The organism is Chimaeribacter arupi (assembly GCF_002858805.1).
Lineage (GTDB): Bacteria > Pseudomonadota > Gammaproteobacteria > Enterobacterales > Enterobacteriaceae > Chimaeribacter > Chimaeribacter arupi.
The window spans coordinates 1-115,343 of record NZ_PJZI01000004.1 but is presented as its reverse complement, the minus strand read 5'-3'; the positions used below and the strand labels follow the sequence as shown (position 1 = coordinate 115,343).

At 60.0% G+C, this 115,343-nt stretch carries 98 protein-coding genes and 1 riboswitch (1 of these 99 running past the window's edge); of the genes, 58 read left to right on the top strand and 40 right to left on the bottom strand.

Annotated elements, in window-relative coordinates; genetic code table 11:
• The 4 genes in view from CYR52_RS04040 to citS are tightly spaced (at most 52 nt apart) and all read right to left on the bottom strand, a layout consistent with a single transcriptional unit that may run on beyond the window.
• Window positions 1-1,238, bottom strand: partial view of a sodium ion-translocating decarboxylase subunit beta gene (locus CYR52_RS04040; RefSeq protein WP_072928688.1) — the 5' portion only. The gene continues 64 nt to the left of window position 1, outside the view; only the first 1,238 of its 1,302 coding nucleotides appear in the window; the start codon lies at window positions 1,236-1,238; its stop codon lies off the left edge, out of view.
• Between the two features lie 11 nt (window positions 1,239-1,249).
• Complete coding sequence (gene oadA / locus CYR52_RS04035; protein ID WP_101828001.1) at window positions 1,250-3,022, bottom strand: sodium-extruding oxaloacetate decarboxylase subunit alpha; 1,773 nt, start codon at window positions 3,020-3,022, stop codon at window positions 1,250-1,252.
• A 15-nt stretch (window positions 3,023-3,037) separates the two neighbouring features.
• A complete protein-coding gene (locus CYR52_RS04030; protein ID WP_101828000.1) occupies window positions 3,038-3,283 on the bottom strand; it encodes an oxaloacetate decarboxylase subunit gamma in 246 nt (81 codons plus the stop codon).
• A gap of 52 nt (window positions 3,284-3,335) precedes the next feature.
• Entirely contained in the window at window positions 3,336-4,679 is a 1,344-nt protein-coding gene (gene citS / locus CYR52_RS04025) for a citrate/sodium symporter CitS (RefSeq protein ID WP_072928694.1), read from the bottom strand.
• A 267-nt stretch (window positions 4,680-4,946) separates the two neighbouring features.
• Between citS and citC the strand changes: the two genes are divergently transcribed.
• From citC to citG, 6 genes are read left to right on the top strand one after another with little or no spacing between them, the layout of a single operon-like run.
• Window positions 4,947-5,972, top strand: coding sequence for a [citrate (pro-3S)-lyase] ligase (gene citC, locus CYR52_RS04020; protein ID WP_101827999.1), 1,026 nt, complete (start codon window positions 4,947-4,949; stop codon window positions 5,970-5,972).
• Between the two features lie 29 nt (window positions 5,973-6,001).
• Window positions 6,002-6,298 carry a citrate lyase acyl carrier protein gene (gene citD / locus CYR52_RS04015; RefSeq protein WP_101827998.1) on the top strand — a complete coding sequence of 99 codons (297 nt, stop codon included), beginning with the start codon at window positions 6,002-6,004 and terminating at the stop codon, window positions 6,296-6,298.
• A complete protein-coding gene (gene citE, locus CYR52_RS04010; RefSeq protein WP_072928701.1) occupies window positions 6,295-7,164 on the top strand; it encodes a citrate (pro-3S)-lyase subunit beta in 870 nt (289 codons plus the stop codon). Before citD ends, citE begins: the two co-directional genes overlap by 4 nt.
• Before the next feature lie 12 nt (window positions 7,165-7,176).
• Window positions 7,177-8,694 carry a citrate lyase subunit alpha gene (gene citF / locus CYR52_RS04005; RefSeq protein ID WP_101827997.1) on the top strand — a complete coding sequence of 506 codons (1,518 nt, stop codon included), beginning with the start codon at window positions 7,177-7,179 and terminating at the stop codon, window positions 8,692-8,694.
• On the top strand, window positions 8,691-9,335 hold the full coding sequence (gene citX, locus CYR52_RS04000) for a citrate lyase holo-[acyl-carrier protein] synthase (protein WP_101827996.1): 645 nt from the start codon (window positions 8,691-8,693) through the stop codon (window positions 9,333-9,335). Before citF ends, citX begins: the two co-directional genes overlap by 4 nt.
• Window positions 9,220-10,113, top strand: coding sequence for a triphosphoribosyl-dephospho-CoA synthase CitG (gene citG / locus CYR52_RS03995; RefSeq protein ID WP_101827995.1), 894 nt, complete (start codon window positions 9,220-9,222; stop codon window positions 10,111-10,113). The genes citX and citG overlap by 116 nt, the downstream gene beginning before the upstream one ends.
• A gap of 31 nt (window positions 10,114-10,144) precedes the next feature.
• On the opposite strand, the gene CYR52_RS03990 is transcribed toward citG, so the two are convergent.
• The gene (locus tag CYR52_RS03990) at window positions 10,145-11,020 is read right to left on the bottom strand and encodes an SMP-30/gluconolactonase/LRE family protein (RefSeq protein ID WP_072928708.1); all 876 of its coding nucleotides are present in this window, start codon (window positions 11,018-11,020) and stop codon (window positions 10,145-10,147) included.
• A gap of 378 nt (window positions 11,021-11,398) precedes the next feature.
• Between CYR52_RS03990 and dapB the strand changes: the two genes are divergently transcribed.
• From dapB to CYR52_RS03940, 10 genes are all read left to right on the top strand, one after another.
• Complete coding sequence (dapB, locus tag CYR52_RS03985) at window positions 11,399-12,220, top strand: 4-hydroxy-tetrahydrodipicolinate reductase (RefSeq protein WP_072928710.1); 822 nt, start codon at window positions 11,399-11,401, stop codon at window positions 12,218-12,220.
• Between the two features lie 466 nt (window positions 12,221-12,686).
• Window positions 12,687-13,835: a glutamine-hydrolyzing carbamoyl-phosphate synthase small subunit gene (gene carA, locus CYR52_RS03980; protein WP_072928712.1), complete on the top strand. Its 1,149-nt coding sequence runs from the start codon at window positions 12,687-12,689 to the stop codon at window positions 13,833-13,835.
• An 18-nt stretch (window positions 13,836-13,853) separates the two neighbouring features.
• Complete coding sequence (gene carB, locus CYR52_RS03975; protein WP_072928714.1) at window positions 13,854-17,084, top strand: carbamoyl-phosphate synthase large subunit; 3,231 nt, start codon at window positions 13,854-13,856, stop codon at window positions 17,082-17,084.
• Between the two features lie 593 nt (window positions 17,085-17,677).
• Window positions 17,678-18,898, top strand: coding sequence for an arginine deiminase (gene arcA, locus CYR52_RS03970; RefSeq protein WP_101827994.1), 1,221 nt, complete (start codon window positions 17,678-17,680; stop codon window positions 18,896-18,898).
• A gap of 22 nt (window positions 18,899-18,920) precedes the next feature.
• Window positions 18,921-19,880: a carbamate kinase gene (gene arcC, locus CYR52_RS03965; RefSeq protein ID WP_101827993.1), complete on the top strand. Its 960-nt coding sequence runs from the start codon at window positions 18,921-18,923 to the stop codon at window positions 19,878-19,880.
• Window positions 19,881-19,889: 9 nt separating this feature from the next.
• Entirely contained in the window at window positions 19,890-20,894 is a 1,005-nt protein-coding gene (gene argF, locus CYR52_RS03960) for an ornithine carbamoyltransferase (protein ID WP_101827992.1), read from the top strand.
• 58 nt (window positions 20,895-20,952) lie between these two features.
• Window positions 20,953-22,356: a YfcC family protein gene (locus tag CYR52_RS03955; protein WP_072928733.1), complete on the top strand. Its 1,404-nt coding sequence runs from the start codon at window positions 20,953-20,955 to the stop codon at window positions 22,354-22,356.
• Window positions 22,357-22,407: 51 nt separating this feature from the next.
• Window positions 22,408-22,890: an arginine repressor gene (locus tag CYR52_RS03950; RefSeq protein ID WP_072928735.1), complete on the top strand. Its 483-nt coding sequence runs from the start codon at window positions 22,408-22,410 to the stop codon at window positions 22,888-22,890.
• Between the two features lie 275 nt (window positions 22,891-23,165).
• The gene (locus tag CYR52_RS03945) at window positions 23,166-23,387 is read left to right on the top strand and encodes a hypothetical protein (protein ID WP_072928737.1); all 222 of its coding nucleotides are present in this window, start codon (window positions 23,166-23,168) and stop codon (window positions 23,385-23,387) included.
• Between the two features lie 376 nt (window positions 23,388-23,763).
• Window positions 23,764-23,994 (top strand): hypothetical protein, encoded by a 231-nt coding sequence (locus CYR52_RS03940; protein ID WP_072928739.1) that lies wholly within the window; start codon window positions 23,764-23,766, stop codon window positions 23,992-23,994.
• A gap of 177 nt (window positions 23,995-24,171) precedes the next feature.
• Here CYR52_RS03940 and CYR52_RS03935 read toward each other — a convergent pair whose 3' ends face one another.
• Window positions 24,172-24,639, bottom strand: a complete 468-nt coding sequence (locus tag CYR52_RS03935) for a winged helix-turn-helix transcriptional regulator (RefSeq protein ID WP_072928741.1) — start codon at window positions 24,637-24,639, stop codon at window positions 24,172-24,174.
• A gap of 175 nt (window positions 24,640-24,814) precedes the next feature.
• Between CYR52_RS03935 and CYR52_RS03930 the strand changes: the two genes are divergently transcribed.
• The 4 genes from CYR52_RS03930 (at window position 24,815) to kefC (ending at window position 29,493) form a co-directional block, all read left to right on the top strand.
• Window positions 24,815-25,984: an MFS transporter gene (locus CYR52_RS03930; RefSeq protein WP_072929078.1), complete on the top strand. Its 1,170-nt coding sequence runs from the start codon at window positions 24,815-24,817 to the stop codon at window positions 25,982-25,984.
• Window positions 25,981-26,868 (top strand): EamA family transporter, encoded by an 888-nt coding sequence (locus CYR52_RS03925; protein WP_072928743.1) that lies wholly within the window; start codon window positions 25,981-25,983, stop codon window positions 26,866-26,868. The genes CYR52_RS03930 and CYR52_RS03925 overlap by 4 nt, the downstream gene beginning before the upstream one ends.
• Before the next feature lie 209 nt (window positions 26,869-27,077).
• A complete protein-coding gene (gene kefF, locus CYR52_RS03920; RefSeq protein ID WP_072928745.1) occupies window positions 27,078-27,647 on the top strand; it encodes a glutathione-regulated potassium-efflux system oxidoreductase KefF in 570 nt (189 codons plus the stop codon).
• Window positions 27,640-29,493 carry a glutathione-regulated potassium-efflux system protein KefC gene (gene kefC, locus CYR52_RS03915; RefSeq protein WP_072928748.1) on the top strand — a complete coding sequence of 618 codons (1,854 nt, stop codon included), beginning with the start codon at window positions 27,640-27,642 and terminating at the stop codon, window positions 29,491-29,493. Before kefF ends, kefC begins: the two co-directional genes overlap by 8 nt.
• A 62-nt stretch (window positions 29,494-29,555) precedes the next feature.
• Here the strand turns inward: kefC and iadA are convergent, their stop codons facing one another.
• The 4 genes from iadA to CYR52_RS03895 form a co-directional block, all read right to left on the bottom strand.
• Window positions 29,556-30,719, bottom strand: coding sequence for a beta-aspartyl-peptidase (gene iadA / locus CYR52_RS03910; protein ID WP_101827991.1), 1,164 nt, complete (start codon window positions 30,717-30,719; stop codon window positions 29,556-29,558).
• A 9-nt stretch (window positions 30,720-30,728) separates the two neighbouring features.
• Window positions 30,729-31,190 carry a YjiG family protein gene (locus tag CYR52_RS03905; RefSeq protein WP_101827990.1) on the bottom strand — a complete coding sequence of 154 codons (462 nt, stop codon included), beginning with the start codon at window positions 31,188-31,190 and terminating at the stop codon, window positions 30,729-30,731.
• Between the two features lies 1 nt (window position 31,191).
• Window positions 31,192-31,845 carry a nucleoside recognition domain-containing protein gene (locus CYR52_RS03900; RefSeq protein WP_101827989.1) on the bottom strand — a complete coding sequence of 218 codons (654 nt, stop codon included), beginning with the start codon at window positions 31,843-31,845 and terminating at the stop codon, window positions 31,192-31,194.
• A gap of 283 nt (window positions 31,846-32,128) precedes the next feature.
• Window positions 32,129-32,743 (bottom strand): LysE family translocator, encoded by a 615-nt coding sequence (locus tag CYR52_RS03895; RefSeq protein WP_072928757.1) that lies wholly within the window; start codon window positions 32,741-32,743, stop codon window positions 32,129-32,131.
• Between the two features lie 129 nt (window positions 32,744-32,872).
• On the opposite strand from CYR52_RS03895, the gene CYR52_RS03890 reads away from it, so the two are divergent.
• From CYR52_RS03890 to CYR52_RS03875, 4 genes are all read left to right on the top strand, one after another.
• Window positions 32,873-33,676 carry a threonine/serine exporter family protein gene (locus CYR52_RS03890; protein ID WP_072928759.1) on the top strand — a complete coding sequence of 268 codons (804 nt, stop codon included), beginning with the start codon at window positions 32,873-32,875 and terminating at the stop codon, window positions 33,674-33,676.
• Window positions 33,673-34,137 (top strand): threonine/serine exporter, encoded by a 465-nt coding sequence (locus CYR52_RS03885; RefSeq protein WP_165698432.1) that lies wholly within the window; start codon window positions 33,673-33,675, stop codon window positions 34,135-34,137. The genes CYR52_RS03890 and CYR52_RS03885 overlap by 4 nt, the downstream gene beginning before the upstream one ends.
• Window positions 34,138-34,386: 249 nt before the next feature.
• Window positions 34,387-34,869 (top strand): type 3 dihydrofolate reductase, encoded by a 483-nt coding sequence (gene folA / locus CYR52_RS03880; RefSeq protein ID WP_101827987.1) that lies wholly within the window; start codon window positions 34,387-34,389, stop codon window positions 34,867-34,869.
• A 167-nt stretch (window positions 34,870-35,036) separates the two neighbouring features.
• On the top strand, window positions 35,037-36,932 hold the full coding sequence (locus tag CYR52_RS03875; RefSeq protein WP_072928766.1) for a PhoX family protein: 1,896 nt from the start codon (window positions 35,037-35,039) through the stop codon (window positions 36,930-36,932).
• A gap of 93 nt (window positions 36,933-37,025) precedes the next feature.
• On the opposite strand, the gene apaH is transcribed toward CYR52_RS03875, so the two are convergent.
• From apaH to lptD, 6 genes are all read right to left on the bottom strand, one after another.
• Window positions 37,026-37,877: a bis(5'-nucleosyl)-tetraphosphatase (symmetrical) ApaH gene (gene apaH, locus CYR52_RS03870; RefSeq protein WP_101827986.1), complete on the bottom strand. Its 852-nt coding sequence runs from the start codon at window positions 37,875-37,877 to the stop codon at window positions 37,026-37,028.
• A gap of 3 nt (window positions 37,878-37,880) precedes the next feature.
• The gene (gene apaG, locus CYR52_RS03865; protein WP_101827985.1) at window positions 37,881-38,258 is read right to left on the bottom strand and encodes a Co2+/Mg2+ efflux protein ApaG; all 378 of its coding nucleotides are present in this window, start codon (window positions 38,256-38,258) and stop codon (window positions 37,881-37,883) included.
• On the bottom strand, window positions 38,258-39,094 hold the full coding sequence (rsmA, locus tag CYR52_RS03860) for a 16S rRNA (adenine(1518)-N(6)/adenine(1519)-N(6))-dimethyltransferase RsmA (RefSeq protein ID WP_072928773.1): 837 nt from the start codon (window positions 39,092-39,094) through the stop codon (window positions 38,258-38,260). The genes apaG and rsmA overlap by 1 nt, the downstream gene beginning before the upstream one ends.
• Entirely contained in the window at window positions 39,087-40,085 is a 999-nt protein-coding gene (pdxA, locus tag CYR52_RS03855; protein ID WP_101827984.1) for a 4-hydroxythreonine-4-phosphate dehydrogenase PdxA, read from the bottom strand. The genes rsmA and pdxA overlap by 8 nt, the downstream gene beginning before the upstream one ends.
• A complete protein-coding gene (gene surA, locus CYR52_RS03850) occupies window positions 40,063-41,364 on the bottom strand; it encodes a peptidylprolyl isomerase SurA (RefSeq protein ID WP_072928777.1) in 1,302 nt (433 codons plus the stop codon). The genes pdxA and surA overlap by 23 nt, the downstream gene beginning before the upstream one ends.
• 64 nt (window positions 41,365-41,428) lie before the next feature.
• Window positions 41,429-43,771, bottom strand: a complete 2,343-nt coding sequence (lptD, locus tag CYR52_RS03845) for an LPS assembly protein LptD (protein WP_072928779.1) — start codon at window positions 43,769-43,771, stop codon at window positions 41,429-41,431.
• Between the two features lie 181 nt (window positions 43,772-43,952).
• On the opposite strand from lptD, the gene djlA reads away from it, so the two are divergent.
• Window positions 43,953-44,768 (top strand): co-chaperone DjlA, encoded by an 816-nt coding sequence (gene djlA, locus CYR52_RS03840; protein ID WP_072928780.1) that lies wholly within the window; start codon window positions 43,953-43,955, stop codon window positions 44,766-44,768.
• Window positions 44,769-44,825: 57 nt separating this feature from the next.
• Here djlA and CYR52_RS03835 read toward each other — a convergent pair whose 3' ends face one another.
• The 4 genes from CYR52_RS03835 to CYR52_RS03820 form a co-directional block, all read right to left on the bottom strand.
• A complete protein-coding gene (locus tag CYR52_RS03835; RefSeq protein WP_072928782.1) occupies window positions 44,826-46,121 on the bottom strand; it encodes a Gfo/Idh/MocA family protein in 1,296 nt (431 codons plus the stop codon).
• A 247-nt stretch (window positions 46,122-46,368) separates the two neighbouring features.
• On the bottom strand, window positions 46,369-47,055 hold the full coding sequence (rluA, locus tag CYR52_RS03830) for a bifunctional tRNA pseudouridine(32) synthase/23S rRNA pseudouridine(746) synthase RluA (RefSeq protein ID WP_101827983.1): 687 nt from the start codon (window positions 47,053-47,055) through the stop codon (window positions 46,369-46,371).
• 58 nt (window positions 47,056-47,113) lie between these two features.
• On the bottom strand, window positions 47,114-50,020 hold the full coding sequence (rapA, locus tag CYR52_RS03825) for an RNA polymerase-associated protein RapA (protein WP_072928784.1): 2,907 nt from the start codon (window positions 50,018-50,020) through the stop codon (window positions 47,114-47,116).
• A gap of 197 nt (window positions 50,021-50,217) precedes the next feature.
• Window positions 50,218-52,587, bottom strand: coding sequence for a DNA polymerase II (locus CYR52_RS03820; RefSeq protein ID WP_101827982.1), 2,370 nt, complete (start codon window positions 52,585-52,587; stop codon window positions 50,218-50,220).
• 190 nt (window positions 52,588-52,777) lie between these two features.
• Between CYR52_RS03820 and CYR52_RS03815 the strand changes: the two genes are divergently transcribed.
• Window positions 52,778-53,545, top strand: a complete 768-nt coding sequence (locus CYR52_RS03815) for a DedA family protein (RefSeq protein ID WP_101827981.1) — start codon at window positions 52,778-52,780, stop codon at window positions 53,543-53,545.
• A gap of 1 nt (window position 53,546) precedes the next feature.
• Here the strand turns inward: CYR52_RS03815 and thiQ are convergent, their stop codons facing one another.
• From thiQ to sgrR, 4 genes are all read right to left on the bottom strand, one after another.
• The gene (gene thiQ / locus CYR52_RS03810; RefSeq protein ID WP_072929082.1) at window positions 53,547-54,248 is read right to left on the bottom strand and encodes a thiamine ABC transporter ATP-binding protein ThiQ; all 702 of its coding nucleotides are present in this window, start codon (window positions 54,246-54,248) and stop codon (window positions 53,547-53,549) included.
• Entirely contained in the window at window positions 54,232-55,860 is a 1,629-nt protein-coding gene (gene thiP / locus CYR52_RS03805; protein WP_072928791.1) for a thiamine/thiamine pyrophosphate ABC transporter permease ThiP, read from the bottom strand. The genes thiQ and thiP overlap by 17 nt, the downstream gene beginning before the upstream one ends.
• On the bottom strand, window positions 55,836-56,837 hold the full coding sequence (thiB, locus tag CYR52_RS03800; RefSeq protein ID WP_072928794.1) for a thiamine ABC transporter substrate binding subunit: 1,002 nt from the start codon (window positions 56,835-56,837) through the stop codon (window positions 55,836-55,838). The genes thiP and thiB overlap by 25 nt, the downstream gene beginning before the upstream one ends.
• Before the next feature lie 42 nt (window positions 56,838-56,879).
• Window positions 56,880-56,987, bottom strand: a riboswitch (TPP riboswitch).
• A 40-nt stretch (window positions 56,988-57,027) separates the two neighbouring features.
• A complete protein-coding gene (gene sgrR, locus CYR52_RS03795) occupies window positions 57,028-58,689 on the bottom strand; it encodes an HTH-type transcriptional regulator SgrR (protein WP_101827980.1) in 1,662 nt (553 codons plus the stop codon).
• A gap of 100 nt (window positions 58,690-58,789) precedes the next feature.
• Between sgrR and sgrT the strand changes: the two genes are divergently transcribed.
• Both sgrT and CYR52_RS03785 read left to right on the top strand, forming a co-directional pair.
• Window positions 58,790-58,960, top strand: a complete 171-nt coding sequence (gene sgrT, locus CYR52_RS03790) for a glucose uptake inhibitor SgrT (RefSeq protein WP_072928798.1) — start codon at window positions 58,790-58,792, stop codon at window positions 58,958-58,960.
• Between the two features lie 213 nt (window positions 58,961-59,173).
• Entirely contained in the window at window positions 59,174-60,352 is a 1,179-nt protein-coding gene (locus tag CYR52_RS03785) for an MFS transporter (protein ID WP_072929083.1), read from the top strand.
• A gap of 59 nt (window positions 60,353-60,411) precedes the next feature.
• On the opposite strand, the gene leuD is transcribed toward CYR52_RS03785, so the two are convergent.
• From leuD to leuA, 4 genes are read right to left on the bottom strand one after another with little or no spacing between them, the layout of a single operon-like run.
• Window positions 60,412-61,014: a 3-isopropylmalate dehydratase small subunit gene (gene leuD, locus CYR52_RS03780; protein ID WP_101827979.1), complete on the bottom strand. Its 603-nt coding sequence runs from the start codon at window positions 61,012-61,014 to the stop codon at window positions 60,412-60,414.
• A gap of 11 nt (window positions 61,015-61,025) precedes the next feature.
• Window positions 61,026-62,426, bottom strand: coding sequence for a 3-isopropylmalate dehydratase large subunit (leuC, locus tag CYR52_RS03775; protein WP_072928802.1), 1,401 nt, complete (start codon window positions 62,424-62,426; stop codon window positions 61,026-61,028).
• 1 nt (window position 62,427) lies between these two features.
• Entirely contained in the window at window positions 62,428-63,519 is a 1,092-nt protein-coding gene (gene leuB / locus CYR52_RS03770) for a 3-isopropylmalate dehydrogenase (protein WP_101827978.1), read from the bottom strand.
• 2 nt (window positions 63,520-63,521) lie between these two features.
• Entirely contained in the window at window positions 63,522-65,096 is a 1,575-nt protein-coding gene (leuA, locus tag CYR52_RS03765) for a 2-isopropylmalate synthase (protein ID WP_101827977.1), read from the bottom strand.
• Window positions 65,097-65,934: 838 nt separating this feature from the next.
• Between leuA and leuO the strand changes: the two genes are divergently transcribed.
• The 20 genes from leuO (at window position 65,935) to lpxC (ending at window position 89,505) form a co-directional block, all read left to right on the top strand.
• A complete protein-coding gene (gene leuO, locus CYR52_RS03760; RefSeq protein ID WP_101827976.1) occupies window positions 65,935-66,900 on the top strand; it encodes a transcriptional regulator LeuO in 966 nt (321 codons plus the stop codon).
• Between the two features lie 569 nt (window positions 66,901-67,469).
• On the top strand, window positions 67,470-69,188 hold the full coding sequence (gene ilvI / locus CYR52_RS03750) for an acetolactate synthase 3 large subunit (RefSeq protein WP_072928814.1): 1,719 nt from the start codon (window positions 67,470-67,472) through the stop codon (window positions 69,186-69,188).
• 2 nt (window positions 69,189-69,190) lie between these two features.
• Window positions 69,191-69,682, top strand: a complete 492-nt coding sequence (gene ilvN, locus CYR52_RS03745) for an acetolactate synthase small subunit (RefSeq protein WP_165698431.1) — start codon at window positions 69,191-69,193, stop codon at window positions 69,680-69,682.
• Between the two features lie 261 nt (window positions 69,683-69,943).
• Complete coding sequence (cra, locus tag CYR52_RS03740; protein ID WP_072928816.1) at window positions 69,944-70,948, top strand: catabolite repressor/activator; 1,005 nt, start codon at window positions 69,944-69,946, stop codon at window positions 70,946-70,948.
• Between the two features lie 716 nt (window positions 70,949-71,664).
• On the top strand, window positions 71,665-72,123 hold the full coding sequence (gene mraZ, locus CYR52_RS03735) for a division/cell wall cluster transcriptional repressor MraZ (RefSeq protein ID WP_072928818.1): 459 nt from the start codon (window positions 71,665-71,667) through the stop codon (window positions 72,121-72,123).
• Between the two features lie 2 nt (window positions 72,124-72,125).
• The gene (gene rsmH / locus CYR52_RS03730) at window positions 72,126-73,067 is read left to right on the top strand and encodes a 16S rRNA (cytosine(1402)-N(4))-methyltransferase RsmH (RefSeq protein ID WP_101827975.1); all 942 of its coding nucleotides are present in this window, start codon (window positions 72,126-72,128) and stop codon (window positions 73,065-73,067) included.
• Entirely contained in the window at window positions 73,064-73,384 is a 321-nt protein-coding gene (ftsL, locus tag CYR52_RS03725) for a cell division protein FtsL (protein ID WP_072928822.1), read from the top strand. Before rsmH ends, ftsL begins: the two co-directional genes overlap by 4 nt.
• Before the next feature lie 23 nt (window positions 73,385-73,407).
• Window positions 73,408-75,186: a peptidoglycan glycosyltransferase FtsI gene (locus CYR52_RS03720; RefSeq protein WP_072928824.1), complete on the top strand. Its 1,779-nt coding sequence runs from the start codon at window positions 73,408-73,410 to the stop codon at window positions 75,184-75,186.
• Window positions 75,173-76,660 (top strand): UDP-N-acetylmuramoyl-L-alanyl-D-glutamate--2,6-diaminopimelate ligase, encoded by a 1,488-nt coding sequence (murE, locus tag CYR52_RS03715; RefSeq protein WP_101827974.1) that lies wholly within the window; start codon window positions 75,173-75,175, stop codon window positions 76,658-76,660. Before CYR52_RS03720 ends, murE begins: the two co-directional genes overlap by 14 nt.
• Window positions 76,657-78,018 carry a UDP-N-acetylmuramoyl-tripeptide--D-alanyl-D-alanine ligase gene (murF, locus tag CYR52_RS03710; RefSeq protein ID WP_101827973.1) on the top strand — a complete coding sequence of 454 codons (1,362 nt, stop codon included), beginning with the start codon at window positions 76,657-76,659 and terminating at the stop codon, window positions 78,016-78,018. The genes murE and murF overlap by 4 nt, the downstream gene beginning before the upstream one ends.
• On the top strand, window positions 78,012-79,094 hold the full coding sequence (mraY, locus tag CYR52_RS03705; RefSeq protein ID WP_072928831.1) for a phospho-N-acetylmuramoyl-pentapeptide-transferase: 1,083 nt from the start codon (window positions 78,012-78,014) through the stop codon (window positions 79,092-79,094). Before murF ends, mraY begins: the two co-directional genes overlap by 7 nt.
• A 2-nt stretch (window positions 79,095-79,096) precedes the next feature.
• Window positions 79,097-80,413 carry a UDP-N-acetylmuramoyl-L-alanine--D-glutamate ligase gene (gene murD, locus CYR52_RS03700; RefSeq protein ID WP_101827972.1) on the top strand — a complete coding sequence of 439 codons (1,317 nt, stop codon included), beginning with the start codon at window positions 79,097-79,099 and terminating at the stop codon, window positions 80,411-80,413.
• Window positions 80,413-81,633 carry a cell division protein FtsW gene (ftsW, locus tag CYR52_RS03695; RefSeq protein WP_072928835.1) on the top strand — a complete coding sequence of 407 codons (1,221 nt, stop codon included), beginning with the start codon at window positions 80,413-80,415 and terminating at the stop codon, window positions 81,631-81,633. The genes murD and ftsW overlap by 1 nt, the downstream gene beginning before the upstream one ends.
• A 2-nt stretch (window positions 81,634-81,635) precedes the next feature.
• Window positions 81,636-82,742 carry an undecaprenyldiphospho-muramoylpentapeptide beta-N-acetylglucosaminyltransferase gene (murG, locus tag CYR52_RS03690; protein ID WP_072928837.1) on the top strand — a complete coding sequence of 369 codons (1,107 nt, stop codon included), beginning with the start codon at window positions 81,636-81,638 and terminating at the stop codon, window positions 82,740-82,742.
• A 21-nt stretch (window positions 82,743-82,763) separates the two neighbouring features.
• Window positions 82,764-84,239 carry a UDP-N-acetylmuramate--L-alanine ligase gene (gene murC, locus CYR52_RS03685; protein WP_072929087.1) on the top strand — a complete coding sequence of 492 codons (1,476 nt, stop codon included), beginning with the start codon at window positions 82,764-82,766 and terminating at the stop codon, window positions 84,237-84,239.
• Window positions 84,232-85,152, top strand: a complete 921-nt coding sequence (locus tag CYR52_RS03680) for a D-alanine--D-alanine ligase (RefSeq protein WP_101827971.1) — start codon at window positions 84,232-84,234, stop codon at window positions 85,150-85,152. The genes murC and CYR52_RS03680 overlap by 8 nt, the downstream gene beginning before the upstream one ends.
• 1 nt (window position 85,153) lies before the next feature.
• Window positions 85,154-85,996, top strand: coding sequence for a cell division protein FtsQ (gene ftsQ / locus CYR52_RS03675; RefSeq protein ID WP_072928841.1), 843 nt, complete (start codon window positions 85,154-85,156; stop codon window positions 85,994-85,996).
• Window positions 85,993-87,249, top strand: a complete 1,257-nt coding sequence (gene ftsA, locus CYR52_RS03670; protein WP_072928843.1) for a cell division protein FtsA — start codon at window positions 85,993-85,995, stop codon at window positions 87,247-87,249. The genes ftsQ and ftsA overlap by 4 nt, the downstream gene beginning before the upstream one ends.
• A gap of 71 nt (window positions 87,250-87,320) precedes the next feature.
• Entirely contained in the window at window positions 87,321-88,487 is a 1,167-nt protein-coding gene (gene ftsZ / locus CYR52_RS03665; protein ID WP_072928846.1) for a cell division protein FtsZ, read from the top strand.
• A 100-nt stretch (window positions 88,488-88,587) separates the two neighbouring features.
• The gene (lpxC, locus tag CYR52_RS03660) at window positions 88,588-89,505 is read left to right on the top strand and encodes a UDP-3-O-acyl-N-acetylglucosamine deacetylase (protein WP_072928848.1); all 918 of its coding nucleotides are present in this window, start codon (window positions 88,588-88,590) and stop codon (window positions 89,503-89,505) included.
• A gap of 7 nt (window positions 89,506-89,512) precedes the next feature.
• On the opposite strand, the gene CYR52_RS03655 is transcribed toward lpxC, so the two are convergent.
• Window positions 89,513-90,031, bottom strand: a complete 519-nt coding sequence (locus tag CYR52_RS03655) for a DUF721 domain-containing protein (protein ID WP_072928851.1) — start codon at window positions 90,029-90,031, stop codon at window positions 89,513-89,515.
• A gap of 26 nt (window positions 90,032-90,057) precedes the next feature.
• Here CYR52_RS03655 and secM point away from each other — a divergent pair, with 26 nt between their 5' ends.
• From secM to mutT, 3 genes are all read left to right on the top strand, one after another.
• Window positions 90,058-90,582: a secA translation cis-regulator SecM gene (gene secM / locus CYR52_RS03650; protein WP_101828016.1), complete on the top strand. Its 525-nt coding sequence runs from the start codon at window positions 90,058-90,060 to the stop codon at window positions 90,580-90,582.
• Between the two features lie 80 nt (window positions 90,583-90,662).
• Window positions 90,663-93,374 carry a preprotein translocase subunit SecA gene (gene secA, locus CYR52_RS03645; RefSeq protein ID WP_072928854.1) on the top strand — a complete coding sequence of 904 codons (2,712 nt, stop codon included), beginning with the start codon at window positions 90,663-90,665 and terminating at the stop codon, window positions 93,372-93,374.
• Between the two features lie 151 nt (window positions 93,375-93,525).
• Window positions 93,526-93,918 carry an 8-oxo-dGTP diphosphatase MutT gene (gene mutT, locus CYR52_RS03640; protein ID WP_101827970.1) on the top strand — a complete coding sequence of 131 codons (393 nt, stop codon included), beginning with the start codon at window positions 93,526-93,528 and terminating at the stop codon, window positions 93,916-93,918.
• A 45-nt stretch (window positions 93,919-93,963) separates the two neighbouring features.
• On the opposite strand, the gene yacG is transcribed toward mutT, so the two are convergent.
• From yacG to coaE, 3 genes are read right to left on the bottom strand one after another with little or no spacing between them, the layout of a single operon-like run.
• Window positions 93,964-94,164: a DNA gyrase inhibitor YacG gene (gene yacG / locus CYR52_RS03635; RefSeq protein WP_072928858.1), complete on the bottom strand. Its 201-nt coding sequence runs from the start codon at window positions 94,162-94,164 to the stop codon at window positions 93,964-93,966.
• A 30-nt stretch (window positions 94,165-94,194) separates the two neighbouring features.
• The gene (gene zapD, locus CYR52_RS03630; protein WP_101827969.1) at window positions 94,195-94,947 is read right to left on the bottom strand and encodes a cell division protein ZapD; all 753 of its coding nucleotides are present in this window, start codon (window positions 94,945-94,947) and stop codon (window positions 94,195-94,197) included.
• 5 nt (window positions 94,948-94,952) lie between these two features.
• Window positions 94,953-95,564 carry a dephospho-CoA kinase gene (gene coaE / locus CYR52_RS03625; RefSeq protein ID WP_072929091.1) on the bottom strand — a complete coding sequence of 204 codons (612 nt, stop codon included), beginning with the start codon at window positions 95,562-95,564 and terminating at the stop codon, window positions 94,953-94,955.
• 305 nt (window positions 95,565-95,869) lie between these two features.
• Between coaE and CYR52_RS03620 the strand changes: the two genes are divergently transcribed.
• Window positions 95,870-96,910: a GMP reductase gene (locus tag CYR52_RS03620; protein ID WP_072928862.1), complete on the top strand. Its 1,041-nt coding sequence runs from the start codon at window positions 95,870-95,872 to the stop codon at window positions 96,908-96,910.
• 171 nt (window positions 96,911-97,081) lie between these two features.
• Here the strand turns inward: CYR52_RS03620 and hofC are convergent, their stop codons facing one another.
• The 4 genes from hofC to nadC all read right to left on the bottom strand — a co-directional run bounded on the left by hofC (window position 97,082) and on the right by nadC (window position 101,267).
• On the bottom strand, window positions 97,082-98,287 hold the full coding sequence (hofC, locus tag CYR52_RS03615) for a protein transport protein HofC (RefSeq protein ID WP_101827968.1): 1,206 nt from the start codon (window positions 98,285-98,287) through the stop codon (window positions 97,082-97,084).
• On the bottom strand, window positions 98,280-99,710 hold the full coding sequence (gene gspE / locus CYR52_RS03610) for a type II secretion system protein GspE (protein WP_101828015.1): 1,431 nt from the start codon (window positions 99,708-99,710) through the stop codon (window positions 98,280-98,282). Before gspE ends, hofC begins: the two co-directional genes overlap by 8 nt.
• Window positions 99,710-100,147, bottom strand: coding sequence for a prepilin peptidase-dependent pilin (gene ppdD, locus CYR52_RS03605; RefSeq protein ID WP_072929095.1), 438 nt, complete (start codon window positions 100,145-100,147; stop codon window positions 99,710-99,712). Before ppdD ends, gspE begins: the two co-directional genes overlap by 1 nt.
• Before the next feature lie 229 nt (window positions 100,148-100,376).
• Complete coding sequence (nadC, locus tag CYR52_RS03600; RefSeq protein WP_072928867.1) at window positions 100,377-101,267, bottom strand: carboxylating nicotinate-nucleotide diphosphorylase; 891 nt, start codon at window positions 101,265-101,267, stop codon at window positions 100,377-100,379.
• 126 nt (window positions 101,268-101,393) lie between these two features.
• On the opposite strand from nadC, the gene ampD reads away from it, so the two are divergent.
• Together ampD and ampE are read left to right on the top strand one after the other, a co-directional pair.
• Window positions 101,394-101,945, top strand: coding sequence for a 1,6-anhydro-N-acetylmuramyl-L-alanine amidase AmpD (ampD, locus tag CYR52_RS03595; RefSeq protein WP_072928869.1), 552 nt, complete (start codon window positions 101,394-101,396; stop codon window positions 101,943-101,945).
• 44 nt (window positions 101,946-101,989) lie between these two features.
• Window positions 101,990-102,844, top strand: coding sequence for a beta-lactamase regulator AmpE (gene ampE, locus CYR52_RS03590; RefSeq protein ID WP_072928871.1), 855 nt, complete (start codon window positions 101,990-101,992; stop codon window positions 102,842-102,844).
• A gap of 170 nt (window positions 102,845-103,014) precedes the next feature.
• Here the strand turns inward: ampE and CYR52_RS03585 are convergent, their stop codons facing one another.
• The 3 genes from CYR52_RS03585 to CYR52_RS03575 all read right to left on the bottom strand — a co-directional run bounded on the left by CYR52_RS03585 (window position 103,015) and on the right by CYR52_RS03575 (window position 106,991).
• Window positions 103,015-103,971 (bottom strand): glycoside hydrolase family 43 protein, encoded by a 957-nt coding sequence (locus CYR52_RS03585; RefSeq protein WP_101827967.1) that lies wholly within the window; start codon window positions 103,969-103,971, stop codon window positions 103,015-103,017.
• Complete coding sequence (locus CYR52_RS03580; RefSeq protein WP_101827966.1) at window positions 103,968-105,398, bottom strand: glycoside-pentoside-hexuronide (GPH):cation symporter; 1,431 nt, start codon at window positions 105,396-105,398, stop codon at window positions 103,968-103,970. Before CYR52_RS03580 ends, CYR52_RS03585 begins: the two co-directional genes overlap by 4 nt.
• 240 nt (window positions 105,399-105,638) lie before the next feature.
• On the bottom strand, window positions 105,639-106,991 hold the full coding sequence (locus tag CYR52_RS03575) for an amino acid permease (protein WP_072928877.1): 1,353 nt from the start codon (window positions 106,989-106,991) through the stop codon (window positions 105,639-105,641).
• 650 nt (window positions 106,992-107,641) lie between these two features.
• Between CYR52_RS03575 and pdhR the strand changes: the two genes are divergently transcribed.
• The 4 genes from pdhR to lpdA all read left to right on the top strand — a co-directional run bounded on the left by pdhR (window position 107,642) and on the right by lpdA (window position 114,813).
• Complete coding sequence (gene pdhR, locus CYR52_RS03570) at window positions 107,642-108,406, top strand: pyruvate dehydrogenase complex transcriptional repressor PdhR (RefSeq protein ID WP_072928879.1); 765 nt, start codon at window positions 107,642-107,644, stop codon at window positions 108,404-108,406.
• Between the two features lie 122 nt (window positions 108,407-108,528).
• Complete coding sequence (gene aceE / locus CYR52_RS03565) at window positions 108,529-111,192, top strand: pyruvate dehydrogenase (acetyl-transferring), homodimeric type (RefSeq protein ID WP_072928881.1); 2,664 nt, start codon at window positions 108,529-108,531, stop codon at window positions 111,190-111,192.
• Between the two features lie 15 nt (window positions 111,193-111,207).
• Window positions 111,208-113,139 (top strand): pyruvate dehydrogenase complex dihydrolipoyllysine-residue acetyltransferase, encoded by a 1,932-nt coding sequence (aceF, locus tag CYR52_RS03560; protein WP_072928883.1) that lies wholly within the window; start codon window positions 111,208-111,210, stop codon window positions 113,137-113,139.
• A 249-nt stretch (window positions 113,140-113,388) separates the two neighbouring features.
• Complete coding sequence (gene lpdA / locus CYR52_RS03555; protein WP_101814792.1) at window positions 113,389-114,813, top strand: dihydrolipoyl dehydrogenase; 1,425 nt, start codon at window positions 113,389-113,391, stop codon at window positions 114,811-114,813.
• A gap of 337 nt (window positions 114,814-115,150) precedes the next feature.
• On the opposite strand, the gene CYR52_RS22800 is transcribed toward lpdA, so the two are convergent.
• A partial coding sequence (locus CYR52_RS22800) for a hypothetical protein (protein ID WP_206605011.1) occupies window positions 115,151-115,343 on the bottom strand: 193 nt, incomplete at its 5' end.

Genomic DNA, 115,343 nt, shown 5'->3' with positions numbered 1-115,343 from the left:
ACGTTCGGCCCCATCGCGTGCATCAGCAAAAAGTTTTGCGGGTTGGCCTCCAGCCCCACTTTATTGGCGACCCTGGCGGCCATCGGCACTGCCGACACCCCGGCCGCGCCAATCAGCGGGTTAATCGGCGTGTGGCCAAACCGGTTAAGCAGCTTCGCCATCAGCACCCCACTGGCGGTGCCGATGCCGAACGCAATCACCCCCAGCAGCAGGATGCCGAGCGTCTGCGGTTGCAGGAACTTATCTGCCACCAGTTTCGCACCGACGGACAGGCCAAGGAAAATCGTGACGATATTGATCAGCGCGTTCTGTACCGTCTCGCTCAACCGCTCCACCACCCCGCATTCGCGCATCAGGTTGCCGAAGCAGAACATCCCCAACAGCGGGGCGGCGTCCGGCAGCAGCAGCGCCACCAGCAGCAGCAACATCACCGGGAAAATGATCTTCTCCCGTTTATGCACCACCCGCAGTTGCGTCATCACAATCTGCCGCTCCGCCGGGGTGGTCAGCGCCCGCATGATGGGCGGCTGGATCAGCGGCACCAGCGCCATATAGGAGTAGGCCGCCACCGCAATCGCCCCCAGCAGCTCCGGGGCCAGGATGCTGGAGAGGTAGATTGCCGTTGGCCCGTCCGCGCCGCCGATAATGCCAATCGCCGCTGCCTGCGGCAGCGTGAAGCTGATCACCCCCAGCACATTCAGCGCCAGCGCGCCGAGCACCGTGGCGAAGATGCCGAACTGCGCGGCCGCGCCCAGCAGCAGGGTGCGTGGGTTAGCCAGCAGCGGGCCGAAGTCGGTCATCGCCCCGACGCCCATAAAGATCACCAATGGCGCAATGCCGGAAGCGATCGCGACCTTATAGAACACGTAGAGCACGCCGTCGCTGTGGCCCATCTCTTCCGCCAGGGTCGCCAGCCCATGCAGCACTGCCGGGGCAGCGGTCACCAGTTGCGCCTTGATCGCGGCCGCGTCCGGCAGGCAGTGCAGGCGCGCGGCCAGCGCCGCCAGCTGATCCGGCTGCGCCTTGTAGAGCGCCATCTCCAGCGCCGACATCGCCAGACCGGCATCCGGGATATTGGCCAGCAGCCCGCCGAAGCCAATCGGCATCAGGAGCAACGGTTCGAACTTCCGGGCAATCGCCAGCCACAGCAGCAGCAGGCTCACCAGCAGCATCAGCGCCTGCCCGCCGCTCAGATGCAGGATGCCCAATCCCTGAAACAGGGCCGTTAACCTTTCCATGCGGTTTTGCCTCAGGCCAGAGTAAGCAGGCAATCGCCCACGTTGACGGCATCACCCGGTTTCACCCGGATGGCGCTGACGGTGCCGGGCTGTGCAGCACGGATCTCGGTTTCCATCTTCATCGCTTCCAGAATCACCAGCACGTCGCCTTGCTGCACCGCTTGCCCCTCACTGACCACCACTTTCCAGATCGCCCCGGCCAGCGGCGCATTCACCGCCACGCCCCCGGCTGACACCGGGGCAGGGGCGGCCACCGGCGTAATGGTGTCAACATCGCCCCCTTCAGTGACCTGCACCACGTAACGCCGCCCCTCCATCTCCACGGTATAGCGCGCCGGGCCGTTGGGCGATGCTGGCGGCTGCGGCTGCGGCTGCGGCACGGCAACGCCGCCAGGCAACGGCTCAAACGCGGCCGGGTTATGGCGGTTTTCCAGGAATTTCCAGGCAATCTGCGGGAACAGCGCCACCGTCAGCACATCATCAATCGGGCTGTCCGCCAGCGTGATGTTTTTCGCCGCCGCCTCGCGCTGCACCTCCGCCTCAAGCGTCGCCATCTCCGGCGGCAGGCGATCGGCCGGGCGGCAGGTCACCGGCTGGCCGCCCGCCAGCACCCGCTGTTGCAGCGCAGCGTTGACCGGCGCAGGCGTCGCGCCGTATTCCCCTTTCAGGATACCGGCCGTCTCTTTGGCGATGCTTTTGTAGCGTTCCCCCAGCAGCACATTCATCACCGCCTGGGTACCGACAATCTGGGAGGTCGGCGTCACCAGCGGCAGGAAACCGAGATCTTCCCGCACGCGCGGGATCTCCGCCAGCACCGCGTCCAGCTTGTCGGCGGCATTCTGCTGCCTGAGCTGGCTCTCCAGATTGGTGAGCATCCCGCCCGGCACCTGCGCCACCAGGATCCGGCTGTCCGCGCCACGCAACTGGCCTTCGAATGCGTGGTATTTTTTGCGCACCTCACGCAAACAGGCGGCGATCGCCTCCAGTTGCACCAGGTCCAGCCCGCTGTCCCAGGCGGTGCCGCGCAGCGCCGCGACCAGCGCCTCGGTGGCCGGGTGGCCGTAAGTGCCGCTCATCGACGAAATGGCGGTGTCCACGCCGTCCACCCCGGCCTCGATCGCTTTCAGCAGCGTCATCTCCGCCATGCCGGTAGTGGCGTGGCAATGCAGGTGCAGCGGCACATTGAAGCGCTGCTTAATCAACCCCACCAGCCGGAAGGCGGTGTCCGGCGTCAGGATGCCGGACATATCCTTGATCACCACTGAATCGACGCCGGTTTCCAGCAACTTTTCGGTGAGGGTCAGCCAGGTGTCGTCGTTATGCACCGGGCTGGTGGTGTAGCTCAGCGTGCCCTGGGCGTGCGCGCCCTGTTTGCGCACCGCCTGCAACGCGCAGCGCATGTTGCGCACATCGTTCATTGCGTCAAACACGCGGAACACCTCCATGCCGTTGGCGACCGCCCGCTCTACAAAGCGCTCCACCACATCGTCGGCGTAGTGGCGGTAGCCCAGCAGGTTCTGGCCGCGCAGCAGCATCTGCAATGGGGTGGTGGGCATCGCTTTTTTCAGCTCGCGCAGGCGCACCCACGGGTCTTCGCCCAAAAAGCGGATGCAGGCATCAAAGGTTGCGCCGCCCCAGCACTCCAGCGACCAGAAGCCGATCTTGTCCAGCAGCGCGGCAGCGGGCAGCATATCGTCCAGCCGCAGGCGGGTTGCAAACAGGGATTGGTGCGCATCGCGCAGCACCACATCAGTTATCGCCACAGGGCGCAATAAAGGGGACATCAGGTTCTCCAGAAATCAGTGAATGCCGTGCAGACGGCGGTGGTGGTGAAGGGCGGCGGCGATAACCGGCCGCAGGGGCGCCAGGGCATCGGCAGCTGGTGCCGTGGGCGCCGGTGCCGGGGCCTCCGCGGGCGAGAAACGGACGATAATCCCGGACATCAGGCGCAGCGCGAACACCAGCACCAGCAGGAAAATCATCACAAAGCCCATGCCGCAGACCATCAGGGCCAGGCCCTCGCGCATCAAACCAGGTTCAGACATCGTTGGGTTCTCCATCAAAGCGCGGCACGGCGGCTGGCCGTGCCGCAGGGGATCAGCCGGTGAACATGCCGAACACCACGCTGGCGATCACCAGCACAATGCCGCCGCCGAGGCGCGAGGAGATCTGCGCGTAGGAGATCAGTGACATACGGTTACAGGCGGAGAGCACTTCCAGGTCGCCGGAGCCGCCGCGGTTCGCCATGCACAGCCCGGCGGTAATCGCCGATTCCACCGGGAAGAAGCCGATCAGCCAGCCGCCGAGCGCTGCCCCGGCAATGGCGCCGAGCACGATAAACCCGGCAATCACCACGTTGGCGAAGGTCAGCGCCGCGATGATTTCGCCGAGGTCGGTGTAGCAGACGCCGACGCCCACCATCAGCACCCACAGCATCTGTTTGGAGAAGAAATCGGAGAGGCGTTTCGCCCCCTCTTTGATCTCCAGCGAGCAGAGGTTGGCGGCGTTCAGCGCGGCCACAATCAGCACCATGTAGGCAAAGGTATGGATTTGTACCGAACCGATGCCCGGCAGCAATGATTTGGAGAGCACATAGGCCAGCAGGAAGCAGCAGGTCGCCAGCACCATGCCGACCGCCACCTCGCGGTGGGTAATTTTCCCGGCTTTCTCCTCCTCTTCCACCCGGAAAGAGGCTTTGCGCACCAGCTCACCCTCGCCGGTCAGCGACGGGAATTTCTTGCCGATAATGTCGAGGATCGCCGCCGCGACGATGGCGAAAATATTGGCGATGGTCAGGATGGCGATTGCCACCGAGTAGTACTCCTCGCGCGAATTGCCGGTCACTGAATGGTAGATTTCAGAAAGCGGCACCGCCCCGGCACCGTTGCCGCCGCCCATGATCGGCAGCACATAGAGCATCAGCACCCGATCCACCGGAATGCCGAACAGCGCGCCAATCAGCACCCCAAACAGTGCCGCCCCGGCCACCCCGGCCAGAATGGTTGGGATATAACCCACCAGTGAGCGCAGCAGTAATTTACGGTTTACCGACAAAATCGAGCCGGTAATTAACACCGCAATAAACAGGTTCAGGAAATTACTCTCGTCCATCACATTGGTGATGGTTTTTATCTCTTTTTCGGTGAAGATGCCGGCATACACAAACCAGGCGGCGACCAGAAATATCATCACCGGTGCGCCGCCGATATATTTATTAAAGATCGGCAGGCGCTTGCCTATTTCGCCAAACAGCGCGCCAATCACAAACATCAGCGCAAACCCGCCAACCAAATCATTGGGCAGGGTATCGGTGACATGCGCCAGCAACACCGTCACCAGCGTGAAGGCGTAGAGCGGCAGCGGCATACCAAACAGCTTGAATGACCAAAGGGCAGATAAGCCCTTGGCTTCCTTAACCGGAAGCGGGGTAATTGTCGTCATAATGACGTTATCCTTTTATTAAGAGAGACCAGACAGCAGCGGGGGAGATGCTAATGAATCGCAGGGCGTGCGTGATGTGATGGCGTTCAATGAATCACCAGGGTTTTTATTAATTTAATGTGGTTTATACACCTGGGGTAATTAAATAAATAAACACCATAGGCGGCATTAAAATTGCCGGTGAAATGTGATCCTGCCGGAATTAATCCCCGGCGCGGCGTGGCGAAATAGCGCTCCCTTTCTTTTGCTGATGATGCGGAGCGCATTATGCCGGTTCTGTTTCGCCGCCTTTTTCCCGGCGATGAACGCCTCACCCACCTGTTGCCGTTGCTGCACCAGGCCGGGCTGCGGCTGGAAAAGGATGTGGAGGTGATGGTCGCCGCGTACCGGCAGGGCCGGGTAGTGGCCTGCGGCGGGCTGGCTGGCCGGGTGCTGAAGTGCATCGCCATTGACCCGGCGCGGCGCGGGGAGGGGCTGAGCCTGATCCTGATGACGGAGCTGATTACGCTGGCGTTTGAGCGCGGCCACCCTGAACTCTTCCTGTTCACCAAACCGGAGAACCACACGCTGTTTGCCGCCGCCGGGTTTTTCCCGCTGGCTGAAGTGCCGGGCTACCTGGTGCTGATGGAAAACAGCCCCGACCGCCTGCGCCGCCATTGCGCCCAGCTCCGCCGTCAGCGTCAGCCGGGACAGCGTATCGGCGCGATTGTGATGAATGCCAACCCGTTCACCCTCGGCCACCGCTGGCTGGTGGAGCAGGCCGCTGCCCGCTGTGACTGGCTGCACCTGCTGGTGGTGCAGGAGGACGCCTCGCAGTTCCGCTACGCCGACCGCTACCCGCTGATTGCGCAGGGCACGCACGGCATCCGCAACCTGACGCTGCACCCCGGCTCGGCATACGTGATCTCACGCGCCACCTTTCCCGGTTACTTCCTGAAAGATCAGGGCGTGGTGGATATCTGCCACAGCCAGATCGATTTACAGCTGTTCCGCCGTTACCTCGCCCCGGCGCTGGGCATCACCCACCGTTTTGTCGGCACCGAACCTTTCTGCCCGCTTACCGCCGCCTATAACCGCCGTATGCAGACGCTGCTGACGGAGCCGGACGGCCTCTGGCCGCCGGTGGAGGTGGTGGAGCTGCCGCGGCTGGAAATCAACGGCGCACCGGTGTCAGCCTCCAGGGTGCGGGCGCTGCTGGCCGCCGGTGACTGGGACGCCGTGGCCGCGCTGGTGCCGCCGGCCACGCTGGCATTTTTGCGACATGCACACCGCAGGGAAACGACCCCTGCCTGACTTAACCAACCAATGAGGCAATACACGACATGGAGATCGTAAAAGACGCTGTCGCGGGCACGCTGGAATCCAGTGATGCGCTGGTGCGCATCGGCCCGTCGCCGGAACCGGGGCTGCACCTGACGCTGGAAAGCGTGGTGCAGGCGCAATTTGGTGAGGCAATCGAACACCTCGCGCGGGTGACGCTGGCGCAGCTTGGCATCACCCAGGCGCAGATCGCCATTGATGACAAAGGGGCGCTGGAGTGCGTATTGCGCGCCCGCGTGCAGGCGGCCGCGCTGCGTGCCGCCGGAAAAGAACCTTCAGAATGGAGCCTGCCCGGATGAAATTACGTCGCAGTATGCTGTTTATCCCCGGTGCCAACGCCGCGATGCTCAGCACCTCATTTGTCTACGGTGCCGATGCCGTGATGTTTGACCTGGAAGATGCCGTGGCGCTGCGCGAAAAAGACAGCGCCCGCCTGCTGGTGTTCCACGCCCTCCAGCACCCGTTCTACCGCGAGGTGGAAAAAGTGGTGCGTATCAACCCGCTGGACACGCCGTTCGGCCTGGCCGATCTGGAGGCGGTGGTGCGCGCCGGGGTGGACATCATCCGCCTGCCGAAAACCAACAACGTGGAGGATGTACAGCAACTGGAAGCGGAAGTGGCGCGCATTGAGGCCGCCTGCGGCCGCGAGGTGGGCAGCACCCGGCTGATGGCGGCAATTGAGTCGGCACAGGGCGTGGTGAACGCGGTGGCGATTGCCCGCAGCAGCCCGCGCATGGTGGCGATTGCGCTGGCGGCGTTTGACTACGTGATGGACATGCAAACCTCGCGCGGCGACGGCTCGGAGCTGTTTTACGCCCGCTGTGCGGTGCTGCACGCGGCGCGGGTGGCGGGCATCGCCGCGTATGACGTGGTGTGGGCAGACGTTAATGATGACGCCGGGTTCCTGCGTGAGGTGGAGCAGGTGCGGCGGCTGGGGTTTGACGGCAAATCGCTGGTCAACCCGCGCCAGATTGCGCTGTTGCACCAGGCCTACGCGCCGACGCAGCAGGAGGTGGACGACGCCCGCGACGTGGTTGCCGCGGCAGACGACGCCGCCCGGCAGGGGCTGGGGGTGATTTCCCTCAACGGCAAAATGATCGACGGCCCGATTGTGCTGCACGCGCAGCGCGTTCTGTCACGGGCCGCGGGCGGCATTCGCGAATAAGGAGCAACAAACATGACAACCCACACCCTACCGGCACCCCGCATACCGGCACATACTGACCTCCCGGCGTTTACCCATGCCGCCGCCCACAGCCCGTGGCTGTCGCAGGAAGATGAAAAACGCCAGCGCAAGCTGTGCGCCTCGCTGGAGCAGGCGATTGTGCGATCCGGCCTGAAAAACGGCATGACGATCTCTTTCCACCATGCGTTCCGCGGCGGCGACAAGGTGGTCAACCTGGTGGTCGGCACGCTGACGCGCATGGGGTTCCGCGATCTGACGCTCGCCTCCAGCTCATTGATCGACGCCCACTGGCCGCTGATCGAACACATCCAACAGGGGGTGATCCGCCAGATCTACACCTCCGGCCTGCGCGGCAAACTGGGCGAGGCGATCTCCCGCGGGCTGATGGACAACCCGGTGCAGATCCACTCCCACGGCGGCCGCGTGCAGCTGATCGACAGCGGCGAACTGGCCATTGATGTGGCGTTCCTCGGTGTGCCCTGTTGTGACGAATTCGGCAACGCCAACGGCTTCAGCGGCAAATCGCGCTGCGGCTCGCTGGGCTATGCGCAGGTGGATGCCGAACGCGCCCGCACGGTGGTGCTGCTCACCGAAGCGTTTGTCAGCTACCCCAACCACCCGGCCAGCATCGCGCAGGATCAGGTGGATCTGATCGTGCAGGTGGAGGAAGTGGGCGATCCGGCGAAGATCAGCGCCGGGGCGATCCGCCTCACCAGTAACCCGCGTGAACTGTTGATCGCCCGGCAGGCCGCCAACGTGATCGAGCATTCCGGCTATTTCAACCACGGCTTTTCATTACAGACCGGCACCGGCGGCGCGGCACTGGCCGTCAGCCGCTTTCTGGAAGAGAAGATGCGCCGCCGCCAGATTACCGCCGGGTTCGCGCTGGGCGGCATTACCGGCACGATGGTGGATCTGCATGAAAAAGGGCTGGTGGAAAAACTGCTCGACACCCAATCCTTTGACGCCGACGCAGCGCAATCCCTGAGCCGCAACCCACACCATATTGAGATCAGCGCCAACCAGTACGCCAGCCCGCGTTCCAAGGGCGCAGCCTGTGAACGGCTGAATGTGGTGATGCTGAGCGCGCTGGAGATCGATCTTAATTTCAACGTCAACGTGATGACCGGCTCCGACGGCGTGCTGCGCGGTGCCTCGGGTGGCCACAGCGACACCGCGGCCGGGGCGGATCTCACCATTATCACTGCGCCGCTGGTGCGCGGCCGCCTGCCGACGGTGGTGGACAAGGTGCTGACCACCGTGACGCCGGGCGAAAGCATCGACGTGCTGGTCACGGACCACGGCATCGCCGTCAATCCGCGCCGCCCGGAGATCCGCGAACGGCTGCACGCGGCGGGCCTGCCGTTGATGACCATTGAGCAATTACATGCGCGGGCGCGGCTGTTGACCGGCGAGCCGAAAGCGATTGAGTTCACTGACCGGGTCGTGGCGGTGGTGCGCTACCGCGACGGTTCAGTGATTGATGTGATCCGTCAGGTCAAACCATGAACCGTCAACACCGGATGCCGCCGCCCCGCGTCGTCACGCTCACGCAGATGCTCGCCGCCCGCGAACGGCGCGCCAGGCGGCAGCAGCAGGCGTTGCAGTGCTTCGGCAATACCCTGATTTGCGGCACGCTGATTGCGCCGGGCGGCATCAAAGACAGCGCGGCGTACCGTCGCCTCAGCCACTACGCGCGCGAGGCGGTCGCCGCGCTCTGCCGCGAAAAACAGTGGCCGGTCTGCTGGCACCAGCGCTGGCTGCACGCCACCGGGCCGGAATTTATGCTGGTGGTGGAGGCGGCCGCAACAGAGGTGAAGGCGGCGCTGATCGCGCTGGAAGAGCGCCACCCGCTCGGGCGGCTGTGGGATCTGGACGTGCTGAACGCTGCCGGGGAGGTGATGTCCCGCACGCAGCTCGGCATTCCGCCGCGGCGCTGCCTGATCTGCCCGGAACCGGCCCACCTCTGCGCCCGTGCGCGCCGCCATGCGCTGTGGCTGATAAAGGAAGAGATTCATCACAGGATGGAACATTATGAGCGAAATAACCTTGCCGCCCCGGACGCCGTTACGGGAACAACTGGTGCAGCAGATGGGGGAGGCGTTGTTGCAGGAGGTAATGCTGACGCCGAAACCGGGGCTGGTGGATAAGCGCAACAACGGCGCACACCGGGACATGAACCTCGGGCTGTTTGTGCGCAGCATTGAGGCACTGCTGAGCCAGATGCCGCGCTTTTACGATCTGGGGTTCAGCACCGCCGCGCTCGCCCCGGTGCAGGTGTTGCCGATGTTGCGGCCGCTGGGGCTGGCCGGTGAGGCGCAGATGTTGCGCACCACCGGCGGGGTGAATACCCACAAAGGCGCGATTTTCGCCTTCGGCCTGTTGCTGGCGGCGGCCGGGCGGCTCACTGCCCTACAGCGGCCGCTGGCGCAGCAGCCGCTGTGTGAAACCGTCAGCCACTTCTGCCGCGGGCTGGTGCAACGGGAGCTGGGCGGCATTACCGCACCGCGCACCGCCGGGGAGCGGCTCTACCAGCAGCACGGCCTGACCGGCGCGCGCGGCGAGGCAGAGAGCGGCTTTCACACCGTGCGCAGTGTGGCGCTGCCCACCTGGCGGCGGATGATGGCGAAAACCGGCCAGAAAGAGCAGGCGCAGTTGCAGGTGTTGCTGCACCTGATGGCCTGGAACGCCGACACCAATCTGGCGGCGCGCGGCGGAATGGCGGGGCTGCACTATGTGCAGCAGCAGGCGCAGGGGCTGTTGTGGCAGGGCGGGGTACAGGCCCCGGACGGCGCGGCGCGGTTATATGCGCTGGATGATGCGCTGATTGACCGGCACCTCAGCCCCGGCGGCAGTGCCGATCTGCTGGCGGTGACGCTGTTTCTGGCCGCGTTCCCGGCCGGTGAGGCGGAATGGGCGGCCTGGTAAGGCCGGCCGCCTGGTCAGGAGTAGGGGGCGATCAGCCCGGCAGAATAAAGCGGTGCTGCGGCATACCGGTTTCGCGGGTTTCCACCTGCAACAGCGCGCCTTCCAGCGGGCCGGGGTTCTCCAGGCCTTTGCGGGCGGAGGTGATAAACAGCGTTTTTCGCTCCGGGCCGCCGAAGGTGCAGCAACTTGGCTGGGTCACCGGCAGCGGGATCGCCTCTTCCGCCAGCAACTCACCCTCATTCAGTTGGTAAGTGAACAGGCAGTGGTGGCCGAAACAGGCGTTAATCAGGCGGCCGCCGGTGGTCAGCGTGGAGCCGTCCGGCGTCAGGTCACCGCTGGAGTAGCAGCTCAGGGTGCGCGGGTTGATGCGCTTACCGTTGCCGGAATAGAAGCGTTTGGCGTGGCTGTCGGCGAACCAGACGCGGTTCTCATGCCATACCAGCGTATTCGGGATGGTGAGGTTATCCATCATCTTTTCCGGTGCGGCGTCCCCGGCGGCAAAGCGATACCAGGCGCCGATCGGTTCGCCTTCGGTCAGATCCATCGTGCCGAACCACAGGGAACCGTCCGGGGCGATGGCTGCCTCATTCGGGCGGGTTTTGCTGGTCTCTTCCGGGTAGTCGCACAGCACGGTAATCTCACCGCTGGCATAGTCATAGGCGGCAATGCCCTGATGGGCGGCCAGCAGGAACACCTCTTCTTTATCCGTGAGCAGTACCGCGCTGGTGACACTCGGTAAATTGCGGATCTCCGTTTCCCGGCGTGACGGCCAGTAGCGCAGCAGCCGCTGGCGGTTGATGTCCACCCACAGCAGTGACTGGCTGCGGTCACACCACACGGGCGTTTCACCCAGCTCGGCCCGGTAATCATTAACCGGGGTTATCTCAGAACGTAGAAAATCGGCCATAACGGTGGTTGTCCTCCCTTTCACAGATGGCTTGCGCCGCGAACAGGCGGCGCACTCTCTTAGCGTAGCCCGGTGCGCCCCGCCGCGCTGGCGGAATCGGATCATTCCGGCCGGAATCGCCCGTGCGGCACGCTGGCTGAAAATGCATGACTATGCGAAGATCATGCATGGACAAAACCGGCAGCGGGGGTGATTAAAAATCACACAAATGTACCGGTTTTTGCCTAATCTTTTAACATCATAGGGATAGATTTTACTGATGTTAACAAGCCTATATCATAAATTTCTTATTATCTGAGAATTTATCTGGCCGTGATGATCGGGCGTGGCTACCCTGAAAAGGATTCACGCGAATCATGAAAACAGAAGAGAGAACTTATGCAGAATGCTGATATCCGCATCGCGATTGCGGGATCGGGCGGCCGGATGGGCCGACAACTGATTCAGGCCGTGCAGCAGGCCGACGGGGTGGTACTGGGTGCCGCGCTGGCACGCCCCGGTTCATCACTGGTGGGCGTGGATGCGGGCGAACTGGCCGGGGTCGGCGCGCTGGGCGTGAAGGTCAGTGACAGCCTGGACGCCGTCATGGACACCTTTGACATCCTGATCGATTTTACCCGCCCGGAGGCCACGCTGGCTTACCTGGAAACCTGCCGCCACCACGGCAAAGGCATGGTGATCGGCACCACCGGCTTTGATGACGCCGGAAAAAGCGCGATTAAACAAGCGGCTGATGACATCGGCATCGTGTTTGCCGCCAACTTCAGCGTCGGCGTCAATGTGGTGCTGAAGCTGCTGGAAAAGACCGCCAAAATCATGGGCGACTATACTGACATCGAAATTCTGGAAGCGCACCACCGCCACAAAGTGGATGCCCCTTCCGGCACTGCGCTGGCAATGGGCGAGGCGATTGCCGACGCGCTGGGCCGTGATCTGAAACAGTGTGCGGTCTACGCACGCGAAGGCCATACCGGCGAACGTGACCCAAAAAGCATCGGTTTTGCCACCGTGCGCGCCGGGGATATCGTCGGTGAGCATACCGCGATGTTTGCAGATATCGGCGAGCGGGTGGAGATTACCCACAAGGCCTCCAGCCGCATGACCTTTGCAAATGGCGCGGTTCGTGCCGCTGCCTGGGTGTCAGGCCATAAAACCGGGCTTTATGACATGCGCGACGTGCTTGGATTGCATGAATTATAGTTTACCCAAACCATCGTGATGTGGTTTTTTAATCATAACTCTTTGATTGACGGGCAATTCCTTGGTTGCCCTTTTTTTATTGTTAAAAAGGTGATGTTCATCATATTTCCATCCTATAAGCTGCATTAATTACCTTTTCCCCCGGTTTACTTCTCTTGTTTATACAGGCTTGGTATAAAAAATAACCATATCTGGCTTTTCCTTGCCGTTTCTTTCTGCTTGCAGAGTCGCAACCGTTTACTGACCCGACTTATCCGGTGCTTTTGCCCGGAATCAGGGGTAATTCCTCTGAATCGAGAGAAAACATAACAAAAAAGGGGCGTTTGGGTAGACAAAGGGGATCGCCCTCATTAGAATGCGCGCAATTTGCCGAAAATTAGCTCTTGCAGCGATTTTTGCATTGATTTAGTGCGTCTGTTCTGAATTAATATGCAAATATTGTGATTGATTATTCCTGGAGGATGCTTTGATTAAGTCAGCGCTGTTGGTTCTGGAAGACGGAACCCAATTCCACGGTCGGGCCATCGGGGCCGAAGGTACGGCAGTGGGGGAAGTGGTCTTCAATACGTCGATGACCGGTTATCAAGAAATCCTCACTGATCCCTCCTATTCCCGCCAGATCGTCACCCTTACTTATCCCCATATCGGCAATGTCGGCACCAACGCCGCCGATGAAGAATCCTCCACTGTTCATGCGCAAGCCCTGGTTATCCGTGACCTCCCGCTGATTGCCAGCAACTACCGTAATGAAGAAACCCTCTCCGATTACCTCAAGCGCCTTAACATCGTCGGCATCGCGGACATTGACACCCGTAAACTGACGCGCTTGCTGCGTGAGAAGGGCGCGCAGAACGGCTGCATCATCGCCGGTGACAACGTTGACGCCGCGCTGGCGCTGGAAAAAGCCAAAGCGTTCCCCGGCCTGAAAGGCATGGATCTGGCGAAAGAGGTTTGCACCCGCGAGAGCTACAGCTGGCAGCAGGGGAGCTGGGCGCTGGAAGGCGGCCTGCCGGAAGCGGCCGACGCGGCAGACCTGCCGTTCCATGTGGTGGCTTATGACTACGGCGTGAAGCGCAACATCCTGCGGATGCTGGTGGATCGCGGCTGCCGCCTGACGGTGGTGCCGGCACAGACCCCGGCCGATGAAGTGCTGGCGATGAACCCGGACGGCGTGTTCCTCTCCAACGGCCCCGGCGACCCGGAACCGTGCGATTACGCCATCGCGGCAATCCAGCGTTTCCTTGAGACCGACGTGCCGGTGTTCGGCATCTGCCTCGGCCACCAGTTGCTGGCGCTGGCCTGCGGCGCGAAAACCCGCAAGATGAAACTCGGCCACCACGGCGGCAACCACCCGGTAAAAGACTGGGACAACAACACGGTGATGATCACCGCGCAGAACCACGGTTTTGCGGTGGATGAAGAGGACTTGCCGCCGACGCTGCGCGTCACGCACTCCTCGCTGTTTGACCACACGGTGCAGGGCATCCACCACACCAGCAAACCGGCCTTCAGCTTCCAGGGCCACCCGGAAGCCAGCCCCGGCCCGCACGATGCTGCACCGCTGTTCGACCACTTTATCGACTTGATCAAGACTTACCGTTCCACCGCCAAATAATCAGGAGCCATAACAGCCATGCCAAAACGTACTGACATAAAAAGCATCCTGATCCTCGGCGCCGGCCCGATTGTTATCGGCCAGGCATGTGAGTTTGACTACTCCGGCGCGCAGGCGTGTAAGGCGCTGCGTGAAGAGGGTTACCGCGTTATCCTGGTGAACTCTAACCCGGCCACCATCATGACCGACCCGGACATGGCCGATGCCACCTATATCGAGCCGATCCACTGGGAAGTGGTGCGCAAAATCATCGAAAAAGAGCGCCCGGATGCCGTGCTGCCGACCATGGGCGGCCAGACGGCGCTGAACTGTGCACTGGAGCTGGAGCGCCAGGGCGTGCTGGAAGAGTTCGGCGTCACCATGATTGGTGCCACCGCGGACGCCATCGACAAGGCGGAAGACCGCCGCCGCTTTGACCAGGCGATGAAGAAAATCGGCCTGGATACCGCCCGTTCCGGCATCGCGCATAACATGGAAGAGGCGCTGGCCGTGGCGGCTGACGTCGGGTTCCCGTGCATCATCCGCCCGTCATTCACGATGGGCGGCACCGGCGGCGGCATCGCTTATAACCGCGAAGAGTTTGAAGAGATCTGCGAACGCGGCCTCGACCTCTCCCCTACCAAAGAGCTGCTGATTGATGAGTCGCTGATTGGCTGGAAAGAGTATGAGATGGAGGTGGTGCGCGACAAAAATGACAACTGCATCATCGTCTGCTCAATCGAAAACTTCGATGCGATGGGCATCCACACCGGTGACTCCATCACCGTGGCCCCGGCGCAAACACTGACCGACAAAGAGTACCAAATCATGCGTAACGCCTCGATGGCGGTACTGCGTGAAATCGGCGTGGAAACCGGCGGCTCCAACGTCCAGTTCTCGGTGAACCCGAAAAACGGCCGCCTGATTGTCATCGAGATGAACCCGCGTGTGTCGCGCTCCTCGGCGCTGGCCTCCAAAGCCACCGGCTTCCCGATCGCCAAGGTCGCGGCCAAACTGGCCGTAGGCTACACGCTGGACGAGCTGATGAACGACATCACCGGCGGGCGCACCCCGGCCTCGTTCGAGCCGTCGATTGACTACGTTGTCACCAAAATCCCGCGCTTCAACTTTGAGAAGTTCGCCGGGGCCAACGACCGCCTGACCACCCAGATGAAATCGGTGGGTGAAGTGATGGCTATCGGCCGCACCCAGCAGGAGTCGCTGCAAAAAGCGCTGCGCGGGCTGGAAGTCGGCAAAACCGGCTTTGATCCGATGGTCAGCCTGGACGATCCGGAAGCCCTGACCAAGATCCGCCGCGAGCTGAAAGATGCCGGTGCGGATCGCATCTGGTACATCGCGGACGCCTTCCGCGCCGGGATGTCCGTTGACGGCGTCTTCAACCTCACCAACATTGACCGCTGGTTCCTGGTGCAGATTGAGGAGCTGGTACGTCTGGAAGAGAAAGTGGAAGAGGGCGGCGCCAGCGTGCTGACCGCAGACTTCCTGCGTGACCTGAAACGCAAGGGCTTTGCCGATGCGCGCCTGGCGAAACTGGCCGGTGTCTCTGAGGGCGAAATCCGTAAACTGCGCCACAAATATAACCTGCACCCGGTCTACAAACGCGTGGATACCTGTGCGGCGGAGTTCTCCACCGACACCGCCTACATGTACTCTACCTATGAGGAAGAGTGCGAATCCAACCCGACCAATGACCGCCCGAAAGTGATGGTGCTGGGCGGCGGGCCGAACCGTATCGGCCAGGGCATCGAGTTCGACTACTGCTGCGTGCATGCTTCACTGGCGCTGCGGGAAGATGGCTATGAAACCATCATGGTCAACTGCAACCCGGAAACCGTCTCCACCGACTACGACACCTCTGACCGCCTCTACTTCGAGCCGGTAACGCTGGAAGATGTGCTGGAAATTGTGCGCATCGAGCAGCCGAAAGGCGTGATCGTGCAGTACGGCGGCCAGACCCCGCTGAAACTGGCGCGTGAGCTGGAAGCCGCCGGTGTGCCGGTTATCGGCACCAGCCCGGACGCGATTGACCGCGCAGAAGACCGCGAGCGCTTCCAGCAGGCGGTCAACCGCCTCGGCCTGAAGCAACCGGCCAACGCCACCGTGACCACCATTGAACAGGCGGTCGAAAAAGCTGCCGGGCTGGGCTACCCGCTGGTGGTGCGCCCCTCCTACGTGCTGGGCGGCCGGGCGATGGAAATCGTCTACGACGAAACCGACCTCAAACGCTATTTCCAGAATGCGGTGTCAGTCTCCAACGACGCGCCGGTGCTGCTTGACCGCTTCCTGGATGACGCGGTGGAAGTGGACGTCGACGCGATTTGCGACGGCGAGCGGGTGCTGATTGGCGGCATCATGGAGCATATCGAACAGGCCGGCGTGCACTCCGGTGACTCCGCGTGTTCCCTGCCGGCTTACACCCTGAGCAAAGAGATTCAGGATGTGATGCGCCAGCAGGTCGAGAAGCTGGCGTTCGAACTCTGCGTGCGCGGCCTGATGAACGTGCAGTTCGCGGTGAAAGACAACGAAGTCTACCTGATTGAGGTGAACCCGCGTGCGGCGCGTACGGTGCCGTTCGTCTCCAAAGCCACCGGTGTGCCGCTGGCGAAAGTGGCGGCGCGGGTGATGGCCGGGAAATCCCTGGCGGAGCAGGGCGTGACGGAAGAAGTCATCCCGCCGTACTACTCCGTGAAGGAAGTGGTGCTGCCGTTCAACAAGTTCCCCGGCGTTGACCCAATCCTCGGGCCGGAAATGCGTTCGACCGGTGAAGTGATGGGCGTCGGCCGTACCTTCGCAGAAGCGTTCGGCAAAGCGATGCTCGGCAGCCAGTCCGGCATGAACATCAAGAAAAGCGGCCGTGCGCTGCTGTCAGTGCGCGAGGGTGACAAATCCCGCGTGGTGGACCTGGCCGCCAAGCTGCTGAAACGCGGCTTCGAGCTGGACGCCACCCACGGCACCGCGGTGGTGCTGGGCGAATCGGGCATCAACCCGCGCCTGGTCAACAAGGTGCATGAAGGCCGTCCGCATATTCAGGATCGCATCAAGAATGGCGAGTACACCTATATCGTGAACACCACGGCCGGGCGTCAGGCGATTGAGGACTCCAAGCTGATTCGCCGCAGCGCCCTGCAATATAAGGTGCACTACGACACCACGCTGAACGGCGGCTTCGCCACCGCGATGGCGCTGAGCACTGACCCGACAGAGCAGGTTATCTCCGTACAAGAGATGCATGCGCTGATTAACGGCTGATTTTCCCGGCCGCAGTGAAAAACCCCACTGCAACGTGGGGTTTTTTTATGCCCGAATGGCCGGTGCATAATTATTTCGGCACACCGTGCACATTATTCTTTTTCTCCTGCCTGTTGTGGTGTCTGCGGTGAATATGCCTGCTTTTATTTTCGTTTAAAATAAACGCGTCATAAAAAAAGAAGCGGCCACGTCACAGTGACGGTTTTTACCGGGTGCGCGGGTCTTCGCATACTTATTTCATAAACGGCGATAATCTTCAGTGTGATGTGAGTAATTATGCTTGTTGATAAGCCATCTGTAATAACCAGTTGAATAAAAACATATTATATTATTGGGTGTCGGGTAAATAATTCAGCCGGAAATAACTATTCACGCCTGCCGATAATTACGCAAAAGCCGCCTGGAAAATCCGTGCGTTACAATGCGTTTAATCAAACTTATTTCAATAAATAGGCGTTGGGCTGCCTCCCGTGAGGCTTATCACATAAATAATCACGTTCGCCGATATTATCCCTCCTGCCAAATCCCCTGAGGAAATAGCACCGGTGCCGGTGATTCACCGGCAGGATGTATTTTGAGAAACAGGATGGAATATGGAAAAACATTATGTGGGATCTGAAATCGGCCGGTTGCGAACCGTCTTGTTGCACCGGCCCAATTTAAGCCTGAAACGCCTGACGCCCTCTAATTGTCAGTCACTGCTGTTTGATGATGTGCTGTCGGTAGAGCGGGCCGGGGAGGAACACGACCGGTTTGCGGGCACCCTGAAAGAGCAGGGGGTGGACGTGCTGTTGCTGACCGATTTGCTCAGTGAAACCCTCCAGGTGCCGGAGGCCAAAGCCTGGCTGCTGGCGGCGCAGGTTTCTGATTTCCGGCTCGGCCCGGCGCTGGCGGCGGAGGTACGCGGCTGGCTGGGCGACCAGCCACACCGGCAACTGGCGCGCTTGATGAGCGGCGGGCTGACTTATGGCGAACTTCCCGGCGTATTCAGCCAGGAGATCCTGGGCCACCCCCAGCCTGATGATTTTATTATGGCACCGCTGCCCAATCACCTGTTTACCCGCGATACCTCCTGCTGGATATACCACGGTGTGTCGATTAACCCGATGGCGAAAGTCGCCCGCCAGCGGGAAACCCATAACTTACGCGCCATCTATCGCTGGCACCCGCGCTTTGCCGACGGGGAGTTCATCAAATATTTCGGTGACGATGACCTGAATTATGACCACGCGACGCTGGAGGGCGGCGATGTGCTGGTGCTCGGGCAGGGCACGGTGCTGATCGGCCTGTCGGAACGTACCACGCCGCAAGGGGTGGAGTTTTTGGCGCGGGCGCTGTTCAAACACCGGCAGGCCAGCCGGGTGATCGTGCTGGAGCTGCCGAAACACCGCGCCTGTATGCATCTGGACACGGTGATGACCCACATCGACATCGACGCGTTTTCCATCTACCCGGAGGTGATCCGCCGGGAGATGCCCTGTTGGACGCTGACGGATGACGGCCACGGTGGCCTGAAATACGGTGAAGCGCCGCATTTTATCCACGCCATTGAACAGGCGCTGCGGCTCGATCAGATCCGCCTGATCACGACCGGCGGTGACAGCTTCGAGGCGGAGCGCGAGCAGTGGAACGATGCCAACAACGTGCTGACCTTACGCCCCGGCGTGGTGGTGGGCTACGCGCGCAACAGCTGGACCAACGAAAAATATGACAAAGCGGGCATCACCGTACTGCCGATCCCCGGCGACGAACTGGGCCGCGGGCGCGGCGGCGCACGCTGCATGAGCTGCCCACTGGAACGCGACGCGCTCTGACCCCTACACAAGGAACACAGGCATGACAAAACCAACGCTGGTGATCGCGCTGGGCGGGAACGCCTTGCTCAAGCGCGGCGAGCCGCTGGAGGCGGCAGTCCAGAAACAGAATGTGGAACAGGCGGCGGCGATCGTGGCGGCGCTGGCCCAGACATGGCGGGTGGTGCTGGTGCACGGCAACGGGCCGCAGGTCGGCTTGCTGGCGTTGCAGAACAGCGCCTATACCGCCGTCGCGCCCTATCCGCTGGACATCCTTGGGGCGGAAAGCCAGGGGATGATCGGCTACCTGCTGCAACAGGCGCTGAAAAACCGCCTGCCGTCACAGGAGGTGAGCGTGCTGCTGACGCAGGTCGAGGTCGCAGCGGACGATCCGGCCTTCCGGTCGCCGACCAAATATATCGGGCCGGTTTACAGCGCGTTGCAGGCGGCGGCGCTCAGCCGCGAAAAAGGCTGGGCGATGCGCGCCGATGGCGTGCATTTCCGCCGGGTGGTGCCGTCGCCGCATCCGCGGCGGATTGTCGAGCAACACGCCATCACCGCGCTGCTGGCGCAACAGCATCTGGTGATTTGCGGCGGCGGCGGCGGGGTGCCGGTGGTGTGTGACGGCGAACTGCGCCACGGGGTCGAGGCGGTGATTGATAAAGATCTCTGTGCCGCGCTGCTGGCAGAGCAGATCCACGCCGATGCCCTGCTGATCCTCACCGATGCCGACGCGGTATACCTCGGCTGGGGCACGCCCCATCAGCAACCGCTGGCGCGCCTCACCCCGGCTGAGCTGGCCGGTATGGCATTTGACGCCGGATCGATGGGGCCGAAAGTTGAGGCGGCCTGCCGGTTTGTGTCGGCCGGGGGCAGGGTGGCGGGCATCGGCGCGTTACAGCACGGCACCACCATTCTGACCGGCCAACACGGCACGCTGATTCAGGCTGGCCGCAACGGGAACCACGCTGATCACAACGGCCCGGACAATACGGCTTATTAAGGAGAGATGATGAAAACTTCGTTTCAACAACGCCATTTTCTGACGTTACTGGATTTCACCCCAGAGGAGATCGCCTACCTGCTGGCGCTGGCGGTGCAGCTCAAACATGACAAGCAACAGCGCACCGAACAGCCGAAACTGAAGGGGAAAAATATTGCCCTGATCTTTGAGAAAACCTCAACCCGCACCCGCTGTGCGTTTGAGGTGGCAGCCTTTGACCAGGGTGCGCAGGTCACCTACCTCGGCCCCGGCGGCTCGCAGATCGGCCACAAAGAGTCGATGAAAGATACCGCCCGCGTGCTGGGGCGGCTGTATCACGGCATCGAATACCGGGGGTTTGCCCAGGCGACGATCGAGGAGCTGGCCGCGTGCGCCGGGGTGCCGGTCTGGAACGGGCTGACGGACGACTTCCACCCGACGCAGATCCTCGCTGACCTGATGACCATGCAGGAGCACTGCCCGCATAAAACCCTCAACCAGATGGCGTTCGCTTACCTCGGCGATGCGCGTAACAACATGGGCAACTCGCTGATGGTGGGCGCGGCCAAAATGGGCATGGATATCCGGCTGGTGGCGCCTCAAGCGTTCTGGCCGGAGGCCGCGCTGGTGGCCCGGTGCCGTGACATCGCTGCCGCCACCGGCGCACGTATCACCCTCACCGACGACGTGGCGGCGGGGGTGGCCGGGGTCGATTTCCTCTATACCGATGTCTGGGTGTCGATGGGCGAACCGCAATCCGCCTGGGCAGAGCGGGTCAGCGTAATGCGGCCCTACCAGGTGAACCGGGCGGTGCTGGCGGCCACCGGCAACCCGGCAGTGAAATTCATGCACTGCCTGCCCGCTTTCCACAATGCGGACACCCACGTCGGGCGGGAGATTGAGCAAGCCTACGGGCTACAGGGGCTGGAAGTCACGGAAGAGGTGTTCGAGTCCGCGCAGTCCATTGTGTTTGATGAGGCGGAAAACCGGATGCACACCATCAAAGCCGTTATGGTCGCCACGCTGGCGGACTGAGCAACCTCTCAGCGCGCCGGTGCGCCGGTGCGCTGTACCCGATACGAGCAGAAAACCTATGAAAAAATTCACCTTTCCTTCTGCCTACACCATTCTGTTTTTCCTGATTGCGCTTATCGCCGTGATGACCTGGGTCATCCCGGCGGGCCACTACAACATGGTGATGAATGCCGATCTGGGCAAAGAGGTGCCGGTCGCCGGCACCTACCAGCCCGCCGCGCCGCAGCCGCAAGGGGCAGTTGATGTGCTGCTGGCGCCAATCGACGGCCTCTACAACCACAAAACCAATGAAGCCGGGGCGATTGATGTCTCGCTGTTCGTGTTGATCATCGGTGGCTTTCTTGGCGTGGTGGGTAAAACCGGCGCGATAGATGCCGGTATTGAGCGCGTGATGGTGCGGCTTAGCGGCAAAGAAGTCTGGATGATCCCGATCCTGATGGCGCTGTTCGCCGCCGGCGGCACCATTTACGGCATGGCGGAGGAGTCGCTGCCGTTCTACACCCTGCTGGTGCCGGTGATGGTGGCCGCCCGCTTTGATCCGGTGGTGGCCGCCGCAACCGTGCTGCTCGGTGCCGGGATCGGCACGCTGGGATCGACCATCAACCCCTTTGCCACTGTGATCGCCGCCAACGCGGCGGGTGTGCCCTTCACCACCGGCATCGGCTTACGCCTGCTGGTGCTGGTGGCGGGCTGGCTGGTGTGTGTGGCGTATGTGATGCGTTACGCCTGCCGGGTGCGGCGCGATCCTGCCTGTTCGCTGCTGGCGGACAAATGGGAGGAGAACCGTGCCCATTTTCTCGGCCAGCGGCGCGAAGAGGCGCTGGCATTTACTCCGGTGCGGAAAATCGTGCTGGTGATTTTCGCGCTCGCTTTCGCGGTAATGATCTACGGGGTGGCGGTGCGCGGCTGGTGGATGGCGGAGATCTCAGCGCTGTTTCTGGCGGCGGCGATCCTTACCGGGCTGGTGGCGCGCATGGGGGAAGAGGTGCTGACCAGTACCTTCGTCAACGGCGCGCGTGACCTGCTGGGCGTGGCGCTGATCATCGGCATCGCACGCGGCATTGTGGTGGTGATGGATAACGGCATGATCACCCACACCATCCTGAATTATGCCGAAGGGCTGGTCAGTGGCCTCTCCACGGCGGTGTTTATCAACGTGACTTTCTGGCTGGAGGCGGTGCTGTCGTTTCTGGTGCCGTCTTCCTCTGGGCTAGCCGTGCTGACGATGCCGATTATGGCGCCGCTGGCGGATTTCGCCCAGGTGCCGCGTGATCTGGTGGTCACCGCGTACCAGTCGGCATCCGGTCTGGTTAACCTGATCACCCCCACCTCGGCGGTAGTGATGGGCGGGCTGGCGATCGCCAGGGTGCCCTATGCGCGCTGGCTGAAGTGGGTCGCACCGCTGCTGGGCATACTGTTTGTGATGCTTACCCTGATCCTCAGCCTCGGGGCACTGTTCTGATGTGCAAAAACAGGTAACAAGGTGCCTTCTTTTTCCGGATGGACAACTATCATGGTGAATAAGTCACAAACCACGCTCGACAAGGAACAGAAACAACTGGCGCTCTGCCGGACGCTTATCGCCGGCCACGCCTACCGCTCGCAGGAAGCGCTGCGCCGTGACCTGAAGCGGCACGGCTACCGGCAGGTCAGCCAGTCTACGGTGTCGCGGTTGCTCAGCCTGTTAGGGGTGATCAAAACCCGCAACGCCAGGGGGCATAAAATCTATATCCTGACCCCAAAACCCCAGGCGCTGCCGCATGCTGCCTGCCGCCTGGCGGAGATGGTGCTGAGCATTGAGGCCAACCACGAATTCATTCTGGTGCAGACGGTGGCCGGGTATGGCCGGGCGGTAGGCAGGGTGATTGATCATTGTGCCTTACCTGAGGTACTCGGTGTGGTGGCCGGCAGCAGCATGGTGTGGGTCGCCCCGCGTAACAGCCAGGCCATCGCGCAGACCTGCCGGCAACTCTGCCGCCTGCTGGGGAACCTGTAATTTTCGCGTATGACTATAACGGCCGCAGTGCCGTTATAGCGATCGTCCTCCCTGTTTCTCCCTGCACCTGATAAACAACCAAAGCCGGATAGGCGGTTATCGATTTATCACACTTACGTGAAAAAGATTTAATAAATAATAAAGTAATCATTTAATCTGTTTGAATTTACAGCGCTATTTTTGGGGTGTTAACCTGCCGGTCGCACTATTATTTCGGCGACGTGAGGGACACGTTGCCGGGCAGTAAAAACAGATGTTAATTAAAAGGAGTTTTTATGGAAAAGTTATCAGTAAATAATGTTGCTGCGGTAACCGGCGGCAAAAACTGCAGCACAGACTATACTTGGAGCCTGAATTCATCCAACGGTACCTGGACGTGCCTGGGCTATAACTACTGCACCGATAAGCACGGCAACCGGAAAGATGTAAAATATCACAACGGCACGTATCCCTCTAACTACTGCGGGCCTAAGCCGGTAAAACCCCCTTATCAATGAGTGCGTTAAGCCACGCGGGTAGTTAATTAACATTACAAGGCGTGGCTGATTACGCTACCGGGCGGGCCGTCAAAAACCTGGCCGGTATTGCTCCCCCCACCCCGGTATACAAGCCGGGGTTTTTATTGATGAACACTGATTTGTCATGTTCCCTCCTATTTTTTTGCTTATTAAACGCTTTTATCAATAACTCACTTCACATTAACCGCACTAACGTTAAAAACCTTTAATTTATTCAGGGTGAAATAATGATTTAATTCGTTTGAATTTACAGTGCACTTTTCTCAATGCTACGCTTCCGGCCGATAATTTAACTCAGCACTCTGCTGAATAATGTTTTGGCATAAAGACTATTTTTAACAAAAGGACTTTTTTCATGGAAAAATTAGCGTTGGATAATGTTGACGTTATCGTCGGCGGCAAAGATTGCGGCGTCAATTATGACTGGAGTAACTCAGGGAATACCTGGTATTGCGAAGGTTATAAATACTGCAGAAATAAACACGGTAAACTTTCCGAGGTGGAATATCTGCCGGGGACGTTCCCGTCTTCTTACTGCGGTCCGAAGCCGGTAAAACCGCCTTACCAGGGCGGCCTGCGGAAGTAACGTTGGGTTTAACAGGCGTTTATCATTAACCCCGGCAATCGCCGGGGTTTTTTTATCCTGCTGTACCCGCCTGGTTATTCCCTCTTTCAGCGGATATGAACGGCTTTTAACGCGCCTGTGTTTTTTAATACGCCGGTTTTTCCGCTATGTGTTTATATGCTGTGGGCGCATCGGCCTTTATTTATCCGGGTAAGGTTTTGATATCACCCGCCGGCGGTGGCAGTCACCCGGCTCCAGTTTATGCCCGTGGAGGGAACGCACTTCCAGCGGCTGGACGGGCTGCCCGTAGGCGTTATCCAGCAGCACTGAGTGTGTCTCGCCCTGGTCAAACAGATAGCGCTCCCCCCATTGCCGTATGGCCACCACAATCGGGAAGACGGAACGGCCCTTCTCGGTCAGGACATATTCGCTGTACGCGCTGCCATCTGACGCGGGGCAGATCTCAAATACGCCGATATCCACCAAGAGTTTCAGGCGGGAAGCCAGAATATTTCTCGCCAGGCCCAGATTCTTTTGAAACTCACTGAATCTGCGCACATCGTCAAACGCCTCACGGATGATCATCAGGCACCAGCGTTCACCAATAGATTCCAACGTCCTGGCGACGGGACACTCGCTGGTTCTGAGCGATTCCTGTTTTGCCATCTGGGTTTTCTCTCCGTTTGCCTGTTTATTGACGCCAGCATAATCCTCAGCAAAAGAAGTTGCAAAAAAAAACCACTACGGGTAATTCTATGGGATATGTAGTTTCAAAAAAAAACCAGATAAGGGCGTGATGATGGACGGGAAAACAGGTACGAACGCGGAGGTTGTGGAACAGATGGCGTCGGCAGAGGCCCCGGTGCTGACCCCGCAGATAACCTTTTTGTTCTCACTCACCAGTGCCCTGGCGGTGGCCAATGTCTATTCGGCTCAGCCTTTACTGGAATCAATGTCAGCCAGCCTGAAGGTGGTGCCCGGCACGATAGGCAGCGTCATCACTGCCACCCAGGCGGGGTATGCCGCCGGGTTGCTCTTTCTGGTGCCGCTTGGTGATCGGGTAAACCGAAAAGCCCTGGTTATCACGCATCTGTTACTTTCCGTGCTGGCGCTGGCAGCGGCGGGGTTATCACAAAATCTGGCAACCCTGTTATGTGCGATGTTGTTTACCGGCCTGATGGCGGTGGTGGTGCAACTCATGGTGGCCTGGGCGGCGGTACTGGCGGCTCCCAGGAGGCGCGGGCAGGTTGTCGGCACGGTGACCAGCGGCATTGTGCTGGGCATTCTGCTGGCACGCGTTATCTCCGGAACGATTGCCGATCTCGCCGGCTGGCGGGCTGTTTACCTGACGGCAGCCGGCCTGATGTTGCTCGTCGCCTGTTTACTGGGCAAAGCAATGCCGTCCACCCCGCCCCGGAGGCCAGCGCCCGGTTATATTTCCCTGCTGCTGTCGGTTTTCCGGCTGTTTTTCACGGAGCCGCAGTTGAGGAAGCGGGGGCTTTTGGCACTGCTTATCTTTGCGGCTTTCAGCATGCTGTGGACGTCAATGGTCATGCCGCTCACCGCCATGTCATTGTCACATACGCAGATAGGCCTGTTTGGCCTGGCGGGCATGGCCGGTGCGCTGGCGGCGTCAAAAGCGGGGGCATGGGCAGATGGGGGCAGGGGGCAGCGGGCTACCGGCACAGCACTGGTTGTGCTGACTCTCTCATGGCTGCCCATCGCCTATGCTGAAACGTCTTTGCTGTGGCTCGTCATCGGCGTTATCACGCTGGACTTCGCGGTGCAGACCATCCATGTGACTAACCAGAGCATCCTTCTGGCTGCCAGGCCGGACGCGGCGAGCCGTCTGGTCGGTGCCTACATGTGCTTTTACTCCGTGGGCAGCGCACTGGGTGCCATTGCCGCCACAGCGCTTTATGCGCGCTGGGGGTGGCAGCCCGTCTGCTTCGCGGGTGCCTCTGTGAGTGCCTGTGCTTTGCTCTTCTGGGCAGGATCACGTCAATCATGAAATTATATCATTTGCTGCTCGCCATGCTGATCACGGCCATCTGGGGCATTAACTTTTCCGTGATTAAGCTGGGGCTGAGTTCGGTGGAGCCCTTCACGCTGGCAGGCATACGCTTCATGCTATGCGCGTTACCGGCCCTGTTTTTTATTAAAAAACCAGATGTCCCGTGGCGTTACCTCATCAGCTATGGTCTGGTGTTTGGCATTGGCCTGTGGGGGCTGGTCAATCTGGGGATCAGAACCGGGCTTTCAGCCGGCATTGCGTCACTTTTGCTGCAATTCAGCGCCTTTTTTACCCTTTTGCTGGGGTGTCTGGTGTTTAAAGAGAGCCTCAGCCGTTATCAACTCGCCGGGTTCATCATGGCCTGCGGGGGATTACTGAGCATTGTTTTCATCACTGATGGTTCCGTGACGTTCTCCGGGATGCTGTTGGTGCTGGCGGGCGCCATCGCCTGGAGTATCGCCAACATCATCAACAAGAAGATGGGCACAAAGCAGGTATTCGCCTTTCTGGTCTGGTCGAGCGCCTTTGCGCCGGTGCCCCTTTTTCTGCTGGGCTGGCTGGTTAACGGCACCCGCGGCTATCTATCGCTGGTCAGCCACATGGACGCGCGCGCCATGTTGTCAGTGCTGTTTCAGGTCTATCCCAATACCCTGTTTGGCTACTGGGTATGGAATTCCCTGCTGAAGCAATACCCGGTGTCTACCGTGGCCCCCCTGTCGTTGCTGGTGCCGGTGTTTGGGATGCTGGGTTCAATGGCGATATTTGGGGAAACTATCACACCGGTGAAAATCCTCGCCCTGCTGCTGATTATTTCGGGGCTGGTTGTCGGGTTGTATGGTCAGCGGCTGACGCGTTTTTTGGCAGCATCGCGCGCCGGGTAGCCTGACGTCCGTTAAGCGCTCAGCGTGGTGTTTCTTTATGAACCCACCGCACCAGGCGGTGGCGCACGCCGCCTGGTGCCCGTGTTTCTCTTTTTTCCCATTTCTCACACCGGGTTAACCCCGTAGAATGCCTGTTTCCGAAAGGCGGCGGTAACGGGGCCTGTTCCCGTGACCACGACCTGAAGCACACGCTTTGCAGTGAGATCCCTATGATCCTGATTATCTATGCCCATCCCTATCCACAACACTCACACGCCAACAAACGCCTGATCCAGGCGGCCGGTGAGCTGGATCAGGTTGAAGTGCGATCGCTTTACGATCTCTACCCCGATTTCACGCTGAATGTTGAGGCTGAACAGCAGGCGCTGAGCCGCGCCTCGCTGGTGGTCTGGCAACATCCGATGCAGTGGTACAGCGTGCCGCCGTTACTGAAGCTCTGGTTTGACAAAGTGCTGACCCACGGCTGGGCCTATGGCCACGGCGGCAATGCGCTGCGCGGCAAAAAAGCGCTCTGGGCAGTGACCACCGGCGGTGACAACCACCACTTTGAACTCGGCAGTTTCCCGGACTTCGCCGCGCTGGCGCAGCCGCTGGAAGCCACCGCGCTCTATTGCGGGATGCAGTGGCAGCCGCCGTTTGTGCTGCACGGCACCTTTAACTGTGATCCGGCGACGCTGGAGGCGGCCGCCATCCGCTACCACCAGCAGCTTTCCACCTATCTGCTGCCGCAGGCAGCCAATGAATCGGCCGATGTGCTGACCGGAGGTGCGCATGGATAACCATGAAATGATGCTGGAGGGGCTGATTTACCTCGGCTCCGCCGCACTGATTGTGCCGGTGGCGGTGCGTTTCGGCCTCGGCTCGGTGCTGGGTTACCTGATCGCCGGCTGCCTGATCGGCCCGTGGGGGCTGCGCCTGGTATCGGATGCCGAATCGATCCTGACCTTTGCGGAGATAGGCGTAGTGCTGATGCTGTTTATCATCGGCCTGGAGCTGGACCCGAAACGGCTGTGGAACCTGCGGGTCGCGGTGTTTGGCGGCGGCGGGCTACAGATGGTCGGTTGCGGCCTGCTGCTCAGCGCGTTCTGCTACTTCCTGGGGCTGACCTGGCAGGTGGCGGCGCTGATTGGCCTGACGCTGGCGCTCTCCTCCACGGCGATCGCCATGCAGGCGATGAGCGAACGCAACCTGACCGGCACCCCGATCGGCAACAGCGCCTTTGCGGTGCTGCTGTTCCAGGATATTGCCGCCATCCCGCTGGTGGCGATGATCCCCTTGCTGGCGACCAGCGGCGGCAGCACCACGCTTGCCGCGTTTGCGCTTTCCGCCGGGAAAGTGGTGATGGCGCTGACGCTGGTGGTGCTGCTGGGGCGTTACGTGACCCGCCCGCTGCTGCACTTTGTGGCGAAATCGGGGATGCGTGAAGTCTTCAGCGCCGTGGCACTGTTCCTGGTATTCGGCTTTGGCGTGCTGCTGGAGATGGCTGGGCTGTCGATGGCGATGGGCGCATTCCTCGCCGGGGTGCTGCTGGCCAGTTCGGAATACCGTCATGCGCTGGAGAGCGATATCCAGCCGTTCAAAGGGCTGCTGCTGGGGCTGTTCTTTATCGGCGTCGGGATGTCGATCGACTTCGGCACGCTTATCCACCATCCGCTGCTGATCCTTACGCTGCTCGGCGGCTTTATGCTGCTGAAAGGCGCGCTGCTGTGGCTTATCGCCCCGGTACTGAATGTGCCGCGCGCGCAACGGGCGCTGTTTGCCATCCTGATCGGGCAGGGCAGTGAGTTCGCCTTCGTGGTGTTCAGCACCGCCCAGACCGCCGGGGTGTTACCGGTAGACTGGGCAAAAGCGCTGACGCTGGCAGTGGCGCTCTCAATGGCGGTGACGCCGGTGCTGCTGGTGCTGGCAAAACGCCTGCAAAAAAGCACGCCGGTGAACACCCGCCCGGCCGACACCATTGATGAACATGCGAGTGTCATCATCGCCGGGTTTGGCCGCTTCGGGCAGATCACCGGCCGTATGCTGCTCTCCAACGGCATTAACGCGGTGGTTCTGGATCACGATCCGGATCACGTCGAGACGCTGCGCAAGTTCGGCACCAAGGTGTTCTACGGCGATGCCACGCGGGTGGAGCTGCTGGAATCCGCCGGGGCGGCGCAGGCGAAAGTGCTGATCAACGCCATTGATGACGTGGACGCCAACCTGCAACTCACCGATCTGGCGCGTGAACACTTCCCGCACCTGAAGATCATCGCCCGTGCGCGCGATGTCGATCACTACTACCAGTTGCGGCTGCGCGGCGTGGAGGCCCCGGAGCGTGAGCTGTTTGAAGGGTCGTTGCGTACTGCCCGGCACACGCTGGAGGCGATTGGCTTCGGCGCGTATGAGGCGCGGGAGAAAGCGGACATCTTCCGTGAGTACAACCTGAAGGTGCTGGAAGAGACGCTGCCGAACTACGAGGACACCGAGTTCCGCATCGCCAGTATGCAGCGTGCGAAAGCGATGCTGACGGACGCGATGGCGATGGACCACACCCGTCTGGCGCAGGAGCAGCGCACCGGCTGGCAGGGCCGCCCGGAAGACGCGGAGCTCCCGGTCGAGGACGACACCCCGCGCCCGGCATAAGGGCGCACGAAAAAAAGGCGGGCATGATGCCCGCCTTTTTACTGCCTGTTTTCAGCGACGCGCTATTCAAACGTCCCTCTGACCGTGGCCTTGCCCTGATCCACCACCCGTTTCCCCTTCGCCCAGACCTGATGAATCGCGAGTTCCGGCGTCAGCACCAGCAAATCTGCATCACTCCCCGGCCGCAGTGCGCCTTTGCCCGACAGCCCGAGAAACGCCGCCACATTGCAGGTGAACGGCCGGAGCGCCTCTGCCAGCGGGAACTGATGTTGCTGCACCAGTGTGCGCAGGGCGCGCGGCAGGCTGTCCACGCCGCCGACGCCGATGCCGGTAAGGTTGCCCTGGGCGTCAAACACCGGCTGGCTGCCGTTGCCGTCTGAACTCACGGTGATCTGCGCCAGCGGCACCGCGGCGGCCACTGCCCGCGCCACCGCAGCAGCCGCGTCGATCGGCTGCTCAATGCCGCTGGTGAAATCGATAAAGCCGCCGTCGCGCGCAAACGCCAGCGCGGCGGTAAACAGCGGCTCGCTGCGGTTGAGGTGGGTCGGCAGCAGTTTGCCGATCGGCACATCGCTGTCACGCAGGATGTCATAAAGGGGAGCCAGCAGGCGTGGGCTGTTGCCCATATGGAATACGCTGACGCCCGCCTTGCCGCCGAGCAAGCCACCGACCCGCGCCTGTGCCGCCATCTCCGCCAGCAACGCCGCCGACGGCGCTGAAGAGCGGTGATCGGCAATGGCGCATTTCACCCCAATCACCTTATCAATCAGCGTCAGATCGCGGGCGATGCTGCCGGTAAGCGTGGGGGAGGGCAGCGCATAGGCACCGGTCAGCATAAAGGCGGTGATCCCCTCATGCTCCAGTGCGCGGGTTTTTGCCAGCAGTGTCTCCGGATGACGGGTGATGCCGTCCGTGCCCAGCAGCCCGACCACGGTGGTGATGCCCGCCTCCACCAGCCGCGACAGGGCAATTTCCGGCGTGCGGCTGTGCGGGCCGGCCTCGCCGCCGCCGCCAATCAGGTGCACATGCTGGTCAATCAGGCCGGGGCAGAGGGTGTAACCGTGCAGATCCACCACCGCACAACCGGGTAGGGCGTCGTCTGCGATATGCGGCGCCATCGCGATAATCTGCCCGCCGCTGACCAGCAGATCCTGTTGCCCCAGCGCGTCCGGGCTGTAGACCTCCGCGCCGCGTAATAACGTGATACCTGCCAAAGAAAGATCCATCGGTCGCTCCTATACCAGCGCCTGCATCACCCACAGGGAGAGCAGCGCGTTAATCACACAGACCGCGATAATGTGCGGGTAATACCGGGCGTCCACCCCGGCGGTGCCGAGGCAACGCCCGACGTTCTGCACCGGGTTGCCCATCAGGTAGATGGCGGGCAACAGCACCGTGGCGTCATGCCCGGTCAGCGCCCCGGCCACCACCAGGCTGGCACAGACGCCGACCGCGCCGCCCATGCTCATCAGCGAGGTCAGCAACACGGCCGCCGCTTCCCCCGGCAAGCCCCAGATAGCCATCACCGGGCGGCAGAGGTTGCCGACCATCTCCAGCAGCCCGGTGACTTTCAGCGCCTGGATGATCACAAACGCCATCACCACATTCGGCAGCAGGTTGGTGGTGGCGATGGTGAAGCCGCGCCGTGCGCCGTCAATAAACATCTCCATGACGTTTTTACGTGCCTGCGTCGTCATCTTATTGCTCCTGCGCCCGGCGGCGCTCCAGGCTGTGGATCCAGGCCCGCAGCAGGTTGGCGCCGATAAATTTGAACATCAGGATCACCGCCAGCGGGGTGATCACCGGCACGGTAATCACCGTGAACAGCGCCGCGCCGGAGGAGAAGTAATTGGTGATAAGCGCACTGCCGCTGGTCTGGAAGGTGGCGAAAATGGCTTTCTCCTCACCGGTGATAAGCCCGGCTTCGGCCAGGTCTTTGGTCATGCCGGCGGCGGCGTCGGTGTTTTGCAGGTTGGCGATCAGTGCCAGGGAACAGATGCCGGGGACGCCCAGCAGCGGGCGCAGGATCGGCGTCATCAGTTGTTGCGCGGCGCGCAGGCCGCCCAGCCCTTCGGTCACGGCAATGATGCCGAGCGAAAGGATCACCGACGGCGCCAGCTCCAGCGCAAACAGGAAGCCCTCTTTGGCCCCGGTGCCGCCGGTGCCGCGAAAGGAGACCGCCGTTTGCCCTGCCTCGTTCACGGTGCCGAACGCGCCGTTCAGCACGGTGAAATCAAACACCCGCCACCAGCCGGTGCTGGTGGAAAACAGGCCGGAAAAGAAAATGATCGTAATAAAAAACGCCGGGTAGGCCGCCCAGCCCAGGCGTGCGTCACGCTGCTCAGGTTCCATGAATATCCCTCTCAATTGCGGTGAAGTGAATGGTGCGATGCGGCAGAATGGCCGGAAAAGCACCATAAAACAGCGAACTGGCGAAAAAGGCCGGGCGAGATCAACAAAAGCGGCGTTTCAGCAGGCGACAAAGAAAAGTGGGGCGAAGGGCAACTTTTACGGCGGTGAATGTTAAGCCGTATTGACGGTTCGGGGGGAAAGAGGTTTCCGGGGGTATAACAGAATGTAACCGGCGGGCAATAAAAAGGCGGGCCGCAGCCCGCCTGTCACCCCAAAGGGGCGATCAGCTCAGCGCCACTTTGATGCCGAGCGCGATCAGCACACCGCCCAGCAGGCGATCGATAATCTTCTGCGCTTTGGCCAGCCCGCGGCGCACCGGCTCGCTCTGGATCAACACCACCAGCAGCGGCCACCAGACGGCGGAGAGGCCGAGGATAATCCCGGCGTACCAGAGTTTTTCCCCGACGCTGGAGTTAACCTGCAACACCTGGGTAAACACCGCCAGGAAGAACAGCGTGGCCTTTGGGTTCAGCAGGTTACAGAGGTAGCCCTGGACAAAGGCGGTTTTCAGGCTCACGGATTGGGCGCTGAACTGGCTGAGGTTCATTTTGCTGTCGCCTTTGGCACGCAGCGCCTGGATGCCGACCCAGATCAGGTACGCGGCACCGGCATATTTCAGCACGTTGAACAGCCACGGCGTGGTGGTGATCACCACCGCCAGCCCGGCGACACAGTAGGTCATATGGGTGGCGACACCGCAGGTCACACCGAGCGCGGTGATCATGGCGGCGGAGCGCGGGTAGCGGGCGGCGTTTTTAATCACCAGGAAGAAATCGGGGCCGGGGGAGAGCATACCCAGGGCTGCGATGGTCGCGACAAACAGAGACGTTTCTAACATTATTGACAAAACCGGGAGCGGAAAACGGGAATGATAGCCTCCCCGGCAAAATTTCGCATCACGCTTATTGGTTATCCGCTGCCGTTATGTTAACAATTCCCTTTTCTTTGTAATGATAAAGGGGCCGTTATGCAGGCAGTTTCCTTGTCGCCGCCTCCGGCGACCGCCCACCCGCAACAGCGGGAGATTACCCGGCTCTGCATTCAATGCGCGCTGATGCTGCTCCAGCACGGCGCGGAAAGTATGCTGGTGGAGCAGCTCGCCGCGCGGCTCGGCATCGCGCTCGGCATGGACGCCGTCGAGAGCGCCATCTCCGCCAATGCGGTGGTGCTGACCACCCTGAGCAACGGCCACTGCCTGACCACCACCCGCCGCAACAGCGACCGCGGCATCAATATGCATGTGGTCACTGAGGTGCAGCACTGCGTGATCCTGGCGGAGCACAAGCTGTTGCAGAGTGACGACGTGGCAAAACGGCTGGCGAACATCCGGCCGCTGCGTTACCCGCGCTGGCTGGTAGTGCTGATGGTCGCCTGCTCTTGTGCCTGTTTCTGCCGGCTGAACGGCGGCGGCTGGAGCGCGGCGGCGGTGACCTTTGTGGCGAGCGGTGCCGCGATGGCGGTGCGCCAGTGGCTGACCGCGCGGCAGATGAACCCGCTGATCAACTTCTGCCTGACGGCGTTTGTGGCGACGGCGATTGCCGGTTTGCTGTTGCGGCTGGAGGTGCTGCATACGGCGTCAGGCGTGGCGATGGCCGCCAGCGTGCTGCTGCTGGTGCCGGGCTTCCCGCTGATTAACGCGGTGGCGGACATGTTCAAAGGGCATGTGAATACCGGGCTGGCGCGTTGGGCGATGGCCAGCCTGCTGACGCTGGCGACCTGCATCGGCATGGTGATGGCGATGGCGCTGTTTGATCTGCCGGGGTGGTCATGAACCTGTTGCTGCTGTTGCTGGAAGATATGGCGCTGGCGGCCATTCCGGCGCTGGGGTTTGCCCTGGTGTTTAATGTGCCGCAGCGGGCGCTGCCCTACTGCGCCGCGCTGGGGGCCGCCGGGCATGGCGCCCGGCTGCTGATGATGCACGCCGGGCTGCCGGTTGAGTGGGCGTCACTGCTGGCGGCGGTGCTGATTGGGGTGATCGGCATTAACTGGTCACGCTGGCTGCTGGCGCACCCGAAAGTGTTTACCGTGGCGGCGGTGATCCCGATGTTCCCCGGCATCTCAGCTTATACGGCGATGATCGCGGTGGTGGAGATTGCCCGTGTGGGTTACAGCGAAGTGCTGATGGCACGCATGGTGACCCATTTCCTGCGGGCCGGGTTTATCGTCGGCGCGCTGTCGGTTGGCCTGTCGCTGCCGGGGCTGTGGCTCTACCGCACGCGGCCGGGCGTCTGACCCTTTTTGGGCAGTCCGGGCGATCTTATTCTGCCGGGTGTGCCTTTAGATACGATGAAACACGTGAATAAGTCACTATTTGTGGCGAAATAAACGGTAAAATGCCGGCTTCGCTAAGAGCTGTCTTATAAATTCTTGCGGAGGGGCGAACGCTATCGACGACTTTACTCCCTTTCCGTATAGTGGCAGCACTTTTCGGTGACACACTTTTTTCCGACGACAACACTTTCCGACACACAAGGTTCAACAATGATTATCAGCCTGATCGCTGCACTGGCGGTGGATCGCGTTATTGGTATGGAAAACGCCATGCCATGGCATTTACCGGCTGACTTGGCGTGGTTTAAACGTAACACGCTCAACAAACCGGTAATTATGGGACGCAAGACGTTTGAGTCTATTGGACGCCCGTTACCGGGACGCCACAATATTGTTATCAGCAGCCATCCGGGCGACCACGACGGCGTCACCTGGGTGACCTCGGTTGACGACGCGATCGGCGCCGCCGGTGAGGCCGCTGAAGTGATGGTGATTGGCGGCGGGCGGGTGTACACCCAGTTCCTGCCGCGCGCTGACCGCCTCTACCTGACGCACATCGATGCGGAAGTCGAGGGCGACACCCATTTCCCGGACTACGAGCCGGACGAATGGGAGAGCACCTTCAGCGAGTTCCACGATGCAGATGACAATAACTCCCACAGCTACTGCTTCGAAATCCTCGACCGCCGTTAACGCCTGACTGACCCCGGCGCGTGAGCTTCACGCGCCTGTTTCCCCTGTTTTCCCGCTGTAACAATTCTTGTTTTTTGTAACAATCCTGTCACTTTCCCTGTTTACACTGGCCCGCATCATTGCAGCCGGCAGCCTTGCTGCGTCAAATAAAGCATAGGGAATTCCGCATGAGTGACAAAATTGAACTGAACGACGATCGCCTGATCAACCCCACCCGCCGTAAGTTGCTGCTCGGCAGCGCCGGGGCGGTGGGGCTGGCGGGTTTCCTGGGCGGCATCAGCGCGTTCCCCGGCAAAAGCTGGGCCGCCGGTACGGCCGCAGGCGTCACCGGCAGCCCGCTGCTGGGCTTCAAAGGCATCGCCGCCTCCACGGAAGACAAGGTGGTACTGGCAGAAGGCTACCGTGCGGATGTGCTGATCTCCTGGGGTGACCCGCTGCACCCGGATGCCCCGGCTTTTGACCCGAACGGCGGCAACAGCGCAGCCGATCAGGAGAAGCAGTTCGGCGACAACAATGACGGCATGAGCTTCTTCCCGCTGGATGAAAACCGCGGCGTCATGGCGATCAACAACGAATACGTCAACGAACAGTACCTGTTCGCCCACGGCGGCAGCAAAGCCACCAGCCTGGAAGATGTGCGTAAATCCCAGGCGGCGCATGGCGTCTCGGTGGTGGAAGTGCGCCGCATCGCCAACTCCCCGCGCTGGGAAAAAGTGATCGATTCGCGCTACAACCGCCGCATCACCGCCGCCACGCCGATGACCTTCAGCGGCCCGGCAGCCGGCAATGCGCTGCTGAAAACCGAGGCAGACCCAAGCGGCACCAGGGTGCTCGGCACCTTCGGCAACTGCGCCAACGGCAAAACCCCGTGGGGCACCTACCTCACCTGCGAAGAGAACTTCGACACCTATTTCGGCACCAAACAAGCAGGGTTTGTCACCACGGCCGATCAGAAACGCTACACCCTGAAGCCGGATGAGCCGGAGCGCAACTGGCCCGATTTCGACCCGCGTTTCGACGTGGCGAAAAACCCGAATGAATTTAACCGCTTCGGTTGGATCGTGGAAATCGACCCGATGGACCCAACCTCCACGCCGATCAAACGCACCGCCCTCGGCCGTTTCAAGCATGAAAATGCCGCCGTGACCGTGGCGAAAGATGGGCGTGTGGTGGTGTATATGGGCGACGACGAGCGCGGCGAGTTCATCTACAAATATGTCTCCAACGGCAAAGTGGACACCGCCAACCCGGCCAACAACCGCACCCTGCTGGATGAAGGCACGCTCTACGTCGCACAGTTCAACGGCGATGAGAACGGCACCCCGCTGAAAGGCACCGGCAAATGGCTGGCACTGCGTTTCGGTGAGAACGGCCTGACGCCGGAGAACGGCTTCCAGGATGCGGCGCAGGTGGTGATCTTCGCCCGTAAAGCGGCGGCCAAAGTGGGCGCGACCCGCATGGACCGCCCGGAATGGATCGCGGTGAACCCGCATGACGGACGCGCTTACTGCACCCTGACCAACAACAGCAAGCGTGGCGGCGAGGGAATGCCCCTGAACGCGGCGAACCCGCGCCCGGACAATATCTACGGCCAGATCATCCGCTGGGATGAGGGCGGCGACGCCACCGCAGAAAACTTCCGCTGGGACATGTACGCGCTGTGCGGCAACCCGATTGCCCACCCGCAGGGCGTGAACCGCGGCACCCCGAACATCACGGCGGAAAACACCTTCAACAGCCCGGATGGCCTGGGCTTTGACCGTGACGGCCGCTTATGGATCCTGACTGACGGCAAGTACACCAATAAGGATGACTACCAGGGGCAGGGCAATAACCAGATGCTGGTCGGTGACCCGAAAAGCGGTGAGATCCGCCGTTTCCTGGTGGGGCCAAAATCCTGTGAGCTGACCGGCGTGGCCTTCACCCCGGACTACCGCACGCTGTTCGTCAACATCCAGCACCCCGGTGAAGAGGGCGATTCCCACTTCCCGAATAACAGCCCGCGCCCGCGTTCGTCGGTACTGATGATCACCCGTGAGGATGGCGGCATCATCGGCGCGTAACGTAACGCCTGAACCGCGCGCATAAAAAAGCCGCCGGGCACTCACCCGGCGGCTTTTTACATCTCATCAGGCCTCAGAACACCCGGCAGAAAATCAGGACGCTTTCGGCGTGGCGTCGTCGAGGTCCGGCTGGCGCAGCGAGGGCTGGTGGAAATAGGTTTTATCTTCCCAGCGCAGCAGCGTTAAATCACCGCCCCAGCAGCAGCCGGTGTCGAGGGCGTAGATCCCCTCCGGCGTGCCGCGCCCTTCCAGCGAGGCCCAGTGACCAAAGATAATTGCGTAACCTTGTTCGGCAACCTGGTTCGGCAGCGCAAACCACGGCTTCAGCGGGGGAGGCGCGCGATCCGGCGTGTCTTTGCAGATCATGTCGAGCTGGCCGTTCGGGAAGCAGTAACGCATCCGCGTCAGCGCGTTGGTGCCGAAACGCAGGCGCGCCAGGCCGGTGAGTTCCGGCAGCCAGTTGTTCGGCATATCACCGTACATGGCATCCAGGAACAGCGGGTAGCTGTCACTGCCCAGCACCGCTTCCACCTCACGCGCACACATTTTCGCCGTCTCTAAATCCCACTGCGGTGTGATGCCGGCGTGCGCCATCACCAGGCGTTTTTCCTCATCCACCTGCAGCACCGGCTGGCGGCGCAACCAGTTGATCAGGTCATCCGCGTCCGGGGCGTCCAGCAGCGGCGTGATGCGATCTTTCGGCTTGTTACGGCTGATCCCGGCGTACACCGCCAGCAGGTGCAGGTCATGGTTGCCCAGCACCATCCGCACCGCGGAGCCGAGTGAGCGCACATAACGCAGCACCTCCAGCGACGCAGGGCCACGGGCAACCAGGTCACCGGTGAGCCACAGGGTGTCATGGACCGGGTCAAACGCCACCTGCGCCAGCAGCGCGCGCAGCTCGTTGTAACAGCCGTGGATATCGCCTATCAGGTATGTCGACATAGATCAGTTAATCATGGTTGGAATGGCGAGACGGAACGCCGGAATAGCGACACGGAAGGCGTCGCCGTTCTGGTCAACCATCTCGTAGTGCCCTTGCATGGTGCCGAGCGGGGTCTCCAGCACGGCGCCGCTGGTGTACTGGAATTCACTGCCCGGCGCGATCAGCGGTTGCTCACCGACCACCCCTTCGCCCTGAACTTCCATTTTGCCGCCGTTGCTGTTGGTGATGAGCCAGTACCGGCGCAGTAACTGCACCGGATGGCGCCCCAGGTTGCGGATCGTGATGGTATAGGCAAACACATAGCGATCCTCTTCCGGGAAGGAGTGGGACTCAATGTAAACACTCTGTACCTGAACGCAGACGCGGGGCGACTCAATCATTACAGCGACTCCTGTGGTTCCTGCTGCAAAGGCGGGTTGGCGGAGAGCCAGTTCGCCAGTGCGCAATACTGCGCCACTGAGATGTTCTCCGCACGCAGGCTGGGGTCAACCCCCAGTTCGGTCAACTGCTCCGGCGTAAAGAGGTGGCCGAGGCTGTTGCGGATCGTTTTACGGCGCTGGTTAAACGCCTGGGTGGTGATGCGGCTCAACATGCGCACATCGCCGACCGGGTACGGCAGCTCACGGTGTGGTACCAGGCGCACCACGGCGGAATCCACTTTCGGCGGCGGGGTAAAGGCCGTCGGCGGCACTTCCAGCACCGGGATCACGTTGCAGTAATACTGCGCCATCACCGTCAGGCGGCCATAGGCTTTGCTGTTCGGCCCGGCAACCAGGCGGTTGACCACCTCTTTCTGCAACATAAAGTGCATGTCGCGGATCGCCTGAGTATAGCTGAAAAGATGGAACATCAACGGGGTGGAGATGTTGTACGGCAGGTTGCCGAATACGCGCAGCGGCTGCCCGGCTTCTTCCGCCAGCTCAGCGAAGTTCACCGTCATGGCGTCCTGCTGGTGGATGGTCAGCTTGTCTTTCAGCGTGGGGTGCACTTCAAGGCGGGCCGCCAGGTCGCGGTCCAGCTCGATAACGGTCATTTTGTCCATGCGTGCGCCGACGGGTTCAGTCAGCGCGCCGAGGCCGGGGCCAATCTCCACCACGGCTTCGCCGGGTTGCGGGTGAATGGCAGACACAATGCTGTCGATGACAAACTGATCGTTTAAGAAGTTTTGTCCAAAACGTTTGCGGGCAAAATGCCCTTGGTGGACTCGATTATTCATTACTGTTGGTTATCATTTTAATGGCAAGGTTTAAGGCCGTTTTGAAGCTGCCTGCGTCGGCGGTGCCGCTGCCGGCCAGCTCTAAAGCGGTACCGTGGTCAACTGAGGTCCTGATAAAGGGCAGGCCGAGGGTGATGTTCACCGCGCGGCCGAACCCCTGATATTTTAGCACCGGCAGCCCCTGATCGTGGTACATCGCCAGCACCGCATCCGCATGTTGCAGATATTTGGGCTGGAACAGGGTGTCCGCCGGCAACGGGCCGGTCAGTTGGATCCCGGACTCACGCAGTGCGTTCAGCGCCGGGATAATGGTATCAATCTCTTCACGCCCCATGTGGCCGCCTTCACCGGCATGGGGGTTCAGGCCGCACACATAGATATGCGGGCGGGCAAGACCAAATTTGGTGCGCAGGTCGCTATCCAGAATGGTGATCACTTCATGCAGGCTCTGCGGGGTAATGGCATCCGCCACCGCTTTCAGCGGCAGGTGCGTGGTCGCCAGTGCCACGCGCAGCTCTTCGGTCGCCAGCATCATCACCACACGTTCGCAGCCGCTGCGGTCAGCAAAGAACTCGGTATGGCCGCTGAACACCACGCCCGCGTCGTTGATCACCCCTTTGTGTACCGGGCCGGTGATAAGCGCGGAAAACTCGCCGTTCAGGCAACTGTCACAGGCGCGCGCCAGGGTTTCCACCACGTAGGCGCTGTTGGCGACGTTCAGCGTACCGGCCACGGCCGGTTCCGCCAGCGCCACCGGCAGCACGGTGAGTTGCCCGGCCTGCGGGGTAAACGCCTGCCCCGGCTGGTAGGTGCGCAGGCAAAGCGGCAGCCCAAGCTGGGCGGCGCGCTGAGACAACAAAGCCGGATCGGCGCACACCACCAGCTCAACAGGCCACGCCTGCTGAGCCAGGGCAATCACCAAATCCGGCCCAATCCCGGCGGGTTCGCCGGGCGTAATGACCACAGGTTTAGGGTTGTTGAGCATTGCCATCCAGGATTTTTACGTAGGCACTGGCGCGTTGTTCCTGCATCCAGGTCTGTGCCTCTTCAGCAAATTTGCGGTTGAACAGCAGCCGGTATGCCCGGTCTTTCTGGGCCGCATCGGTTTTATCCACCTGGCGGGTGTCCATCAGCTGGATCAGGTGCCAGCCAAAGGCGGAGTGAACCGGCTGGCTGAGTTCCCCTTTCTGCAATTTCAGCAAGGCGTCACGGAAGGCCGGATCATACATATCCGGGGATGCCCAGCCCAGATCGCCGCCCTGCATGGCAGAGCCCGGATCCTGGGAAAGCTGTTTCGCCAGGGTGGCGAAGTCCGCTTTGCCGCTCTTGATCTGCGCGATCGCGTCCTGCAATTTGGCGCGCGCCTGGTCGTCAGTCAGCACCACGGACGGCTTCAGCAGGATGTGGCGGGCGTGCACTTCGGTAACCGACACTGTCTGGTTGTTGCCGCGGATGTCGTTCACGCGCAGGATGTGGAAGCCCACACCGGAGCGGATCGGCCCGACCACCTGGCCTTTCTGCGCGGTTTGCAGGCGTTCAGCAAACAGCGTCGGCAGCTCTTCCAGCTTGCCCCAACCCATCTGGCCGCCTTTCAGCGCCTGCGGGTCAGCGGAGTAGGTGATCGCCAGTTTGCCGAAATCGGCCCCGCTGTTGATCTCACCCACCAGTTTTTTCGCCAGATCTTCTGCCTGATCGACCTGATCCTGAGTCGGGTTTTCCGGCAGCGGGATCAGGATGTGGCTCAGGTTGAATTCCGCACCGCTGCCGTTCTGGGCGGCGATCTGCTTCGACAGTGATTCCACTTCCTGCGGCAGGATGGTCACGCGGCGGCGCACTTCGTTGTTACGCACTTCAGAGATCAGCATCTCTTTACGGATCTGCGCGCGGTAGGTGCCGTAGTTCAGGCCGTCATAGGCCAGGCGGCTGCGCAGCTGATCCACGCTCATGCGGTTCTGGGCGGCAATGTTGGCAATCGCTTTATCGACGTCCGCGTCGGTCAGGGTAATGCCCATTTTCTGCGCCATCTGCAACTGGATGTTGTCCATGATCAGACGCTCCAGAATCTGGTGGCGCAGCGTGTTGTCATCCGGCAGTTGCTGGCGGGCGTCTTTTGCATTCATCTTCACTGACTGCATCAGGCCATCCACATCACTCTCCAGCACGACGCCGTTATCCACCACGGCGGCGACCCGGTCAACTTCCTGCGGTGCTGCGAACGCGGTATTGGCACAGATAGCCAAGCCGAGAATCAGCGTTCTCCAGTTCTTCATACCTTTTCCATTTTTGTCATCCGCATAGCGGGTTAAAGTTTACACATCTTGCAGTTGCACATAATCAGAATGCACGCTGATACGGCAGGATACCCTGCTTCAGCATCTCATCCGTCCCGAGCGAATGGTTACTGCTCAGGCCGCGCAACTCAATATTAAATGACACCCTGTTATCGTACTGGCTTGATTGGGTCGTGTTGTCCCAGTCAGTGATTTTGCGCTCATACCCGAGGTTGATGGCCCAGCAGCAGGTGCTGTACTGCACCCCGATCAGCTGATCGGCCGGCTGTTTCGCCTCAATATCGTAGTAGTAAGCGGCCACCACAGCCCAGCGGTCGGCCAGAGGCCAGCTCGCTGTCATCCCTACCTGGGAAATACCCTGCTGGTAACCGGGGTTCTGCACACTCGGCAGCGTGGCCTGGATGTATTCCGGGCTGGCGTAACGGTAATTCAGCTGAACCATCCGCTCTGCGTCTTTCCGGTACTCCACCACCGCATCGCCCAGGGCCACGGCGTCGAGACGGGTGTCATACTGCAACCCACCACGCAGGCCCCAGTTGTTGTCGATCCGCCAGTAGGTATCCCCGGCCCACACCAGGCTGCCGGTATCGTCGCTTTCATCCAGCGAGGAGTTCGGGTCACCGGTGCGCGGCTGGGTGAAGTAGTAGATTTGACCCGCAGAAACATTAAAACGTTCAACCAGCGCATCATCATAAATCCGCGAGGTCACCCCGGCGGCCAGCTGGTTGGCTGACGCGATGCGATCCAGGCCGCTGTAACTGCGGTCACGGAACAGGCCGGTATAGTCCGATTGCAGCAGGGTGGAGTCGTAGGTGTAGATGTCGCTCTGGTTGCGGTACGGGATGTAAAGGTACTGCGCGCGCGGCTCGAGCGTCTGGGTGTAGCCCTCGGCCCAGGTCATGCTGCGGTCAAACACCATTTTGCCGTCGGTCTTGAACTCCGGCATGGTGCGGTTGACGTTGTCCTGCAGCGCCAGGTTGTTATTGGTATTGAATTCGTCCGGCACATCCTGCTGGTAGTGCGTGGCCAGCAATTTGGCTTCGGTGTCCAGGCTGCCCCAGCTGTTGGCCAGCGGCAGGCTCAGGGTCGGCTCAATGTGCAGGCGCGTCGCTTCCGGGTTGTCCGGGTTGACGCTGGTGAATTTCACCGCCTGCCCATAGATGTTGAAATCAAACGGGCCGACATCATTCTGGTAGTAGTTGATGTCGAGCTGCGGCTGCGCACGGTAGGCGTTGGCGTTGCCCGAATCGGCAAAGACCTGGAACTGTTTCGACGCCAGTTTCACATCCCAGTGGGTGTCCGCATAGCCGATGCTGAATTTCTGCGTGGCGTAGCCATCGGTGGTGGACCCGTACGTGGAGTCGAGGTCAGTGAAGTATTTGGAGTCACTGACTTTCAGGTAGTCGATGTCAAAACGCCACACCTGATCCATTACCCCGCCGTGGCGCCAGTAGAAGAGCCAACGGGTGTTGTTGTCATCTTCCGGGTAATCTTTTTCGTACTCTTTGTCGCTCGGCAACCAGTCAAATTCCACCACACCGGCGCCTGGGGCGGTCAGGTAGCGGAACTCATTCTGGAACTGCATCCCACGCTTGCTGATGTAGTGCGGCGTCAGCGTGGCGTCAAAGTTGGGCGCGATGTTCCAGTAGTACGGCAACATGAACTCGAAGCCGTTGTTGCTGCCGAATTTGGCATTCGGGATCAGGAACCCGGAACGGCGGCGGTCGCCCACCGGCAGTTGCAGGTACGGGCTGTAGAATACCGGCACCGGGCCGATTTTAAAGCGCGCATTCCAGATCTCGGCGACTTCTTCCTGGCGATCGTGGATAACCTCGGAACCGACCACGCTCCAGCTGTTGTCACCGGGCAGGCAGGAGGTAAAGGTGCCGTTGTCGAGGATGGTGTAGCGGTTGCTGTCACGCATCTTCATCTTGTCGGCGTTACCCCGGCCCTGGCGTCCTACCATCTGGTAGTCGCCCTGATCCATATCGGTATCTTTGGTGTTCAGGTTGGAGAAGGCGCGCGGGCCTTTCAGCTTGATCTGGTTGTCGTCGTAATGGACGTTACCGGTGGCCGTCACGGTGCGCGTCGGCTCCGGCTGGTTTTCCACCTGCGTCTGGTTCAGCTCGACCTGGTCAGCCGTCAGCGTACTGTTGCCCTGCTGGATATTGACGTTCCCGGAGAAGACCGCATTGTCCGGGTAATTGGCCTCACTTTTGTCGGCCTGGATATGCACCGGCAGCGTGTTGGGGTCGCCATTAACCAGCGGCTTATTATAGGTGGGAACGCCGATCATGCATTGTTCAGCGAGGTCGGCCAGCGCACCCTGGCTGTAGAGTGCCGAGCCAATCATGGTGGCCAGCAGTGTTGGGAGACATTTTTTCATACGCGGTATTCGGTGTTCCGTCATCAGAGGCGTCATGCCGGCAAACGGTCAGAGACTATATCACTCATCAGCGTTGCGCTAGTGTTAAATCCAGCCGTGGGTCTGTCGTCGTTAGGCATCCGGATAAATGCCGGGTATGATAAAGCAAATCTGACGCAACGGCATGTGAATTGAGGAGTATATGCAGTATTGGGGAAAGGTGCTCGGCGTTGTACTGGGCTTGATGTCCGGCGCAGGCTTTTGGGGCGTAGTACTAGGGTTGTTGATCGGCCATATGGTTGACAAGGCGCGGGCCGCCCGCAGCCGCGGCTACTTTGCCGACCAGCAGACAAGACAGACCATATTTTTCCGCACCACCTTCCAGGTCATGGGGCACCTGTCGAAATCGAAGGGACGCGTGACGGAAACGGATATCCAGACCGCCAACCTGTTTATGCAGCGCCTGAACCTGCATGGCGAGCAGCGCACTATGGCGCAGCAGGCTTTCCGTGAGGGTAAAGAGGGCAACTTCCCGCTGCGTGAGAAACTGCGTGAACTGCGCAGCGTCTGCTTCGGCCGCTTTGACCTGATCCGCATGTTTCTGGAGATCCAGTTGCAGGTGGCGTTCAATGACGGCGAGCTGCACCCGAACGAGCGCCAGGTGCTGTATGTGATTGCCGAGGAGCTGGGCATTTCGCGCGGCCAGTTTGAGCAGTTCCTGCGCATGATGGAAGGCGGCCAGCAGTTCGGCGGGCAGCAGCAGGGCGGTTACTCCCACGGCGGTTTCCAACAGCCGCAGGGGCCGACGCTGGCCGATGCCTGCAAAGTGCTGGGCGTGAAAGAAGAGGACGATGCCACCACCATCAAGCGTGCGTACCGCAAGCTGATGAGTGAGCACCACCCTGATAAGCTGGTGGCCAAAGGGTTGCCGCCGGAAATGATGGAGATGGCGAAGCAGAAAGCGCAGTCGATTCAGGCCGCCTATGACCTGATCAAACGCGAGAAAGGTTTCCGCTAAGCCCGTTGCGTGCCGTGTCACCGCGAAAGCCGCCCCTGGGGCGGCTTTTTTATGGTTTCAGCGCCCGCGCAGCTTACGTACCACCTCGAACTCGTCGAAGAACACCGGGGTGCCGCGCTGCATGGAGAGGTTACCGGCGACACCGGTCAGGATAGACAGGGTGCCGGCGCGGTGGTCGGCGGCGCGGTGCAGCGGGTCAGCGGGCGGGTTGCCGAACAAGTCCGCCAGCATCGCCTGATCGCCGCCGCCGTGCCCGCCTTCACCGGCGGTAAAGTCCGCTTCCCACGGGGTGCCGAACATCGGGTACACGGTGATGCGGCAGGCGTCGAGGTTGCCTTCCTCCTCGCGCAGGCCGCCGCCGTTGACGTAGGAGTTCTCCTCCACGTTCATCTCCAGCCGCCCCTTGCTGCCGTTGAACACCACATTCAGCCCCTCTTTCGGCAGGTACGCGTTGAGGGAATAGGTGAGCTGCGTGCGGTTGCGGTACTTCACCAGCACTGACAGCGTATCCTCAATGGTGATGCCGTCGCTGAAGACGCTCTGGTCACGGTAGTAGCTGTCTTCATGCTCCGCCTCCAGGTAGAGCGCGCGCAGTTGCGGGTTCTCGTCCATATGCAGGGCAAACGGGTCATCCGCGGCCTGCGGCGCGCCGTGCGCCCGGCTGTAGAACCGGGTTTCGCCGCGTTTTTCCGCATTCTCCCGGCCGTAAAAGCGCAGGTCGCCCAGTGCAAACACCTGTTCCGGCGAGCTGTTGAGCCAGAAGTTCATCAGGTCGAAATGGTGGGTCGATTTGTGCACCAGCAGCCCGCCGCTGTTGCGCTTGTCGCGGTGCCAGCGGCGGAAGTAGTCCGCGCCGTGCTCGGTATTCAGCAGCCACTCAAAATGCACTGAAAACACCTCACCAATGGTGTCGTTCATCAGCAGTTCACGCACTTTGCTGTGGTGCGGCGCATAACGGTAGTTGAACGCCACGCGTACCTGGCGGCCGGTCTTCTCAATCGCCTCTGCAATACGCAGGGCGCGCGCCGCGTCGATGGTCATCGGCTTTTCGGTGATCACATCACAGCCGGCGTGCAGCGCCCGCACAATATAGTCGTCGTGGGTACGGTCGATGCTGGTAACAATCACGATATCCGGCCGGGTTTCGGCGATCATCGCCTCAAACTGCCCGGCCCGCCAGGTGGACACCGGTGCCGCCCCGGCCTTGGCCAGCAGATGGTTGGCGTAGTCCATCCGCGTCTGGTTAGTGTCGCAGAACGCCACCCACTGCGCGCTTTCGCGGTAGGTGGCGGCAATTGCCTCAAGGTAAAGCCCGGCGCGGCCGCCGGTGCCGACCAATGCATATCTTTTCATCCAACATTCTCCTGAGAGCCGCACCCAACCGGGCGGGCGGAAAAGGGGGAAGTGCCCATGCTGACAGCATGTTTTTTAAGCATAATGCCTCTCCGTGACCGTTACCCGCATGGCGGTGATAAACAGTAAAAGAGAGCGGCCGCCGGAAAACAGGCAAAGGGCAGCCGCGCTTAACGCTATGTTATGCGCGGTGGAAAAAAGGTGCGTCAGGTCACAACCAGCGCGCCTGCCCGGGCGGGCAGGGCAGTCAGAAATCCGCCGGGGCGCGGAAGGTCATGGAAGTGTGGTAGTGCGGGTGGGCCAGCGTCAGGGTTTCAGCGTGCAGTTGCAGGCGGTTGGCCATCGCCCGGGCTTCCGGCGGCGCGTAAAAATTATCGCCGAGGATCGGGTGGCCGAGCGCCAGCATATGCACCCGTAACTGGTGTGAACGGCCGGTGACCGGGGTCAGCCGCACGCGGCTGGTGCCGTCCTCATCCCGTGACAAAACCTGATAGAGCGTCTGCGCGGTTTTGCCGGTTTCAAAGCAGACTTTCTGCTTCGGCCGGTTCGGCCAGTCGCAAATCAGCGGCAGGTCAATCAACCCTTCATCCTCTGCCACATGCCCCCAGACCCGTGCCAGGTAGCTTTTTTTCGGTTCGCGTTCGCGGAATTGCCGCTTCAGCTCCCGCTCTGCCGGTTTGGTCAGCGCCACCGCCAGCACGCCGCTGGTGGACATATCCAGCCGGTGCGCCGATTCCGCCAGCGGGAAATCCCGCTGCACGCGCGTGATCACGCTGTCCTGATGCTCTTCGGCACGGCCGGGCACCGACAGCAGGCCGCTCGGCTTGTTCACGACCATGATGTGATAATCCTGATAGAGAATCTGTAGCCACGGCTCTTGCGGCGGGTTATAGCCTTCCAGCGGCGGTGTCTGTGACGCGGTATGGTCGCTCATGGTGTTGGGTCACTGTAGAGGAGAAAACAGCCGGGCGCGGTGTGCGCCCGGACCGGGGTTACTGGTGGCTCACCACCACCAGACGGATGGCATCCAGCCGCCAGGTGGCGTCGTTGAGGTTCGCCAGCACCTGCTTACGGTTGAACTCCAGCGCTTCGACTTCGTCGTCACGGATGTTCGGGTTCACCGCGCGCAGCGCTTCCAGGCGGGCGAGTTCGGCGCTGGTCTGCTCGTCGGCTTCGATTTTCGCCGCCTCGATCAGCGCCCGCGCCTCGTCGGCCACCAGGGCTTCCGCGTGTTGCAGCATCGCGTGCACATCCTGCTGCACCGCATTCACCAGCTTGCTGGAGGTATGGCGGTTCACCGCGTTCAGCTGGCGGTTGAAGCTCTCAAACTCCACCTGTTTGGCGAGGTTGGTGCCTTTGCGGTCCATCAGCATACGGATTGGCGTCGGCGGCAGGAAGCGCGTCAGCTGCAGGTGTTTCGGCGCCTGCGCTTCCACCACATACACCAGCTCGGTGAGCAGGGTGCCGACCGGCAGCGCCTTGTTCTTCAGCAGCGACACGGCACAGCTGCCGGTGTCACCGGAGAGGATCAGATCCAGCCCGTTGCGGATCAGCGGGTGCTCCCAGGTGATGAACTGCGTGTCCTCGCGTGACAGCGCCTGCTCACGGTCGAAGGTCACGGTGCAGCCATCCTGCGGCAGGCCGGGGAAATCCGGTACCAGCATGTGATCAGACGGCGTCAGCACAATCAGGTTGTCGCTGCGGTCATCCTGGTTGATGCCGACAATATCGAACAGGTTAAGCGCAAAGTTTACCAGGTTGACGTCATTATCACCTTCGGCGATCGCCTCAGCCAGCGCCTGCGCGGCCTCACCGCCGTTGGAGTGCTGCTCCAGCAGGCGGTCACGCCCCTGCTCAAGCTGGCGGCGCAGGGCATCGTGCTCGAGGCGGCACTGGTGCACAAATTCCGGCAACCCTTCCTGCTCGGACGGGGTGGCAAGGTAGCCGATCAGCTGCTCGTAGTGCTTGTCATAAATCGCGCGGCCGGTCGGGCAGGTGTGCTCGAACGCGTCCAGCCCGTCGTGATACCAGCGGATCAGCACCGCCTGCGCGGTCTGCTCCAGGTACGGCACCATGATCTGGATGTCACGCTGCTGGCCGATACGATCCAGACGGCCGATGCGCTGCTCCAGCAGGTCCGGGTTGAACGGCAGATCGAACATCACCAGATGGCTGGCGAACTGGAAGTTACGCCCTTCAGAGCCAATCTCCGAGCAGAGCAGCACCTGCGCGCCCTCTTCGGCGGAGGCGAAATAGGCCGCGGCGCGGTCACGTTCGATAATCGACAGCCCTTCGTGGAATACCCCGGCGCGGATGCCTTCACGCTCACGCAGCACCTGCTCCAGTTGCAGCGCGGTTTCTGCTTTGGCGCAGATCACCAGCACTTTTTCGTCGCGGTTGCTGGTCAAAAAGCCCATCAGCCACTCGACGCGCGGGTCGAAGTTCCACCAGGTGCCGTTCTCGCCTTCGAACTCCTGATAGATGCGCTCCGGGTAGAGCATGTCACGCGCGCGATCTTCGGTGCTCTTTTTCGCCCCCATGATGCCGGAGACTTTGATCGCCGTCTGGTACTGGGCCGGCAGCGGCAGGCGGATCTCATGCAGCACGCGGTGCGGGAAGCCTTTCACGCCGTTACGGGTGTTGCGGAACAGCACGCGGCTGGTGCCGTGGCGATCCATCAGCAGGGCAATCAGCTCGCGGCGCGCGGCTTCGCTCTCTTCGCCGTCACTGTTGGCCGCGGCCAGCAGCGGTTCGATGTCCTGTTCTGCGACCATGTCGCCCAGCAGGTTCTGTTCATCGTTGGAGAGGCGATCGCCGCTCAGCAGCAGCGTCACGGCGTCCGCTACCGGGCGGTACTGTTGCTGCTCGGCCACGAACTCCTGATAGTCGTGGAAGCGGTTCGGGTCGAGCAGGCGCAGGCGCGCAAAGTGGCTCTGCGGGCCGAGCTGCTCCGGCGTGGCGGTCAGCAGCAGGACACCGGCGGTGTGTTCCGCCAGTTGCTCAATCACCTGGTATTCACGGCTTGGTGCCTCTTCGCTCCAGGCCAGGTGGTGCGCTTCATCGACCACCAGCAAGTCCCAGGCGGCATCGGCCATCTGCTCCAGGCGGCTTTTGTTGCGGCGCACGAAATCCAGCGAGCAGATAACCAGTTGCTCACTCTCAAACGGGTTGGTGGCGTCGTGCAGCGATTCGGCGTAACGCTCATCATCAAACAGGGAGAAACGCAGGTTGAAGCGGCGCAGCATCTCCACCAGCCACTGGTGCTGGAGGGTTTCCGGCACCACGATCAGCACGCGCTCGGCACGGCCGGAGAGCAGTTGCTGATGGATTATCATCCCCGCTTCGATGGTTTTACCCAGGCCCACTTCGTCCGCCAGCAGTACGCGCGGCGCATGGCGCTGGCCCACTTCATGGGCAATGTGCAACTGGTGCGGGATCAGGCTGGCGCGCATCCCGCGCAGGCCGCTCCAGCGCAGGCGGAACTGCTCACGCTGGTATTTGCGCGCCCGCAGGCGCAGCGCAAAGCGGTCCATCCGGTCGATCTGCCCGGCGAACAGCCGATCCTGCGGCTTGCTGAAGGTGAGTTTGCTGTCGAGCAGCACCTCACGCAGGGCAACGGCGGCCTCGTCGGTGTCCAGACGGGTGCCGATGTAGGTCAGCAGGCCGTTCTCCTCTTTAACCTCGTCAACTTTCAACTGCCAGCCTTCGTGGCTGTTGATGGTGTCACCCGGATTGAACATCACGCGGGTGATCGGTGAGTCATTTCTGGCATAGAGGCGGTTCTCACCCGTCGCGGGGAAAAGCAGTGTCACCATACGCGTGTCGAGCGCGACTACAGTGCCTAATCCTAATTCGCTTTCCGTGTCGCTTATCCAGCGTTGACCAAGTTTAAAGGGCATAGTTACTCTCTGTGTTGATGTATCGGGCCGTGCGTTTTTTTACTGCTTTGCGTGCGTTATCCGGGCAATAGCAACGCTGCCATGCCGGGGCGCGGAGTCTCTGGGAGAGGTGCAAAAATGGGAAAGGGCGCTATGGTAATGGATGGTCGCGGTTTCGTCACCTGCCAAACGCCGTTATTTGTCTTAAACCGTTTGCGTCAGAACAATCCCATTTGCCCGGTAATCAGTGTAGCAAAATCGTCCTGAAGGAAAGGCAAAATGCCGTCCGCCACCGGCTCCAGCTGCCGCTCGATATAGTGCTCGTAGTCAATCGGCGCATGGCGTGCTTCCAGCGGCTCCGGCCCGGCGGTGGTCATCACGTAGCGTATCCAGCCGCCTTTCTGGTACTGCAACGGCCGCCCCTGTGCGCGGTTGGCCTCATCCGCCAGCCGTGCGGCGCGTGCATGGGGCGGCACATTGCGCTGGTATTCCGCCAGCGGGCGGCGCACCTGTTTGCGGTAGACCAGCCGGTCATCAAACTCCCCGGCGCGGGTGCGCGCCACATAATCACGCACATACTCCTGGTAGGGCTGGCGGTGGAAAATACGCCGGTAAAGCTCCTGCTGGAAAATCTGCGCCAGCGCCGTCCAGTCGGTGCGCACCGTCTCCAGCCCTTTGTAGATCATCTTCTCTTCACCGTCGCGGCGCACCAGCCCGGCATAACGTTTTTTGCTGCCTTGCTCCACCCCGGCACCGCGGATGGTGGGCATCAGGAAGCGGCAGAAGTGGGTTTCGAACTCCAGCTCCAGCGCGCTCTCCAGCCCCATCTCTTCGCGCAGATGCTGCTGCCAGAACTGGTTCACCTTCGCCACCAGCGCCCGGCCGATCTGCTGCGCGGCGGCCTCGTCGTGCGGCTGTTTCAGCCAGACAAAGGTGGAGTCGGTGTCGCCGTATATCACCTGATAGCCTTCGGCCTCAATCAGTGCGCGGGTCTGGTGCATGATCGCGTGGCCGCGCAGGGTAATAGAGGAGGCGAGGCGCGGGTCGTAAAAGCGGCAGGCACTGGTGCCGAGCACGCCATACAGCGCATTCATGATGATTTTCAGCGCCTGTGACAGCGGGGCGTTCTGCTGCTGTTTGGCCGCCTCGCGCCCCTGCCAGATCTGGCGCACAATCTCCGGCAGGCAGTGGGTGGTGCGGGAGAAGCGCGCACCGCGGAAGCCCTCAACAGAGGCCTGCTCATCCGGGTCGTGCAGCCCGGCCACCAGCCCCACCGGATCAATCAGGAAGGTGCGGATAATTGACGGGTAGAGGCTTTTGTAATCCAGCACCAGCACCGAATCATACAGGCCGGGGCGCGAGTCCATCACAAAACCGCCGGGGCTGGCCTGCTCCTCCACATCGCCCCGGTTCGGCGCGACAAAGCCGGCGCGGTGCATACGCGGGAAATAGAGGTGGCTGAATGCGGCCACCGAGCCGCCGTTGCGGTCCGCCTCCAGCCCGGTGACGCTGGCGCGCTCCAGCAGGAACGCCAGCAGATCGGTTTTGGCGAAAATGCGCGTCACCAGTTCGCAATCTTTCAGGTTGTAGCGCGCCAGCGCCGGTTTGTCTTCACGAAAGCGCTGTTCAATCTCCGCCAGCCGCTGGTAGGGGTTGTCAATAGCCTTGCCTTCGCCCAGCAGCGTTTGCGACACCGCTTCCAGGCTGAAGGACGGGAAATTCCAGAACGCCGATTTCAGCGCCTCGATACCGTCAATAATCAGCCGCCCGGCGGCCGAGGCGAAGAAATGCCCCTGGCGGAAACCGTGCTCGCGCCACTCCAGCACTGCGCCGCCGCGCCCCAGCCGCAGCGGGATGCCGTAGCGCTCGGCGTGTTTCTGCAACACCCGCAGGTCGAACTGGATTACGTTCCAGCCGATGATCACATCCGGGTCATGCTCAGCCAGCCACTGGTTGAGCTTCTCCAGCAGCAGCGGGCGTGAGGCGACATACTCCAGCGCGAAATCCTCACGCTGCGGCGTGCCGTTCTCCGGCCCCAGCATGTAAACCTGCCGCTGGCCGCACCCCTCAATGCCGATGCAGTACAGCTCGCCGCTGCCGCTGGTTTCGATGTCAATCGAGGCGAGTTTCAGCGGCGGGCGATAGCCTTCGGCCGGTTTCATCCGGGTATTGAACAGCGTGTCCTCTGCACCCGGCTCACCGCTGAACCAGACCGGCGCAGTGATGTAGCGCTCCATCAGGAAACGCTCCGGTGGGCGGATGTCCGCCTCATACAGCGCCACGCCCTGATCCTTCAGCGCCCGCTCCAGCCGGGAGAGCTGGCGCTGCTGGCGGCAATAGAGCGCCAGTTGCGGCCGGTGGCGGAAATCACACAGCGCCACCTCACGCAGCACGGCGCCGCTTTCACCGCGCAACACCGGCTCCGCCAGCGCGCGCTGTTCCGCAGGCAGAAACGCCACCGCCTGCTGGGGCGGCAGGCAGACTTTCTGCGGGCCATCATCGGTCGCCAGCCAGAACGTGATCTCTGTGCCGGTGGGCGTATCACGCCAGTGGCGGGTCAGGATAAATCCCTGGCGGGCTGGGGTCATGGTGCTGCCTGTCGGGTGAAGGGAACGGATGCGCGTAGTATGGTTTTTTATACAGGGGATGTCCAACACCGGCGGCCTCTGCCAACGGCACATACAATTCACATACAATTCATTGATTGACTGCGTGAATAACCACGTTAACAATTCAGCGGAAAAATGATGAATTTACGCCGCAACCTCGTTGGAATTTATGGAATCTTACCTTGAACATCTGATTACCCAGTCTGTGGCCTTTTCACTGTTGGCGGTGGGCCTGGTGGCATTTCTGGAATCACTGGCGCTGGTGGGGCTGCTGCTGCCGGGCACGGTGATGATGGCCACCCTCGGCGCGTTGATCGGCAGTGGGCGGGTGAACTTTTATGAAGCCTGGGTGGTCGGGAGCATCGGCTGTTTCGCCGGTGACTGGATCTCCTACTACATCGGCCACCGCTTCAAAGGGCCGCTGCAACGCTGGTCATTCCTGAAGAAGCATAAATCCCTGATGAGCAAAACCCGCCACGCGCTGCACAAGCACAGTTTCGCCACCGTGCTGGTGGGGCGCTTTATCGGCCCGACCCGCCCGCTGGTGCCGCTGGTGGCCGGGATGCTGGACCTGAAACCGCTGACGTTCGCCGTGCCGAATGTGGTGGGCTGCCTGACCTGGCCACCGGTCTATTTCCTGCCGGGCATTCTGGCCGGGGTGGCGATCGGTATTCCGGCCGGGGCGGACGTCGCGCATTTCCGCTGGCTGCTGCTGGCGGCGTTCGTGGCCGTCTGGCTGGCGGCCTGGCTGGGCTGGCGCTGGTTCCGCGACGGCAAACGCAGTGAGGACTGGCTGTCACGCCGTTTGCCGCTGGCGCGGCTGCGCTGGGTGTGCGGGCTGGTCACCGTGGTGGCGGTCGCCTGCCTGGTGATGCTGTTCAGCCACCCGCTGATGCCGGTCTACCGCCGGTTGCTGTGGCAGGTGATGGCGTTCTGAGTCAGGGGCGCGCCACGCCGAGGATGCGTGCCTCGGCGGCGCTGCCGTCAATCAGTGCGGCGGTCGGGCCGTCATAGTAGATCCGCCCGTCCACCACCAGCAGCGTGCGCGGCGCAATCCGTGCCGCGTCATCCAGATTATGCGACACCATTAACAGCGTCAGCGCGCGGCGGCGGCATACCTCGTCCAGCAGCGCCAGCATGTCGCTGCGCAGGGCCGGGTCAAGTGCCGAGAACGGCTCATCCAGCAGCAACAATGGCTGGCTGCGCAACAAACAGCGCGCCAGCGCCACCCGCTGCCGCTGCCCGCCGGAGAGCTGCGACGGCAGCCGTTCCAGGCATTCCTCCAGCCCGACCTGCGCGGCGATCTCCGCCAGCGCCTGCCGCTGGGCGGCCGTGAGTTTCAGGCCGGGGTGCAGCCCCAGCCCGAGGTTCTGCCGCACCGTCAGGTGGGCAAACAGGTTGTTCTCCTGAAACAGCATCGACACCGGGCGCTTCGCCGGCGGCGTGTCGCGGTGATCCGCCCCGGCGATCTGTAAGGTGCCGCTGCTGGCAGGGAGGAAACCGGCGATCAGGCTGAGCAGGGTGCTCTTGCCCGCGCCGCTCGGCCCCAGCACCGCCACGCGTTCGCCGGGCTGTACCGCCAGGTCAAAGCGCATCGGCAGGTGGTGGTAAAGGTAGGTCAGCTTATCCAGCGTCAATATCGGTTCGGGCATGGTTCCGGCGCTCCGGTAAACGTTCAATCAGGGTGAAAAGCAGGAAGCAGAGCAGCAACAGGAGCAGCGCGGTGACGGCGCCGTCCTGGCTGCGGTAGGCGCCCATCTGTTGATAAAGATAAAACGGCAGGGTGCGGAACTGCTCATTGCCGAACAGCGCCACCACCCCGAAATCCCCCATCGACAGCACGCTGGCAAAGGCCATCGCCTGCGCCAGCGGCAGGCGCAGCGCGCTCAGCTCCACCCAGCGCACGCGCTGCCAGCCGCCCATGCCGAGCGCCCGGCAGAGCGGGGTATAGCGCTCCGCCAGGTCACGCATCGGGTTGTCCAGCACTTTGAGCGCGTAGGGCACCGCCATCAGCGCATTGGTCAGGATAACCAGCGCCCACGGGGAAGCAGGCAGGCCGCCGGTGGCGCTCAGCAGCAGGAAGAAGCCGGTCGCCAGCACGATGCCCGGCATCGCCAGGATCACCATGCCGCACAGCTCCAGCGCCTGCGCCCGGCCGCGCTGCTGACGCAACCGCCACTCCCGGCTGCTCCAGAGCAGCATCATGGTCAGCACCACGCAGAGCAGCCCGGCACCCAGCGCAATCCGCAGCGAGGTAGTGAGCGCCTGCCACAGCACCGGCTGTTGCAGCACGCCCAGCAGCGCGCGGTTGGCACCGTCCGCCACCACTGCCAGCAGCGGCGGCAGGATAAGCAAGAGCGCCAGCGTAATCACCACGCCGTCCGACAGCCGGGAAAAAGCGCTGTCCTGCGGGTTACGCCACTGCGCGGCCTGCGTATGCCCGCTGGGCAGCGCCTGGCTGAAGCGCTGGCTCAGCAGCACCAGCCCCAGGCAGCAGCCGAGCTGGATCAGCGCCAGCATCGCCGCGCGGCTGAGATCGTAGTCGTAACTCAGCGCCTGATAGATAGCCAGTTCGATGGTGGTGGCCTGCGGCCCGCCGCCGAGGGAGAGCACGGTGGCAAAGCTGGCGAAGCAGAGCATAAAGATCAGCGCCGCGGCGGGCAGCAGTTGCCGCCGCACGGCGGGCCACTCCACAAAGCGCCACTGCTGCCAGCCGTTCATGCCGAGCTGCGCCGCCAATTGGCGCTGTTCCACCGGGATATTCTCCAGTGACTGCAACAGCAGGCGGGCAGCCAGCGGCAGGTTGAAGAACACATGCGCCAGCAAAATGCCCTGCAAGCCATAGGGCGAGAAGGTGTAAGGCACACCGAGCCCGCCGCAGATCTGCGCCAGCCAGCCCTGCCGGCCATACACGCTCAGCAGGCCAAACACCGCCACCAGCACCGGCAGCACCAGCGTCATGGCGCAGAGCCGCAGCAGCAGCGCCCGGCCGGGGAAGCGGCGGCGGAACAGCGCACGCGCCAGCCACAGCGCAGGCACCACCGAGCAGACGGCCGACAGCAGCGCCTGCAAAAAGGTGAAGCGCACCACATGCCAGAGATAGGCGTCATCGGCCAGGGTGCGCCACGCCAGCGCCGGGGCGTGGAAGACGATCGCGCCGAACGCCAGCCCGGCGACGCCGAGCAGCAGCGCGCCCGCCAGCAGGCCGGGCAGTTGCCAGCCGGACATCAGCGGCTGACGGCGGTTTGCCATGTGCGGATCCAGGCGGCGCGTTGGGCAGCGACCTCAGCGGCGCTGTAGCTCAGCGCGGTTTGCGGTACAGCCAGGCGCTCAAACCCGGCAGGCAGGGCCACCGGCGTCACCGGGTACATCCAGTTGCCGGTCGGGATAGTGTTCTGGAAGGCGGGCGTCACCATAAACTGCATAAACTTTTGCGCCAGTGCCGGCTGGCGGCTGGCGGCCAGTTTCCCGGCGACTTCCACCTGTAAATAGTGGCCTTCGCTGAAGGTGGCAGCGGCATAATTCGCCTTTTTCTCTTCAATCAGGTGATATGCCGGGGAGGTGGTGTAGCTCAGCACCAGGTCACTTTCGCCCTTGAGGAACAGGCCGTAAGCTTCGCTCCAGCCTTTGGTCACGGTGACGGTTTTCTTTGCCAGTTTCTGCCAGGCGTCGGCTGCGTTGTCGCCGTAGACTTTCTGCATCCAGAGCAGCAGGCCGAGGCCCGGCGTGCTGGTGCGCGGGTCTTCATAAATGACTTTCAGCGGGCGGTCACTCTCGACCAGATCGCGCAGGCTGGTGGGCGGGTTTTTGAGTTTTTCTTTGTTATAGACGAAGGCGAAATAGCCGTAGTCATAAGGCACAAAGGTTTTATCCTGCCAGCCGCCCGGCACCTTCAGCGCGGCGGTGTCAAGGCCCGACGGGGCGAACAGGCCGGTTTGTGCCGCCGCCTGCAACAGGTTGTTGTCCAGCCCCAGCACCACGTCGGCCGGGCTGTTTTTGCCCTCCATGCGCAGGCGGTTGAGCAGCGAGACGCCATCTTCCAGCGCCACAAATTTCAGCTCACAGCCGCACTCTGCCTCAAAGGCTTTTTTCACCGCCGGGCCGGGGCCCCAGTCCGCGGCGAACGAGTCATAGGTATACACCGTCAGCAGCGGTTTGGCGGCCAGCGCCGGGGCAGACAAGATAACGGCAGAGACAACACACAGATAAGGCAGGATCTTTCGTGACACTTTGCGCTCCTCAGGAAAAGGGTGGCAAAGGATTTTGAGCAAGCGTGGCGCAGTCTCAAATCCCTCCGCCGGTATTAACCGGATCAGGTTCGACGGGACTCTCTCAGCGATCACGGCCGGGCAGGCGGTGTCGCACCCCGTTGAGAACGCGCCATTGTAAAGGCTTACTCCGCCCGGCGAAAGGGCGGGCTTAGGTCTCCGGCGGCGCAAACCAGGCAGATTTGAAGTCAAACCAGCCGAGGCTGTTCATCCGCACGCCGCGCATACTGCGCTGGCCCTGGATCTGTAGCCAGTGGTGGAACAGCGGGTGCAGCTGTTGGCGGCTCACCAGCGCCCGGCACCACTCCGCCAGCGGCAAGTGGTTGTCACGCCACTGCGCGGCCGCCGGGTGCAGATCCTCATCCAGGCAATGGTGCAGCAGCGGCAGTTCGTAGAGCCCGGCGAACAGGGAGAACTCCAGCGGCTGGGTGAAGTTAACGCTGCCGAGCCACAGGTCGCTCTGCGCGTCACCGTTGACCCAGGTTTCATAGCTCACCTCCTGCATCACGAGCGTGACGCCCTGCGCCGCCAGCAATGGCCGTAACGCATTGACGATCGCCAGAAACTCCGGGTGGTGGCGGTAGCAGGTCAGCGTCAGCGTCGTCAGCCCGGCGGGCTGGGCGGGCCGGGCGTCATATGTACGGTGGTGCCAGCGCGGCAGCAGGCCAAAGGCCGGTGACCAGTAGCGCTGGTAGAGGCGATCGGCATGATGCAGCAGCGCCAGCGGGTTCAGCAGGTCAGTGAGCCAGGCGCGCACCTCCGGCCGGGCGGCGAGGGCAGAACGCCGGTCAAACAGCAGGAAGTAGCAGCCCTCTTCCAGCCGGTTCTCCAGTTCACGGTGGGCGGTGTCGTCGGCCTGCAACTGTACGCCGCCGAAGATCAGCTCCTCACTCAGCTCCGGCTGCACCCAGATGCTGACCTCATCAATCAGCGCGCGGTAGCCGAAGTAGTCATCAAACGCGCGGATCTTCAGTTGCGCCGGGCGGTTGTGCACCATCGCGTAGGGGCCGGTGCCGATCGGCTGGCGGGCAAAGTCCGGCAGTTGCGGCCATTCGCGCGGCAGGATCATCGCCGGGACGCTGCCGAGCAGCCACGGCAGCCAGTGGTCCGGCATACTGAGACGGATCTCGATGACATGCGGCGTCGGCGAGGTGATCGCCAGCAGGTGGGAAAAGAGCGGCAAAGTGCGGATGCGCGTCAGCGAGGCGATCACATCCTCCATCTCCAGCGGCCGCCCGTGGTGGAACGGGATGGCAGGGCGCAGGTAAAAGCGCCAGTGCAGCGGGGAGAGCGCCTGCCAGTGGTGCGCCATATCCGGTTCCAGTTCCCCGTTTTCCTCATTTATCCGCGTCAGGCCGCTGAAGATCTGGCGCGCCAGATGAGTTTCCGAGCGGCGCATCGGCGAGCCGGGCAGCAGGTTAAACATCGGGCGGTAGTAAAGCACCCGCAACAGGTGCCGCCCCTGGCGGAAGCTGCGCCCGAGCTGGGCGAGCAGCATCTGGCGGGCGGCCTGTTTGTCCCCGACCAGTTGCACCAGCTGGTCAGCGTTGCCTTGCTCGATCAGCTCCTCGGCGCGCTGTTGCTGGAGCGCCAGCCCGGTGCGCAGGAAGGTGAGGGTAGAGCGCCGCCCGCGCCCCGCCTCCGCCTGCCAGTGCAGCCAGCCCTGTTGCTGCATGGTGGTGAGCAGCGAGCGGACGTGGCGGCGCGAACAGGAGAGGATGTCCGCCAGCGCCTGAAGCGTGGTGTCGGCAGGCTGGCCGTGGAAGTGCTGCCAAAGCCGGATGAACTGCTGCTGTAAACGTGAGGTCGGCATAAAAGGGGAACTCCGCGCGAGAACTTCATCAATTTATCTTTCCCCATATTACGCCGATACTGCTTCTCAGCAACCCACACTGCCGCCCGGAGAAGAGAACATGACACGCCTGCTGACCAGCCGGTTTTACCGGCGCTATTTCAACGCCGTCTCGCCGCAATGGGACTGGCTTGCCTGGATCCCCTGCCAGCACCGCATCACGCTGCTCGAACAGCTGATGCAGTGGCAGACGCCTGCTATGACCGACGAGCAATACCACTCACACACCTGACGCGCCGGTCATCCACTTTTCTGAGTAATGGTGTTTTTCACCAGCCAGCCGGGTTTCCCGCTGGCTTTTTTATTGCCGTTCACTGAACCAAAAAAGCGGGCGGTTGCAGGTTTTTGCTGCTGTATCCGCGGCAAAACCCGTCTACACTCCACGTTTCACCGGGTTAAAAACCGCTTTCACTCGCAGGGATACACAGTTATGTCCAACCGGTTTATGACTCAGCGGCTGACCGCCTTCCGCCGGCTCAATCCTGTTTTTGTCGCTTTCCTCGCCGTGACGTTCCTGAGCGGGATTGCCGGTGCGCTCCAGGCGCCGACGCTCAGTTTGTTTCTGACCACCGAGGTCAAGGCCAGCCCGCTGTGGGTCGGGCTGTTTTACACCATCAACGCCGTGGCCGGGATTGTGGTGAGTTTCCTGCTGGCAAAACGCTCTGACCACAGCGGCAACCGGCGCAGCCTGATCCTGGTCTGCCTGCTGATGGCGGTGGGCAACTGTGTGCTGTTCGCCTTTAACCGCCACTACCTGACGCTGATCACCGCCGGGGTGTTTCTGGCGGCGATTGCCAACGCCGCCATGCCGCAGCTGTTTGCGCTGGCGCGGGAATATGCCGATAACTCGGCGCGCGAAGTGGTGATGTTCAGCTCAATGATGCGGGCGCAGCTCTCGCTGGCCTGGGTGATCGGGCCGCCGCTCTCCTTTACGCTGGCGCTGAACTACGGCTTTACCCTGATGTTCAGCCTGGCCGCGGCATTCTTCCTGGTCAGCGCCTTTATGGTCTGGTGGATGCTGCCGTCGGTGCCGCGTGCCGAACAGCCGGTCGATAAGATGGTGGTGTCCACCAGCGCCTGGAAGGATGTGAATGTGCGCACGCTGTTTTTTGCCTCGCTGCTGATGTGGACCTGCAACACCATGTACATCATCGATATGCCGCTCTACATCAGCCACGACCTCGGGCTGCCTGACCGGCTGGCCGGGCTGCTGATGGGGACGGCGGCAGGGCTTGAGATCCCGGCGATGCTGCTGGCGGGCTATTACGTCAAACGGTTCGGCAAGCGCAAAATGATGATTGGCGCAGTGGTGGCCGGGGTGCTGTTCTATGGCGGGCTGGTGCTGTTCCAGGGCAAAACGGCGCTGCTGCTGTTGCAGCTGTTTAACGCCATTTTTATCGGCATTGTCGCCGGGATCGGGATGCTCTATTTCCAGGATCTGATGCCGGGGCGGCCCGGTTCCGCCACCACCTTATTCACCAACAGCATCTCCACCGGGGTGATCGTTGCCGGGGTATTGCAGGGCGTGGTGGCCGAGCACGTCAACCACTATGCCGTCTACTGTGTGGCGGCGGCGCTGATGGTCGCCGCCCTGCTGCTGACCTGCCGGATACGGGATGTGTAACCGGCCAGGATAAAAAAAGCCCGCCAGACCGGCGGGCTTTTTTGTCGGCGCGGCGCGGGTTAACGCATAAAGGCCGGCTGTTTTGCTTCGTAGTTGCTTATCTCGGCGTCATGTTGCAGCGTCAGGCCGATGCTGTCCAGCCCGTTGATCATGCAGTGGCGGCGGAAGCTGTCGATCTCAAACGGGTAACGCTGGTCGCCTGCGATCACCTGCTGCTGCTCCAGGTCCACGGTGAAGGTGATGCCCTCGTTTTCCGCCACCAGCCGGAACAGCGTCTCCACATCCGTTTCGCTCAGGGTCACCGGCAACAACTGGTTATTGAACGCGTTGCCATAGAAAATATCGGCAAAGCTCGGCGCGATGATCACCTTAAAGCCGTAATCGGTCAGCGCCCACGGGGCGTGCTCACGTGAGGAGCCGCAACCGAAGTTTTCACGTGCCAGCAGAATTGTCGCACCCTGATAGCGCGGGGCGTTCAGGATGAACTCCGGGTTCGGCACCTGACCGGCATCATCCAGAAAACGCCAGTCGTTGAACAGGTGCTGGCCAAAGCCGGTGCGCGTCACTTTTTGCAGGAACTGTTTCGGGATGATGGCATCAGTGTCGACGTTGGCCGCGTCCAGCGGCACAACCAGACCGGTATGCTGGGTAAATTTCGCCATGAAAATGCTCCTTAATTCAGTTCGCGGATGTCAGCAAAGTGGCCGGTGACCGCCGCAGCGGCTGCCATTGCCGGGCTGACCAGGTGGGTGCGGCCGCCACGGCCCTGACGGCCTTCAAAGTTACGGTTGCTGGTGGACGCGCAACGCTCGCCGGGGTTCAGGCGGTCATTGTTCATCGCCAGGCACATCGAGCAGCCCGGCAGACGCCATTCAAACCCGGCTTCCAGGAAGACTTTGTCCAGCCCTTCCTGTTCCGCCTGCGCTTTCACCGGGCCGGAGCCCGGCACCACAATCGCCTGTACCCCGGCGGCCACTTTGCGCCCGCGGGCGATGGCGGCGGCGGCGCGCAGATCCTCAATGCGTGAGTTGGTGCAGGAGCCGATAAAGACTTTATCAATTGCCACATCGGTGAGTTTGATGCCCGGCTTCAGGCCCATGTAAGCCAGCGCTTTCTCGGCGGAGGCACGCTCCACCGGGTCACTGAAGGAGTCCGGGAACGGGATGTCCTGATTCACGGCGATCACCTGGCCGGGGTTGGTGCCCCAGGTCACCTGCGGGGCGATGTCGGCGGCGTCCAGGGTGACGACGCTGTCAAAGTGCGCGCCCTCATCCGATTTCAGCGTTGACCAGTAGGCCACGGCGGCGTCCCAGTCGCTCTCTTTCGGCGCAAACTGGCGGCCTTTCAGGTAGGCGAAAGTGGTGGCGTCCGGCGCGACCAGGCCCGCTTTGGCCCCCATCTCAATTGCCATGTTGCACAAGGTCATACGGCCTTCCATGCTCAGCGCTTCAATCGCCGAACCACAGAATTCCACCACATGGCCGGTGCCGCCGGCGCTGCCGGTTTTGCCGATGACGGCCAGCACGATGTCTTTGGCGGTGATGCCGGAAGCCGCGTCGCCGTTGACTTCAATTTTCATGGTTTTGGCGCGGCCCTGTTTCAGGGTCTGGGTCGCCAGCACGTGCTCCACCTCAGAGGTGCCGATGCCGAACGCCAGCGAGCCGAACGCGCCGTGGGTGGCGGTGTGGGAGTCGCCGCAGACGATGGTCATGCCCGGCAGCGTCATGCCCTGTTCCGGGCCGATAACGTGCACGATGCCCTGGAACGGGTGGTTCAGGTCATACAGTTGTACGCCGAACTCCGCACAGTTCTTGATAAGCTCCTGCATCTGGATGCGGGCCATTTCGCCGGAGGCATTGATGTCTTTGGTCTGGGTCGAGACGTTGTGGTCCATGGTGGCGAAGGTTTTGCCCGGCTGGCGCACCGGGCGGCCCATCGCACGCAGGCCGTCGAACGCCTGCGGAGACGTCACCTCATGCACCAGGTGGCGGTCGATATAGAGCAGCGGCGTCTCGTTGGGCGCTTCGTGGACCACATGGGCATCAAATAATTTCTGGTATAAGGTCTTGGCCATGTTATGCCCCTTCTTTCACAAAGCGGGCGATGATGTCGCCCATGTCACCGGTAGAAATGGCGTTGCCGTTTCCGGCCAGGTCGGCGGTACGGAAACCCTGTTCCAATGCCTGATTGACGGCGCGCTCAATGGCGTCGGCCGCGTCATCCGCACTCAGGCTGTAACGCAGCAACAGCGTCAGGGAGAGGATCTGGGCAATCGGGTTGGCGATGCCTTTGCCGGCGATGTCCGGCGCGGAACCGCCCGCCGGCTCGTACAGCCCAAAGCCCGCTTCATTCAGGCTGGCAGACGGCAGCATCCCCATTGAGCCGGTGATCATCGCGCACTCGTCGGAGAGGATGTCACCAAATAAGTTAGAGCAGAGCAGCACATCAAACTGTGAGGGATCTTTAATCAGCTGCATGGTGGCGTTGTCGATGTACATATGGCTCAGCGCCACATCCGGGTAATCCTTCGCGACCCCGTTAACCACCTCACGCCACAGGATCGAGCTTTGCAGCACGTTGGCTTTGTCGATCGAGGTGACTTTGCTGCGGCGCTTGCGGGCCGATTCAAACGCGATGCGCGCGATGCGTTCAATCTCAAAACGGTGGTAGACCTCGGTATCGAACGCTTTCTCCTGCGGCCCCTGGCCTTCACGCCCTTTCGGCTGGCCGAAGTAAATGCCGCCGGTCAGCTCACGCACACACAGGATGTCAAAGCCACGCGCGGCGATGTCGGCACGCAACGGGCAGAAGGCTTCCAGCCCGGTGTAAAGGCGCGCCGGGCGCAGGTTGCTGAACAGTTTGAAGTGTTTGCGCAGCGGCAACAGCGCGCCGCGTTCCGGTTGCTGGTCCGGCGGCAGGTTTTCCCATTTCGGGCCGCCCACTGAGCCGAACAGAATCGCGTCTGCCTGCTCACACCCGGCCACGGTGTCGGCCGGCAGCGGGCTGCCGTGTTTGTCGATGGCCGCGCCGCCGACATCATATTCGCGGGTGGTGATCGCGAGATTAAAACGCTGACGCACTGCGTCGATCACTTTGTACGCCTGGGCCATCACTTCCGGGCCGATGCCGTCACCGGGTAAGACGGCAATGTGGTGGGTTTTGCTCATGTTCACACCGTTTCCTGATTATTTTGTTGTGAAGTGGTTTGCAGGCGCTGTTTCTCTTTTTCTACCTGCTTGCTGCGCCAGATGCAGTTCAGCACGTGCACCATCGCTTTGGCGGAGGACTCGACGATGTCGGTGGCCAGGCCCACGCCGTGGAAGCGGCGGCCCTCGAAGGAAACCACGATATCGACCTGGCCCAGCGCGTCGCGGCCGTGGCCTTTGGCGGTCAGCTGGTATTTCACCAGTTCAATCTGGTAGCCGGTGATGCGGTTGATCGCCTGGTAGACGGCGTCCACCGGGCCGTTGCCGGTCGCCGCTTCGGTCTGCACGTCGTCGCCGCAGCCCAGGTTGACGGTGGCGGTGGCGGTGATGCTGGAACCGGACTGCACGTTGAAGTTGTCCAGACGGTAGAACTCCGGCTCCTCCTGCTGTTTGTTGATAAACACCAGCGCTTCCAGGTCGTAATCAAACACCTGGCCTTTTTTGTCAGCCAGTTTCAGGAAGGCGCTGTAGAGGGCGTCCAGGTTAAAGTCGCTCTCCTTATAGCCCATCTCTTCCATACGGTGTTTTACCGCGGCGCGGCCGGAGCGGGAGGTCAGGTTCAGCTGCACCTGGTTCAGGCCGATGGATTCCGGCGTCATGATTTCGTAGTTCTGGCGGTTTTTCAGCACGCCGTCCTGGTGGATGCCGGAGGAGTGGGCGAAGGCGTTGGAACCGACAATCGCTTTGTTGCCCGGAATCGGCATGTTGGTGATCTGGCTGACGATCTGGCTGGTGCGGTAGATCTCTTTATGGTTGATGTTGGTGTGCACGTTCAGGATGTCTTCACGGGTTTTGATCGCCATGATGACTTCTTCCAGCGCGGTGTTACCGGCGCGCTCGCCGATACCGTTCAGCGTGCCCTCAACCTGGCGCGCCCCCGCCTGCACGGCGGCGATGGAGTTGCCGACCGCCATGCCCAGGTCGTCATGGCAGTGTACGGAGATGATCGCTTTATCAATGTTCGGCACGCGGTTGTACAGGGTGGAGATAATACCGCTGAACTGGTGCGGCGTGGTGTAGCCTACGGTGTCCGGGATGTTGATGGTGGTGGCCCCGGCGGTGATGGCGGCTTCCACAATCCGGCACAGGTTATCAATCGGCGTGCGGCCGGCATCTTCACAGGAGAATTCGACGTCGCTGGTATAATTGCGGGCGCGCTTCACCGAGCGGACAGCCATCTCCATCACATCGTCAAAAGTACGTTTCAGCTTGGATTCAATGTGCAGCGTGGAGGTGGCCAGGAACACGTGGATGCGGAAGGCTTCCGCCACCCGCAGCGCTTCGGCGGCGACATCGATGTCATGGTCTACACAGCGCGCCAGCCCGCAGACGCGGCTGTTTTTGATCTGGCGGGCGATGGTCTGCACGGATTCAAAATCGCCGGGGGAGGAGACAGGAAAGCCGACTTCCATGACATCAACACCCATTCTTTCCAGTGCCAGCGCAACCTGCAGTTTTTCGTTCACGCTCAGGCTGGCTTGCAAGGCTTGTTCACCGTCGCGCAGGGTGGTATCGAAAATAATCACTTGTTGGCTCATGGGGTTAATCCTTTTAGTTGTCTCGTTTCGCGCCCAGCGAGTAAAAAAAAACCCGCGCAATGGCGCGGGTTTTCATCTGGGAGAGGGCTGAATCAGTTTGGGATCCCGGCCACCGCCATACCGCGCAAATAAGATGCGTGAAGTAGTAGGCTGGTTAGGCGGGTGATAATAAACATGATGTGTCAGCGTCCCGTTATCTTGTAAAAAAGTCGTTGCCTAATTTGATACGTTATCAGGATGGCCTTGTCAACCCTGCCTCCTGAAATAGCATTCCGGCGCCCGGCGCACCGCCACAGGATAAAACACTGCCCTTGAAACCGTTACTGACGGAATATGTTGCCGGTCAGAGATCCCGCAAATGATTTGCCGAAAGCGGGCAAACCAGGTTTATTTGATTTTTATCATGGCGTGGGTTTTGGTTTCTGGTTTTAACACAGATTTATCGTTCCCTGTTATCTATTGTTATTTGTGATGAGAGGGTTGAGGAGGGTTTAAAGAAATAATTGATATATCATGATGTTAGTAAACAGTTTATTGATAATGAATTTATTATTCTATTTTGCTCATGTTGTCTGTCATAAGAGCATGTGTTCATATTAGCCCAACAAATAAACAGGCATGATAGTTGATGGCCACTGTTAACTGACAGTTAATTATAAATACTGCGCAGTGACGGGAGCCACGGGTTATTCCTCAGACGCGCGCCTGTTTTTCGTGATGACTTCTCCCCCGTGGTATTGATAACAGCCGGCGGCGTGGAGGCTACTAAATAAGATCCTGCCCTGGACGGAAATCCCTTTGGGTTATTTTTCTGTCTGCCGGCCTAATGGAGTCAACCATGTCTGATACTGTTTTAACGTTGGAACAAGACATTGAACATGAAATTGAAAAAGAAGTTGAAGAAGTTCAGTTGCGTGATTTTGATTTAAATTTACTGACGGTATTTGACGCCGTGATGCAGGCGCAGAATATTACCCGTGCGGCAGAGAGCCTGGGGATGTCTCAGCCGGCGGTCAGTAATGCCGTGGCGCGGCTGAAAATGATGTTTAATGATGAGTTGTTTGTGCGTTATGGCCGCGGCATTCAGCCCACGGTGCGCGCCCGCCAGCTGTTCGGCCCGGTACGCCAGGCGCTGCAACTGGTGCTCAATGAGCTGCCGGGGGCCGGCTTTGAACCGGCCACCAGCGATCGCCTTATTTCGCTCTCGATCAGCAGCCCGCTGGATATCCGCCTGGCACCTAAAATTTATAATGTGGTGGCTGAACATGCGCCCAATGTGCAATTACGGCTGACCTCCTGCTTTGATGAGAATATTGAGCATCAGCTGCGTTATCAGGACGTGGAATTTTTTATCAGTTATAAAACGTTTGAAAGCGAGATGTTTTGCAGTGATGTGCTGTTCAAGGATGAAGTGGTGCTGGTCTGTTCTTCTGCCCATCCGAATATTAAGACACTGAGCAACCGTGAAAATTATTTAAAAGAGCACCATGCGGTGGTGGATTTCTCCCGGCCCGGTTCTTTCAGCTCAGAATTTTATTCGACCGCCGAAGCGCGCCGGGCGATTGTTTATCAGGCCAATGATTTAAGCAGCGCCATGAATATTGTCTCACAAACGGAGATGATTACGCTCGCGCCGCGCTGGCTGGCCTCTGAATATATGCAGATGCTGAACATTACCTTGCTGCCGATTACCTGGATGGAAAACACCATGAAATGTTATCTGAGCTGGCATAAGGCCGCAGATAAAGATCGTGCCCACCAATGGTTGCGCAACCTGTTGAACCAGTCTAAATCCTCGTTATAACGCCTTTTATGGCGGGCCGGTCAGGGAAATACCCGCCGGCCCGCTGCATTGGCGGTCCCCCTCGGCCGCGCACCATTGATGCTGGGCGTGCCGCACTGAGCAAACGATTATCCTGTGACGCAGTCCGCAAAAAATCCCCTTTCTGCCGGGTGCCTTTCCCCGGTTTCACCAAAATAACGCAGCCAGAAAATGACGGCAGCCCCGGCTGTGCGGCCGCTGCGCATTTCCCGGTGCAGGTTGCCCTTTTTCAGGGCCGCATCACTGCGCACCGGCCGGGCGTTATTTTGCTGCATCATTTACTTCTGTGTTTATTCCCCGCTGCACTATATTTTCTGAGCGTAATGCCGGTTCTCCAGTGAATAATCTCTTTTCCGCACACATTGGCAGGGCGGGATTAATTCAGCGGCCTTCGCCGGGCTTTTTTGCTGTTTGCCTGGCCCAAATTCTGACGTTAAGGTAATCCGTTATATCCGAACAATAATAATAACTGGGCCACGCCCGATACCCACAGAATGGCGGGGAAGGAGTCTCCCCATTCAGTAATGAAAACAGAAGCCTGGAGGCGAGTCATGGAGATGTTGTCAGGAGCCGAGATGGTTGTCCGGTCGTTAATCGATCAGGGCGTCAAGCATGTGTTTGGTTACCCCGGCGGGGCGGTGCTTGATATCTACGATGCGTTGCATACCGTAGGCGGGATTGATCACATTCTGGTGCGCCACGAACAGGGCGCAGTGCATATGGCGGACGGGTACGCCCGCGCGACCGGCGAAGTCGGCGTGGTGCTGGTCACCTCCGGCCCCGGCGCGACCAATGCCATTACCGGCATCGCCACCGCCTACATGGATTCCATCCCGATGGTGGTGCTCTCCGGGCAGGTTCCCAGCTCCCTCATCGGCTATGACGCCTTCCAGGAATGCGACATGGTGGGGATCTCCCGCCCGGTGGTCAAACACAGCTTCCTGGTGAAGCGCGCCGAAGATATTCCCACCATCCTGAAAAAAGCGTTTTATCTGGCATCCACCGGCCGCCCCGGCCCGGTGGTGATCGACCTGCCGAAAGATGTGGTGAGCCCGGCGGTAAAACTGCCGTACACCTACCCGGAGCAGATCGCCATGCGCTCCTACAACCCGACGGTGCAGGGGCACCGCGGGCAGATCAAACGTGGGTTGCAAACGCTGCTGGCGGCGAAAAAACCGGTGCTGTATGTGGGCGGCGGGGCGATCACCGCGGCCTGTGAGGCGGAACTGCTGCAACTGGCGGAAAGCCTGAACCTGCCGGTGACCAGCTCGCTGATGGGGCTGGGCGCGTTCCCCGGCTCGCACCGCCAGAGCCTGGGGATGCTCGGGATGCACGGCACCTTTGAGGCCAATATGGTGATGCACCACACTGACCTGATTTTTGCTGTCGGCGCACGCTTTGATGACCGCACCACCAACAATCTGATGAAGTACTGCCCAAATGCCACCGTGCTGCACATCGACATCGACCCGACGTCGATTTCCAAGACCGTTAACGCCGATATCCCGATTGTCGGCGATGCGCGCCAGGTGCTGACCCAGATGCTGGAACTGCTGGCGCAGGGGAGTGGGGAGCAGGACGGCGCCGCGCTGCAAAGCTGGTGGCAGGAGATTGAACAGTGGCGCGCCCGGCAGTGCCTGGCCTATGAGAAAGGCGGCAAGACCATCAAGCCGCAGGCGGTGATCGAAACGCTCTACCGCCTGACCAACGGTGACGCCTATGTCACCTCCGATGTCGGCCAGCACCAGATGTTCGCTGCGCTTTACTATAAATATGACAAACCGCGCCGCTGGATTAACTCCGGTGGCCTCGGCACCATGGGCTTTGGCCTGCCGGCGGCCCTCGGGGTGAAACTGGCGCTGCCGGAAGAGACCGTGGTCTGCGTGACCGGTGACGGCAGCATCCAGATGAACATCCAGGAGCTGTCGACCGCGCTGCAATATGGCCTGCCGGTGGTGGTGGTCAACCTGAACAACCGCTATCTGGGCATGGTGAAGCAGTGGCAGGATATGATCTACTCCGGCCGCCACTCCCAGTCCTATATGGAGTCGCTGCCGGACTTCGTGAAACTGGCGGAAGCCTACGGCCACGTCGGGATCGCCATCCGCACGCCGGAAGAACTGGAGAGCAAGCTGGCGGAAGCGCTGGCCCTGAAGACCCGCCTGGTGTTTGTGGACATCACCACGGATGAGACGGAGCACGTCTACCCGATGCAGATTCGCGGTGGCGGGATGGATGAAATGTGGTTAAGCAAAACGGAGAGGACCTGATCATGCGCCGGATTTTATCGGTATTACTGGAAAACGAATCGGGCGCACTGTCCCGCGTGGTCGGCCTGTTCTCCCAGCGTGGCTACAATATCGAAAGCCTGACGGTCGCCCCGACCGATGACCCGACGCTCTCCCGCATGACCATCCAGACGGTGGGGGACGAGAAAGTGATTGAGCAGATCGAAAAGCAGCTGCATAAGCTGGTGGACGTGCTGCGCGTCACCGAACTGGCGCAGGGCGCGCACGTCGAGCGCGAGATCATGTTGGTGAAAGTGCAGGCCAGCGGCTACGGGCGTGAAGAGGTGAAGCGCTGTGCGGATATTTTCCGCGGCCAGATCGTGGATGTGACGGCCACGCTTTACACCGTTCAGCTGGCCGGAACCAGCGATAAGCTTGATGCATTTTTGAGCGCAGTGCGCGATGTGGCTGAGATCATGGAAGTGGCCCGCTCCGGCGTGGTCGGGGTGTCGCGCGGCGATAAAATCATGCGCTAACCACGTAAAACAACAGGCTTAATTAGCCGGAAGGGCCGGGCAGAATATGTCCGGCCCTTTTTTTTGCGGGCCCGCTGATACCTTTCGGCAAAACACCTTGCTCCACTCAGGCGATTGGGGTTAGATAAATACAGGTTATTTATCCCGGCTGCCTGATTCACCTGCTTATAACGATAATCAGCCGGGAAATATTGGCTGTGCGCCGTTCCTGTACCCTGCATGGAACCGGCGGAATATCACTTTAAGCAATGAGAGGACGTCGTGAAACTGGATGAAATCGCGCGGTTAGCCGGTGTTTCGCGTACTACGGCCAGTTACGTCATTAATGGCAAAGCGAAGCAGTACCGTGTCAGCGATAAAACCGTTGAGAAAGTCATGACGGTCGTCAGACAGCATAACTACCACCCTAATGCCGTGGCGGCCGGGTTGCGTGCCGGCCGGACGCGCTCCATCGGGCTGGTTATCCCCGATCTGGAAAATACCAGCTATACCCGTATCGCCAACTACCTGGAACGCCAGGCCCGCCAGCGCGGCTACCAGCTGCTGATCGCCTGTTCGGAAGACCAGCCGGATAACGAAATGCGCTGTGTGGAGCATCTGTTGCAGCGCCAGGTCGATGCGATTATCGTCTCGACGTCGCTGCCGCCTGAGCACCCGTTCTACCAACGCTGGGCAAATGATCCCTTCCCGATTATTGCCCTGGACCGGGCGCTGGACCGTGAAAACTTCGTCAGTGTGGTCGGGGCCGATCAGGAGGATGCGCGGATGCTGGCCAACGAGCTGCGCAGCTTCCCGGCGGAATCCATCCTTTACCTGGGCGCGCTGCCGGAGCTGTCAGTGAGTTTCCTGCGGGAGCAGGGGTTCCGTGAGGCGTGGGAAGGGGATACGCGGCCTATCAGCTATCTCTATGCCAACAGTTTTGAGCGCGCTGCCGCCGGTGAGCTGTTCCGTAACTGGTTGAAAAGCAACCCGATGCCGCAGGCGTTGTTTACCACCTCTTTTCCGCTGTTGCAGGGGGTGATGGATGTGGCACTGGCGCAACAGGGCCATTTGCCGACCGATCTGATTATCGCGACCTTCGGCGACAATGAGTTACTCGACTTCCTGCAATGCCCGGTGCTGGCCGTGGCTCAACGCCACCGGGACGTGGCCGAACGGGTACTGGAGCTGGTGCTGGCCAGCCTGGATGAGCCGCTGAAACCTAAACCGGGGCTGACCCGCATCCGCCGCAATCTTTATCGCCGCGGCGCGTTAAACCGTAAATAAAATGCCGGTGCAACAAGGTTGCACCGCAATTATTCCGACCTTTATCGGCCGCGCATTTGCATTCTTTACACATTTTTACGTGCAATAAAGGGCGGCAGGGAAAAAGCGAAAGGAATCGAAATAATTTATGTAAGAATTTAATTCAATGTTGTCGGCGGCCAATTAAGATGAATCTTAATAATAACGGCTGTTATATAACATGCTGTCATCTAATAACAGGCTTCGCTTATTTGCTGCGCCCGGCAGCAGTTTAATAAAAGAAAAGAGAAATAAATGGCGAAAATTACCTGGCCTTTAATCAATCTCCTTTATGTTCAGCAGGTTAATCATTATGTAAACACCGCGCTGGTGCAGCCTGCGGCTTTCAACCCCGGCCCCTGCGCGGCGTTGCCCGGCAGTGAGGCGCCGTCAAAAGCCTGTTAAAAATGGGATATTGATAACAGAAGAATATAAGAAGCTATTTATTGTTCAATTTGCTTTTTTTTTAATCTATCCGGTAGTGATTAGAAAATTTTCCTCAGCTAATCATAACGTTATTATTTATAACGCGACGAAAGTTTAGCAGGGCAGTGAATTCCGCTCTGCTAACCCCTCAGAAATATTGCGAAACCGCCTCCGCGCTGGCTTGACAAGGTTTTCATACCCTCCGTAAACTCTTTTGGGTGGGAATTTGTGGGGGAAAGTGGTGAAAATGGTTATCAAGGGGTAATTCAGCCATGTTCCGAGGGGCGACGCTCGTTAACCTCGACAGTAAAGGGCGGCTCGCCGTACCAACCCGATACCGGGAAATGCTGACCGAGGGTTCCCAAGGCCAACTGGTTTGTACCATTGACCTTCACCAGCCCTGCTTACTGCTTTATCCCCTCCCGGAATGGGAAGTCATAGAACGAAAATTGTCCCGTCTGTCGAGCATGAACCCCGCCGAGCGCCGCGTACAGCGCCTGCTTCTGGGCCATGCCAGTGAGTGTCAGATGGATAACGCCGGGCGGTTGCTGATTGCCGGTACGCTGCGCCAGCACGCCGGGCTCACCAAAGAAGTGATGCTGGTCGGGCAGCTCAACAAGTTTGAGCTGTGGGATGAACAGACCTGGTATCAACAAGTTAAGGAAGATATTGACGCTGAGCAATCGAGTCAGGAGCCCTTGTCTGACCGGTTACAGGATTTGTCATTATAAGCATGTTGGAAAATTATAAGCATAAGACCGTGTTGCTTGATGAGGCCGTTAACGGCCTGAACATCCGCGGCGACGGCATTTACATCGACGGTACTTTTGGTCGCGGCGGCCACTCTCGCCTGATTCTGTCCCAGCTCGGGCCGGACGGGCAACTGCTGGCGATTGACCGTGACCCTCAGGCCATCCAGGCTGCCCAGTCTATCACCGATCCCCGGTTCACTATCGTACACGGCCCGTTTTCCGAGTTGTCGCACTATGTGCGCGAACGCGGCCTGGAAGGGAAGATCGACGGTATTTTGCTCGACCTTGGCGTCTCTTCCCCTCAACTGGACGACCCGGAGCGCGGTTTCTCCTTTATGCGTGATGGCCCGCTGGACATGCGCATGGACCCGTCCCGTGGCCTGTCGGCTGCTGAATGGTTGCAGAAAGCCGACGCTGAGGACATCGCCTGGGTGCTCAAAACCTTTGGCGAGGAGCGTTTTGCCAAACGTATTGCCCGTGCCATTGTGGAGCGTAACCGTGAACTTCCGATGACACGTACCAAAGAGCTGGCTGAGCTGATTGCCGCCGCCACGCCCATCCGTGACAAACACAAGCACCCGGCGACCCGCAGCTTCCAGGCTATCCGCATCTATATCAACAGCGAGCTGGAAGAGATTGAGCGTGCGCTCGACGGCGCGCTGGAGGTGCTGGCCCCCGGCGGCCGCCTTTCCGTCATCAGCTTCCACTCCCTGGAGGATCGCATCGTGAAGCGCTTTATGCGCCAGCACAGCCGTGGCCCGCAAGTGCCGGCCGGGCTGCCGATGACCGAACAGCAGTTAAGTGAGCTGGGCGGCCGGTCGCTGAAAGTGGTCGGCAAAATGATGCCGTCAGAACCGGAAGTGGCCGAGAACCCGCGCGCACGCAGTTCCGTGCTGCGCTTTGCTGAGAGGACCGGCGCGTGATCGGCACTGAGCGGCATGGCCTGGTCGGCGTTATCGGCGGTGATCTGCTGCGCCACGGCAAAATCCCGGTGATCTTACTGATCGCCGTGCTGGTCTCCGCCATTCTGGTGGTGACCACCGCTCACCGTACCCGCCTGTTAACAGCAGAACGTGAACAACTGGTCCTGGAACGGGACGCGCTGGATATCGAATGGCGCAACCTGATTCTGGAAGAGAATGCCCTGGGCGATCACAGCCGGGTTGAGCAGATCGCCACGCAGAAGCTGCAGATGCAGCATGTCGATCCTGCACAGGAAAATATCGTGGTTAAACAATAATTACCGGAGCCGATAAGTCGCGCATGAAAGCCAAAGCCACACGTGGAGTGAAGTTAAAACGCCAGGAAGATCAAGCCAGCTTTGTCAGCTGGCGTTTTGCGTTGCTGTGTGGCTGCATTTTGCTGGCGCTGGTAGGGCTGATGTTGCGGGTGGCGTATCTGCAGGTGATTAACCCTGACCGGCTGGTGAGGGAAGGGGATATGCGTTCGCTGCGGGTGCAGCAAATCCCGACCTCACGCGGCATGATCAGTGACCGGGCCGGGCGGCCGCTGGCGGTGAGTGTGCCGGTCAACGCCATCTGGGCCGATCCGAAAGAGCTGAACGAGCATGGCGGCATTACGCTGGATACCCGCTGGAAAGCGCTCTCCGATGCGCTCTCCATCCCGCTCGACCAGCTCTCCGCGCGCATCAACGCCAACCCGAAAGGGCGCTTTGTTTACCTGGCACGCCAGGTAAACCCGGCTATCGGCGAGTACATCCATAAACTGAAATTGCCGGGGATTTTCCTGCGTCAGGAGTCACGCCGCTACTATCCGGCCGGCCAGGTGACGGCGCATGTAATCGGCGTGACCAACATTGACGGCAAAGGCATTGAGGGCGTGGAAAGCAGCTTCAACCGCTGGCTGACCGGCCAGCCGGGCGAACGTACGGTGCGTAAAGACCGCTACGGCCGGGTGATTGAAGACATCTCCTCCGTAGACAGCCAGGCGGCACATAACCTGGCGCTCAGCATTGATGAGCGGTTACAGGCGCTGGTCTACCGTGAGCTGAACAACGCCGTGGCGTTCAACAAAGCGGAGTCAGGCACCGCGGTACTGGTGGATGTGAACACCGGCGAAGTGCTGGCGATGGCCAACAGCCCGTCCTATAACCCGAACAATTTGAGTGGCACCCCGCAGGAAGCGATGCGTAACCGCGCCATCACGGACATCTTTGAGCCGGGTTCCACCGTCAAACCGATGGTGGTGATGACGGCGCTGCAACATGGCGTGGTGCGTGAAAACACCGTGCTCAATACGTTGCCCTACCGGGTAAATGGCCACGAGATCAAAGACGTGGCGCGCTATAACGAGCTGACCCTGACCGGGGTTCTGCAAAAATCGAGTAACGTCGGTGTGTCAAAGCTGGCGTTAGCGATGCCCTCCTCGGCGCTGGTAGAAACTTACTCGCGCTTCGGGTTGGGAAAAGCGACCAATTTGGGGTTGGTCGGAGAGAGCAGTGGCTTATATCCCCATAAACAACGGTGGTCTGACATAGAGAGGGCCACCTTCTCATTCGGCTACGGGCTGATGGTAACTCCGTTACAGTTAGCACGTGTTTACGCCACCATCGGCAGCCTGGGCATTTACCGCCCGCTGTCGATCACCAAGGTTGACCCGCCGGTCTCCGGGGAGCGCGTCTTCCCGGAACAACTGGTGCGCACGGTTGTGCACATGATGGAAAGCGTCGCCCTGCCGGGCGGCGGCGGCACCAAAGCCGCCATCAAGGGTTACCGCATCGCCATCAAGACCGGTACGGCGAAGAAAGTCGGCCCGGACGGCAGGTACGTGAATAAATATATCGCCTATACCGCCGGTGTTGCTCCGGCCAGTAACCCGCGCTTTGCGCTGGTGGTGGTCATTAATGATCCACAAGCCGGTAAATACTACGGCGGTGCGGTCTCGGCACCGGTATTCGGTGCCATCATGGGCGGCGTGCTGCGCACCATGAATGTGGAGCCGGATGCGTTGACGACCCCGCCAACCGGCGAGAAAAATGATTTGGTAAATAACAAAAATGAGGGTTCAGGTGGCCGATCGTAATTTGCGCGACTTACTCGCTCCTTGGGTGTCCGATGCCCCTGAGTGCGCGCTGCGGGAAATGACACTGGACAGCCGCGTGGCGGCTGCCGGGGATCTGTTTGTGGCGATTAAAGGCCATCAGGCAGATGGGCGCCGCTATATCCCGCAAGCCATTGCCCAGGGTGTGGCTGCCGTCGTGGCCGATGCAGACAGCCCGGCTGAGCACGGCACGCTGACCATCCTGCATGGCGTACCGGTTATCGCTATCCACGGCCTGCACCAGCAGCTTTCCGCGCTGGCAGGCCGCTTCTATCAGCAACCGGGCGAAAAACTGCGCCTGGTTGGCGTTACCGGCACCAACGGGAAAACCACCACCAGCCAGTTGCTGGCGCAGTGGAGCCAGGCGCTGGGCGATACCAGCGCGGTCATGGGCACCATCGGTAACGGCCTGCTGGGCCAGGTGGTTCCGGCAGAAAATACCACCGGCTCCGCCGTGGATGTGCAGCAGGCGCTGCACCAACTGACGGAAAAAGGAGCGACCTTCGCCGCGATGGAAGTCTCCTCGCACGGTCTGGTGCAGCACCGGGTTGCGGCGTTGCCGTTTGCCGCCGCGCTGTTTACCAACCTGAGCCGCGATCACCTGGATTACCACGGTGATATGGCCGCCTATGAGGCGGCGAAATGGCTGCTGTTCTCCACCCATCAGGTGGGGCAAAAAATTATCAATGCTGACGATGAGGTCGGCCTGCGCTGGCTGCAACAACTGCCGGATGCGGTAGCGGTCTCTGTCGACGGCAAGGTGCCGGCAGGGTGGGGCGGTCATTCGCTCACCGCCCATGCCGTGCAGTACCACGATAACGGCGTCCGGGTGGAGTTCAGCTCCAGCTGGGGCAATGGCGTACTGGAGGCGCGGCTGATCGGCGCGTTCAACGTCAGCAACTTACTGATGGCGCTGGCGACCTTGCTGGCACTGGGTTACCCGCTGGCGGCCCTGCTGGACGCTGCACCGCAGCTTCAGCCGGTCAGTGGCCGGATGGAAGTCTTCAGCGCACCGGGCAAACCCACTGTCGTGGTGGATTATGCCCACACACCGGACGCCCTGGAAAAAGCCCTGGCGGCGGCGCGCCTGCACTGCACCGGCAAACTCTGGTGCGTGTTTGGCTGCGGCGGCGATCGCGACAAAGGCAAACGTCCGCTGATGGGCGGCATTGCCGAACAGTATGCCGATCGCGTCGTGGTAACGGACGACAACCCGCGCAGTGAAGAACCTCAGGCGATTGTCGCAGACATCCTGCGCGGCATGCTGGACGCCGGGCGGGCGCAGGCCATTCATGGCCGTGCTGAGGCAGTGACCAACACGATTATGCAGGCGAAACCAGACGATCTGGTGCTGATTGCCGGTAAAGGGCATGAGGATTACCAACTGGTGGGCAACCGCCGCCTTGACTATTCCGACCGTCTGACGGTCGCGCGGCTGCTGGGGGTGATGGCATGATCGCAGTCTCCCTGCACACCCTGGCAGAGGTGCTGGACGCCGAGCTGATTGGCGAGGATGTCCTGATTGACGCCGTGGCCACCGATACGCGTAAGCTGAGCGCCGGCAGCCTGTTTGTGGCGCTGAAAGGCGAAAATTTTGACGCCCATACGTTTGCTGACAATGCCGTGGCTGCCGGTGCGGCCGCGCTGCTGGTCAGCCGCCGGGTAGACGCCGATGTGCCGCAACTCTGCGTGGCGGATACCCGCATTGCGCTCGGCCAGTTAGGGGCCTGGGTTCGCCGGCAGGTGCCGGCGCGCGTGGTGGCGCTGACCGGTTCCTCCGGGAAAACCTCTGTGAAAGAGATGACTGCCACCATTCTGCGTGAATGCGGCAATGTGCTGTTTACCCAGGGTAATTTTAACAATGACATCGGCGTGCCGCTGACGCTGTTACGCCTTGAGCCGCAGCATGATTTTGCCGTGGTGGAGATGGGCGCAAACCATATCGGTGAAATTGCCTACACCACCGCGCTGGTGCAGCCGGAAACCGCGCTGGTGAATAACCTCGCTGCCGCGCACCTGGAGGGCTTCGGCTCATTAGCGGGCGTGGCGCAGGCCAAAGGTGAAATTTTTGACGGGCTGCCGCCCCAGGGCGTGGCGATCCTGAATGCCGACAGCCATGACTGGCCGCACTGGCAGGCGAAGCTGGCCGGCAAAACGGTCTGGCGTTTTGCGCCGCAGGCTGCGGCAGGCGTGGACTTTTTCGCCAGTGACATCGTGATAGACCAGCAGGGCACGGCGTTTACCCTGCATTCGCCGTTTGGTGAAGTAAGTGTTCGCTTACCTCTGCCGGGGCGTCACAACGTGGCGAATGCGCTGGCGGCCACCGCGATGGCGATGTCCGTCGGTGCCTCATTAGAGGCCGTGCGCCGCGGGCTGTCACAGCTTCAGGCGGTACCGGGGCGTTTGTTCCCGATTACGCTGGGGCAGGGCAGGTTGCTGCTCGATGACAGCTACAACGCCAACGTTGGCTCGATGACGGCCGCAGCGCAGGTGCTGGCAGAAATGCCGGGCTACCGCGTGATGGTCGTGGGCGATATGGCGGAACTCGGCGCAGAGAGCGAGGCGTGCCACCGTCAGGTGGGCGAGGCCGCGAAAGCCGCCGGGATTGATAAAGTATTGAGCGTTGGGCGCGAGAGCCGGCTGGTGAGTGAGGCCAGCGGCTGTGGCGAACATCTTCAGGATAAGACAGCAGTGGCAGCCCGGTTAACGAGCTTACTGTCTGAACATGCGGTAATTACCGTTTTGGTTAAAGGTTCACGTAGTGCCGCAATGGAGCAGGTAGTACGCGCGTTACAGGAGAATGCAACATGTTAGTTTGGCTGGCCGAGCATCTGGTCAAGTATTATTCCGGCTTCAACGTCTTTTCTTACCTGACGTTCCGCGCCATTGTCAGCCTGCTTACTGCGCTGTTTATCTCTCTGTGGATGGGCCCGCGCCTGATCGCCTATCTGCAAAAGCTGCAGATTGGCCAGGTCGTGCGTAATGACGGCCCGGAGTCGCATTTCAGCAAACGCGGCACCCCGACAATGGGCGGGATTATGATCCTCACCTCTATCACCATTTCGGTGCTGATGTGGGCCTATCCTTCTAACCCCTATGTCTGGTGCGTGCTGTTTGTGCTGGTGGGTTACGGCATTGTGGGCTTTGTGGATGACTACCGCAAAGTGGTGCGCAAAAACACCAAAGGGCTGATTGCCCGCTGGAAATATTTCTGGCAGTCGGTGATTGCGCTGGTGGTGGCGTTTGCGCTGTATGCCATCGGCAAAGATACCCCGGCGACGCAGCTGGTGGTGCCGTTCTTTAAAGACATCATGCCGCAGCTGGGCCTGCTTTATATTCTGCTGTCGTACTTTGTGATTGTCGGCACCAGCAATGCCGTCAACCTGACCGATGGCCTTGACGGCCTCGCGATTATGCCGACTGTGTTTGTCGCGGCCGGGCTGGCGCTGGTCTCCTGGGCGACCGGGAACATGAATTTTGCCGGTTACCTGCATATTCCTTATCTGCGCCATGCCGGTGAACTGGTGATTGTCTGTACGGCGATTGTCGGCGCGGGGCTGGGTTTCCTGTGGTTTAACACCTACCCGGCGCAGGTCTTTATGGGTGACGTCGGCTCACTGGCGCTGGGCGGCGCGCTCGGCACCATCGCCGTGCTGCTGCGTCAGGAGTTCCTGCTGGTGATTATGGGTGGGGTATTCGTGGTGGAAACCCTGTCCGTTATCCTGCAGGTCGGTTCCTTCAAGCTGCGCGGCCAGCGCATCTTCCGGATGGCGCCGATTCACCACCACTATGAATTGAAAGGCTGGCCGGAACCGCGCGTGATTGTGCGCTTCTGGATTATTTCGCTGATGCTGGTGCTGATTGGCCTGGCGACGCTGAAGGTGCGGTAATCATGATTGACTATCAGGGTAAGCAGGTTGTCATCATCGGGTTGGGGCTGACCGGCCTCTCTTGTGTTGATTTCTTCATGGCACGGGGCGTTACGCCGCGCGTCATGGATACCCGTGTCAATCCGCCGGGGCGCGATAAATTACCGGCCGGTGTGGAATGCCATGTCGGCTCGTTGAATGAGGCGTGGCTGCTGGCGGCGGATCTGATTGTCGCCAGCCCCGGCATGGCGCTGGCGCACCCGGCCCTGAGCGCCGCGGCAGACGCCGGTGTCGAGATTGTGGGTGACGTCGAACTCTTCTGCCGCGAGGCACAGGCGCCGATCGTCGCCATCACCGGCTCAAACGGCAAAAGTACCGTCACCACGCTGGTGGGTGAAATGGCGAAAGCCGCCGGTTGGCAGGTGGGCGTAGGCGGCAATATCGGCTTGCCGGTGCTCTCCTTGCTCAGCACGCCCTGCCAGCTCTATGTGCTGGAACTCTCCAGCTTCCAGCTGGAAACCACCTCCAGCCTGAAAGCCGCGGCGGCCACCATTCTGAACGTGACGGAAGATCATATGGATCGCTATCCGTTCGGCCTTCAGCAGTACCGCGCAGCCAAACTGCGCATTTATGAAAACGCGGCGGTGTGCGTGGTCAATGCCGATGACGCCCTGACGATGCCGGTGCGCGGGGCGGATACGCGCTGCGTGAGTTTTGGGGCGGATGTGGGGGATTACCACCTCAACCGCCAGATGGGCGAAATCTGGCTGCGGGTCCGTGGCGAGAAAGTCCTGAATACCAACGAGATGGCGTTGACCGGTCAGCATAATTACACCAATGCCCTGGCGGCACTGGCGCTGGCCGATGCCGTGGGCTTGCCGCGCGCCTCCAGCCTGAAGGCGCTGACGACCTTTGGTGGCCTGGCACACCGCTTCCAGCTGGTGCATCAGCATAACGGCGTGCGCTGGATCAATGACTCGAAAGCCACCAACGTCGGCAGCACCGAAGCAGCGCTGAAAGGCTTACAGGTGGACGGCACGCTGCACCTGCTGTTGGGCGGGGACGGCAAATCAGCGGACTTTTCCCCGCTGACGCCTTACCTGCAACGGGACGCCATCCGCATTTACTGCTTCGGCCGTGACGGCGAGGCGCTGGCGCAGTTACGCCCTGAGGTGTCGCTGCTGACCGGCACCCTGGAAGAGGCGATGCGCGCCCTGGCCCCGGCACTGCAACCCGGCGATATGGTGTTGCTCTCCCCGGCCTGCGCCAGCCTGGACCAATTCCGTAACTTTGAGCAGCGCGGTGACGAATTCGCCCGGCTGGCTAAGGAGCTGGGCTGATGAAAATCCCAGGGCTGATGCTGGCCGGCCGTGTTTCCGGCAATTTGTTTGGCAAACTCAATGACTGGGTGATGGGCGCGCGCGAAAGCGACAACACCAGCATGGTGCTGTATGACCGCACGCTGCTGTGGCTCACGTTCGGCCTGGCGATTATCGGCTTCGTGATGGTGACCTCCGCCTCGATGCCGATTGGTCAGCGGCTGGCAGACGACCCGTTCCTGTTTGCCAAGCGTGACGCGCTTTACCTCGGGCTGGCCTTTGTGTTGTCCCTGGTGACGCTGCGGGTGCCGATGGCCGTCTGGCAGCGTTACAGCAACGTGATGCTGCTGGTGTCGCTGGTGATGTTGCTGATCGTACTGGTAGTCGGCAGCTCGGTAAACGGTGCGTCCCGCTGGATCGCCCTCGGCCCGCTGCGTATTCAGCCGGCCGAGTTCTCCAAGTTGTCGCTGTTCTGTTACCTCGCCAGCTATCTGGTGCGCAAAGTAGAAGAAGTGCGCAGTAACTTCTGGGGCTTCTGCAAACCGATGGGCGTGATGGTAATTCTGGCCGTGCTGCTGCTGGCTCAGCCAGACCTCGGTACGGTGGTGGTGCTGTTTATCACCACCCTGGCGATGCTGTTCCTGGCCGGCGCAAAAATGTGGCAATTCCTGGCGATTATCGGGTCAGGGGCCTTTGCGGTGGTGCTGCTGATTATTGCAGAACCCTACCGTATGCGCCGCGTAACCTCGTTCTGGAACCCGTGGGCCGATCCGTTCGGCAGCGGCTACCAGCTGACCCAGTCACTGATGGCATTCGGCCGCGGTGAATTCTGGGGGCAGGGGCTCGGTAACTCTGTACAAAAACTGGAATATTTACCAGAAGCACACACCGACTTTATTTTCTCTATTCTCGGTGAGGAGCTGGGGTATTTCGGTGTGGTTTTGGCCTTGTTAATGGTATTCTTCGTCGCTTTTCGCGCGATGTCCATCGGGCGCAAGGCATTGGAGATTGACCAGCGTTTTTCCGGCTTCCTGGCGTGCTCCATCGGCGTATGGTTCAGCTTCCAGGCGCTGGTTAATGTGGGCGCGGCGGCCGGTATGCTGCCGACCAAAGGCCTGACGCTGCCGCTGATCAGTTACGGCGGTTCCAGCTTGTTGATTATGTCCACGGCAATCGTTCTGTTGCTGCGGATCGATTTTGAAACGCGGATGACGAAAGCGCAGGCGTTTGTAAGGGGTTAATGATGAGTGGCAAGACCAAGCGTTTACTGGTGATGGCAGGCGGCACAGGCGGGCATGTGTTCCCCGGCCTCGCCGTGGCCCATCATCTGATGGCGCAGGGCTGGCAGGTACGCTGGCTGGGAACTGCCGACCGGATGGAGGCCGATCTGGTGCCGAAACACGGTATCGAGATCGACTTCATCCGCATTTCGGGGCTGCGCGGCAAAGGGCTGAAAGCTCAGCTGATGGCCCCGGTGCGCATCTGGCGCGCCGTGCGTCAGGCCAGAGCCATTATGCGCGCTTACCAGCCGGACGTGGTGCTGGGCATGGGCGGTTATGTCTCCGGCCCCGGCGGGCTTGCCGCCTGGCTGAACGGTGTGCCGGTGGTACTGCATGAGCAGAACGGCATTGCCGGGCTGACGAACCGCTGGCTGTCGAAGATTGCCAAAAAAGTATTGCAGGCATTTCCCGGTGCGTTTCCGCAGGCTGACGTGGTCGGCAACCCGGTGCGTACCGATGTGCTGGCCCTGCCGTTACCCGGTGTGCGTCTGGCGGGGCGTGAAGGCCCGGTGCGCGTGCTGGTGGTCGGCGGCAGCCAGGGCGCACGCATTCTGAACCAGACGATGCCTGCCGTGGCGGCCTCATTGGGTGACCGCATCACCCTGTGGCACCAGGTCGGCAAAGGCGCGCTGGATGAGGTGACGCAGGCGTATCAGCACGTCGGCCAGGCCCAGCACAAGATCACCGAGTTTATCGATGATATGGCCGCGGCCTACGCCTGGGCGGATGTGGTGGTCTGCCGCTCCGGCGCCCTCACCGTGAGCGAAATTGCCGCCGCCGGGCTGCCCGCGATTTTCGTGCCGTTCCAGCATAAAGATCGCCAGCAGTACTGGAATGCCCTGCCGCTGGAGCAGGCCGGGGCCGCAAAAATTCTTGAGCAGCCGGATTTCACCGCTGAGGCGGTGTGCGGGTTGCTGACACAATGGAACCGCCCGGTGTTGGCTGAGATGGCGCAACGCGCCAGGGCGGCGGCCATTCCGGATGCCACCGAACGGGTGGCCGCCGAGGTATGTGCGGTTGCGCACATTGACTATGAACGATCTGCGCCGCGCGCGGTCGTCAATCAGTAACGATGAAAAGTGAAGAATAACGTGAATACACAACAATTGGCGAAACTGAGAACCTTCGTGCCCGAGATGCATCGCGTCCGGCACATCCACTTTGTCGGCATCGGTGGCGCCGGCATGGGGGGTATCGCCGAAGTGTTGGCTAATGAAGGCTACCAGATCAGCGGGTCTGATCTGGCGCCAAACCCGGTGACGCAACATCTGACGGCACTGGGCGCACAAATTTACTACCACCATCGTGCAGAAAACGTGCTGGATGCCAGCGTGGTGGTGGTGTCTTCGGCCATCAGCCAGGACAACCCGGAGATTGTGGCCGCACGTGACGCGCGTATCCCGGTTATCCGCCGCGCGGAGATGCTGGCAGAGCTGATGCGTTTCCGCCACGGCATTGCGGTGGCCGGTACGCACGGCAAAACCACGACGACGGCAATGGTCAGCAGTATTTATGCCGAGGCCGGGCTGGACCCGACCTTTGTGAACGGTGGGCTGGTGAAAGCGGCCGGCACCCACGCGCGACTGGGCACCAGCCGTTACCTGATTGCCGAGGCGGATGAAAGTGACGCCTCGTTCCTGCATCTGCAACCGATGGTGGCGATTGTGACCAACATCGAAGCAGATCACATGGATACCTATCAGGGCGACTTTGAAAACCTGAAACAGACGTTTATCAACTTCCTGCACAACCTGCCGTTCTATGGCCGTGCCGTGATGTGTATTGATGACCCGGTAGTGCGTGAGTTGCTGCCGCGCGTCGGCCGCCATATCACCACGTATGGTTTCAGCGAAGATGCGGATGTCCGTATTGAAAGCTATCACCAGCAGGGCGCTCAGGGGCACTTTACGCTGAGCCGCCAGGATAAGACGCTGATGACCGTCACGCTGAATGCGCCGGGCCGCCATAACGCGCTGAATGCGGCGGCGGCTGTGGCGGTTGCCACCGAAGAAGGCATTGCCGATGCGGCGATCCTCAGTGCGCTGGCCGGTTTCCAGGGCACCGGCCGCCGTTTTGATTTCCTCGGTGAGTTCCCGCTGGCCCCGGTGAACAGCAAAACGGGTGCTGCGATGCTGGTGGATGATTACGGCCACCACCCGACAGAAGTGGATGCGACCATCAAAGCCGCGCGCGCCGGCTGGCCGGACAAACGGCTGGTGATGATTTTCCAGCCGCACCGCTATACCCGCACCCGTGACCTGTATGACGATTTTGCCAATGTGCTGTCGCAGGTGGATGTGCTGCTGATGCTGGATGTGTATGCCGCAGGTGAAGCGCCGATTCCGGGTGCCGACAGCCGCTCACTCTGCCGGACTATCCGCGGGCGCGGTAAGATTGATCCTATTTTGGTTTCCGATGTGGACACCGTGCCGGAAAATCTGGCCCAGATCCTGGAGAATGATGACCTGGTTCTGGTTCAGGGTGCCGGTAATGTTGGCAAGGTTGCCCGTAAATTGGCTGAGCAGAAGTTTCAGCCCGTAAGAAAAGGTGAAGAGCAGCATGGCTGATAAAGTCGCGGTATTACTGGGCGGGACGTCCGCCGAACGCGAAGTGTCGTTGCAGTCCGGGCAGGCGGTACTGGCCGGCCTGCGTGAATCAGGCATTGAGGCTTACGCGGTTGACCCAAAAGAGACGCCGGTCACTGAGCTGAAAGCGCTGGGCTTTACTAAGGTGTTTATCGCGCTGCATGGCCGCGGCGGGGAAGACGGAACGTTGCAGGGGTTGCTGGAGCACCTTGGCCTGCCTTATACCGGCAGCGGCGTCATGGCCTCTGCCCTGACGATGGACAAGCTGCGTACCAAACGCATCTGGCAGGCGATGGGCCTGCCGGTCGCGCCGTTTGTGGCGCTGAACCGTACGCAGTTTGCATCCGGTGAGCTGGGCGAAGATGCCACGACCCTGGCAGCGCTGGGCTTCCCGTTGATTGTGAAGCCGAGCCGCGAAGGCTCCAGCGTCGGGATGAGCAAAGTAGACAGCATTGAGCAGTTGCAGCCGGCGCTGGAAGAGGCGTTCCGCCATGACGATGACGTGCTGGTGGAGAAGTGGCTGAGCGGGCCGGAGTTCACGGTGGCGATTCTGGGGGACGAGGTTCTGCCGTCCATCCGTATCCAGCCGGCCGGCGTATTTTACGATTATGAGGCGAAATACCTGTCAGATGAGACACAGTATTTCTGCCCAAGCGGCGTCAGTGAGGCTGATGAGGCGTATCTGGCGGCCCTGGCGTTGCGCGCTTACCGCGCGCTGGATTGCCGCGGCTGGGGCCGGGTGGACATCATGCAGGACAGTGACGGTGGTTTCTGCCTGCTGGAGGTGAATACATCGCCGGGGATGACCAGCCACAGCCTGGTGCCGATGGCCGCCCGTCAGCATGGCCTGAGTTTCGCCCAGCTGACGGCGCGCATTCTGGAGCTTGCTGACTGATATGTCGCAGGCGGCCTTGAATTCACGCGAGCGCGATGAGCCTACGGTCAGCCGTAGCCTGCGCCGCAGTAACGGTACTCAGCTGGCAGGTATTCTTTTCCTGCTGATGGTACTGGGGACCATCGGCTGGAGCGGCTGGGCAGTGCTGGGGTGGATGAAAGATGCCAACCGGCTGCCGCTCTCCAAACTGGTGGTGACGGGTGAACGCCATTTCACCACCAATGACGACATCCGGCAGGCCATTATGGCCCTGGGGTCGCCGGGCACGTTTATGACGCAGGATGTGAACGTCATCCAGCAGCAGATTGAGCGGTTGCCGTGGATCAAACAGGCCAGTGTCCGCAAGCAGTGGCCGGATGAACTGAAGATCCATGTGGTGGAGTATGTGCCCGTTGCCCGCTGGAACGACCTGCATATGGTCGATGCTGAAGGAAAAGCCTTCAGCGTGCCGTCGGAACGGATGAGCAACCAGAAGATGCCGTTGCTCTACGGGCCGGAAGGCAGTGAACAGGATGTTTTGCAAGGTTACAGAACGATGAGCCAGACGCTGGCTGCCGGTAAGTTTACGCTGAAGATGGTCTCTATGACCGCGCGGCACTCCTGGCAACTGGCGCTGGATAACGATATCCGTATTGATCTGGGCCGTGATGACCGTGCAGGACGCTTGCAGCGCTTTATTGAGCTGTTCCCGGTATTGCAGCAGCAGGCACAGACCGACAACAAGCGCGTCAGCTATGTCGATCTGCGTTATGACACCGGTGCGGCAGTGGGCTGGGCTCCGGCATTCGTTGAGCAGCAAAACAGTAATCAGCAACAAAATCAGGCACAGGCAAAACAACAATGATCAAGTCGACGGACAGAAAACTGGTAGTTGGACTGGAAATCGGTACGGCAAAGGTTGCGGCATTGGTAGGGGAAGTTCTGCCCGATGGCATGGTCAACATTATTGGGGTGGGCAGTTGCCCGTCCCGCGGTATGGATAAAGGTGGCGTCAACGATCTTGAGTCGGTGGTAAAATGCGTGCAACGCGCCATCGATCAGGCCGAACTGATGGCAGATTGCCAGATATCGTCAGTCTACCTGGCGTTATCCGGCAAACACATCAGTTGCCAGAACGAAATCGGGATGGTTCCTATTTCGGAAGAGGAAGTCACGCAGGAAGATGTGGAAAATGTGGTACATACCGCTAAATCGGTACGTGTACGTGATGAACACCGCATTTTGCACGTGATCCCGCAGGAATACGCTATCGACTACCAGGAAGGGATTAAAAACCCGGTGGGGTTGTCCGGCGTGCGGATGCAGGCAAAAGTGCATCTGATTACCTGCCATAACGACATGGCAAAGAATATTGTTAAAGCCGTGGAACGTTGCGGCCTGAAAGTTGACCAACTGATTTTTGCCGGTCTGGCAGCCAGCTATGCGGTGCTGACAGAAGATGAACGTGAACTGGGCGTGTGCGTCGTGGATATCGGCGGCGGCACGATGGATATCGCCGTGTATACCGGTGGGGCATTGCGCCATACCAAGGTGATCCCTTACGCCGGCAATGTGGTGACCAGTGACATTGCGTATGCCTTTGGTACGCCGCCGACCGATGCTGAAGCCATTAAAGTGCGCCACGGATGTGCGCTGGGTTCCATCGTCAGTAAGGATGAGAGCGTTGAGGTGCCGAGCGTAGGCGGTCGTCCGCCGCGCAGCCTGCAACGCCAGACACTGGCTGAGGTGATCGAGCCGCGTTATACCGAGCTGCTGAACCTGGTCAACGATGAGATCCTGCAACTGCAGGAGCAGCTGCGCCAGCAGGGCGTTAAGCATCATCTGGCCGCCGGCATTGTCCTGACCGGCGGCGCGGCACAAATCGATGGTCTGGCAGCCTGTGCCCAACGGGTGTTTCACACCCAGGTCCGCATCGGCCAGCCGCTGAATATTACCGGACTGACGGATTATGCGCAGGAGCCTTACTACTCCACAGCGGTAGGGTTACTGCACTACGGAAAAGAGTCTCACCTGAGCGGTGAGGCGGAAGTGGAAAAACGCGCCTCAGTGGGCAACTGGTTCAAACGAATCAACAGCTGGCTGAGAAAAGAATTTTAATGTTTAACAAGAGATCAAGCTGATCCTCTTTTTTTGATCTCGAAGCGACAGGCACAAAACGGAGAGAAATTATGTTTGAACCTATGGAATTAACCAATGACGCGGTGATTAAAGTCATCGGCGTCGGCGGTGGCGGCGGTAATGCCGTTGAACATATGGTGCGTGAACGCATCGAAGGTGTTGAATTCTTCGCCGTAAACACAGACGCCCAGGCGCTGCGTAAGACGGCGGTGGGCCAAACCATCCAGATCGGCAGCGGGATCACCAAAGGGCTGGGCGCAGGCGCCAACCCGGAAGTGGGCCGCAACTCTGCCGAAGAGGACCGCGAGGCATTGCGTACGGCCCTGGAAGGCGCCGATATGGTCTTCATCGCGGCCGGCATGGGCGGCGGTACCGGTACCGGTGCTGCGCCTGTTGTCGCTGAAGTGGCAAAAGATCTGGGTATTCTGACCGTGGCCGTTGTGACCAAGCCTTTCAATTTTGAAGGCAAGAAACGTATGGCCTTCGCCGAGCAGGGGATTGCTGAGCTGTCCAAGCACGTTGACTCCCTGATCACTATCCCGAACGACAAGCTGCTGAAAGTCCTGGGCCGCGGTATCTCCCTGCTGGACGCCTTCGGCGCAGCCAATGACGTGCTGAAAGGCGCGGTACAGGGCATCGCTGAGCTGATCACCCGCCCGGGCCTGATGAACGTCGACTTTGCCGACGTGCGCACCGTGATGTCCGAAATGGGTTACGCCATGATGGGTTCCGGCGTGGCTTGCGGGGAAGACCGTGCAGAAGAAGCAGCCGAAATGGCGATCTCCAGCCCGCTGCTGGAAGACATCGACCTTTCCGGTGCGCGCGGCGTGCTGGTCAACATCACTGCCGGCTTCGACCTGCGTTTGGATGAGTTCGAAACCGTGGGTAACACGATCCGCGCCTTCGCCTCGGATAACGCGACCGTGGTTATCGGTACGTCCCTTGACCCGGAGATGAATGACGAACTGCGCGTCACCGTAGTGGCAACCGGCATCGGCATGGACAAACGTCCGGAAATCACGCTGGTGACCAACAAGCAGCAGACCCAACAGCAGCCGGTTATGGATCACCGTTACCAGCAGCATGGTCTGTCGCCGCTGCCGCAGCAGCAGGAGAACAAACCTGCCGCCAAAGTGGTCAACGAGCAGAATACGCAGTCGAACAAAGAGCCTGATTACTTAGATATTCCGGCTTTCCTGCGTAAGCAGGCTGATTAATTGTCGCTGCTTTAGCATCTCCGCTCTTTGTGCTAAACTGTCCCGCCGATCCTGGTATAAGCTGGGGTTGGTAGGATGGATAACATTGCGAGATAAAACGATGATCAAACAACGCACATTAAAACGTATTGTTCAGGCGACAGGCGTCGGTTTGCATACCGGTAAGAAGGTCACGCTGACTCTGCGCCCTGCACCGGCCAATACCGGGGTCATCTATCGTCGCACTGACTTGAATCCACCGGTAGATTTCCCGGCAGATGCCAAATCCGTGCGTGATACCATGCTCTGTACTTGCCTGGTCAATGAGCATGACGTACGTATTTCTACGGTTGAGCACCTGAATGCTGCCCTGGCCGGTCTGGGCATCGACAACATTGTGATTGAAGTCGATGCGCCGGAAGTTCCGATCATGGACGGCAGCGCCGCGCCTTTCGTCTACCTGCTGCTGGATGCCGGTATCGAAGAGCTGAATGCAGCCAAGAAATTCCTGCGGATTAAAGAGACTGTCCGTGTGGAAGAGGGTGACAAGTGGGCCGAACTGCGACCGCATAATGGTTTCAGCCTCGACTTCACCATCGATTTTAATCACCCGGCGATTAACAGCAGTTCACAGCGTTATCGTATGGATTTCTCGGCCGACGCGTTTGTGCGCCAAATCAGCCGGGCCCGTACTTTCGGTTTCATGCGTGACATCGAATACCTGCAGTCCCGTGGCCTGTGCCTGGGCGGCAGCTTCGACTGCGCGATTGTCGTCGATGACTATCGCGTCCTGAACGAAGACGGCCTGCGTTTTGAAGACGAATTCGTGCGTCATAAAATGCTGGATGCCATCGGTGACCTGTTCATGTGCGGCCATAACATCATTGGCTCCCTGACGGCGTACAAGTCAGGCCATGCGCTGAACAATAAACTGCTGCAGGCTGTGCTGGCGAAACAGGAAGCGTGGGAATATGTGACCTTCCAGGACGAAGCGGAAATGCCGCTGGCATTCAAAGCGCCGTCTGCTGTGTGGGCCTGACCTTAGCTTAGTTTTTCTTATCACGACTGGTTGCACTGGTACTCTCTCCGGCCAGGGCAGCCAGCCGTTCTAACGCCTTTTTCAATTTTTCCGGGCTGCGATCCGCGACACCGCGTAACGCATCCGCACTCTGCGGGCTTAATTGCCGGTAAACCTCGCTCGTCTCTGCATTCTGCGGTTTTTGCGCAGCAGCTTCCGCTTTTGCCATTAACGACGGATTAATCCTGATGTCGATCGCGGACAATGATGGTAATATTTGCGCTCGTAGTGCAGAGAGAAGATTGGACTGTTCGTAGCGTAATCGCATCATCCAACTGGCATTCGCCGTTTCAAGCACTAAAATACCCTGTCGGTAGTTAGCGACACGGCACCAGGGATGCAACTGAACAGGCAACAGACCTTTCACTGCACGGTTAAGCTTTAACAGCGCGGTAGCGCGTTGTTGTACGCTTTGCAGCGGGCTTTTCCCTCCTGCCGAGGCATCGTCGAACAGGACATCTAATAATTGTGGGCGGCTATCACGCATGGCGGGGCTCCGGCGGATCTAAACTCGTGATCGGTATTCTAAATCGTTGGCGACAATTTGGCAGACGTTATTTCTGGCCGCATCTTCTGCTGGGGATGGTCGCGGCGAGCTTTGGCGTGTCGTCAGGGTTAACCAGCTCTTCTGATCAATCCGCGCTGCCTAACCCGTCGTCCAGCTTAAACCGTCAGAACAGCGCCAGTACAGCCTTTACGCGCCTGATGTTGTTGCAAGAGGCGCATCGCCGCCCTTCCTTCAGTGTCGACTACTGGCACCAGCATGCCATCCGTACGGTTATCCGTCACCTTTCCTTTGCATTGGCACCGGCCGCTGTCTACCAGACCGCTACCGATGCTGAATCCATTCACGCCGAGCCGTTACAGGCACAGCGCCTCGCTTTGCTGGTCACGCTCAATGCTTTACTGACGCATGAACCCAAACCACCGACGATTATCCGCTTCACCTCTGCCCGTCTTTTTATGGCGGTCATCCGCTACCAGGCGGGCCTATGGCTGGCACAGGTGCAAGGTATTCGTGCCGGTCCGATTGCATAATTCCCCCAATACCTTTAAAACAATTGATAAATCAATAAAGTAGTGGCTAATAATTAGCCAGCTGAGAGATATTAAGAATTATGTTAATCAAATTATTGACCAAAGTATTTGGCAGCCGCAACGACCGCACCCTGCGCCGTATGCGTAAAGCGGTAGAGCAAATTAACCGTCTTGAGCCGGAAATGGAAAAGCTTTCCGATGACGCGCTGAAGGCGAAAACGGACGAGTTCCGCGCCCGCCTGGCAAAAGGGGAAGTGCTGGAAAGCCTGATCCCGGAAGCGTTCGCCGTTGTGCGTGAAGCCAGTAAACGTGTCTTTGGTATGCGTCACTTTGACGTCCAGCTGCTGGGCGGCATGGTACTGAACGATCGTTGCATCGCTGAAATGCGTACCGGTGAAGGTAAAACTCTGACCGCTACCCTGCCGGCGTACCTGAATGCGCTGAGCGGCAAGGGCGTGCACGTCATTACCGTCAACGACTATCTGGCCCAGCGTGACGCCGAAAACAACCGCGCCCTGTTTGAATTCCTCGGCCTGTCCATCGGGATCAACCTGCCGGGTATGCCTGCGCCGGCCAAACGCGCCGCGTACGCCGCTGACATCACCTACGGCACCAACAACGAATACGGTTTTGACTACCTGCGCGACAACATGGCCTTCAGCCCGGAAGAGCGCGTGCAGCGTAAACTGCACTATGCGCTGGTGGATGAGGTGGACTCCATCCTCATCGATGAAGCGCGTACTCCGCTGATTATCTCCGGCCCGGCTGAAGACAGTTCGGAAATGTACATCAAGGTTAACAAGCTGATTCCAAAACTGATTCGTCAGGAAAAAGAGGACTCAGACACCTTCCAGGGCGAAGGCCACTTCTCCGTGGATGAAAAAGCCCGCCAGGTGCATCTCACTGAACGCGGCCTGATTCTGATTGAAGAATTGCTGATGGACGCCGGCATCATGGAAGAGGGCGAGTCACTCTACTCCCCGACCAACATCATGCTGATGCACCACGTGACCGCTGCCCTGCGTGCCCATGTGCTGTTCACGCGTGACGTTGATTACATCGTCAAAGATGGCGAAGTCATCATCGTTGACGAACACACCGGCCGTACCATGCAGGGCCGCCGCTGGTCTGATGGCCTGCATCAGGCAGTGGAAGCCAAAGAGGGCGTGGAGATCCAGAACGAGAACCAGACCCTGGCCTCCATCACCTTCCAGAACTACTTCCGCCTGTATGAAAAACTGGCCGGGATGACCGGTACGGCTGACACCGAAGCGTTCGAATTCAGCTCCATCTATAAGCTGGACACCATTGTCGTGCCGACCAACCGCCCGATGATCCGTAAAGATCTGCCGGATCTGGTCTACATGACCGAGCAGGAAAAGATTGGCGCGATCATCGAAGACATCCGTGAGCGTACCGCCAACGGGCAGCCGGTGCTGGTGGGGACTATCTCCATTGAGAAATCGGAAGTGGTTTCCAATGAGCTGACGAAAGCCGGTATCAAGCACAACGTGCTGAACGCCAAGTTCCACGCCCGCGAAGCGGAAATCGTGGCACAGGCCGGTCAGCCGGGTGCCGTCACCATTGCCACCAACATGGCGGGCCGTGGTACGGACATTATGCTGGGCGGCAGCTGGCATGCCGAAGTCGAAGAGTTGGAAAACCCAACCCAGGAACAGATTGACGCCATTAAAGCCGCCTGGCAGAAACGCCATGACGCGGTACTGGCGTCCGGCGGCCTGCATATCATCGGGACTGAGCGCCATGAATCCCGCCGTATCGACAACCAGTTGCGCGGCCGTGCCGGTCGTCAGGGTGACGCAGGTTCTTCCCGCTTCTACCTGTCGATGGAAGATGCGCTGATGCGTATTTTCGCCTCCGACCGTGTGTCCAACATGATGCGTAAACTGGGCATGAAACCAGGTGAAGCGATTGAGCACCCGTGGGTGACCAAAGCGATTGCCAATGCCCAACGCAAAGTGGAAAGCCGTAACTTCGACATCCGTAAACAGCTGCTTGAGTATGATGATGTCGCCAACGATCAGCGCCGCGCGATCTACACCCAGCGTAATGAGCTGCTGGATGTGTCTGACGTCAGCGAAACCATTGCCAGCATCCGTGAAGATGTCTTCAAGGCTACGCTCGACGGCTACATCCCGCCGCAATCCCTGGAAGAGATGTGGGACATCCCCGGCCTGCAACAGCGCCTGAAAACGGACTTTGATCTCGACCTGCCGATTGCCGACTGGCTGGACAAAGAACCGCAACTGCACGAAGAGACCCTGCGCGAGCGCATCCTGCAAAATGCGATTGAGGTTTACCAGCGTAAAGAGGAAGTGGTCGGCATCGAGATGATGCGCAACTTCGAGAAAGGCGTGATGCTGCAAACGCTGGACTCCCTGTGGAAAGAGCACCTGGCGGCTATGGATTACCTGCGCCAGGGCATCCACCTTCGTGGTTATGCGCAGAAAGATCCGAAGCAGGAATATAAGCGTGAGTCCTTTGCCATGTTTGCGGCGATGCTGGAATCACTGAAATATGAAGTCATCAGTACCCTGAGCAAGGTGCAGGTGCGTTTGCCGGAAGAAGTCGAAGCGCTGGAGCAACAGCGTCGTGAAGAGGCAGAGCGTCTGGCCCAGCAACAGCAACTGAGCCACCAGACTGACGCCGCGATCGAAGCGGAAGCCGCACGCAGCGGCGCCGTGGGTGAGCGCAAAGTCGGCCGTAACGACCCGTGCCCATGCGGTTCAGGGAAAAAATACAAACAGTGTCACGGGCGCCTGCAAAAATAAGGCGGCGTTGATGACTGCGCCGCCCCGCAAAGGGGCGGCACAACCGCTAAGACACAGGGGTTCAGCGCGCTGAGCCCCTGTTTTTTTGCCTGGTGTTCAGAGAAGAGCGGTGGCCAGACAAGGCTGGCGCTCACAACAAAAGGAGACGCGTGTGACATTAAAACACCTGACGATTGCCGTCGGTATCATCCGTAACCCCCGCCATGAAATCTTTATTACCCAGCGTGATGCCGGTTCCCATATGGCAGGCTTTTGGGAGTTCCCCGGCGGCAAAGTTGAAGCCGGTGAGACGCCGGAACAGGCCCTGATACGTGAGCTGGACGAAGAGACCGGCATTGTGCCGGTTTCAGTGCAGCCGCTGAAAAGCGTGGAGCACGCGTTTGACGATCGCCGCGTCACCCTCCATTTCTTTCTTGTCGAGGCGTGGCAGGGCGAACCCTATGGCCGTGAAGGGCAACCGATGCGCTGGGTCCCGCAGCACGCATTACGGGAAAAGGATTTCCCCCCGGCCAATGCGGCCATCATCGCCTTACTGAAAGCCTGATTATCCTGTCCGGCGCGCCCTGTCGGGCAGCGCCGTCAGCCGGCCTCAGCGCTCGTCCTCTTCACTCCACTTTTCAGAATCATTGATGTCGGTCTGGCTGGGGATTCGTTTCTCTTCGTCTGCCCATTCACCGAGGTCAATTAACTGACAGCGCTTGCTGCAAAACGGGCGGTAGGGGCTCTCTTCACCCCAGACCACCGGTTTCTGGCAGGTCGGGCAGTTGACGATAGTCTGTTCGGTATCCATGTGTTCTCCTAAAAATAAACCGGGCAGCACCTAGCAGCAGGCAAGGGTGAAGGAAAGGCGTGCCGGTACCTGTCCGCGTTCGCTATCCAGTGATAAAAAGCGAATGGCGTAACGGGTTTTGTGGCCTGAAATCTGTGGGTAAATCTGGTGCTCCAACGCCACCCGTAACCGCAACAGGTCTGCATCTTCCGCATTATCCTGGAAGAAGCCGTTCAGGCTGATCTGGTTTTTGAAGGGGCCGGACTGGCGGATCAAATCCAGGATAATCGTCAGTGCGTCGCTCAATGGCGCAAGGGTCGCCAGCCAGCTGTTTACCTGGCTGTTACGCGCTTCCTGATCCAGATGCAGCCACATATGCAGCGTTGGCAAGTCAAAACTGCAACAGCCGCCGGGAATGCTCAACCGCTGTTTAACCAGGCTGATTAACCGATCCTCACGCAGTGACTGCCCCAGCCGCGGGGCAGCCATCAGGGCGGTAGAGCGTTGTTTCAGTTGCTGGCGCAAGGCTTCAACCCGGCTCATATCCACGCCCGGCACGTCTGCCCATACCCGTAACTTCTGCTGTTGACGTTCCAGCTCTTTGACCAGCTCGGTGCGGACTTCACCGCGCTCCAGAACGTCCAGCAGGTCAGAGATGGTACGGAAGAAGGCGAGGGCGGTAGCAATATCACGCAACACCGGGTACTGATGCAGTTGTTGCAGTAAAAACTCAATACGCAGCCAGGTGCGCATTTTCTCATTCAGGGGGTGTTCAAACAGAACGCTGGGGGAAAGGTCACTCATGTCTATTAATCCTGTTGGGTTGCCGCCGCCAGTTGCAGGTAATACTGGTGAAGGGCAGCAACGCGCGGTTCGATCGCTGAGGGATCGCCGCTGTTATCAATCACATCGTCGGCACAGGCCAGGCGTTGTTCGCGTGTCACCTGTGCGGCAAGAATATTTTCGGCCTGCCGGCGTGTTACCCCGTCGCGCGCAGTGGTCCGGGCCAGCTGCGTCTCACGGTCAACATCGATCACCAGCACCCGGTCAGCGCGGGTCTGGAGGCCATTTTCGATCAGCAACGGCACCACCCACAGCACATAGGGCGTGGTGGCCTGCTGAATACAGCGTTGTGTCTCTTGCTGGATCAGCGGATGCAGCAAGTTGTTCAGCCACGTTTTTTCCGTGGGATCGGCAAAGATGAGCTCGCGCAGGCGGGCGCGGTTAAGGCTGCCGTCAGGGTGCAGCAACGCCTCACCGAAATGCGCCGCAATGGCGGCGAGGGCCGGCGTTCCCGGTTCCACGACCTGACGGGCAATCACATCAGCGTCAATCACCGTTACACCTAAGCGGGAAAACGCATTTGCCACGGTACTTTTGCCACTGCCGATGCCGCCTGTCAGTGCAACAAGGTAGCTCATGGTCATGCTCTCACTAAGAAGGATAGACGAAACATCATGATACCTAATGGAACCTTTTACTGCGGCAGTGTGCACAGGGCGTTTTTTTGGACTGCCGTACAGTAATAATCGTGAGCAGTGTCACGCCGGATTTATCTAGTTAAATTTCTGTGATTGTAGCGTAAATAAAGTCAAATTCGCAGACTTGTTCGGCGATTATTCCGGCGTATGATGACGTCACTGGGAATGGCAGCACGACTTTTCGCGCACCTTTCTGCCCGATCACCTTTTTGCGATCCGTCGCCTACGACCAGGAAACCGTCACTATGCGTATTGAAGAAGATGTAAAACTCGGCTTTAAAGATGTCTTGATCCGCCCGAAACGCTCTACGCTGAAAAGCCGCTCTGACGTTGACCTGCAACGCCGCTTCACCTTTAAACATGCCGGTGCCGCCTGGTCGGGCGTACCGATTATTGCCGCCAATATGGACACGGTCGGCACCTTCCGTATGGCAACCGTTCTGGCCTCATTTGATCTGTTAACGGCTGTGCATAAACACTACAGCGTTGAGCAGTGGCGCACCTTTATTGAAGGGGCAACAGACGAGGTGCTGAACCATGTGATGGTGTCTACCGGCACCTCAGAAGCTGACTTTGTTAAAATGAAGCAGATTCTGGCACTCTCCCCGGCATTAAAATTCATCTGCATCGATGTGGCTAACGGCTATTCCGAGCATTTTGTTGCCTTCCTGCAACGGGCGCGCGAAGCCTGTCCGGATAAAGTGATCTGTGCCGGGAATGTGGTTACCGGTGAAATGGTGGAGGAGCTGATCCTCTCCGGGGCTGACATTGTCAAAGTCGGTATTGGCCCCGGTTCTGTTTGCACCACGCGGGTAAAAACCGGCGTAGGCTACCCACAACTCTCCGCCGTTATCGAATGTGCGGATGCTGCCCACGGGCTGGGCGGGCAGATTGTCAGTGACGGGGGCTGCGCCGTACCGGGTGATGTGGCCAAAGCATTTGGCGGCGGCGCGGATTTCGTCATGCTCGGCGGGATGCTGGCCGGCCATAATGAATGCGAAGGCACCATCGTGGAAGAGAACGGCCAGGAGTTTATGCTGTTCTACGGCATGAGTTCTGAGTCCGCCATGAAACGCCACGTCGGCGGCGTGGCAGAGTACCGCGCTGCTGAAGGCAAAACGGTAAAACTGCCCCTGCGCGGGCCGGTTGACCATACCGTCCGTGACATTCTGGGCGGGCTGCGCTCCGCGTGCACTTATGTCGGGGCTGAGCGGCTGAAAGAGCTGACCAAGCGCACCACCTTTATCCGGGTGGCCGAGCAGGAAAACCGTCTGTTCGGGCAGTAACGCCTCTTTGCATCGGCAGCCGGAAGGCAACGCCCGGCTGCCGATGTCTCCTCTCACTGGTTCCTGATGTTTAATCGCTGATTCCTGAGCCCTGAGCCCGGCACACTGATTCCTGCGCTGTGTACGCGTTTGGTAACCGCTATCATTGCATTTACCCACTACTCACTTCATTTACCCATTGCCCATCACACTGCCCAGCTGGAAAATCGGCAGGTACATGGCGATCACCAGCCCACCCACGATGCAGCCCATCACCACCATCATCAGCGGCTCCAGCGTTTGCGCCAGCCCCTCAGCCTGTTGCATGGTTTGCTGTTCGTACCATTGCGCCAGCCTTGCCAGCAGGGTGTCCAGTGAGCCGGACTCCTCACCGACCCGCGTAAGCTGCCGGCACAATGGGGTAAACAGCGGCTCTGCGGCAATCGCCTGGTGCAGAGGCACACCCTGGCTCACCTGTTGCTGAACCCGCATCACGGCCTGCTGGTAACAGAGATTGGGAACGGCTCTGGCTGCCGCCTGCAAACCGGTAAGCAAGTCCAGCCCGGCCCGCTGGGTCAGGGCCAGCGTCGAAAAAATCTGGGCAATGCTGCCGCCCTGAATCAGCCCGGCAATCAGGGGCAGGCGCAACAGCAGTTGCTGTTCCCGTTGTTGCCAGCGCGGCTGGGGATGGAGCCGGAAACCATACCCCAGTGCTGCCATCACCAGCAGCATAAGCAGCCACGGCCCTTGTGTGATAAGCCAGTGAGAACAGCTTATCAGCGCCTGGGTAAACCACGGCAGCGGGGCATTAAAGCTCTGGTAAATCGCTGCAAAAGCCGGCAGCACCAGCGTCAGCATCAGGATACAAACCAACAGCGCAATTGCACTGACAATCAGCGGGTAACGTACCGCCTTGCTGATCCTTTGGCGCAACCGCTGGGCCCGCTCCTCCAGTTGAGAAAATTGCTGGCAGCAGTGATCGATATTGCCTGTCAGCTCACCGACTTCCATCATCTGGAGACAGATAGCCGGAAACACCGCGGGGTAACGCGCCAGCCCCACTGAGAGCGGCAGGCCGTCTGCAATCCGGGCCGCCACGTCCTGCAAAACACAGCGCCAGCCCGGCCTGGGGTGCCCCTCCGCCAGCAGGGTGAGGCTCTCCATCAGCGGCAGCCCGGCTTGCAGCAGGGTAGCCAGTTGCTGAAACAGCGCAGTGCGCTCCGTAGGTGTCCAGTCGCGTTTACGTAACCGGCCCAGAGACACGATCCGCAGCGGTTGCAGCCCCTGTTCGATAATCTGTTCAAGCGCCGCCTGCTTACCGGCAGCCAGCAGATCGCCCTGTTGAAACTGCCCCTGAAGGTCTATGGCTTGCCACCGGAACAGGCAAAGCTCAGCCATCTTGTGCCCCCACCACCCGGTACACTTCCTCCAGTGACGTGGTGCCCTCTGCCGCCAGGGCCAGGCCCACATCCAATAACGAGGCCTGGCCCTGATGCCGGGCAATCTCTGCCAGCTCCTGTACCGTGGCCTGCCGGGTTAACGCCTGTTGAATTTCCGGGGTGACCACCAGCATTTCATATAAACCGGTACGGCCATAGTACCCGGCACAACAGTGGTCACAGCCTGCCGCCCGCCAGGGAAACAGCGGCCCGCCGGTGCTTCCCGGCGGCAGGGGCGACGGGTCAGGGCTGCGGGTGCGGCAATAGGGGCAGAGGCGGCGCACCAGTCGCTGGGCGATCACCAGCTTCAGGCAGGAGGCGATAAGGTAGCCCTCAATGCCCATCTGGTTCAGCCGCACCAGCGTCTCAGTTGTTGAGTTGGTATGCAGCGTCGACAGCACCAGATGCCCGGTCTGCGCGGCATTCACCGCAATCTCTGCGGTTTCCGCATCACGGATTTCACCCACCATGATGATGTCCGGGTCCTGGCGCAGCAGCGCCCGCAGAATGCGCGCAAAGCTCAGTTCTGCTTTCGGGTTGACCTGCGTCTGGTTGATGCCCTCCACCGGAATCTCGACCGGATCTTCCACACTACAGAGGTTATGCGCCGGGCTGTTGAGCTGCTTCAGCCCACTGTAGATCGTGACGGTTTTGCCGCTGCCGGTCGGGCCGGTGACCAGAACCAGCCCCTGTGGCTGCGCCAGCACGCGCCGGAAACAGGCCAGTGCCTCCGGCGTCATGCCTAACTGCGCTATATCCGGTGCCTGTTGCGGCCCTTGTTGCAGGCGCAACACCAATTTTTCACCGTACAGGGTCGGTAAAGAAGAGAGGCGCAGGGCGAGCGGCTGCCCACCGCACTGCACGGTACACTGCCCATCCTGCGGCAGGCGTCGCTCGGCAATATCCAGCTTGCCCATCACTTTAAGGCGCGCAATGATCTGGTTGCCCAACTCAGCCGGTGGCGGGGCGCTCTCCTGTAAGACGCCGTCAATCCGCAGCCGCAGGCGATAATGCCCGGCATACGGCTCAAGGTGAATGTCTGAGGCTCGCCGCTGCAACGCCAGCAGCAACATCTCCCGGATAAAGAGGGCCGCCGGGGTATTGTCATCCGCCTGTGCGGCATCTGCCGGAGCATGAAAGGGGCCAGGCGACGCTGCCGTCGTCTCAGGTGCTGTCTGCCGGGCCTGTTCCAGGCGTGCCGCAGGCCAGCACTCCGTGTGCAACGCCTGTGGGCAGGCAAAGCGCAGGGCTTCGCTGAGCGCGTCCAGCACGTCAGCCTGCGCCGCGACATGCAGATGCTGTGCATCATGGCGGATAATCACCGCCTGATACCGCGCGCAAATCCGGCGCAGCGCGGCCGTTTGTTCTTCGGTGACCGGCATCATGCATTCCCCGCCTCAAACCGGAATACCTCTTCGCACAGCGTTTGCAACTCACCCGTTGCCGCACACCGGCGCTGCCATACCAGCCCGCCGGCCTGCGCGTCCGGCACCGGGGTCATGGTCACACTCAGGCCATTCAATGCGGCCTGCCCGGTCAGGGTAATAACGCCGTTAGTCACCGTCACACCGCTGACATAGTGAGTGGATTTACTGGCTGGGATCCCCGCTGCGCCGAGGTTGCAGCCGGTTAACGCCCCCTGTTCAATGGCGCAAAGTTCCGTCGCCATTTTGTAAGGGGTCATCGCCTGCAGCATGTCGGTCAGGGCGGCTTTCTGGATGTAACTCTGGTAGGCCGGTATGCCGACGGCACTCAGAATTGCGATGATGGCAATCACCACCATCAACTCGATCAGGGTAAAGCCTTGCTGGTAATGCATATGTTCACTCCGCTGGATTAAGGTGCCGCCACGGTAAGCATCCGGGCTGCGGGGTGCCAGCGGCAAGGCTTCAGTGTTCGGCGTGGCCCGGAATAAAAAACCGGTATTCAGCGGGTTACAAAAAAGAGTGGAATCAGGATCGCAGGCTGTGAGGAATGGAAAACCGCAGGAGAAAAAGAGGCGTATAACAGCGCAACAGCTCCCGGTATGGCGGCCGGGAGCCGGTCACTCAGCGGAAACGCATGGAGAGATCCATCGCCCGGAGGTGTTTGGTCAGCGCACCGACGGAGATGTAATCTACCCCGGTTTCGGCAAACTGGCGCAGGGTGGCATCAGTGACATTGCCGGAGACTTCCAGCTTGGCGCGCCCCTGGGCCAGGGCGACGGCCTCGCGCATCATCTCCAGGCTGAAGTTGTCCAGCATGATGATGTCTGCCTCGGCATCCAGGGCCTGACGCAGCTCATCGAGGGTTTCGACTTCGACCTCGATCGGCACGTCCGCATGCATCCAGAATGCCTTTTCCACGGCCTGTTTGATGGAGCCGGAAGCGATGATGTGGTTTTCCTTGATCAGGAACGCATCAGAGAGGCCGAGGCGGTGGTTGCCGCCGCCACCGCACAGCACGGCATATTTCAGCGCGGTGCGCAGGCCGGGCAGCGTTTTGCGGGTGTCGAGCAACTGGGTACGGGTGCCTTCCAGCAGCGCGACATAACGGCTGACTTCCGTGGCCGCGCCGGAAAGGGTCTGGACAAAGTTAAGGGCGGTGCGCTCACCGGTCAGCAACAGGCGGGCAGGGCCGCTGAGTTCACACAGGAGCTGGTCAGGCGTGACCTGGTCGCCGTCTTTGACATGCCAGGTGACGTGCACCTGATTATCGAGCTGGATAAACACCTCATTCAGCCAGCGCGCACCACAAAAAATACCTGCCTCGCGGGTGATGATTGTGGCCTCTGCCTGCTTGTCTGCCGGCAGTAATTGCGCAGTCAGATCACGGCCGGCATCCACATCGCCGCCGAGATCTTCGCGTAACGCCTGTGCAACCAGGTATGGAATATCATGTTGGATACGGTTGAGTAATTCAGTCCGGCGGCTCTCGGCACTGTAGCTGCGGGTTGGCATGAAAATCTCCGAAATGGCGGATTAGGGGGTAGGGGAAACATGCTACCCTGTTGCCCGGATAAGTACCATATCGGGCCGTGACGCGTACCGGCCACAGGCAATACCCGGCCACGGGGAGGGGAGAGGATGGAACTGGAAAAAGGGTGGCTGACCGGGGTCAGAAAAGTGGTGTCGCCGCATTATGATCAACGCCCGGCGGATACCGTGCCGAGCCTGTTGATTATTCATAATATCAGCCTGCCGCCCGGCCGGTTTGGCGGCCCGTATATTGACCAGCTGTTTACCGGCACGCTGGATCCGCAGGCGGACCCGTTCTTTGCAGAGATCCATACCCTGCGGGTCGCTGCCCACTGCCTGATCCGGCGTGATGGCGAGATCGTGCAGTATGTCTCTTTCAACGATCGTGCCTGGCACGCGGGGGTGTCACAGTGGCAGGGGCGTGAGCGCTGCAACGATTTCTCCATCGGTATTGAGCTGGAAGGCACCGACACGCTGCCGTTTACCGAGGCACAATACCGGAGCCTGACTGATGTCAGCGAATTGTTAATTAGCGCGTATCCTATTACTGTAGAAAACATTACCGGCCACAGTGATGTGGCGCCAGGGCGCAAGACCGACCCCGGCCCGGCATTTGACTGGGCGGGTTATCGTCAGCGACTCAGTGCCGTGCAGCCATAAGGCACCCGGTTGGATACGCGTGAAATAAGGGGATACTTCGGCAGATGACGCTTTTTACTTTATTGCTGGTTTTAGCATGGGAGCGCCTGTTTAAACTGGGCGAACACTGGCAGCTCGATCACCGGCTGGAGCGGGTTTTCCAGCGCAGCCGGGGCGCGTCATGGCCGAAAACGGTGCTGATGCTGTTGTGCTGGCTTGGTGTGGTGTGGGGCATTTTATGGGTGGTGCACGGGTTATTCTTCGGTGTGCTGACGCTGCTGCTGTGGGTATTGATTGGCCTGCTGTGCATTGGTGCCGGCAGTAAACGCCGCCACTACCGCGCGTACCTGAAAGCCGCCCGGCAGGGGGATGCCCGTGCCTGTGAAAATCTGGCAGGTGAGCTGGCGCTGATCCACGGCTTGCCGGTGGATTGCTCCCAGGAGCTGCGGTTGCGTGAACTGCAAAATGCGCTGCTGTGGATTAACTTCCGCTACTACCTGGCCCCGCTGTTCTGGTTTGTGCTGTGCGGGCCTTACGGGCCCGTGGCGCTGGCCGGGTACGCTTTCCTGCGCGCTTACCAGAGCTGGCTGGCGCGCTACGGCTCGCCGCTGCTGCGGGCGCAATCCGGCATTGATGCGCTTTTGCATCTGTTGGACTGGGTGCCGGTGCGGCTGGCCGGGGTTGCCTATGCGCTGCTGGGGCACGGTGAACGGGCGCTGCCGGCGTGGTTTGCCTCAATCTGGGATCGTCGTACGTCGCAATATACCGTGCTGACCGGGCTGGCCCAGTTCTCGCTGGCGCGTGAGCCGCATCTGGACCCGATTCAGACCCCACGTGCGGCGGTAGCGATGGCGAAAAAGGTGACCATGATCATCGTAGTCGTGGTGGCGCTGCTGACCATCTACGGCACATTAACCTGACCTGACCTGACCTGACCTGACCTGACGGCGGAACCGGGCAGCAGGTAACGGGCAACAAATAAAAAAGCACGGCGCGCCGTGCTTTTTTTGTGGCCGGCGTTAACCGGCCTTCTCAGGATGCGGGGCGTTGCATCAGTCTGCTCATTTCACTGATGCGACGCCGTGCGCCGTCAGCGGTTATCCGCAGGCGGCACGCCGAATACCGGCATCCCTTGTTTGTCCCACTCGAGATCTTTAATGCGGGTGTGGCGGTTAGGATCGTAAAGCGGATCGCCTTCAATCTCGGTGTAGTTACGGGCATGGTAAACCAGCACATCACCACCCTGCGCATTCACGGTAAAGCTGTTATGCCCCGGCCCGAACTGGCGGTTTTCCCAGCTGGTGGTAAAGACCGGCGTGGGGGATTTCTGCCAGCTGGCCGGGTTCATCAGGTTACTGTGAATATCCGCCCAGAGCAGGCCGATGCAGTAGTTCTCGTCGGTGGCGCTGGCGGAATAACTGATGAAAATCCGTTCGCCATGCACAATGACCGCCGGCCCCTCATTCACCCAGAAGCCGCGCGTTTCCCACTCCAGCTCCGGTTTGCTCAGCATGACCGGAGTGCCTTTCAGCCGCCAGGCATTCTCCATTTCACACAGGTAGAGGTTGGAGTTGCCGCGGATCGCCGGGTCTTTCTGCGCCCACAGATAGTAACGTTTCCCCTGGTGCTCAAAGGTGGTGGCATCCAGTGAAAAGCTGTCGAACTGGGTATAGATGCGCCCGCGCTCAATCCAACGGCCGCGCAGCGGGTCATCCTCCGCGCACTCCAGTGCATACATCCGGTGCTGGAACAGGCCGTCAACGATGGTTTTTGACGGCGCAGCGGCAAAGTAGATGATCCATTTGCCGTCGACCCGGTGCAGTTCCGGTGCCCAGATAAGCGCACTCATCGGGCCGTTTTCCGGCTTGCGCCAGACAATGTACGGCTCGGCGGTCGCCAGCGCCTCCAGTGAAGGCGCACGGCGCAGCTCCAGCCGGTCATATTCCGGCACCGAGGCAATAAAGTAGTAGTGTCCGTCATCATGGCGATAGATAAACGGGTCGGCACGCTGGGTAATCAGCGGGTTAGGGTAACGTGTTACGGTCATGCCTGCGGCTCCTTATCTGCGGCAATCAGGGCGGCACCCCCAGGGTGCTTGCTGCCCTTGTACTGCGCCAGCTCACGGTAGTTCTGGCGGCGTTTTTCCAAATCAAGCTGAATCTGTGCCATCAGGCTGCGGTCAACTTTCAGCAGGCGAACCACCCCGGCGGTGATCAGGTAACCCACCCCCGGGATCACGGTGAACAGCAGCACAATGCCGTTCACGGCAGACGCGCTCTGTTGTTTCGCCCCGGCATCATAACCATAGAACGAGAGCAGGAAGCCCACCATCGCCCCGGCAATCGCCAACCCGACTTTCAGGAAGAACAGGTTACCGGAGAAGCTGATGCCGGTGATGCGTTTGCCGGTTTTCCACTCGCCGTAATCATCCACGTCAGCCATCAGTGACCAGTGCAGCGGGGACGGGATCTGGTGCAGGATGTTCAGCACAAAATAGGCGACCAGAATCAACGGGGTGAGGTGCGGGTCAAGGAAGTAAAAGCCGCTGGAGAAGATCGCCAGCACGATGTTGGTCCAGAAGAAGACTTTCAGCTTGCAGAACTTGTCGGTCAGCGGCTTGGCCAGCGCGGCGCCAATCATCATGCCGACCACGCCCAGGCTGATAAAGAAGCTGGCGAAGGAGGCGGATTGCCCCATCACCCAGGTGACGTAGTACATGGTGGCCGCCATGCGGATAAAGCCGGGGCAGACGTTGCACAGCGTCAGCAGCAGAATGCGCACCCACTGGTCATTTTTCCACACATCTTTCATGTCCGCTTTCAGCGCGTCGCGGCTCGGCACCGCGGGCTGGATGCGCTCACGCACGGTGGCAAAACAGAACAGGAACATAAACAGCGCAATCACCGCCATCACGCCCATCGACATCTGGTAGCCGCGCGCCCGGTCATCACCGCCAAAAAACTCTGCCATCGGCAGCAGGGTAGAGGAGAGGATCAGGGTGGCGATGCCGACCATAAAGAAGCGGTAAGACTGGCAGGAGACGCGTTCATGCGGGTCAGCGGTGATCACGCCGCCCAGTGAACAGTAAGGAATATTGATGGCGGTGTAGGTCAAAGACATCAGGAAATAGGTGACAAAGGCATAGATCACCTTGCTGTTGTAGCTCCACTCCGGGGTGGTAAACATCAGCACGCTGAACAGCACATACGGCACGGAAATCCAGAGCAGGTAAGGGCGGAAACGCCCCCAACGGCTTTCGGTGCGGTCAGCAATCGCCCCCATAATCGGGTCTGTGACGGCATCGATAACCCGCACGGAGAGCAGCAATACGCCCACCAGCGCCGGTGCCAGGCCAAACACATCGGTATAAAAATAGTTGAGAAAGAGCATGATGGCGCCGCCAATCATGTTGCAGCCGGCGTCGCCCATCCCATAGCCAATTTTCTCTTTAATCGAAAGCGCCCCACCTTTCATGGATCTTTTCTCCGTGATGGATAAAAACTGCTGTCAGGCGATGATTATTGCGCCCTCTGCTGCACACTATGCAGAAGCCGATGGTTATAGAGATGGACAAATCAGTCACGCTGGTGAAAGTGTGAGATCGTTAGCAAGTTAACAACAAACATGGTTATTTATTAACAGGATTAACGACGTGCAAGAAAGGGACAGGCATAAAAAAGCCCGGCCGGAGCCGGGCTTTCAAACAGGGCCGTGTCAGCCGCGTTTGCGGGTAAACATAAAGCCGATGCCGAGGACAACCAGCCAGACCGGGATCAGCATCACCGAGATACGGATGCCCGGCGTCAGGTACATGATCACCAGAATCGCGGCCATAAAGACCAGGCAGAGGTAGTTGCTGAACGGGTACCAGAACGCCTTGAACTTCGGCTCAATGCCTTGCAGGCGTTTCACCTTGCGGAACTTCAGGTGCGCGAGGCTTATCATCGCCCAGTTAATCACCAGCGCGGACACCACCAGCGCCATCAGCAATTCGAACGCTTTGCCCGGCATCAGGTAGTTGATCAGTACGCAGAGTGCGGTGGCCAGCGCGGAGATACCAATCGCGGCCACCGGCACGCCACGGCGGTCCACGCTCATCAGCGCTTTCGGGGCGTTGCCCTGTTTCGCCAGGCCGTACAGCATCCGGCTGTTGGAGTAGACGCAGCTGTTGTACACCGACAGCGCCGCCGTCAGTACCACGATGTTCAGCACCGTCGCCACCACATTGCTGTTCAGTGCGTGGAAGATCAGCACGAACGGGCTGCCGCCTTCCACCACTTTGCCCCACGGGTAGAGTGACAGCAGGATCGCCAGCGAGCCGATATAGAAAATCAGGATACGGTAAATCACCTGGTTGGTGGCTTTCGGGATGGTGACGTCCGGGTTATCCGCTTCCGCCGCCGTGATGCCGATAAGCTCCAGCCCGCCGAAGGAGAACATGATCACCGCCATCGCCATCACCAGCCCGCCGATACCGTTCGGGAAGAAGCCGCCCTGCGCCCAGAGGTTGGTCACGGTGGCTTCCGGGCCGCCGTTTCCGCTCAGCAGCAGCCAGCCGCCGAACACGATCATGCCGACAATCGCCACGACTTTAATAATGGCGAACCAGAACTCCATCTCGCCATAGATTTTGACGTTGGTCAGGTTAATGGCGTTGATCAGCACAAAGAACACCGCGGCGGTGACCCAGGTCGGGATCTCCGGCCACCAGTACTGGATATAGATACCGACGGCGGAAAGCTCTGCCATCGCCACCAGCACATACAGCACCCAGTAGTTCCAGCCGGAGGCAAAGCCTGCAAAGTTACCCCAGTATTTATAGGCGAAATGGCTGAACGACCCGGCGACCGGCTCCTCAACCACCATTTCCCCTAATTGACGCATGATCAGGAAGGCGATAAAGCCCGCGACCGCGTACCCCAGCAGCACGGAAGGGCCTGCCATTTTAATTGTCTGTGCGATGCCCAGGAAAAGCCCGGTACCAATTGCACCACCCAGGGCAATAAGCTGAATGTGGCGGTTTTTCAGCCCACGTTTCAGCTCATCACCATGCTGTTTATCAACCATTTACTGTCCTCTGTCACTTGGGGCAAACGTCTTACAGGGGGCGTGACCCGCCACTTGTAAGAAGATAGTTACAGTTATTGTATTAATAGGTTTACGGAGCGGAAATAAGGAAGAGACGCCGTACGCTACCGTTGCGGCCAGAATAGTGGTAAGCGAAAAAGTTTGCACCTGGTTTCTGAATGTAACTGCCTAATTAGCGACCGGTTAGTACCGCCGCCGGAAAAACCGCCTGCGACAGGGCAGCGGTCATCGAATGTTCATCACCCGCATGAATAATCCGCTTAAAGTTTATTAATGGTATGACCGCTTTTTTGCGGGCCCCGGTATCCGTGATTTTGCCCCCCAACATGACCATTGCATGATTATGCGTAATTTCGGCGGATTCAGGCGGGGTTATGCAGGTTGTTACGTTTCAGCAGCGGGGCTTAATTGTTTCGTAAACGTTAAAAATTGATCTGCATCAAAATTGGTCATACCAAGCGTTGGCGGGGGCTTTGATCGGGTTAGGTAAAATCTTTGTTAAATTGTGCGAGCAAGGCGCTTTTCATTCGTGCGATATGGACAGAAGGTGAATACTTTGTTAGTTTACGGGCACGTTTTATAAATTGGTATTACCAATTTACTACGCGCTTGCCGGTGAGAAGAATAACATGGCCTACAGCAAAATCCGCCAGCCCAAATTATCGGATGTGATAGAGCAGCAACTGGAGTATCTGATTCTGGAAGGGACGCTGCGCCCCGGCGAGAAATTGCCCCCGGAGCGTGAGCTGGCGAAACAGTTTGATGTGTCGCGTCCTTCTCTCAGAGAAGCCATCCAGCGTCTGGAGGCCAAGGGCCTGCTCCTGCGGCGTCAGGGCGGCGGCACCTTCGTCCAAAAAAATCTGTGGCAAAGCTTCAGCGACCCGCTTGCTGAACTGCTGGCCGACCACCCTGAATCACAATTCGACCTGTTGGAAACCCGCCACGCGCTGGAGGGGATCGCCGCATACTACGCGGCCCTGCGCGGGACGGAGGAAGATTTGCTGCGCATCCGCGACTGCCATCTGGTTATCCAGCAGGCGCAGGACAGCGGCGATCTGGATGCCGAGGCAGACGCAGTGATGCAGTACCAGGTGGCGGTCACCGAGGCGGCGCATAACGTGGTGCTGTTGCACCTGTTACGCTGTATGGGCCCGATGCTGGAAAAGAACGTCCGGCAGAACTTTGAATTGCTCTACTCGCGCCGCGAAATGCTGGCGAAAGTAAGCAGCCACCGTGCCGGGATTTTTGAGGCGATTGTGGCCCGCGAGCCGGAAAAGGCGCGCGAGGCCTCGCACCGGCACCTGGCCTTTATTGAGGAAATTTTGCTGGATCTCAGCAGAGAACACAGCCGGCGAGAGCGTTCGCTGCGCCGTCTCCAGCAACGCAGGGATTAAGCGCTTAGTTAAAGCACTGATAGCGGCAACCCATAACGGGCCTGTCTTCGTGTGTTCTGCCCCAGAGCACAGGAAGACAGGCTCCATTACACCAACGTATAGAGAAGATAAGGAATCCCACCATGTCAGAACGTGTAAATAATGACGTGGATCCGATCGAAACCCGCGACTGGGTACAGGCGATCGAATCGGTCATCCGTGAAGAGGGTGTTGAGCGTGCTCAGTTCCTGATTGATCAGGTTTTGGGAGAGGCACGTAAAGGCGGCGTTCAGGTCGCTGCCGGTGCTGCCGCACGCAACTACGTCAACACCATCAACGTGGAAGACCAGCCGGAGTATCCCGGCAACCTGGAACTGGAGCGCCGCATCCGTTCCGCCATTCGCTGGAACGCCGTGATGACCGTATTGCGCGCGTCGAAAAAAGACCTCGAGCTGGGCGGCCACATGGCGTCCTTCCAGTCTTCCGCGACCTTCTATGAAGTCTGCTTCAACCACTTCTTCCGTGCACGCAATGAGAAAGATGGCGGCGACCTGGTCTACTTCCAGGGCCACATCTCCCCAGGCGTTTACGCACGTGCCTTCCTGGAAGGCCGCCTGACCGAAGAGCAGATGAACAACTTCCGCCAGGAAGTACATGGCAAGGGCTTGTCTTCTTACCCGCACCCGAAACTGATGCCGGAATTCTGGCAGTTCCCGACCGTGTCGATGGGCCTCGGCCCGATCAGCGCCATCTACCAGGCGAAGTTCCTGAAATACCTGGAGCACCGCGGCCTGAAAGACACCTCCGAACAGACCGTGTACGCCTTCCTGGGTGACGGCGAAATGGACGAGCCGGAATCCAAAGGGGCGATCACCATCGCCACCCGTGAGAAGCTCGACAACCTGGTGTTCGTGATCAACTGTAACCTGCAGCGCCTCGATGGCCCGGTGACCGGTAACGGCAAGATCATCAACGAGCTGGAAGGCATCTTCGGCGGCGCCGGCTGGGAAGTGATCAAAGTCATCTGGGGTTCCCGTTGGGACGAGCTGCTGCGTAAAGACACCAGCGGCAAGCTTATCCAGCTGATGAACGAAACCGTGGACGGCGACTACCAGACCTTCAAGTCCAAAAACGGCGCTTACGTGCGTGAGCACTTCTTCGGCAAATACCCGGAAACCGCCGCGCTGGTCAAAGACCTGAGCGACGACGAGATCTGGGCACTGAACCGTGGCGGCCACGATCCGAAGAAAATCTTCGCTGCACTGAAAAAAGCCCAGGACACCAAAGGCAAGCCGGTTGTGATCCTGGCCCACACCGTGAAAGGTTACGGCATGGGTGTCACCGCGGAAGGCATGAACATTGCCCACCAGGTGAAGAAAATGAACATGGAAGGCGTGCGTTACTTCCGCGATCGCTTCAATGTCACCGTCACTGACGAAAACATCGAAAGCCTGCCGTTCATCAAATTCGAAGAAGGATCGGAAGAACACAAATACCTGCATGAGCGCCGCCAGGCCCTGCAAGGCTATGTGCCGACCCGTCTGCCGAAATTTACCCAGTCGCTGCAACTGCCGGCACTGGAAGATTTCTCTGCCCTGCTGGAAGAGCAGAAGAAAGAGATCTCCACCACCATCGCCTTCGTGCGTGCACTGAACGTGATGCTGAAAAACGACTCCATCAAGGATCGTCTGGTACCGATCATCGCTGACGAAGCGCGTACCTTCGGGATGGAAGGGCTGTTCCGCCAGATCGGGATCTACAGCCCGAACGGCCAGCAATACACCCCGCAGGACCGCGAGCAGGTTGCCTACTACCGCGAAGACGAGAAGGGCCAGATCCTGCAGGAAGGGATCAACGAACTGGGCGCTGCCTCCTCCTGGCTGGCTGCGGCCACGTCGTACAGCACCAACGACCTGCCGATGATCCCGTTCTACATCTACTACTCGATGTTCGGCTTCCAGCGCATCGGTGACCTCTGCTGGCTGGCGGGCGACCAACAGGCGCGCGGCTTCCTGGTCGGCGGCACCTCCGGCCGTACCACGCTTAACGGCGAAGGCCTGCAGCACGAAGATGGCCACAGCCACATCCAGTCGCTGACCATCCCGAACTGCATCTCCTACGACCCGGCCTACGCCTATGAAGTGGCGGTGATCATGCATGACGGCCTGGAGCGTATGTACGGTGAAGCGCAAGAGAACGTTTACTACTACATCACCACGCTGAACGAGAACTACCACATGCCGGCCATGCCGGAAGGTGCGGAAGAGGGGATCCGTAAAGGGATCTACAAACTCGACACCCTGGAAGGCAGCAAAGGCAAAGTGCAGCTGCTCGGCTCCGGTGCCATCCTGCGCCATGTGCGTGAAGCGGCAGAGATCCTGTCGAAAGAGTACGGCGTGGGCTCTGACGTTTACAGCGTCACCTCCTTCACCGAACTGGCCCGTGACGGCCAGGACTGTGAGCGCTGGAACATGCTGCACCCGTCTGAAGAACCGCGTGTGCCGTACATCGCCCAGGTGATGAGCGATGCCCCGGCCGTGGCCTCTACCGACTACATGAAACTGTTTGCCGAGCAGGTGCGCAGCTTCATCCCGGCCAGCGAGTTCCGCGTTCTGGGTACCGACGGTTTCGGCCGTTCCGACAGCCGCGAAAACCTGCGTCACCACTTCGAAGTGGATGCCTCCTACGTGGTGGTGGCTGCACTGGGTGAACTGGCAAAACGTGGCGACATCGACACCAAGGTAGTGGCAGAAGCGATTACCAAATTCGGCATCGATGCTGACAAAGTTAACCCGCGTCTGGCATAAGAGGGTAAAGAAGAGATGGCTATCGAAATCAACGTACCGGACATCGGTGCAGATGAAGTTGAAGTCACCGAAGTGATGGTGAAGGTTGGCGATAAGGTTGAGGTTGAACAATCGCTGATCGCCGTTGAGGGTGACAAAGCCTCAATGGAAGTGCCCTCCCCGCAGGCGGGTGTGGTGAAAGAGATCAAAGTCTCCGTGGGCGACAAAGTCGAAACCGGCAAACTGATCATGACCTTTGAAGAGGCCGGTGCGGCCTCTGAAGAGAAAGCCCCGGCAGCAGCCCCGGCCTCTGAGGCGAAAGCCGACGAGAAACCGGCCGCCGCCGCCGCTGGCGCCAGCAAAGAGGTTAACGTTCCTGACATCGGTTCCGATGAAGTGGAAGTGACCGAGGTGATGGTGAAAGTCGGTGACAAAGTAGAAGCCGACCAATCGCTTATCGCCGTGGAAGGTGACAAAGCCTCCATGGAAGTGCCGGCACCGTTCGCCGGTACCGTGAAAGAGATCAAGATCGCGACCGGTGACAAAGTCAGCACCGGCTCCCTGATCATGGTGTTCGAGGTCGCGGGCGCGGCAGAACAGCCGCAGAGCGCGCCGAAACCTGCCGGTGAAACCGAGCCTGCAAAAGCGCAGGGCGGTTCTGCCAGCAAAGAAGTCAGCGTGCCGGACATCGGCGGTGATGAAGTCGAAGTCACTGAAGTGATGGTCAAGGTCGGCGACAAGGTGGCGGCTGAGCAGTCCCTGATCACCGTGGAAGGCGACAAAGCTTCCATGGAAGTCCCGGCCCCGTTCGCGGGTACGGTCAAAGAGATCAAGATCGCGTCCGGCGACAAAGTGAAAACCGGCACCCTGATCATGATCTTCGAGGTCGAAGGCGCAGCCCCGGCCGCACAGAGCGGCGCGAAGCAGCAGGAAACCGCGGCACCGGCGAAAGCTGAGCAGGATTCCAACGTGCCGAAAGCGACCCCGGCGAAAGCCGAGAGCAAGCCGGAAGCCAAAGGCGAGTTCGCGGAAAATGATGCCTACGTCCACGCCACCCCGGTGATCCGCCGCCTGGCGCGTGAGTTCGGCGTTAACCTGGGCAAAGTGAAAGGCACCGGCCGTAAAGGCCGCATCCTGCGCGAAGACGTCCAGAGCTATGTGAAAGACGCGGTGAAACGTGCCGAGTCTGCCCCGGCTGCCGCTGCGGCAACCGGTGGTGGCCTGCCGGGTATGCTGCCGTGGCCGAAAGTGGACTTCAGCAAGTTCGGTGAGATTGAAGAAGTCGAGCTGGGCCGCATCCAGAAAATCTCCGGTGCTAACCTGAGCCGTAACTGGGTGATGATCCCGCACGTCACGCACTTCGACAAAACCGACATCACCGAGCTGGAAGCGTTCCGTAAACAGCAGAACGCCGAAGCCGAGAAGCGCAAGCTGGACGTGAAATTCACCCCGGTGGTCTTCATCATGAAAGCCGTAGCCGCTGCCCTGGAGCAGATGCCGCGCTTCAACAGCTCCCTGTCCGAAGATGGCCAGAAGCTGACGCTGAAGAAATACATCAACATCGGTGTGGCCGTGGATACCCCGAATGGCCTGGTAGTACCGGTGTTCAAAGACGTGAACAAGAAGGGCATCACGGAGCTGTCCCGCGAGCTGATGACCATCTCCAAAAAAGCGCGTGACGGTAAGCTGACGGCCGGCGAAATGCAGGGCGGTTGCTTCACCATCTCCAGCCTGGGCGGTATCGGGACGACGCACTTCGCGCCGATCGTTAACGCACCGGAAGTGGCGATCCTCGGGGTATCCAAATCCGCGATGGAGCCGGTCTGGAACGGCAAAGAGTTCACACCGCGTCTGATGATGCCGATGTCACTCTCCTTCGACCACCGGGTGATTGACGGGGCGGATGGGGCACGTTTCATCACCATCATCAATAACATGCTGTCTGACATTCGCCGTCTGGTGATGTAAGCACACAGGCCGGCCTTCGGGCTGGCCTGAATTTTTTGGCATCGGCATGGTCGCCGCCGGTTTCAGCAGGTGTCTCACCTGGTGTAACCCGATCGCTAAGACACTGAACACTCGAACTTGCTTTGCAGGTTGTTAACAATTCTGTAAACTGCTCGCGGTGTAAGCGTCCCGGTGGATGAAGGGCGTTATGAATTCTACAAGCGACAAAACTGACGTCTGACCCGCCGGACAATCAATTAAGAGGTCATGATGAGTACAGAAATCAAAACCCAGGTTGTGGTACTTGGGGCAGGCCCTGCAGGTTACTCTGCGGCTTTTCGTTGCGCTGATTTAGGTCTTGAAACGGTTCTGGTTGAACGCTATTCCACGCTGGGCGGGGTTTGCCTGAACGTGGGCTGTATCCCTTCCAAGGCGCTGCTGCACGTCGCCAAAGTCATTGAAGAAGCCAAAGCACTGGCGGAACATGGCGTGGTGTTCGGTGAGCCGAGAACAGACATCACCAAAATCCGTACCTGGAAAGAGAAAGTCATTAACCAGCTGACCGGCGGCCTCTCCGGCATGGCCAAACAGCGTAAGGTTAAAGTGGTGAACGGTTTCGGTAAATTCACCGGTGCCAACACCCTGCAGGTTGAAGGCGAAAATGGTGCAACCACCATCACCTTCGACAATGCCATCATCGCGGCGGGTTCCCGTCCGATCCAATTGCCATTCATTCCGCACGACGACCCGCGCGTGTGGGATTCAACGTCTGCCCTGGAACTGAAAGAAGTGCCTGAGCGCCTGCTGGTCATGGGCGGTGGTATCATCGGCCTGGAAATGGGCACCGTTTACCACGCACTGGGTTCCAAAATTGACGTGGTTGAGATGTTTGACCAGGTCATCCCGGCGGCGGACAAAGACGTGGTGAAAGTCTTCACCAAACGTATCAGCAAGCAGTTCAACCTGATGCTGGAAACCAAAGTCACGGCGGTAGAAGCCAAAGAAGACGGCATCTACGTCACGATGGAAGGTAAGAAAGCCCCGGCTGAACCACAGCGTTACGACGCCGTGCTGGTGGCGATCGGCCGTGTGCCGAACGGCAAACTCATGGATGCCGGCAAAGCGGGCGTGGAAGTGGACGACCGCGGCTTCATCCATGTGGACAAGCAGATGCGTACCAACGTGCCGCACATCTTCGCCATCGGTGACATCGTCGGCCAGCCGATGCTGGCACACAAAGGCGTGCATGAAGGCCACGTGGCGGCGGAAGTGATCTCCGGTAAGAAACACTACTTCGACCCGAAAGTGATCCCGTCCATCGCTTACACCGAGCCGGAAGTGGCATGGGTCGGCCTGACCGAGAAAGAAGCGAAAGAGAAGGGCATCAGCTACGAAACCGCCACCTTCCCGTGGGCGGCCTCCGGCCGTGCCATCGCCTCTGACTGTGCAGACGGCATGACCAAGCTTATCTTCGACAAAGAGACCCACCGCGTGATCGGTGGTGCGGTCGTCGGCACCAACGGCGGCGAGCTGCTGGGCGAAATCGGCCTGGCGATCGAGATGGGCTGTGATGCGGAAGACATCGCGCTGACCATCCACGCTCACCCGACCCTGCACGAATCCGTGGGTCTGGCTGCTGAGATCTTCGAAGGCAGCATCACTGACCTGCCGAACCCGAAAGCGAAGAAGAAGTAATTCCCGCCGCGGTTCAGCATGGTAAAAACGGTGCCGAAAGGCGCCGTTTTTTTATGGATAAAAAAGGCCACGCCGAAGCGTGGCCGGTAGCTTACTTGCTCTGATGAATAACGTTAACCGAGAAAGAAATGTCAGATATTGACCATCCGCCATTCCCTGCACCTAACGCCATTCCCAGTACAACAATCAGGAGATAAAGCGAACTCCTTCTCATTGCGTGTTCCTTACAGGACCACGACCGCCCATTTTCCACCAGGAAAAAAGGGGCGAAACAAGCACTCTGTAGCACTTGTATCGCGGCAGAACAGATCTGTTCCCAGAGCCTGGCGACCCGCTGCTAAACAGGCGGAACAGCCCCGCGCAATGGTACACAAAATGAAGGGTTAATGTTGCATTTATCGCCGGTTTCAGATTGCAATCCGACTGAAAATAGCGCATGATCCGGCTGCTCTGTAGCGCTTGTATCGTATAGTGATATAAGTTTCCCTGAGGGGATGGTGACGGCGACCGCGTGATGATGGTGGATCATT

Excerpts from the sequence above, each read along its gene's own strand:
- oadA (WP_101828001.1), bottom strand. The coding sequence starts at position 3,022 with ATGTCCCCTTTATTGCGCCCTGTGGCGATAACTGATGTGGTGCTGCGC.
- CYR52_RS04030 (WP_101828000.1), bottom strand. The coding sequence starts at position 3,283 with ATGTCTGAACCTGGTTTGATGCGCGAGGGCCTGGCCCTGATGGTCTGC.
- citS (WP_072928694.1), bottom strand. The coding sequence starts at position 4,679 with ATGACGACAATTACCCCGCTTCCGGTTAAGGAAGCCAAGGGCTTATCT.
- citC (WP_101827999.1), top strand. The coding sequence starts at position 4,947 with ATGCCGGTTCTGTTTCGCCGCCTTTTTCCCGGCGATGAACGCCTCACC.
- citD (WP_101827998.1), top strand. The coding sequence starts at position 6,002 with ATGGAGATCGTAAAAGACGCTGTCGCGGGCACGCTGGAATCCAGTGAT.
- citE (WP_072928701.1), top strand. The coding sequence starts at position 6,295 with ATGAAATTACGTCGCAGTATGCTGTTTATCCCCGGTGCCAACGCCGCG.
- citF (WP_101827997.1), top strand. The coding sequence starts at position 7,177 with ATGACAACCCACACCCTACCGGCACCCCGCATACCGGCACATACTGAC.
- citX (WP_101827996.1), top strand. The coding sequence starts at position 8,691 with ATGAACCGTCAACACCGGATGCCGCCGCCCCGCGTCGTCACGCTCACG.
- citG (WP_101827995.1), top strand. The coding sequence starts at position 9,220 with ATGAGCGAAATAACCTTGCCGCCCCGGACGCCGTTACGGGAACAACTG.
- CYR52_RS03990 (WP_072928708.1), bottom strand. The coding sequence starts at position 11,020 with ATGGCCGATTTTCTACGTTCTGAGATAACCCCGGTTAATGATTACCGG.
- dapB (WP_072928710.1), top strand. The coding sequence starts at position 11,399 with ATGCAGAATGCTGATATCCGCATCGCGATTGCGGGATCGGGCGGCCGG.
- carB (WP_072928714.1), top strand. The coding sequence starts at position 13,854 with ATGCCAAAACGTACTGACATAAAAAGCATCCTGATCCTCGGCGCCGGC.
- arcA (WP_101827994.1), top strand. The coding sequence starts at position 17,678 with ATGGAAAAACATTATGTGGGATCTGAAATCGGCCGGTTGCGAACCGTC.
- arcC (WP_101827993.1), top strand. The coding sequence starts at position 18,921 with ATGACAAAACCAACGCTGGTGATCGCGCTGGGCGGGAACGCCTTGCTC.
- argF (WP_101827992.1), top strand. The coding sequence starts at position 19,890 with ATGAAAACTTCGTTTCAACAACGCCATTTTCTGACGTTACTGGATTTC.
- CYR52_RS03955 (WP_072928733.1), top strand. The coding sequence starts at position 20,953 with ATGAAAAAATTCACCTTTCCTTCTGCCTACACCATTCTGTTTTTCCTG.
- CYR52_RS03950 (WP_072928735.1), top strand. The coding sequence starts at position 22,408 with ATGGTGAATAAGTCACAAACCACGCTCGACAAGGAACAGAAACAACTG.
- CYR52_RS03945 (WP_072928737.1), top strand. The coding sequence starts at position 23,166 with ATGGAAAAGTTATCAGTAAATAATGTTGCTGCGGTAACCGGCGGCAAA.
- CYR52_RS03940 (WP_072928739.1), top strand. The coding sequence starts at position 23,764 with ATGGAAAAATTAGCGTTGGATAATGTTGACGTTATCGTCGGCGGCAAA.
- CYR52_RS03935 (WP_072928741.1), bottom strand. The coding sequence starts at position 24,639 with ATGGCAAAACAGGAATCGCTCAGAACCAGCGAGTGTCCCGTCGCCAGG.
- CYR52_RS03930 (WP_072929078.1), top strand. The coding sequence starts at position 24,815 with ATGGCGTCGGCAGAGGCCCCGGTGCTGACCCCGCAGATAACCTTTTTG.
- CYR52_RS03925 (WP_072928743.1), top strand. The coding sequence starts at position 25,981 with ATGAAATTATATCATTTGCTGCTCGCCATGCTGATCACGGCCATCTGG.
- kefF (WP_072928745.1), top strand. The coding sequence starts at position 27,078 with ATGATCCTGATTATCTATGCCCATCCCTATCCACAACACTCACACGCC.
- kefC (WP_072928748.1), top strand. The coding sequence starts at position 27,640 with ATGGATAACCATGAAATGATGCTGGAGGGGCTGATTTACCTCGGCTCC.
- iadA (WP_101827991.1), bottom strand. The coding sequence starts at position 30,719 with ATGGATCTTTCTTTGGCAGGTATCACGTTATTACGCGGCGCGGAGGTC.
- CYR52_RS03905 (WP_101827990.1), bottom strand. The coding sequence starts at position 31,190 with ATGACGACGCAGGCACGTAAAAACGTCATGGAGATGTTTATTGACGGC.
- CYR52_RS03900 (WP_101827989.1), bottom strand. The coding sequence starts at position 31,845 with ATGGAACCTGAGCAGCGTGACGCACGCCTGGGCTGGGCGGCCTACCCG.
- CYR52_RS03895 (WP_072928757.1), bottom strand. The coding sequence starts at position 32,743 with ATGTTAGAAACGTCTCTGTTTGTCGCGACCATCGCAGCCCTGGGTATG.
- CYR52_RS03890 (WP_072928759.1), top strand. The coding sequence starts at position 32,873 with ATGCAGGCAGTTTCCTTGTCGCCGCCTCCGGCGACCGCCCACCCGCAA.
- CYR52_RS03885 (WP_165698432.1), top strand. The coding sequence starts at position 33,673 with ATGAACCTGTTGCTGCTGTTGCTGGAAGATATGGCGCTGGCGGCCATT.
- folA (WP_101827987.1), top strand. The coding sequence starts at position 34,387 with ATGATTATCAGCCTGATCGCTGCACTGGCGGTGGATCGCGTTATTGGT.
- CYR52_RS03875 (WP_072928766.1), top strand. The coding sequence starts at position 35,037 with ATGAGTGACAAAATTGAACTGAACGACGATCGCCTGATCAACCCCACC.
- apaH (WP_101827986.1), bottom strand. The coding sequence starts at position 37,877 with ATGTCGACATACCTGATAGGCGATATCCACGGCTGTTACAACGAGCTG.
- apaG (WP_101827985.1), bottom strand. The coding sequence starts at position 38,258 with ATGATTGAGTCGCCCCGCGTCTGCGTTCAGGTACAGAGTGTTTACATT.
- rsmA (WP_072928773.1), bottom strand. The coding sequence starts at position 39,094 with ATGAATAATCGAGTCCACCAAGGGCATTTTGCCCGCAAACGTTTTGGA.
- pdxA (WP_101827984.1), bottom strand. The coding sequence starts at position 40,085 with ATGGCAATGCTCAACAACCCTAAACCTGTGGTCATTACGCCCGGCGAA.
- surA (WP_072928777.1), bottom strand. The coding sequence starts at position 41,364 with ATGAAGAACTGGAGAACGCTGATTCTCGGCTTGGCTATCTGTGCCAAT.
- lptD (WP_072928779.1), bottom strand. The coding sequence starts at position 43,771 with ATGAAAAAATGTCTCCCAACACTGCTGGCCACCATGATTGGCTCGGCA.
- djlA (WP_072928780.1), top strand. The coding sequence starts at position 43,953 with ATGCAGTATTGGGGAAAGGTGCTCGGCGTTGTACTGGGCTTGATGTCC.
- CYR52_RS03835 (WP_072928782.1), bottom strand. The coding sequence starts at position 46,121 with ATGAAAAGATATGCATTGGTCGGCACCGGCGGCCGCGCCGGGCTTTAC.
- rluA (WP_101827983.1), bottom strand. The coding sequence starts at position 47,055 with ATGAGCGACCATACCGCGTCACAGACACCGCCGCTGGAAGGCTATAAC.
- rapA (WP_072928784.1), bottom strand. The coding sequence starts at position 50,020 with ATGCCCTTTAAACTTGGTCAACGCTGGATAAGCGACACGGAAAGCGAA.
- CYR52_RS03820 (WP_101827982.1), bottom strand. The coding sequence starts at position 52,587 with ATGACCCCAGCCCGCCAGGGATTTATCCTGACCCGCCACTGGCGTGAT.
- CYR52_RS03815 (WP_101827981.1), top strand. The coding sequence starts at position 52,778 with ATGGAATCTTACCTTGAACATCTGATTACCCAGTCTGTGGCCTTTTCA.
- thiP (WP_072928791.1), bottom strand. The coding sequence starts at position 55,860 with ATGGCAAACCGCCGTCAGCCGCTGATGTCCGGCTGGCAACTGCCCGGC.
- sgrR (WP_101827980.1), bottom strand. The coding sequence starts at position 58,689 with ATGCCGACCTCACGTTTACAGCAGCAGTTCATCCGGCTTTGGCAGCAC.
- sgrT (WP_072928798.1), top strand. The coding sequence starts at position 58,790 with ATGACACGCCTGCTGACCAGCCGGTTTTACCGGCGCTATTTCAACGCC.
- CYR52_RS03785 (WP_072929083.1), top strand. The coding sequence starts at position 59,174 with ATGACTCAGCGGCTGACCGCCTTCCGCCGGCTCAATCCTGTTTTTGTC.
- leuD (WP_101827979.1), bottom strand. The coding sequence starts at position 61,014 with ATGGCGAAATTTACCCAGCATACCGGTCTGGTTGTGCCGCTGGACGCG.
- leuC (WP_072928802.1), bottom strand. The coding sequence starts at position 62,426 with ATGGCCAAGACCTTATACCAGAAATTATTTGATGCCCATGTGGTCCAC.
- leuB (WP_101827978.1), bottom strand. The coding sequence starts at position 63,519 with ATGAGCAAAACCCACCACATTGCCGTCTTACCCGGTGACGGCATCGGC.
- leuA (WP_101827977.1), bottom strand. The coding sequence starts at position 65,096 with ATGAGCCAACAAGTGATTATTTTCGATACCACCCTGCGCGACGGTGAA.
- leuO (WP_101827976.1), top strand. The coding sequence starts at position 65,935 with ATGTCTGATACTGTTTTAACGTTGGAACAAGACATTGAACATGAAATT.
- ilvI (WP_072928814.1), top strand. The coding sequence starts at position 67,470 with ATGGAGATGTTGTCAGGAGCCGAGATGGTTGTCCGGTCGTTAATCGAT.
- ilvN (WP_165698431.1), top strand. The coding sequence starts at position 69,191 with ATGCGCCGGATTTTATCGGTATTACTGGAAAACGAATCGGGCGCACTG.
- mraZ (WP_072928818.1), top strand. The coding sequence starts at position 71,665 with ATGTTCCGAGGGGCGACGCTCGTTAACCTCGACAGTAAAGGGCGGCTC.
- rsmH (WP_101827975.1), top strand. The coding sequence starts at position 72,126 with ATGTTGGAAAATTATAAGCATAAGACCGTGTTGCTTGATGAGGCCGTT.
- CYR52_RS03720 (WP_072928824.1), top strand. The coding sequence starts at position 73,408 with ATGAAAGCCAAAGCCACACGTGGAGTGAAGTTAAAACGCCAGGAAGAT.
- murF (WP_101827973.1), top strand. The coding sequence starts at position 76,657 with ATGATCGCAGTCTCCCTGCACACCCTGGCAGAGGTGCTGGACGCCGAG.
- mraY (WP_072928831.1), top strand. The coding sequence starts at position 78,012 with ATGTTAGTTTGGCTGGCCGAGCATCTGGTCAAGTATTATTCCGGCTTC.
- murD (WP_101827972.1), top strand. The coding sequence starts at position 79,097 with ATGATTGACTATCAGGGTAAGCAGGTTGTCATCATCGGGTTGGGGCTG.
- ftsW (WP_072928835.1), top strand. The coding sequence starts at position 80,413 with ATGAAAATCCCAGGGCTGATGCTGGCCGGCCGTGTTTCCGGCAATTTG.
- murG (WP_072928837.1), top strand. The coding sequence starts at position 81,636 with ATGAGTGGCAAGACCAAGCGTTTACTGGTGATGGCAGGCGGCACAGGC.
- CYR52_RS03680 (WP_101827971.1), top strand. The coding sequence starts at position 84,232 with ATGGCTGATAAAGTCGCGGTATTACTGGGCGGGACGTCCGCCGAACGC.
- ftsQ (WP_072928841.1), top strand. The coding sequence starts at position 85,154 with ATGTCGCAGGCGGCCTTGAATTCACGCGAGCGCGATGAGCCTACGGTC.
- ftsA (WP_072928843.1), top strand. The coding sequence starts at position 85,993 with ATGATCAAGTCGACGGACAGAAAACTGGTAGTTGGACTGGAAATCGGT.
- ftsZ (WP_072928846.1), top strand. The coding sequence starts at position 87,321 with ATGTTTGAACCTATGGAATTAACCAATGACGCGGTGATTAAAGTCATC.
- lpxC (WP_072928848.1), top strand. The coding sequence starts at position 88,588 with ATGATCAAACAACGCACATTAAAACGTATTGTTCAGGCGACAGGCGTC.
- CYR52_RS03655 (WP_072928851.1), bottom strand. The coding sequence starts at position 90,031 with ATGCGTGATAGCCGCCCACAATTATTAGATGTCCTGTTCGACGATGCC.
- secA (WP_072928854.1), top strand. The coding sequence starts at position 90,663 with ATGTTAATCAAATTATTGACCAAAGTATTTGGCAGCCGCAACGACCGC.
- yacG (WP_072928858.1), bottom strand. The coding sequence starts at position 94,164 with ATGGATACCGAACAGACTATCGTCAACTGCCCGACCTGCCAGAAACCG.
- zapD (WP_101827969.1), bottom strand. The coding sequence starts at position 94,947 with ATGAGTGACCTTTCCCCCAGCGTTCTGTTTGAACACCCCCTGAATGAG.
- coaE (WP_072929091.1), bottom strand. The coding sequence starts at position 95,564 with ATGAGCTACCTTGTTGCACTGACAGGCGGCATCGGCAGTGGCAAAAGT.
- CYR52_RS03620 (WP_072928862.1), top strand. The coding sequence starts at position 95,870 with ATGCGTATTGAAGAAGATGTAAAACTCGGCTTTAAAGATGTCTTGATC.
- hofC (WP_101827968.1), bottom strand. The coding sequence starts at position 98,287 with ATGGCTGAGCTTTGCCTGTTCCGGTGGCAAGCCATAGACCTTCAGGGG.
- gspE (WP_101828015.1), bottom strand. The coding sequence starts at position 99,710 with ATGCCGGTCACCGAAGAACAAACGGCCGCGCTGCGCCGGATTTGCGCG.
- ppdD (WP_072929095.1), bottom strand. The coding sequence starts at position 100,147 with ATGCATTACCAGCAAGGCTTTACCCTGATCGAGTTGATGGTGGTGATT.
- nadC (WP_072928867.1), bottom strand. The coding sequence starts at position 101,267 with ATGCCAACCCGCAGCTACAGTGCCGAGAGCCGCCGGACTGAATTACTC.
- ampD (WP_072928869.1), top strand. The coding sequence starts at position 101,394 with ATGGAACTGGAAAAAGGGTGGCTGACCGGGGTCAGAAAAGTGGTGTCG.
- ampE (WP_072928871.1), top strand. The coding sequence starts at position 101,990 with ATGACGCTTTTTACTTTATTGCTGGTTTTAGCATGGGAGCGCCTGTTT.
- CYR52_RS03585 (WP_101827967.1), bottom strand. The coding sequence starts at position 103,971 with ATGACCGTAACACGTTACCCTAACCCGCTGATTACCCAGCGTGCCGAC.
- CYR52_RS03580 (WP_101827966.1), bottom strand. The coding sequence starts at position 105,398 with ATGAAAGGTGGGGCGCTTTCGATTAAAGAGAAAATTGGCTATGGGATG.
- CYR52_RS03575 (WP_072928877.1), bottom strand. The coding sequence starts at position 106,991 with ATGGTTGATAAACAGCATGGTGATGAGCTGAAACGTGGGCTGAAAAAC.
- pdhR (WP_072928879.1), top strand. The coding sequence starts at position 107,642 with ATGGCCTACAGCAAAATCCGCCAGCCCAAATTATCGGATGTGATAGAG.
- aceE (WP_072928881.1), top strand. The coding sequence starts at position 108,529 with ATGTCAGAACGTGTAAATAATGACGTGGATCCGATCGAAACCCGCGAC.
- aceF (WP_072928883.1), top strand. The coding sequence starts at position 111,208 with ATGGCTATCGAAATCAACGTACCGGACATCGGTGCAGATGAAGTTGAA.
- lpdA (WP_101814792.1), top strand. The coding sequence starts at position 113,389 with ATGAGTACAGAAATCAAAACCCAGGTTGTGGTACTTGGGGCAGGCCCT.